The following is a 111,292-nucleotide window of genomic DNA, read 5'->3' on the forward strand; positions in this document are numbered from 1 at the left end:
CACCGCCACCAGCACCGATTTCGGATTCACCTTCGACCGGCGCAGAAACGCGGTCGGCAGCGATCGCCGGAGTGGCGGCCATGGTAGCGGCAGCAGCGGCTGCGGCGAGAAAACGGAACTTCATTCTTAAATCTCCTTGCGAGAACTAAACCTGTCTCGATAAGCTGGGTGCTTTAAGCGAACTCTTGGCCCAGTGCAACATTAAATCGGACCGGCAGGATCCGCTTAGAGGCAATCCCTGCCGACCAGGCGAAACGACCGCCCCGATTTTTCGGAGCCTTCGAATCAGGGACTTACCGGATCGTCGTCTTCAGAAAGGAACACGATGGAAGCGGCCACCACGGCAATACCGATCAGGTAAATGAGGGGCGAGTTCCCACCAAGTTCGCTCTCGCCCGAAACAGGGGCGCTTTGACGCGTGTGGCTTGCGGTTTCCTGCGCGGCAATTGGGCCGGCGATCAGAGAAGCGGCAGCGCCGGCCAACAGTAGTTTACGAACCATGCAACGAACCCTTGTCATTACGAGTGTTTCGTAAGGCGCTTGGAACGCCCTTCCGAATAAATTGTGAACCGAAGCGTCATCCAACGTGATCTTCGCATCCTGGCCGGGCGCCTAGACGATGAGTGGTTGCCACAACATTAATTGCCCGCAGGTCGCCTCATATCGCAGCGAATCTATCGCGGCTAGAGCGCAAAGCGCAACTATTGCGCCTTATAAACCTGTCGGCCGCCGATCCAGGTTTGCAGGACGCGCGTCTGGCGCAGCTCCTCCGGCGTCGCCAGCAGCGGGTCGCGATCCACCAGCACGAAATCCGCGCGTTCGCCGACGACCAGCTGCCCGAAACGTCCTTCGGCAAAGCCGGCGAAGGCTGCGTCCTTGGTGAAGGCCGCGAGGGCGTCTTCGCGGCTCACCGCTTCTTCAGGGCGCCATCCGCCGAACGGCTGGCCATCGGGACCGGTGCGGGTGAAGGCAGCGGCGAGACCGGCGAAGGGGTCGGGCGATTCGACCGGTGCGTCCGATCCGAAGACCAGGGGTGCACCGGTGGCGGCGATGCTGCGCCAGGCATAGGCGCCGTCGAGGCGGTCCGGACCCAGCCGCGCTTCGGCCATCGTCCGGTCGCTCGTCTGGTGGACCGGCTGCATCGAAGCGATGATGCCGTGTTCGCCGAACAGCGGAATATCCGCCGGATCGACGATCTGTGCGTGTTCGATGCGCCAGCGCCGATCGCCCGGAAAGCTGTCGGCGATTTCATGCACCGCGCTCAGCGCGTCGGCATTGGCGGCGGTACCGATGGCGTGCACCGCGACCTGGAATTCGCCGTTGGAAGCGCGGACCAGGATGTTGCGCAATTGTGCCTGGCTCATCAACGGCAGGCCGGTGTTGCCGGGATCGTCGGCATAGGGCTGCTTGAGCCAGGCGCCTCGCGAACCCAGCGCGCCATCGAGATAGAGCTTCACGCCATTGAGCTTCAACTTGTCGTCGTAAAGCCATGGAGTCGGGCGCGAGCCGGCGATCAGTTCCATCGTGTCGGCGCTGATGGCGTAGGACATGATGCGCAAGCTCAGCCGTCCGCTGTCTCCGGCGCGGCGGAAGGTCTGCCAATCCTCGATCGTGGTGCCCATGTCCGCAGCTGCGGTGACGCCCATCGAATGGAGGACTTCCTGCGCGCGCAGGAGCGCGAGGTCGCGTTCGACCGGACGCGGGGCGGGGACGACGCGCTGGACCAGCTCTTCCGCCGCATCGACGAAAACACCCGAAGGCATGCGCGAACCGGGCACGCGCTCGACCCGGCCACCGGCGGGATCGCGCGTCGCCTCGGTGATCTGTGCGGCTTCGAGCGCGCGGGTATTGCCCCAGGCGGCATGGCCGTCGACCCGCTGCAGCCAGACGGGACGGTCGGAGACCGCCGTGTCGAGCTCGGCGGCGGTGGGGAAGCGGCCGAGGCCCCATTTCTCCTGGTTCCAGCCACGCCCGAGAATCCACGGGCGAGCGGGGTTGTCGGCGGCGAACTCGCGGATTTTCGCCAGCGCTTCGTCGAGCGAATTGGTGTCCGACAGATCGAGCGTGAGGCGCGAAAGGCCCAGACCCATGACATGGAGATGCGCGTCGATCATGCCCGGCAGCATCACCCGGCCTTCGCCGTCGAGCTGGTAGTCGATGTCGCGTGGGCGTTCATCCTCGCGATCGTAGACCGCCTTTACCCGCCCGCCATCGTCGATCAGCAGCGCGGTGAAGCGATCTATCTTGCCGTCCTCGTCGATCCGCACGCCATCGACGTTCTCGATCAGCTGGTCGGCCGCGGCGGGGGTGGCGAGAAGGGCGGCGGCACAGGCGAGTAAGGTTCTGCGGATCATGCGTGGGGCACCGAAATCTTGCTTAGCGGGCGAATTGCGAAGCGCCGGAATTACGGCAAAGCGGCAAAGCCGCAAGACCTTTCCACGATTGCGCGGCGGTGATGCCCGCACTAGGGCGGCGCGGATGAGCCGATCCGACGACACCTCCGCCACCCAGCAACTGACGCTGGCAGACGTACGCGCCGCCGCGGCGCGAATCGCGGGGCAGGTTGTCGAAACGCCGATGCTCCATTCGCGCACGCTGTCGCAGATCGCCGGCGCCGATATCTGGCTCAAGTTCGAGAATTTGCAGTTCACCGCCGCTTACAAGGAACGCGGCGCGCTCAACGCCCTGCTGCTCCTCGACGAGGGCCGCCGTTCGCGTGGGGTAATTGCGGCCTCGGCGGGAAACCACAGCCAGGGCCTGTCCTATCACGGCACAAGGCTTGGTGTTCCCGTCACCATCGTCATGCCCAAGACCACGCCGACGGTGAAGGTGATGCAGACCGAGAGCGTCGGCGGGCAGGTCGAGCTGTTCGGCGAGACCTTCGACGAGGCCTACGCCCATGCGCGCCAGCTGGAGAAGGAGCGGGGGCTGACCTTCGTCCACCCCTTCGACCATCCGGATGTCGCGGCCGGGCAGGGGACGGTGGCGCTTGAGATGCTCGAGGCGCAGCCCGATCTCGATTGCCTGGTGGTGCCGATCGGTGGCGGCGGACTGATGAGCGGAATGGCGACGGTCGCCAGGGCGCTCAACCCGGCGATCGAGATGGTCGGCGTTCAGGCGCAGCTCTACCCGTCGATGTTCGCACGACTGCGCGGCGAGGAAGCGGTCTGCGGCGGCGATACTCTGGCCGAGGGAATCGCGGTCAAGGCGCCCGGGGAATTCACCTCGCAGATCATCGCGGCGCTGGTCGAGGACATCCTACTGGTCAGCGAACCCGCGCTCGAACACGCGGTCGCGCTGCTGTTGCAGATCGAGAAGACCGTGGTCGAAGGTGCGGGCGCAGCCGGTCTTGCTGCGGTGCTTGCCAACCCCGAGCGATTCAAGGGCAAAAAGGTCGGGTTGGTGCTGTGCGGCGGCAATATCGATACGCGGCTGCTCGCCAATGTGCTGCTGCGCGATCTGGCGCGCGCCGGTCGGATTGCCCGGCTCAAGATCCAGCTGCAGGACCGGCCCGGTGCGCTTTATGCGGTAATGGGCGTGTTCGACGCGCACAATGTCAACATTCTCGAGATCCACCACCAGCGGATATTCACCTCGCTTCCCGCGAAGGGATTGTTCACCGAGATCGAATGCGAGGCGCGCGATGCCGCGCAGCTCGAGGGCCTGATCGAGGCCTTGCGCGCCAAGGGCTATTCGGTGGGCAAGGTCGAGCTCGACTGACATATCGACCGCTCGGCGACAATCGGCCACGGCCTGTCCCAAACCGGAACCCCGCGGCGCATTTTGGGGCCAAAATCGCTCTTTCGTGGTTAAGAAGCTTTTAACGGCGCGGCGAAAGATGCATAAATTGGTGCAAGCAGACTAACCCGCCCGATCCAGCGAGAGGAAAGAGCAGACAGTGACCGCCCCGATCCGCTTCCCCCGCTTCTTCGTGACTTCCCCTGCGCCATGCCCCTATCTGCCGGGCCGCAGCGAGCGCAAGGTCTTCACCGAACTGCGCAGCGAGAACGCGGATGAGCTCAACGAGGCGCTTGGACGGATCGGTTTCCGCCGTAGCCAGACCGTGGCCTATCGTCCCAGCTGCCTCGATTGCCAGGCCTGCGTCTCGGTCCGGGTCGTCGCCGAAGAGTTCGCTCCCTCGAGCTCGCAGAAACGGTTGATGAAGCGCAATCGCGACATCGTCACCACCGAATGCCGCCCCTGGGCGACTCCCGAGCAATACGAACTCCTCCAGAAATACCTCGCGGTTCGCCATCCTGGTGGCGGCATGACGCAGATGGAAGAGTCCGATTTTGCGGACATGGTGGAACATACGCCCGTTTCCAGCTATGTCATCGAATACAGAGAGCCGGGTGTAGGGTCGCAACCGGGTCGCCTGATCGGCGCATGCCTCACCGACGAGCAGGGTGACGGCCTGTCGATGATCTACAGTTTCTACGACCCGGAGCATGAGGACCGTTCTGGGCTTGGCACTTTCATCATCCTTGACCATATGCGGCGCGCAGCTGCGCGGGGCCTGCCCTATGTCTACCTGGGCTATTGGGTCGAAGGCGCCGAGCGCATGCAGTACAAGGTCCGGTTCCGGCCGCTTGAGCGGCTGACCCGTGCCGGATGGGAGCGCATTTCCGATGAGGAGCACGGACGGCTTATCGCCGCGGCCACCGCGCCCCGATCGGGCAATTCCGACGCCGATCCCGCGCGAAAGCCTGCCGACGGGCGCCCGCAGAAGGACGCTCTCCCTGCCGCATTCGACCTGGTCGGCTGACGGCCCTTCATTGGCTGCGCGCTTGCTTGCCGCTGCCTGCGCGATAGCGCTGGTGGCGCCAGCTTCCGCGCAGGCGCAAAGCGGACAACCCACGCTCGAGGAGCTGATTCCCGACAGCGCCGTCGAAAATCCCGACGCCTGGGCCGATCTGGGCGCCGAGGGCGAGGACTTGCCAGACGAGGCGGTGGTCGATCCCGATACGCCGATGGCCGACCCGCCGGGAATGGACCTTGCCTGGCCCGAGGACATCGAACTGCCGCCGATTGAGGAGCTTGAAGCGCAAGAGGAGGTCGAGTTCGTCGATCTCGAAATCGCCGGGCCGCAGGTCGCATTCGCTGGCGCCGAGATCATCGAGATTTCGGACGATCTGGTGCTCGGCTTCCCGCAGCGCGAGCCGCCTTTCGGCGGGCGCGTCGATTTCATCGACGGGTTCGAGGCATTGTCCACGATCCGGGATCTCGATACCGACGACGACAATATCGCGCAGCTTTCGGCGCGCGCTCGCGAAGACGAGGAACTGCTCGACAATCTGCTGCGTGTTTACGGCTATTACGACGGGCGGATCATCCGCTCGATCGGTGCGCGCGACGCCGGCGAGGACAATGCGAGCGAACGCCCGATCGTGCGTTTCGACATAATTCCGGGCGAACGCTATCGCTTCGGCGCGATCGATCTTGGTTCGCTTTCGTCCGCGCCCGATGCCGAAGCGCTGCGCGCGGCCTTCGAAATCCAGAGCGGCGATTTCCTCCAGAGCGACAAGGTCATCGAGGAACAGCTCGATCTCGATATCGCGTTGGGCGAGACCGGCTATCCCTTCGCCCAGATCGACGCGCCCGAATTTCTGATCGATCACGCGCGCGAAGAGGGCGATCTTACCCTGCCGGTCGCGCCAAACGGCAAATACGTCTTCGGCAATGTCGTCAGCAGCGATCCCGATTTTCTATCCAGCCGCCATCTAGGCACCATCGCGCGGTTCGATCCGGGCGATGGCTACAAGCGCAGCCTGGAACTCGACCTGCGTCGCGCGGTCACCGCGACCGGGCTGGTTTCCTCTGTCACGATCACTCCGCGCGAAGTGACTCCGCCGAGCAATGGCCAGCCCGGCGTTGTCGATATGGATGTCGCGCTCGAGCAGGCCGATCTGCGCACTATCGCGGGCGCGATCGGTTACGGTTCGGAAGAAGGCTTCCGCGTCCAGGCGAGCTGGGAGCATCGCAATTTCTTCCCGCCCGAGGGGATGCTGCGGGTTCGCGGTATCGCGGGCACGCAGGAGCAACTGGCCGGCGTCACCGTGCGCAAGAACAATTTCGGCGGGCGCGACCGGATTCTCAATATCGACGTCTATGCCAGCACGATCGATAGCCCGGCGTTCGAAGCGCGCACCGCCGCGCTGGTCGCGAGTTACGAGCGGATCTCGACGTTGCTGTTCCAGAAGCCGCTGAGCTGGTCGATCGGCGGCGAGCTCGTCGCGACGCAGGAACGTCCCCCGGCCACCAATGGTGCAAGCCAGCCGCGCGAGACCTATTTCATCGCCGCCATCCCCGCCTACGCGCAGATCGACACCACCGACGATCTGCTCGATCCGACCGAAGGCTTCCGTCTCTCGGGGCGCCTGTCGCCCGAGGTTTCGCGCAATCAAGGGGTGCAGAGCTTCTATCTGCGCGGCCGCGCCGATGCGAGCTACTACCGCGAATTGCGCGAAGGCTTCGTGATCGCCGGGCGCGGGGCCTACGGCTCCATCGTCGGCACCGATTTGCGCAATATCGCGCCCTCGCGCCGGCTCTATGCCGGTGGCGGCGGTTCGGTGCGTGGCTACGGCTTCCGCGAGATCGGCCCGCGTGACGATCTGGGCGAGCCCAGCGGCGGGCGCAGCGTGGTCGAGGTCGGGATCGAGGCGCGTATCCGCACGGGCTTCATGGACGGCGTGGTCGCGGTGGTTCCCTTTATCGATGCCGGTTCGGTCAGCACCTCGTCCACCCCCGACTTCTCCGAGATCAAGATCGGCGCGGGCATCGGGGTGCGCTATTACACCGGCTTCGGCCCGATCCGCGTCGATGTCGGTGTGCCGCTCAATCCCGAAGAGGGCGATGCGCCGGTTGCGGTCTATGTCTCGCTCGGACAGGCTTTTTGATGGCCGACGAAACGGAAATGATCGAGGATCCGGAAGCCGAACCGGAAGCGGCGCAGGAGCCTGCCGCGCGTAGGTCTTGGACGCGGCGCAAGCGGCTGAGCAGATGGGTGCTCGGCATTGTTGGTGCGCTGGTACTGGCAATCGTCGGTGCCGTGCTGCTGCTCAACACCCCGATCGGCGAGCGTTTCCTGGCCGATCGCATTGCGCAGCAGACGCTGCCCAACGGGCTCAACATCCGCATCGGGCGGATCGAGGGCAATCTCTACGGCGCGGCGGTGCTGCACGATGTGGTGCTGTCCGATCCGCAGGGCCCCTTCATGACCATCCCGCGCGCCGAAGTGGACTGGAACCCGGGTGGCTGGCTCAGGAACACGCTCGACATCGACAGCTTCGCCGCGCGCCGCGCCACGCTGATGCGCATCCCGGAATTCCTCCCCAGCGAGGAGGAAGGCCCGATCCTGCCCGGCTTCGACATCGCCATCGACCGCTTCGAGATCGACCGGCTGACGCTGGCGCAGGGGATCGTAGGCGACCGCGCGGAGACGCTCGACCTGCTTGCCGAAGTGCAGGTTCGCGACCGGCGATTGAAGATGACGGCGAGCGGTGGGATCGGAATCGACCGTTTCGGCATGCTGGTGGATGCGGCGCCCGATAATGATGTGTTCGATCTCGGGCTCGACTACCGTGCTCCCGAAGGTGGTACGGTCGCGCGGCTGCTGGGAACCGATGCCGCCTACCGCGCCCGGATTGCGGGCGATGGCAGCTGGGATCGCTGGGACGGCGCGCTGGTGGTAAGCCGCGAGGAGGAGCGTTTCGGCGCATTCAAGCTGACCAATCGTGGCGGTCGCTTCGGTCTCGTAGGACAGGCCCGGCCAGAAGGACTGCTCGAAGGCCTGCCCGCGCGGCTGGCAGGCGGCACCGTCTCGCTCAAGGCCGCTGCTACCATCGACAACCGCCGGGTCGAGGGCAGCTACGCCTTCCGCAGCGATGCGCTGGCGGGGAGTGCGCGCGGCGTGGTCGATCTGGCGGAGAACCGTATCTCGGATTTCTCGCTCGACGCGCGGCTGCTCGAGCCGACCGTGTTCAGCGAAGACCTGCGCTTGGATGATACGCGGGTGATCGCGACTGTCGATGGCGCATTCAACGACCTTGCCATCGAACACACTCTCGAGGTCGGGCGACTGACGGCAGGTGAGACCCGCATCGGAGGGCTGACCCAGAGTGGCCTTGCGACCTATGACGGCACCCGATGGACCGTGCCGCTCGATGCTGCGGTCGAACGGATCGCGACCGGCAACGAACTGCTCGACCCGCGGCTGGTGCGCGGCCGCGCAGGCGGCCTGCTGGTGCTGCAGGGCGAGCGCTTGCTGTCCGACAACCTCGAACTCTCCTTCCCAACAGCCGATGCGCGGTTCGCGCTGCAGGGCGATCTGGGCGCGGGGACCTACAATCTGATGGGCGACCTGCGCGCGCGGCAGCTGGCCTTCGACGATATCGGTGGCGTCAATGGCGGCGCGCGTTTCACTGCGGCGATCGGGCCGGGGACCTGGAATATCGCGGCCAATATCGATGCGCGGATCGCGCCCGTCGCCAATGCCACGCTGGCCAATCTCGCGGGCGATCCGATCCGGTTGCGCGGTGGGGTGCGCATTGGCGGCAATGCTCCGCTTGTGTTCCAGGACATGCGGATCGATGCGGCCAAGCTCACCGCGCGGCTCGATGGGCGGGTGACCGAGGGCGGCACCACGCTCGCGGGCACCGGGCGCCATGTCGATTACGGCCCCTTCAACATCGAGGCGCGATTGACCGACGATGGTCCCGAGGCGGTGCTGGTGTTCGCCGATCCGCTCCCCGCCGCAGGACTGACCGATGTCCGCGTGGCGATCTCGCCGGCGGGCGACGGTTTCCGGATCGAAACGCAGGGTGGCTCGACGCTGGGTCCGTTCGACGGTGTGCTCGGGCTCGTCGCCCCCGCCGGCGCGCCGGTGCGGATCGAGATCGAACGGCTGACCGTCTCGGACTCGCGGGTGACGGGAAACCTCACCCTGCTCGATGGGGGGATTGCCGGCGATCTGGCGCTCAGCGGAGGCGGGCTCGACGGCACCATCGCGCTGGCGCCACGCGGCGGCGGGCAGGGTTTCGACATCGACGTCCGCGCGCGCAACGCCAGCTTTGGCGGGGCGACCCCGATCCGCATCGCCCGCGCCGATATCCAGGCGCAGGGGCTCATCGCCGAGGGCAGCTCGACCTTCTCGGGCAGCGCACGCGGCGCCGGACTGACCTATGGCACGCTGTTCCTGGGCCGTTTCGCTGCGCAGGGCGAGGTGACCGACGGCACCGGCCGGATCGACGCTTCGGTGGCCGGACGCCGCGGCGGCAGCCTGCTGCTCGATCTCCAGGCGGGCATCACGCCCGAACGCGTAACGCTGGCCGCACGCGGCGAATTCGCCGGCAAGCCGATCGTCATGCCCGGCCGCGCGGTATTGACCCGGCTCGACGATGGCGGCTGGGAGCTGCAACAGACCCGGCTCCATTACGGCGATGGCGCGGTTGTCGCCGCGGGCCGATTCGGCGGGGGCGAGCTCAGCTTCTACCTCAAGCTGGCGGGCATGCCGCTGTCGCTGGCCGATATCGTTGTCAGCGACCTTGGGTTGGGCGGGACGATCTCGGGCGCAATCGAGTATTCGCTCGGGCCGGACGGATTGCCGCGTGCCAGCGCACGGGTGAAGGTCGACGATTTGACCCGCTCGGGGCTGGTGCTGTCGAGTCGACCGGTCGATCTCTCGCTGGTGGCGGCGCTGACCGCCGACCAGTTGCAGGCCCGAGCGGTGCTGCGCAACGAGGATATCCGCCGTGGCCGCGTGCAGGCGCTGATCACGCAGCTGCCGCAAACCGGAATGGTGCTCGAGCGGATCCGCGCCGGGCGCTTGTTCGCGCAATTGCGCTACGAAGGCGCTGCCGAGAGCCTGTGGCGGCTCGCCGCGATCGATGCCTTCGACCTGACAGGGCCGGTCGCGATTGCCGCCGACGCCAGCGGCACGCTGGCCGACCCGCAGGTGCGTGGTTCGGTGAGCAGCGACAATCTGCGGGTGCGCAGTTCGCTCTCGGGGACCGATATCCGCAACGTCAGCGCGCGCGGTCGCTTCACCGGGTCGCGCTTGCGCCTGACCAGCTTCTCGGGTCGGGTCGGCGAGGACGGCACGGTCAAGGGCAGCGGCATCGTGGATCTTGCCGGGCTGGGCGAGCGGGTCGAGGGACGGTTCCTCGAGGTGCGCGGGCCGACGCTGGACCTGCGGGCATCCGCCACCAACGCGCGCCTGCTCAATGCCAACGGGCTCGACGCTGCCATCACCGGGCCCTTGCGGATCGTTTCGGACGGGCTGGGCGGCACCATCGCCGGGCGCGTGACAATCGACAGGGCGAGCTGGGGCCTCGGCAGCGCCGCCGAGGACTTGGCCCTGCCGCGGATCAGCACCCGCGAAATCAACCTTCCGTCCGACACCGGGCCGCGCGTCGCCGCAGGCCGTCCGTGGCGTTACCTCATCAACGCGCGCGGACCGAGCCGGATCGATGTCGACGGAATGGGTCTCGACAGCGAATGGGGCGCGGACATCATCCTGCGCGGGACCACCGACGATCCCCGGATCGGCGGCGAGGCGCGGGTGGTGCGCGGCAGCTACAGCTTCGCGGGCACACGGTTCGAATTGGAACGTGGGGTGATCGAATTCGACGTCAACGGTCCGATCGATCCGCGGGTCGATATCCGCGCGGTGTCGCAAGCCAATGGTATCGATGTCGAGGTGCGGGTGGCGGGCAACGCCATGCAGCCCGAGATCACCTTCTCATCTAATCCCGCACTTCCCGAGGAGGAAATCCTCGCCCGGCTGTTGTTCGGCGGCTCGATAACCACGCTGTCGGCGACCGATGCGCTGCAGCTCGGTGCGGCGCTGGCGAGCCTGCGCGGGGGTGGCGGGCTCGACCCGATCAACCAGCTGCGCAGCGCCATCGGGCTCGACCGGTTGCGCATCGTGGGCGCCGATCCGGCGCTCAACCGCGGCACCGCGGTGGCGCTGGGCAAGAATTTCGGGCGGCGGTTCTACGTCGAGATCATCACCGACGGTCAGGGCTATTCGGCGACCGAGGTGGAATTCCGCGTGACCAGCTGGCTCTCGCTGCTGGCCTCGATCTCGACGATCGGGCGCGAAAGCATCCTCGCCGAAATCAGCCGCGACTACTGAGCAGCGGGCGCCGCGCCAGCATCGGGCGTGGTCAGCACCGCGTCGATCGGCACCACCACGCCATTGCCCGACTCGACCTCCGCGCCGGCAAAGCGCGCGACCGCGCCATTGCTGTGCGTCGCGACGATGGTCTCGCCGTCGAGCCTGAAAGTGATCGCGCCGCCGCCAACCGTGGTCATGGCGGCGCTGCCGCCGCCGGTCTCGAGCGCCGCGATGATCGCCGTTGGGGTGACATGGCCGGGCAGCACGTGTTCGCGCAGCAGGCCGACCAGCACCGGGCGTTCCTCCAGCGTCAGCAGTTGCTCGGCATACGCGCCCAGCGCCTCGAAGGCGGCCTCGGTCGGGGCGAGCACGGTGTAGCTGCCAGCGCCGTCAAACACTTCGTTGAGCTGCGCGACCGACAGCGCCTCTGAGGTGGTGCGCAGATCGCGCTGACCGGCGATCGCCTGGTTGAGCGTCTCGCCATCGGTGGTCAGCAGCGCGGGTTCGGCCTCTTGCCCGGAGTTGCAGGCAACGGTCGCCAGCGCCAGCGGCAGCAGCGCCGCGCCCAGCCAGTTTCGGATCGTGCCGGTCATTGGGCGGTCCTGGTTCACGTAAGGAGATCGAACGCTGCGGTGACCAGCCGGGTTTCGGGATCCAGGCGGTACACATAGCCATCGACATAGCGGTAGGCCGCCTCGGCGGAATCGGCGTAGCGGTCGCGGAAGGGGTACGGGACGTTGTAGACATCGTAGCCTGCTGGCATCGGTTCGCCGATCGTGACTTCCTCGTCGGTGAGCAGCGCGGCGACCGACTGGATCGCGGCGCTCTGCGGATCGACGCGGTAGAGCGTGTTGTCGGCGTAGCGATAGCTGCCCGGCTGGCCGAGATTGTAGAAATCGACCAGATAGGCGGGGACATTCGCGCTGCCGTAGGAACCGGGCCAGATATTGCCGCTGGCCAGCGCGCCGCCGAGCAACGGGATGTAGCCCGCGATCCCATCACCATCGGCGAGCTGCATCAGATAGCCATCGCGATAGAGATAGCGACCGGCGTCGAAGCCGGTCAGCCCGAACAGCAGCGGCGAAAGGGCACGTCCGGGCAGGCTGTCGCGCTGTCCGGCATTGGACTGGGCCCGCCCCGGAGCTTCGCAACCGCCGGTCTTGGCGAGACCGGGCGGGCAGCGGACGAGCATCCGCACGCTACGGTCGAGCGGGCCAGCGACCATGCGTTCGAGCACGCGTTCGGTGCCTTCGCGTGAGAACAGGTCGCGCAGCCCCGTCTCGCTGGGCGCGCCGCTGCGGGCGGGAGGGCCGGGGCGGTCGGCGGCGGGTTGCGAGGGATTGCGCGCCTCGCGACTGTCCTGGTTCTTGAGAATATCGGCCACCACCTGCGCATCGCGTCCGGCGTCGCGCAGGCCGCGCAGATCGGCGGCACGGGGCGGGGCCTCGTCGGTCCGCTCCGCCTTGTCGCGTTGGTCGCCCCGCTGGTCGCGGCCATCGCCGGAGCGCTCAGATCCGGGCGGTCCGCCGCGCTGTTCGGCATTCTGCGGCGCGCCCTGCTCCGCTCCGGGCTGGCCGGTATTCTGGGCAAATGCGCCCGACGCGGCCAGCGCAAGCGCGGCCACGCCCAGCCTTAATCTAAACATAGGTTAACTCCTGATTGTCTTTCCAACGTGGCGCAAGCCAGCGGGTTCCATGCAATCGGTCGCGCAATCCGCCACGGAAACCCGCATGAAACCGCGGTTCATTCGCCCGCAAGGTAGAGCCGGGCCTCCGCCGCCCGGCGGCGGACCAGCCCGACCATCACCCGCCCACCGGCGTGTTTCCAGCGCGCGAATTCGCTTGCCGCCCCGGCGAAATCGCCCGCCAGATGGCGGCGCAGCAGCGTAGAGCGAACCAGCGCGCCGGTGTTGTAATGGAAGCTGGCGAGCGCATCGAACTGGCGCTGGCTGGTCGGCGCGTCACCGATGGCGCGCGCGACATCGGCGGCATAGCGCCCCAAATCGCACGCAAGCCGTTCGTCGCATTGCGCCCGCGTCCACACCGTGCCCGGGCCGATTCCCGCTCCAGTGGCTCCCCAGCCGATGGTCCAGGGATCGCCTCCGGTTCCCGGGTCGGGATAGGCTTCGACCATCCCGTCGCTACGCTGCCGCCCGCAACCCTCGAAGCGCTTGATCAGCGCGACGCCGTCTGGCCCGATGGAATGCGGCTGAGTGTGAGCATCCTCACCCGCAACGCCGAGCGCCGCGTCGATGGCGCGGTCGAGCGCCGCCACCTCCGCCCGCCGGAACCCGCGCCCGAGCATCTGCCGTACCGCATCGAAAACCGTCCTGCGCTGCATGCTGCCACCTCATCCCAAGCCGAATCGAGGCACGACAAGTAGGCAGGACCGGGGGCTGTAGGAAAATGCTTTATGCAAGCCGGCGCTTCGGGGGGTGACACTTCCCTGGTTTCAAGCGCTCTGACCCTTGCCGCGTTTAGTTGCCGCGCCAGGGACTTGCGGGCGGTTTGCGGAACCGCGGTGTGGACTTCGCCTTTGCGAAAGCCACAGGGTGCTGTGACCTTTTCTCGCCATCCGTCTTGCCGTTCCATTCGGTTCGCCGATCCATACGCCGGATGCTGGCAGATCGACCCCGTGTAGGAAATTGCTTTGTGCGCGATCCGTTCGCCTCGAGCGAAGTCGAGAGGCGGGTGCGGGGTGTCTCGACTGCGCTCGACGCGAACGGGATCGATCGCGCCCCCAGAGCATCGCCATTGCGAAAAGCCGCAGGCGACGCGGCAATCCACGGTGCCGCTTCGGCCCGCCTCGCTCGCAATGTTGCACGCTGGCCTGACAAGACCTCTTGACTGACAAGAATTCTTTACAGTAAAGAGCTCTTGTCAGGCAGGAGGCGTGTCGTTGGAAAACCGTTTGAAGGGCTATCGCGAGGAGCAGGGCTGGAGCCAGGGCGAGCTTGCCCGCCGGCTTGGCGTCTCGCGCCAGACCATCAACGCGGTCGAAACCGACAAATACGATCCCTCGCTGCCGCTGGCGCTGCGCATGGCCAGGCTGTTCGGCGTGGCGGTGCCAGACCTGTTCATCGATCACTGGGAGCCCGAAGAATGATTGCTCAACCCCAAACCTCCGAACCGACCCCGAAGAAGAAATCCCTGGCTCGCCGGCTGGCGCTGCCGATCGCGGGCGGGGCAATCAGCGGGTTTCTCGCCTCGCTGCTGTTTCTCAACCTCACCGACATTTCCAGCGCGGACGGGCTGGGCGCCTCGCGCGATATCGGCGGGCTGGTCGGGGTGCTCTACATCCTCACCGGGCTGGCGGTCGGGCTGGGCTCGGCCAGTCCCAAGGCTGGCGCCAAATTCCTCAATGTCGAGGATGCCGACGAATTGCGCGAGGGGCGGCGGATGCTGACGCTGAGTTCGATTGCCATGGTGGCGCTGGGCGGAGCGCTCGTCCTCCTGGCGCTGTCGGGGCCGGTCGGGCCGCTGGAGCCGCTGCTGAGTGCGGGAGGGGCGATCATCCTGATCGCCTGCGCCTCCGCTCTGAGCGTGGTCTCTCAGCGCCTGACCGACGAGATGCAGCGCGCGTTGTCGCGCGATGCGACGGGGAGCGCCTTCGCGCTGCTGCTGGTGGTTGGTGGGGGCTGGGCGCTGCTGGCGCACACCGGCTTCGTCGCCGCACCCGCGCCGCTCGACTGGCTGACGATGTTTGCGGTGTTCCTGCTGATCGGCTGCTTCTGGCAGGGCGCGCGCCGCGGGCTGATGATGCGCGGGCCGAACTGAGGGGGCCGAACTGAGGGGGCCGACGAAACTGGGCCCACAAAGACCGGCTCATAAAACCGAAAGGGCGTCCGGATTGCTCCGGACGCCCCCCTCGGTGATACGAGCGCTGTATCAGGCGCTGTAATACATGTCGAACTCTACCGCGCAGGGGGTGGTCTCCATGCGGATGACCTCTTCCCACTTCAGCTCGGCATAGGCGTCGATCTGGTCCTTGGTGAAGACATCGCCCTTGAGCAGGAATTCGTGATCCGCCTCGAGCGCCTCGAGCGCTTCGCGCAAGGACCCGCAGACGGTCGGCACATCGGCCAGCTCGGCGGGCGGCAAATCGTAGAGGTTCTTGTCCATCGCCTCGCCCGGGTGGAGCTTGTTCTGGATCCCGTCGAGACCCGCCATCAGCAGCGCGGCATAGGCGAGATAGGGGTTGGCCATCGCGTCAGGGAAGCGGAACTCGACCCGCTTGGCCTTCTCGCCCGCACCATAGGGGATGCGGCAGGAGGCCGAGCGGTTGCGTGCCGAATAGGCGAGCAGCACCGGTGCCTCGAAGCCCGGGACCAGCCGCTTGTAGCTGTTGGTGGTGGGGTTGGTGAAGGCGTTCAATGCCTTGGCGTGCTTGATGACGCCGGCGATGAAGAACAGGCAGTTCTCCGACAGGCCGGCGTATTCATTGCCCGCGAAGGTCGGCTTGCCGTCGGACCAGATCGACATATGGGTGTGCATGCCCGAACCGTTGTCGTCCTTGATCGGCTTGGGCATGAAGGTCGCGGTCTTGCCATAGGCATGCGCGACCTGGTGGACGACATACTTGTAGATCTGCATGTTGTCGGCGGTTTCGACCAGCGTCGAATAGGTCAGGCCGAGCTCGTGCTGCGCGGCGGCGACTTCGTGGTGGTGCTTGTCGCAAGGCAGCCCCATCTCGAGCATGGTGGCGACCATCTCGCCGCGGATATCGGTGGCGGAATCGACTGGGGCAACCGGGAAATAGCCGCCCTTGGCGCGCGGGCGGTGGCCCATGTTGCCGCTCTCGTATTCGCGGCCCGAATTGGTCGGCAGCTCGATATCGTCGAGCGTGAAGCCCGAACCGGCGTAGCCATCCTCGAAGCGGACATCGTCGAACATGAAGAACTCGGCCTCGGGTCCGACATAGATCGTGTCGCCGATCCCCGAATTGCCCAGATAGGCTTCGGCGCGCTTGGCGGTGGTGCGCGGATCGCGCGAATACCAGTCGCCGGTCGAGGGTTCGACAATGTCGCAGAACACGATCATCGTCGCCTCGGCGGCGAAGGGATCGAGATAGACCCGCTCGAGATCGGGTTTCAGGATCATGTCGCTCTCGTTGATCACCTTCCAGCCGGCGATCGAGGAACCGTCGAACATCAGCCCGTCCTCGAGCATGTCCTCGTCGAGCGCGCGCGCGACCATGGTGAGATGGTGCCACTTGCCCTTGGGATCGGTGAAGCGCAGGTCGAGCCAGTCGATGTCTTCGTCGGTCAGCCGTTTGAGGATCTCGCTTGCACTTGCCATTGTCGTGTTCTCCGTCTGGATGAAATTGTGTGTTGGGCGCGGGGGCCCGGATTATTGAGGCTCAGATCGCGTCGTCGTCGCGCTCGCCGGTGCGGATGCGCAGCGCAGACTCGATTGGTGAGACGAAAATCTTGCCATCGCCGATGCGTCCGGTCTGCGCGGCGTTGGCGATCGCTTCGACGGTGCGCTCGGCGATGGCGTCGCTGACGACGACCTCGAGCTTCACCTTGGGGAGGAAATCGACCACATATTCGGCACCGCGATAGAGCTCGGTATGGCCCTTCTGGCGGCCGAAGCCCTTCGCCTCGGTCACGGTGATGCCCGAAACGCCGACTTCGTGCAGCGCCTCCTTCACCTCGTCCAGCTTGAACGGCTTGATGATCGCCTCGATTTTTTTCACGTGATACTCGTCCCCGTCTGTGGCCTAGCTACGAATATGCCGTGGCACATGTTCCAAGAATCGTGCCAAGTACGGAGGCGAGCGTAGAGCATCGAAGCGGGCGCGCAAGGCCGGTTTCGGGCAAGTTTCGAAAAGTCCTTAGGTGCAAATTGCAACGGCATTGCCGTGGCCGAGGGCGCTGCCCAAATGTTGTGCGACCGCTGCCCGGAATTTAGGCAGCGGGGAGCCGCAGCCCGGTCGTCTCAGGCAGGCCGCACATCAGGTTGAGCGACTGGATAGCTGCCCCGCTGGCACCCTTGCCGAGATTGTCGAGCCGGGCGACCAGCCGCGCGTGCCAGCCGCCGGTATTGCCGAATACGAAAAGCTCCATGCCGTCCGATGGCGGCGCGTTCTCTTCCAGGAGCAATTCGCTCGGCACGCTGCTGCCGCGAACCGATATGACCGGCGAATCCGCGTAGAAATCGTCTAGCGCGGCACGCAGCGCATCGGCGCTCGGCTCGCCCGCCATTGCCCCGAGATGGAGCGGAACCTCGACGATCATGCCGCGATAGGCCGGGACAACCGAGGGAGCGAAGATCACGCCGTGTTTCAGCCCCGCATGCGCTTTCATCTCGGCTCTGTGCTTGTGCGCCATGTCGTAGCCATAGGCGCGGAAGGCCGGCGCTCCTTCCATCTGGAAGCGTTCGATCAGGCTCTTGCCGCCCCCCGAATACCCGCTGACGGCGTTGACCGTATAGGGCCAGTCGGCAGGGAGCAGCCCTTCGCGCACCAGCGGCGCTACCAGCGCCAGAAAGCCGGTGGGATAGCAGCCCGGATTGCTGACCCTGCGGGCCTCGGCGACGCGCTCACGCCCGACCAGTTCGGGAAAGCCGTAGCACCAGCCTTTGGTGGTGCGATGTGCCGAGGAAGCGTCGATGATGCGCGTTCCTGCTGTGGGATCGAGCAGTTCCATCGCCTGACGCGCGGCCTCGTCGGGGAGGCAGAGGATCGCGATGTCGGCCTCGTTGAGTGCTTCGCGGCGCGCGGCCTCGTCCTTGCGGCGGCTCTCGTCCAGTTCGATCAGCGCGAAACCGTCGCGCTCCGCCAGCCGCTCGAGGATCTCGAGCCCGGTGGTGCCCGCGGCGCCGTCGACGAAGACGCTAAGCGGCATTGTCGCTTTCGGGGCCGCTGTCTGGGGTCAGGCTTGCGACGGGGACATAGCCGCTCGGCCCTTCGGGTCCGCGGCAAACCCAGCACCAGGCGCCCGAGCAGTCGAGCGCCTCGATTGCCGTGCCCGCGGGAAGCGTGACCAATACCTCGGAATCCTCGCGCGGCGCCAGCATCAGCGGTGTGTCCTTGGGCCCGATTATACGGATCTGCGGGATCACGTAGTGGACCGCGAGGAAGCGGTGCGCGAGCGCGATATGCGCCAGATCGGCGCGCAGCGGCAGCGTGCCCGCCTCGGGGCGTTCGACAGCACCGGTCAGCCCGACGATCCCGTCGGGCAGTTCATAGGGCGCGGGCTGGCTCACAGTGCGGTCGGGATCCTCGTAGAGGGCATGGCGGGCCGCTTAGCCGCACGGACGCCCTGCGGCAAGCATGACGCCTTTGTTACGCAACCGGCCTAGCCGGACCCGCCGGCCGCTAGGCGTTCCCATAGCGGTTGCGCAGCATGTGCCAGGCGGCACGCAGGCCATAGGCCTCGCCGCCCTTGGGCCGACCCGGCTTGGCAGTCGGGCGCCAGGCGAAGGTATCGAAATGCGCCCAGTCCAGACCTTCACCGACGAATTTGTCGAGGAACAGCCCGGCCACGCTGGCGCCGGCAAAACCGTTGCTATGGGCGTTGTTGGTGTCGGCGATGTCGGAGGCGAGCCATTCGGCATAGCCCTCGGGCAGCGGTAGCCGCCATGGCTCGTCGTCATGCGCACGGCCCGCGGCAACCAGCGCGTCGGCGGTGGCGTCGCGGCGCGTCATCAGCGCAGGAAATTCCGGCCCCAGCGCCACCCGCGCAGCGCCGGTCAGCGTGGCGAAATCGATGATCAGATCGGGCTTCTCCTCGCTGACGCGGGTTAGCGCATCGCCCAGCACAAGCCGGCCTTCGGCATCGGTATTGCCGATTTCGACGGTCAGGCCTTTTCGCGAAGCGAGCACATCGCCGGGGCGGAAGGAATTGCTCGAAATGGCGTTCTCGACCGCGGGGACGAGGCAGTGCAGCCGCACCTTGAGCCCGCCGCCCATGATCAGTTCCGCGAGCGCCAGCGCGTGCGCCGCACCGCCCATGTCCTTCTTCATCAGCTTCATGCCGTTGGCCGATTTCACATCGAGCCCGCCAGAATCGAAGCACACGCCCTTGCCGACGATGGCGAGCACCGGATCGCTCTTCTTGCCCCAGGTGAGGTGCAGCAGCCGGGGCGCATGCTTGCGCGCCGCCGCGCGGCCCACCGTGTGGATCATCGGGTATTCCTGCTCGAGCGTATCGCCGCGCACCACGGTCAATTCTCCCTTGTGCGTCTTGGCGAGCCATTCGGCATGTTCCTCCAGCGCGGCGGGGCCCATGTCCTCGGCCGGCGTGTTGACCAGATCGCGCACCACGCCCACCGCGCGCGCCTCGGCGATTGCGGCGTCGATCTTGCCTGCCTCCTTGGTCAGCAGCAAGCGCGGGCCGGTGGGCTTGTCCGGCTGTTTGTAGCGTTCGAATGTGTATTGCGCGGTCTGCCAGCCGTGCAGCGCCGGGCCGGGCTCGCCCCCGGCAAGGCGATAGGTGCCAGCGGGCAGATCCTCGGCGAGCTTGGCCATGCACCAGCTCGAGAGTTCGGCGGGGTTGGCGACGCCGCCCACCGCGAACCAGCGGTCGCCATCGGGGACGATCGCGGTCTGATAACCGCCGCCTTCGAATTTCTGCGCCGCGAGCGCGCTGCGCTGCCCGGCGGAGAGCTGCTTCGCCCAGGCCTCGAACCCGTCGCGCGCGACGAGATGGATGGAAATCGCGTCCTGTCCGCGATCCGGCTGGATCAAATCACTGGTATCGGCCATTGTGTGGCTACCCTGTTTTGGTTGTGCATATGGCAAAGGAATGCCGATGAACCCGCGCCTGTTCCTGATTGCAGCCCTGCTGTCGAGTGCGGCGTGCTCGGATACGGGCGAGATGGAGGAGCGGCTGGGCACCTCGGCAGAGGCCAGCGCCAGCGCTACGACGCCCCTCCCGCCGGGCACCGAGGCGGGCGAGGGCCGCGCCATCGCCGAGACCACTGACGACTACGAGTTCGAATATTCCTGGCCGGGCGAGGCCAATTCCATCCCCGCGCTGGCGACGCTGTTGCAGGGACGTGCGGACGGGGCGCGTGCCGATCTGGTCGAGACGACGCGCGAGGATCGCGCGGCTGCCGCGGAAGGGGATTATCCTTACCGGCCCCACAGTTTCTTGGGCGATTGGCAGCTGGTGGCGGACATACCCGGCTGGCTGAGCCTGTCGGGCACGATTTCGACCTATGCGGGCGGTGCCCATCCCAACACCGGCTTCGACAGCCTGTTGTGGGATAAAAGCGCCGGGGTGGCGCGCGAGCCGCTCGACCTGTTCCGCAGCCCGCAGAACCTTCAGAACGCGATCGCGCGGCGCTTTTGCACCATGCTCGACGCCGAACGCGGCGAGCGGCGGGGCGAACCCGTCGATCGCGATGCCGACGACTATTTCAGCGCTTGCCCCGGAGTCGAGGAACTCACCGTGCTGCTGGGATCGTCCGATGGCGAGACCTTCGACCGAGTAAGCATCTGGGTAATGCCCTATGTAGCCGGTCCCTATGCCGAGGGCTCGTATGAATTCGACCTGCCGGTGGACACCGCGCTGCTCGATGCGGTGAAGCCAGGTTACGAGAAGGCCTTCTCGCTGGGACCGCAGGGCTAAGCGCCAGAACCCTGACACCGCATCAAGGCCTCGCAATTCGGCGCTTGCGTCGCTACATCGCGGCCATGACCGAATATCAGACCATCGACGGCACCGAGACCGTCCTTCGCGACGGCACCATCAAGCTCCATGGCGAGGAAGGCTTCGCCGGGATGCGCCGCGCGGGCCAGCTCGCCGCGTCCATTCTCGACGAGATCGCGCCGATGGTGCAGCCCGGCGTTTCCACCGCAGCGATCGACGACAAAGTGCGCGAGCTCACGCTCGCTGGCGGCGCGGTGCCCGCGACAATGGGCTATCGCGGCTATGCGCACAGTTGTTGCATCTCGATCAACCACGTCATCTGCCACGGTATCCCGAGCGACAAGGTCCTCAAAGAGGGCGACATCGTCAATATCGACGTCACCCCGCTGCTCGACGGCTGGCACGGCGACACCAGCCGGATGTTCTTTGCGGGCGAGCCGCCGCTCAAGGCAAAGCGGCTGGTCGAGGTCACCTATGAATGCCTGATGCTGGGTATCGCGGCGGCGCAGCCCGGCGCGCGGGTCGGCGATATCGGCGCGGCGATCGAGGCTCATGCGAGCCAGTACCGCTATGGCGTGGTGCGCGAATTCTGCGGCCATGGCCTCGGACGTCTGTTCCACGACGCGCCCGAGGTGATCCACGCCGCCAAGGCGGGCACCGGGCCGGTGCTCAAGCCGGGGATGTTCTTCACCATCGAACCGATGATCAACCTCGGCCGCCCGCACGCCAAGCTGCTCAACGACGGCTGGACCGCGGTGACCCGCGACAAGACCCTCTCGGCGCAGTTCGAGCATTCGCTGGGCATCACCGAGACCGGCAACGAGATCTTCACCCAGAGCGCCAAGGGCCTGCACCAACCGCCTTACGCGTGAGGCGCGGGATCACAAACCGACGCTCGGTTGTGCCCGGTCGGCCCGCTACTGAGACAGCGTCTCGATAGCACTGCGCAGCTTGTCGCCCACGGCGGCAGCCTTCTCTCCCAGTTCGTTGTTCGGGATGGCCAGCATGGAGGCGACCGGATTGACCGCAGCGACCTCCACGCCGTCCGCGATCTCCTGCACGATGACATTGCAGGGGAGCATCGTCCCGACCTTGTCCTCGAGCTGCAGCGCCTCGTGCGCCAGTGTCGGATTGCACGCGCCGAGGATCACGTAGCGGCGAAACTCCACTCCCAGCTTCTTGCGCAAGGTCTCCTGCAGATCGATCTGGCTGATGATGCCGAACCCCTCCTGCTGGAGCGCCTCGGTCGTTCGGGTTATCGCGTCTTCGAACGTGACGCCGGTCAGTTTGGTCGAGAAGTAATACGTCATTCGGGGCATCTCACGACCACAACGACCGGGAAGGTGTTTGTGTCCGCCGCGCTCGGAATGTCGGAAACCCGTGTCGCCCGCCGAATGGCAGCTTTCGACGCAACCATACCGAGGCGCGATGTCCGGTATTGGGTGGATTGCGGACATTAACCGGGATAGGCTCTCGCCCGCATACGGGGGGATAAATGAGCAAGTTTCACTTAGAAATCACAGTCGAACACCCAGTACTATTCCTTTCCGACCCGACAGCGGAGAAGACCATTCCCTCGGACGTAGCAGCAGCCGCAGTGACTGCGACTGACGACTGCATTTGCTTTCTGGTGCAGTCTTACTTTGATGGGGAGGCGCAGGTCACCATCAGCGATCAGCCCTGCGAGAATGGAGTAGCCTGTTTCAGTGGCACCATAAGCACTCCCGGCAAAGCTGTGGCTCTCAGCGACAGCAATAGGTTCGCTTATCTAAACGTGCCGGTAGAGGGCATAGAGACGCGGGTCGATGTGTGGGCGTCAGATGCCGCGCAACCGCAATGGACATGGGTTAGGCTACCGATATCCGCCTACTAAGCACCTACCCAATGTCCACACATAGGTCGTCAACGGACGGTCCGGTTTCGTCGCCTGCGACGAAGGGTTCGATGCGGGGAAACTTTCGCGGGTGAGGCGAGTAGAGAAGGCAGAACCTGATTCACTTTTGGAGTTTGCCATGAAAATTCTTGTCGCCGGAGCAACCGGTAAAACCGGGTTGCGGCTCGTCGCCGAACTCGCCTCGCGCGGGCACGATCCGGTCGCGCTCGTCCGCGAAGGCTCGGACACCAGCGGCTTGCCCGAAGGCACGCAGCAGCGGCGCGGCGACCTCACGGATTTGCAGGACGATGTGTGTGACGGCTGCGACGCGGTCGTATTCGCGGCGGGTTCGGGCGGGGATACTGGCGCCGAAATGACCGACAAGGTCGACCGCGATGGAGCCATGCGGCTCATCGACATCGCCGCGAAGTCAGCTGTGAAGCGCTTCGTGATGCTGAGCAGCATCGGTACGGAGAATCCGCCGAAAGACGGCGAGATGGCGCATTATCTCCAGGCCAAGCACGACGCGGACGAACACCTCAAGGCGGCGGGGCTGGACTATGCGATCGTCCGACCGGTCAGCCTGACCGAGGCGGATGGCAATCGCGACATCCGCTTCGGCGAAGACGTCGACCCGCAAGGCAAGGCCGCGCGAGGCGATGTCGCCTTCGTGCTCGCCAATGCGGTCGACAGCGCAGACTGGCTGGGTAAGACCGCCGCGATGGAGAGCGTTTGAAGGACATCCGCGCTGCCGGCCCTATTTACAGATTGCCCCTCCACTAGATTTCCCCGCATTCCTCCTTGCCTTAGCCCGCGCGGGCGGCTTTCAGGGGCCGCATGCTGTCCGTCACCCCCGATGTCGCGCTCCTGATCCTTGGCATCCTGCTTTTGACGACTGTTTTCGCCGGATCGCTGTCGAGCCGGTTCGGTCTGCCAGCGCTGATCGGCTTTCTCGCGCTCGGGATGCTGGCCGGGGTGGACGGGCCCGGCGGCATCGGGTTCGACAATTATGCGCTGACGCAGGGGATCGGCGTTGCCTGCCTGATCTTCATCCTGTTTTCCGGCGGGCTCGACACCGACTGGCGCGATGTGAAGCGGGTTTTGCCGCCCGCCCTTGTCTTGGCGACGCTGGGAGTGCTTCTCAGCGCCAGCATCACCGCAGCGGCGGCGGTGTATCTGCTCGGGCTCGATCCGCTGCAGGGCTTCCTGCTTGGCGCGGTGGTCGCCTCGACAGACGCCGCCGCGGTCTTCGCCATATTGCGCTCGAGCGGGCTCGACCTGCATGGCGATGTGCCCGCGCTGATCGAGGTGGAATCGGGTTCCAACGACCCGATGGCGATCTTCCTGGTCGGCGCAGCGCTGCTGTTCATTACCACCCCGGGCACGTCGCCGCTGGCGCTGGTGCCCGATTTCGCGGTGCAGATGGCGATGGGGGCGATCATCGGGTTGGGTGTGGGCTACCTGCTTCCCGAGGTGCTCAAACGCTCCAATTTCTATCATGGTGGGCTGGCCTTTGTGATCTCGATCGCAGGGGCGCTGATCGCCTATGGGCTGGCCGAACTGCTGCAGGGCAACGGCTTTCTGGCAGCCTATCTGGCCGGGCTGGTCGCGGGCAATCGCGTCTACAAGGCCAAGCTGATCGTCTCGACCTTCCAGGACGGGATGGCCTGGCTGGCGCAGGTGGTGATGTTCCTCACGCTCGGGCTGCTGGTGGCGCCGACCAATCTGATCGACGTCGCGGTGCCGGGGCTGGCGATTGCTTTCATCCTGATGTTCGTCGCCCGCCCGCTGAGCGTGTTCGTCTGCCTCGCCCCGTTCCGCCGCTTCGGCTGGCGCGCCAAGCTGTTCGTGTCGTGGGCGGGGCTGCGCGGCGCGGTGCCGATCGTGCTCGCGACCTTCCCGATGGTGGCGGGGATCCCCGGCGCCTTCACCATATTCAACGTGGTGTTCTTCGTCGTGCTGGTGTCGAGCGTGATCCAGGGGCCGAGCATCAACTGGATGGCCGCGCGGCTGGGTATCGGCGGGCGGGCCGCTCGCAAGGATGCAGAGAACACCGAACCGGCGGAGCAAGTGCGCGGGGAATCCCCCTAACCCTCGCGCGCCGCGCGGATCGCGGCACCGGCGGCGAAAGGGGCGAGTGCGCAGAGGCCCAGGCTGATCGCGGCGGTCAGCGCCAGTCCTGAACCATCGGGGCGTGCGAGCGAGCCCGCGCCGAAGATCAGGATCGGCACCGCCAGCGGGATCACCATCAGCCCTGAAAGCGCCGCGCCGCCGCGCAGCGAGGCGGTCAGCGCGGCGATGGCGAGACCGATTGCGGCCAGACCCGGTGTTCCCGCGAGCAGGCCGAGCAGCAAGATGCGCAGCGTCTCGGCGGGCAGGTTGAGCAGCGTTGCGGCAGGAAGCGCGGCGAGCAGCAGTAGCGGCGCGAAGGCCAGCCAATGCGCGAGCAGGCGGCTGGCCATCGCCAGTTCCTCCGATACTCCGCGCAAATAGAGCTGGTCGAACACGCCGGCTTCCAGATCGGCGCTCACCAGCCGCTCGAGCGGGAGGATCGCCGCGAGCAGCGCCGCGACCCAGATCACCCCTCCGCCGGTGCGCGCCAGCAATTCGGGTTCAGGCCCGACCGCGAAGGGATAGAGCATCGCCACCGCGAGGAAGAACAACAGCGGCAGCAGCGAACCGCCGCGCCGTCCGCCGGGCAGCAGCACCGCCAGATCGCGCCGCAGCAGCGCACCGATCATGCCGCGAACTCCGCCAGGGTGAGTGTCGCGGCGGGCGTAGCGAAGCGCTGGTGCGAGGCGATGACAGCGATCCCGCCACTGGCGAGGTGGTGCGCCACAAGTTGCTCGGCCAGCGCCACGCCCCTGGTGTCGAGCCCGTTGAGCGGTTCGTCGAGCAGCCAGATCGGCACCGCCTGTCCAAGCAGCCGGGCAAGCGCGGCGCGCTTGGTCTGGCCGGTGGAAAGAAAGCGCACCGGCACGTCGAACAGATCGTAGAGCCCGAGCGCCTCGGCGTGCTCGGTGAGCGCCATCGGTTTCGTTCCGTCGAGCGCGGCCCAGAAGCCAAGTGCCGCCTGGAGGCTGGCCTGAGGGTCGAGCGCGGGGCGTTCGTCTAGCAGGCCGATCCCGCCGCTGCGGGTCACTTCGCCGGCAAAGGGGCGCAACAATCCGGCGAGGATGCGGATCAGGCTCGACTTGCCGATACCGTTGGCGCCCGCGACATGCAGCGCTTCACCGGGTGCGAGCGCGCAGGAGACGCCGCGGAACAGCAGCCGGTCGCCGCGGCGGCAGGCGATATCCTTCGCGGCGAGACGGGCTTGCATGACTAAGGCCGATAGGCAAAAGCGCGCGAACCGACAAGCGAAGGAGATGGCTCATGCCGGTTCGACAATTGAACGAGGACGAACGCGCGAGCTGGCTGGACGCGCTCGACGAATGGTCGCTGGCGCGCGAGGGCAAGGCCATCGAGCGCAGTTTCGAGTTCAGGGATTTCAGCGAGGCCTTCGCCTTCATGGCCCGCGTCGCCATGATTGCCGAAAAGCGCGATCATCATCCCGAATGGTCCAACGTCTACAACAAGGTCGAGATCACGCTGACCACCCATGACGCCGATGGGCTCAGCCTGCGCGACGTCAACATGGCAAAGGACATCGACGCGCTGGTCTAGGCCAACGCGGCTAGCGGCCCAGCGCGCGCGAGTTGCTGCGCGACATCTTGCGCAACCGGCCGGGCATCCAGCGCACCGCGAAGGCGAGCTTGCGCGCGGTCTTGCCGACCAGCGTGTGGACCTTGTCGCCATGCACCGCTTCCCAGGCGGCCAGAGCGACATCTTCGACCGGGGTGATTTCCAGCCCCGCTGCGTTTACCCGGTCGCGGATCGCCTCGTTGGCGCCGTGGTTGGGGGTCTTGTCGAGCAGCGGAGTCTCGATAAAGCCGGGGCACAGCGAGCGGACCTTGATCCCGTCCTCGTGCCATTCGCCATCGAGGCTCTCGGTCAGCCCGCGTACGCCGAATCTGGTCGCGCTGTAGACGCTGGCGCCGGGCGAGCCGAAGATGCCCGCCGCGCTGGCGGTGTTGAGCAGGCAGGAACCCGGGGCGGTCTTTTTCAGATGAGGATAGGCGGCCTGCGCGCCGAACAGCACGCCCTTGAGATTGATGTCGAGGCAGCGCTCGATTTCCTCGGTGCTGTTCTCGATCAGCGATCCGCCGATGGGAATGCCGGCGTTGTTGACCACCACATCGATCCGCCCGCCCGAAGCCATCGAGAAGGCGTTGAGAGCGACATCCCATTCCGCGCGGTCGCGGACGTCGAGCTTGTGGATATAATGGTGCCCGCCCGGCAGGCCGTCGGCGGTGACGTCCATGCCGTGCTCGTCGATATCGCCGAGACCGACGAACCAGCCCTGCTTGCCGAAATGCTGCGCGATCGCGCGCCCGATGCCCGAGCCGCCCCCGGTGACGAAAATCGCCTTTCTCGCGCTCAACCCAATTCTCCCCAATAACAAGCCGCGCGAAGATGGTCTCCGCGCGGCCCGCTTGTTCACTCGATCCAGGTGAGCGTCAACCGCCGAGCGCTGCGGCCAGTCCCTGGACGTATTCCTCGCCTTCGACGATCTGCGCCGTCGAATCCGCGACCGTGTCGCCGATCGGCTCGGCGCGCCCACCGAGGCAGGTGGCGAGGAAATTCTCGGTCACCGCATTGAAGGCGATGTTGTTGGTCGGCTTGGCAAAACCATGGCCCTCGTCGGGGAACAGCACATAGGTGACGGGGATGTCCTTGTCCTGCATCGCGGCGACGATCTGGTCGCTCTCCGCCTGCTTGACGCGCGGATCGTTGGCGCCCTGGCCGATCAGCAGCGGCTTGACGATCCGGTCGGCGGAATGGAGCGGACTGCGCTCCTTGAGCATCGCGAGACCTTCGGGGGTGTTGGGATTGCCCATCCGTTCGTGGAACTGCGCGATCAGCGGTTCCCAATAGGGCGGGATCGTCTCGAGCAGGGTTTCGAGATTGGACGGGCCGACGATATCGACCCCGCAGGCGAATTTCTCGGGCGTGAAGGTGAGCCCGGCGAGCGTCGCGTAGCCGCCGTAGGATCCGCCCATGATCGCCACCTTGTCGGGCGCGGTGATGCCCTCGGCCACCGCCCAGTCGACCGCGTCGATCAGATCGTCATGCATCTTGCGGCCCCATTCGAGATCGCCCGCGGAGATGAATTCCTTGCCGAAGCCGGTCGAGCCGCGGAAATTGACGCTGAGCACCGCATAGCCGCGGTTGGCCAGCCATTGATGGTAGGAATTGTAGCCGTAGCCATCCCGCGCCCAGGGGCCGCCGTGGACCATCAGCACCATCGGCACCGAGGCTTCGGGCGTGCCGTCGCCATCGACATCGCTGCCCGGCGGCAGGGTGAGGTAGGAGGGCAGCGTGAGCCCGTCGCGCGAGGTCAATTCCAGCGGATGCATCGTCTGCAGCGGCGCACCTTCCAGCTCGGGCCGGGCGCTGTAGAATTCGGTCAGCGACTGCGCGCCCCGGTCGTAGATATAGGCCTTGGTCGGCGCCGTCAGCGGGTCGTTCCAGACGATCCATTTGGTGTCGTCCTCGGTGCGCGACTGGACGCCGTAATTGCCCTCCAGCCGCTCGTCGAGCCAGTCGAGCGAAGCCTTGATCTCGGGGTCGATCGCGGTCCACTCAGTGGTCAGATAGGTGAAGCTGTAGGCTTCGATCTCGCCGGTCCGCGGGTCGGCCATCGCGCCGCCGATATCGGCCTTGTCGTTTTCGGCGATCACGGTCTTTTCGCCGGTCGCGACATCCTGCGCGATCAGCGCGGCGGTGTTGCGACCGCGGCTGTCGATCCAGTACATGGTCGTGCCGTCGGTGGTGAAACCGGCAGGCTGGGTGGTCAGCGAATCCTCGAGCCCCGTGCTGTCGCTGGGGGCGGCGGCGATTTCACCCTCGGCGATGGGGAAGAAGTCCATCCCGCCTGCGGCATTAGGGCGCAGCGCCATGCGCAGGTCGAGATTGTCGTCGGCCAGGAAGCCGGCATAGCCGTCGTTCTGCTGGACCAGCGTCAGTTCGCCGCTGTTGAGATCGAGCAGGTGGACATCGTGGAAGCGCGGGTCGCGGTTGTTGACCCCGATCAGCACCTTGTCCTTGATCCGGTTCGAAGTGCCGACGACCTGCACGCGGGTGTTCTCGAACGGTGTCATCGTCCGCTCTGCGCCCGAGGCGATATCGACGCCGTAAAGCAGGAAGTTCTCGTCGCCCCCCTTGTCCTGCACATAGAGCACGCTGCGGCTGTCGGGCGCCCAGAAATACTGCGGGATGGGCCGGTCGGTGGACGAGGTGATCGCGCGCGCCGCTGCAGGATCGCTTGCCGGAGCGATCCAGACGTTCATGACCCCGTCCTTGGGCGCGCGCCAGCTGAGCCATTTGCCATCCGGGCTGATCTGGCCCGCGGTACGGGTCGGGTTGCCGAACAAGTCCTCGCGCGGGATCAGGGGCGCGGTCTGGCCGGTTGTATTGGCCTGGGGACGGTGATTGTCTGCTGCGGCCGCCGACGGCAGTGCAAGCGAAGTCGCTGCGAGCAGCGCGGTTGTGAACTTGATCATGATCCTATCCCCTGTGGTGACTTGAGCCGAATCGACCATAGACCCGGCGGGCCGGAAAATGATCTCAATTCGACGAACGCATTACAATGCGGGACTGTTGCAATGCGAAGGCATTACAGAGCGGGATTGTCGTAAACATGCCAGGTGAAGATAGCCATGGCTCCGCGGTGGGGACGCCAGGCCTCCGCGAGTTTGCGAACCGCCTTCTCGCTGGGGCGCTCCTCCAGCCCGAGCAAACCGCCGACGCCCGCCTGCACGGCCAGATCGCCCGCCGGCCAGATATCGGGGCGCCCTTCGGCGAACAGCAGGTATATTTCCGCCGACCAGCGCCCGATACCCTTGATCCGGGTGAGTTCGGCGATCGCCTCCTCGTCGTCCGCCGGGAGATTGTCCAGATCGAGCTCGTTCGCCGCAACCAGTTCGCACAGGCTGCGCGCATAGCCCTGTTTCTGGCGCGACAGGCCGCAGGCGCGCAGCGTGTCGAAATCGCGCGCCAGCAGGGTTTGGGGCGTGAATCCCTCGCCCAGCTCGGCCTCGAGCTTGCGCCACACCGCGGCGGCGGAGGCGACTGAAACCTGCTGGCCGACGATGGTGCGAAGCAGGGTAAGGTAGCCGGTCGGGCGGATGCGCGGTTCGGGATGGCCGCAGCGTTCGAGCGCGCCCGCCACGGCCGGTTCGCGCTGCGCCAGTTCGCCGAGCGCGTGGTGCAACTGTTCCGCAGTGAGACCCATACATCCTCCCGCGGCCCGCGCCTTGCCAAACCGCGCCGCCAGCCCTAGCAGCGCGACCGAACCGAAGCCACAGGCCCCCGCGACGTGCGCAACCGGGCCACCACATGCCACAGCACCAGGAGCGCCGAGATCCATGCCCAAGCTGATCGTCACCACCCGCGAAGGCGAAACCTCCGAGATCGAGGTCGAGGACGGCCTCACCGTGATGGAAGCGATCCGCGACAATGGTTTCGACGAATTGCTGGCGCTGTGCGGGGGCTGCTGCTCCTGCGCCACTTGCCACGTCCATGTCGACCCGGCCTTCGCCGATCAATTGCCCGCGATGAGCGAGGACGAGGACGATCTGCTCGAATCCACCGAACATCGCAACGCGACCTCCCGTCTGGGTTGCCAGATCCCCTTCACGCCTGCGCTCGACGGGCTGAAAGTAACTATCGCGCCTGAAGATTGAACTTGGTTGCGGGGCGGGCGGCGCGAGCCTAGCTCGGCGATGATGACTGCCCTTTCAACCCGCGCCAGCCCGCTCGATCTTATCGGCAACACTCCTCTGGTCCGGCTCGCCGGGCCGAGCGAGGCGGCGGGTTGCGACATCTACGGCAAATGCGAATTTGCCAACCCCGGCGCCAGCGTCAAGGATCGCGCGGCGCTGTTCATCGTCCGCGACGCCGAGGCGCGCGGCGAGCTCAAGCCCGGCGGTTGCGTAGTCGAGGGAACCGCCGGCAACACCGGCATCGGCATGGCGCTGGTGTGCAACGCGCTGGGTTATCGCACCATCATCGTCATGCCCGACAACCAGTCGCGCGAGAAGATGGACACGCTGCGGGCGCTGGGGGCCGAACTGGTCACCGTGCCGCCGACCAAATATTCCGACTGCAACCACTTCGTTCACACCAGCCGCCGGCTGGCCGAAGAGACCGAGAACGCGGTCTGGGCCAACCAGTTCGACAACACCGCCAACCGCAAGGCGCATATCGAAGGCACCGCCAGGGAAATCTGGGAGCAGATGGAGGGCCGGATCGACGGCTTCACCTGCGCCGCGGGGACCGGCGGGACGATCGCCGGCGTCGGCATGGGGCTCAAGGAATTCGACGAGGACGTCGTCATCGCGCTGACCGATCCGCATGGCGCGGCGCTGTACAACTACTACGCGCATGGCGAGCTCAAGGGCGAGGGCTCCTCGGTCGCCGAGGGGATCGGGCAAGGGCGGATCACCGGCAACCTCGAAGGCGCGCCGATAGACACGCAATTCCGCATCTCCGACGAGGAAGGCCTCGAATGGGTCGCGCGGCTGCTGCGCGAGGAAGGGCTGTGCCTCGGCCTGTCGAGCGGGATCAACGTCGCCGGGGCGGTCGCGCTGGGCAAGCAATTGCGGGCGCAAGGGCGCACGGATCCGCGCGTGGTGACCATCCTGTGCGACACCGGTTTCCGCTATCTCTCCTCGCTCTACGACCCCGAATGGCTCGAGGCGAAGGGTCTGCCGGTCTTCTCCTGGCTTGCTGCCGGTGGAACGGCGCAGGATTGACCCGGTGGCCTTGCCCGTCCTACCTAGGGGCATGGCCCGTTTCTTCGACAGCAAGGCGAGGGTGCCTTCGGGCGATTTGCCCCCTAGTCCGCTCGGGGGAACCCGCCAGCAAGCGATGAACCGGCTTCAGGTCGGCATCGGCGGCGTGGTCGGCGTGCTGATGCTGGTCGGCCTGGCGAGTGTCATCCAGAACCAGGCCGACGAGGTCGAGCGCAATGCTGTCCCCGAGGCCGCCTCGACCAATATCCCCCAGCCCAAGCCCAAGAGCGCCGATCCGCTGGTGGAGGCGGGCGTGGTCCCCGATCTTCCCGCCACGCCGACGCCCGCTCCGGCCGGGTCTGCGGCGACGGCACCGGTCATGCCCGAACAGGGCACCTCGCGGCCCACCGGCAGTCAATAGGATGCGACTGTTTGTGGCGAGCGCGCTGCTGGCCTGCAGCGCTTGCGGCGCCGCAACCGACCAGGGCAGCGGCGAGGCCGAAACGCTCAAGGCTCCGCTTGGCCTGTCGAGCACGCTGCCGATCTACTGGCAGGAAAGCGCCGATTTCGCGACCATACTGAAGGAAGAGAGCGAGCCCGGCTGGGTGCGGCAGTCTCTCGAAACCCGCTTCGAACTGGTCCCGCTCGATGTGCTGAGCGCGGAGGCGCTGGCACCACTCGACCATCTGCTGCTGGCCCAGCCGCGCGCGCTGTCGGGGGCTGAGAACGTCGCGCTGGACAATTGGCTGCGCGCCGGGGGGCAGTTGCTGTTGTTCGCCGATCCGATGCTGACCAGCCATTCGCAGTTTTCGATCGGCGATCCGCGACGCCCGCAGGATGTCGCGCTGCTCTCGCCGATTCTGGCGCGTTGGGGGCTGGAACTGACTTTCGACACCGCGCAGCCGCAGGGCGAACGCCGCGAAGAAGCCTTCGGCATGGCGGTACCCGTCGATCTCGCGGGGGCTTTCGTGCCGATCGCCAGCGAGGCAGCGGGCGAATGCGCCATTGTGCCTAGCCGGATCATGGCGCGCTGCCGGATTGGCGAAGGGCAGGTGACGCTGCTCGCCGATGCCGCGCTGCTCGACGAGGAAGATGATCCCGACCTCCCGCGCCGTCGCGCCGTGCTCGACGAGCTGGTGGACGAGTCGCTCTCCCTCTGAGGCCAGTTTCGGACAATTCGGGGATTGGCGGGGATGCGGCGGGCGCCGAGCCACCTGCTGTCGCGCGAGTCGAACGAAAACAGACACTTTTCGCAATGTGTTGTTAAGGATTGATCCGCGCATGACGGCATCAAAGTTACCATAAAACAGACGATTACGGCTTCATCCCCAAAAATCCCGTAATTTTCCCTTCCATCCCGCTCGCTCCCGCTGTAAACCGCAAACCCATCGGACAGACCATGCCGTGCTGCGTATCGCGCCTGCGATGCGAGCCGCCCGCCATTGCGCGCAGGGCGGGGCGGGGAAGGTCTGTTCGGGGAGGAGACGGTCGCACACGCAGGCTAGCTGGGGACGGAACAGGTGCTTTTCGGGGGTTACAGCGGACAGGCGTTTACGCCGGCTGGCGACAAGGGTCGCTACGTCCTGCCGCCGCTGTTCCGCAAGGCCGTCAAGGAAAGCAGTGACGCCCGCGTCCTCTGCCTCGCCAAGCACGATCGCTGGAACTGCCTTGTCGGCTTCGGCCTTTCGCGCAAGCTCGAGCTCGAACAGCAGCTCGACCGCGAGGAGGAGATGGCGCTCAAACTCAACCGCGAATTCGACCGCGAAGTGCGTTCGAGCCAGCTCAACGGCTTCGTCGAATTGCCATTCGACGACAGCGGCCGCTTCGTCATGCCCGAATATCTCCGCGATCTCGCCAATGTCGGCGAAGGCCTGTTCTTCCAGGGCGGTGGGCGCTTTTTCACGCTGTGGAACCCCGAGGAATTGCTGCGGATGGACGACGCCTGGGCTGCGGCCAAGGCGGCGTGCAAGGCACTGGTCGACGAAGCCCAGGCCAAGGGACGAGCCAAGTGAGCGCCGCCCCGCACATTCCCGTCCTGCTCGATGAAGTGATCGCGGCGCTGAACCCGGGCGAGGGCGATGTCATCGTCGACGCCACCTTCGGCGCCGGCGGCTATTCGCGCGCTATCCTCGATCGCGGCGCGCAGGTGCATGCCTTCGACCGCGATCCCGATGCGATCGCTATGGGCGCGGCGATGGAAGCCGAATTCGCCGGCCGGCTGACGCTCCACCCGCGGCGCTTTTCCGAGATGGTCGATACGCTGGCGGCGGCGGGCGTGGCCCGCGTCGATGGCGTGGTGATGGATATCGGCGTCTCCTCGATGCAGCTCGACCAGGCCGGGCGCGGCTTCGCCTTTTCCACCGACGGCCCGCTCGACATGCGGATGAGCCAGGCGGGCGAAAGCGCCGCCGAATTCGTCAACAATGCGGAAGAAGCCGCAATCGCCGACGTGCTCTATCACTATGGCGAAGAGCGTCAGTCGCGCCGCGTGGCCCGCGCGATCGTCGCCGCGCGCCCGCTCGAGACCACTGGCGAACTCGCGCGCGTTGTCCGCAAGGCGCTCGGCCATCGTCCCGGCGCGCCCAAGGATCCCGCCACCCGTAGCTTCCAGGCGATCCGCATCCATATCAACGGCGAGCTCGACGAACTGGCAGAGGGCCTGTCGGCTGCCGAACAGCTGCTGTGCGAAGGCGGCCGGCTGGCGGTGGTGTGCTTCCACAGCCTCGAAGATCGCATCGTCAAGCGCTTCCTGCGCGATGCCTCGCAGGCCGAAGCCGGTTCGCGCCACCTGCCGCAGCTCGATGCGCCGGAGCCGGTATTCACTCGCGTCAGCAAGGCGATCCGCCCCGCCGAGGCCGAAATCGCGCGCAACCCGCGTTCGCGCTCCTCGGTGCTGCGCTGTGCGGTGCGCACCGCGACCCCCGCGAGGGAAGCAGCCTGATGGCCAGTCGTCCAACCCAGGTGCGCCCCGGAAGCCGCATCCGCCAGATCGGCTGGGCGCTGGTGCTCGGCCTGTGCGTCGCCATCTTCCTGGCGCTGACCTTCAAGGTCAACGCGGTGAAGAGCGAGGTGCGGCTGACCGAACGCCAGATCATCACAATGGAGCGCGAGGCGCTGATGCTGGAAACCGAGTTCCAGACCCGCTCGAGCCAGCGCCAGCTTGCCTCCTGGAACGCGGTCGAATTCGGCTATGTCGCGCCGAGCGCCCGCCATTTCCTCGAGAGCGAGCGCCAGCTCGCCGCGCTGGGGCTGCCGCGCGGGCTCAACGCGCCCGATCCGATCCGCGTCGCACGCAGCGAGCCGGTGGTCGAAGACGAGGGCCTGTTCGCCGATTGGGTCTCGCCCGTCGCCGCCGCCGAAATCGATAACGGACCCGTCGAGAGCGAAACGGACCTTGCGGCGGACCTGTCCGACAAGGGCGCCAGCCTGGCGAAGCGGCTCGCCCGCTCATCTACCGTATCCTCCGGCCTGTCGGATGCCGGCCAATGAACGCGATGACCGGTTTCGCGCCGATCGGTACCGCCGTTCCATCTGCTCGTATCCAGCTGGTCTCCATCCGTCAGCACTCGCTCGCGGTAGCCAAGCTGCGGGTATTGTGGATCGTGCTAGCCTTCGCCTTCGTCGCTTTGCTGGCGGTGATGCGGATCGGCTTTCTGGGCATGTCGGACCGCGCGGTGGCGGCGACCTCGCTCGAGGATGCTTTGCTCCCCGATCGCGGCGAGATCGTCGACCGCAACGGCGTGCCTCTGGCGCGCGCTTTCCCCGCCTACGCGCTGTGGTTCAACCCCGATGCGCTGGGCGAAGACGGCTCGCCGCTGGTCCGCCCGGCGGACGAAGTGGCGCAGGATCTCAAGGCGATTTTCCCCGAAATGGATACCGCGCGGGTGGCGCGCGCGCTCACCTCCGGCAAGCCGGGCTATCTGCGCCGCCGTGTGCTGCCCGAAGAGGCCAACCGCGTGCAGGAACTGGGCGAACTCGCGCTCGAGATGCCGCAGGAGACCGATCGCCACTATCCGCAGGGCTCGATGGCGGCGCATATCCTCGGCTATGTCGCCGCCGACGGCCATGGCCGGGTGGGCATGGAGCAGGTGCTCGACGAACGGCTGCTCGATCCGTCGCGCCGCGGCACGCCGATGGCGCTCAGCATCGACATGCGCGTCCAGGGTGCGCTCGAGGACGAATTGCGCCGCGGGATGAAGCTGGTCGACGCCAAGGGCGGAGCCGGCATTGTGCTGGACGTCGACACTGGCGAAGTGATGGCCTTGGCCAGCCTGCCCGAATTCGATCCCAACAAGATCGATGCCATCGGTCAGGATCGCATGTTCAACCGCGTTACCAACCAGGTCTATGAGCTGGGTTCGACCTTCAAGCCGCTGACCGTGGCTGCAGCCATCGATGCCGGCGTCGTGCGAGATTTTGCGGCCCGGTGGGACGCCTCTCCGGTCAAGATGGGTCGTTACACGATCAAGGACAGTCATTTCCTTGGTTCGACGCTCAATGTGCCCGAGACGCTGATTCATTCGTCGAACACGGTCACCGCGCGCATCGCCGACGAGCTTGGTCCGGAGCGGATGCGCCAGGCCATGATCGACCTCGGGATGAACGCGCGGCCCCCTATCGAGCTGCCTGCCAAGGGCTTCCCGATCTGGCCGGGCGACAATTGGCCGCGCCTGCGCAATATGAATGTCGGTTTCGGTCACGGGATCGCGGTGACCCCGCTGCATCTCGCATCGGCCTATGCGGCGATGGTCAATGGTGGGATCATGCGTCCGACCACGCTGCACAGGCTTACGCCGGGCGATGTGCCGCGGGGCCGCCGGGTTTTCAAGGCCAGCACCAGCGCGCGCATGCGCCAGTTGATGCGGATGATCGCAATTTTCGGCACCGGACGCAACGCCGATGCACCCGGTTTTCGCGTTGGCGGCAAGACGGGCTCGGCCGAAAAGCCTGGCGCTGGCGGGTATCGGCGCACCTCGCTGATCTCCACATTCGCCGCGGCCTTCCCGATGGACAAGCCGCGCTTCGTGGTCGTCACCATGCTCGACGAACCGCGCGGCACGGTGGCGAGCAGCTTCCAGCGCACCGCGGCCTGGAATGCTGCGCCGATCGTTGGCCGGCTGGTGCCCCGCATCGGCCCGATGCTCGGCGTGCTGCCCGACGAGACCCGCGATGTCGATATTTCCGATCTCAGATCGTTGATTCCGGCAGCGAAATGAAGCTGGCAAAACTCTGCGAAGCGGCTGGGCTCGATTGCAGTCATGACGCCATGGCCGCAGGCGATGCGAGTGTGACCGGTTTCGCCATCGATCACCGCAAGGTCGCACCGGGGACTGTTTTTGGCGCGTTCGAGGGCGCGCGGGTCAATGGCGAGGACTTCATTGCCGACGCGGTCAGGGCGGGCGCGGTGGCGGTGGTCGCGCGGCCCGAGGCCACGGTGTCCGGCGCGCAGCATATCGCAAGCCCCGAGCCGCGGCGCGTGTTCGCGCAACTGGCGGCGCGCTTCTTCACCCCGGTCCCACCGCATATCGTCGCGGTGACCGGGACCAACGGCAAGACCTCCACCGTCGAGATGACTCGCCAGATCTGGCGGATGGCCGGCGAGCGTGCCGCCAGCATCGGCACGCTCGGCGTAACCACGCCGGACGAAAGCGTCTCGACCGGGCTCACCACCCCCGACATCGTCACTTTCCTCAGCAACATGAGCGGGCTGGCGCGCGAAGGCGTCACCCATGTCGCCTATGAGGCGTCGAGCCACGGGCTCTCGCAATTCCGCAACGAGGGCGTTGCGGTCGAGGCGGTGGCGTTCACGAACTTCAGCCGCGACCATCTCGATTACCACGCCGACATGGACGACTATTTCGCCGCCAAGATGCGGTTGTTCGACGAAGTCGCGAGCGACGATGCGCGCGCGGTGATCTGGGTTGGCGACGGCGAGAGCGAATGGACCGCGCGCGCAATAGAACATGCGCAGCGGCGCGGGCTCTTGCTCTTCACCATCGGCGAGGCGGGCGAGAATATCCTCCTTGTCGACCGCAGCGCCAGCCAGTTGGGTCAGTCGCTCACCATCGAACATGGCGGCAGCACCCGCACAATCACCCTGCCGCTGATCGGTGCCTATCAGGTTGCCAATGCGCTCACTGCCGCCGGACTGGCGCTGGCGAGCGGGATCGACGCCTCGCAGGTCTGGGACGCGCTCGCGCGGCTCCAGCCGGTGCGCGGTCGGCTCGAACGCGCGGTCATCACGCCGGTCGGCGCGCCGGTCTATGTCGATTATGCGCACACCCCCGACGCCATCGAGGCGGCGATCGTGGCGCTGCGCCCGCATGTGAAGGGGCGGTTGATCACGGTGTTCGGCGCTGGCGGCGATCGCGACCACGGCAAGCGCAGCCCGATGGGCGAGGTGGCTTCGCGGGCCTCGGATGTGGTGATCGTCACCGACGACAATCCCCGCGGCGAGGAAGCCGGGGAAATCCGCCGCGCGGTCATGGCGGGAACCGGCGCCAACGCGCACGAGGTCGCCGGACGCCGCGCCGCCATCGCCGAAGCACTGGCGATGGCGGGGCGCGACGACATCGTCCTGATCGCGGGCAAGGGACACGAACGCGGCCAGATCGTCGGATCGGGCGAGAACGAACGAGTGCTGCCCTTCGACGATGTCGAAGTGGCCCGCGAATGCGCGGCGGCGGCGAATGACGGCAACTGGGGTAACGATACATGAGTGCAGCGCTGATCCGCCATCCGGCTATGAAGGCCTGGCCGATTTTTCCCTCCGACCAGCTGCCGCTGGCGCTGTGGGATGCCGCTTCGATCGCCGCGGCGACCGGCGGTATGGCGAGCGGCGAATTCCAGGTTTCGGGGGTCGAGACCGATTCGCGCGATGTCCGCAACGGCGATCTGTTCGTTGCGCTGCAGGGCGAGGCCATGGATGGCCACCGCTTTCTCGACGCCGCCTTCGCCAATGGTGCCAGCGCCGCGCTGGTCGACCGGCCGGTCGAATATCCGCATATCCTGGTCGCCGACACGACCGCCGCGCTTCATGCACTGGCCGCCGTCGCGCGCCAGCGGGTTGACGCCAAAATCATCGGTGTGACCGGTTCGGTGGGCAAGACCGGGGTCAAGGAAGCCATCTTCGCCGCGCTCGAACGCTCCAGCCGCGGGCAGGCGCATCGTTCGATCCGCAGCTACAACAACCATGTCGGCGTGCCGCTCAGCCTCGCGCGGATGCCGGCGCGCAGCCGCTTCGGCGTGTTCGAGATGGGGATGAACCACGCCGGCGAAATCGCGGTCCTGACCCGGCATGTCCGTCCGCACGTCGCGGTCGTCACCACGATTGCGCCCGCGCATATCGAGAACCTCGGCAGCGAGGAAGCGATCGCGGATGCCAAGGCGGAGATTTTTGCCGGGCTCGAGGAGGGCGGCGTCGCGGTCATCCCGGCGGACAGCCCGCATTTCGAGCGCCTGCGCGATCACGCTGAAAAGGCCGGAGCCCGGGTCGTGTCCTTCGGTCGCGCGCGTCATGCAACCATGCGGTTGCTCGATGCGATCCCCAGCGCCAATGGCGGTTCGCTGGTGACCTGCGAATATCCCGAGGGCCGGATGTGCTTCACCGTCGCCGAGCCGGGCGAGCACTGGATTTCCAACGCGCTCGCGGTGATGGCCGCGGTGCTGGCATGCGGGGCCGACATGGCCGCCGCCGGGCTGGCGCTGGCCGAGATGGGCGGGCTCAAGGGTCGCGGCGCGCGTCACCAGGTCGCGGCGCCCGGCGGCAAGGCGCTGCTGATCGACGAAAGCTACAACGCCAACCCCGCCAGCATGCGCGCCACGCTGGCGCAATTGGGCGCAACTCCGGCAGGTCGCCGGATCGCGGTGCTCGGCGCGATGAAGGAACTGGGCGATTTCGGTCCCGCCTTCCACGCCCAGCTCGCCGATCCGCTCATCGCCGCCAGGGTCGACCATGCCATTCTGGTGGGCGAGGAAATGATCCCGCTCGCGCGCGAATTGGGGAAAGGTGCCGGACTTCCGCTTGGCTTTACAGGCAGTTTCACCCATTGCGACAGCGCTGCAGACGCGATCGCGGCGCTGGAGGACTTCGCAATCGTCTCCGGCGATGCGATCCTCGTCAAAGGGTCCAACTCGATCGGGCTCGGCAAATTGGTAGAACACCTCACACGCCGGGAAGGCTGAATGCTCTATCTTCTGGCCCAATGGTTTGAATTCGAAGGAATTTTCAACCTCGTACGCTACCAGACGGCGCGTGCGGGCGCGACGCTGCTGACCGCGCTGTTCATCGGCCTGGTGATCGGGCCGCGCTTCATCGCCATGTTGCGCGTGCGCCAGGGCAAGGGCCAGCCGATCCGCGAGGACGGACCTCAGACCCATCTCGCCAAGCGCGGCACGCCGACCATGGGTGGGCTGATGATCCTCACCTCGCTGTTCCTCTCGCTGCTGCTGTGGATGGATCTGTCCAATCCCTTCATCTGGGCCTGCATCGCGGTCACCGCCGGTTTCGGGCTGATCGGTTTCCTCGACGATTACGACAAGGTCACCAAATCGAGCCACAAGGGCGTCTCGAGCAAAGTGCGCCTGTTGCTGGAGTTCCTGGTCGCGGGCATCGCCAGCTGGATCGTAGTCGGGCAGATCAACACCTTCCTCTACATCCCCTTCTTCAACAATCTCGGGGTCGAGCTGGGCTATTTCTACTATGTCTTCGCCGCTTTCGTGATCGTCGGCGCGGGCAATGCGGTTAACCTCACCGACGGGCTCGACGGGCTGGCGACCATGCCGGTGATCATCGCCGCGGGCACTTTCGCGCTGATCGCCTATCTCGTGGGCCGGGTCGATTATTCCGAATATCTCGGCATTCCCCACGTCGCGGGCGCGGGCGAGCTGGCGATTTTCTGCGCCGCGATCATCGGCGCGGGGCTGGCCTTCCTGTGGTTCAACGCGCCGCCCGCGGCGGTATTCATGGGCGACACCGGCAGCCTCGCTCTTGGCGGCGCGCTCGGCGCGATTGCGGTAGCGACGCATCACGAGGTGGTGCTGGCGGTGGTCGGTGGGCTGTTCGTGTTCGAGGCGCTTAGCGTCATCATTCAGGTGTTCTGGTTCAAGCGCACCGGCAAACGCGTGTTCCGGATGGCGCCGATCCATCACCATTTCGAGCAATTGGGCTGGAGCGAGAGCAAGGTCGTGATCCGTTTCTGGATCGTCGCCATCGTGCTCGCCATCCTGGGGCTGGCCACGCTGAAGCTGCGATGATCGTCAGCCCCGCCTGGTCCGGCAGGAAATATGCCGTCCTCGGCCTCGCCCGCTCGGGCAAGGCCACGGTGGAGGCGCTGCTGGCCGGCGGAGCCGAAGTGCTCGCCTGGGACACGCGGCCCGAAGCGCGCGAAGCCTTCGCAGGGCGCGCGGTGCTGGCCGATCCGCTCGACGCGGACCTGACCGGTTACGACGGGGTGGTGGTCAGCCCCGGAGTCCCGCTCAACACCCATCCGATAGTGGGCCATGCCGCGAAATTCAGCGTGCCTGTGATCGGCGATATCGAACTGTTCGCGCAGGCGAGGGTGCATCTGCCGCCGCACAAGGTGGTCGGGATCACGGGCACCAACGGTAAGTCGACCACCACCGCGCTGGTCCATCATATTCTCAAGACCGCCGGCGTGCTGACCACCATGGGCGGCAATATCGGCCTGCCGATCCTCGAGCAGGAGCCGCTGCCCGAGGGCGGGGTCTATGTGCTGGAATTGTCGAGCTACCAGATCGACCTGACCTTCAGCCTCGACTGCGAGGTGGCGGTGCTGCTGAACGTGACGCCGGACCATCTGGATCGTTATGAAAGCTTCGAGGCTTATCGAGCATCCAAAGTCCGCCTCCTTCGGATGCAAACGTATGAGCATGTCGGCGTAATTGCAGCCGACGATCCAGCGTTACGCGATATTATGTTCGATATGGCGGATGGACCCGGCGAACTGTGTACACCGCTCGAGGATGTGGCCACGCCCTTCCTCAATCAGGAGGAGTGCCCTGCTCTCCAAGGTCCGCACAATGCGCAGAATGCCTGGGCTGCTGATAACGTGGCGTTGGAACTAGGCGTAGATTTTGACCTGAGAAGTAAGGCATCGGCAACCTTCCCAGGCCTCCCGCACCGCATGGAGCGGGTCGCGGAAGTCGGGGGTGTCGCCTATGTCAACGACAGCAAGGGTACCAACACCGCGGCTACCGCGCCTGCGCTTGCGGCCTTTGACAACGTCCACTGGATCGTCGGCGGACTCGCCAAGGAGCCCGGCCTCGGCGAATGCGAGGCGCAGCTCGGCCAGGTGAAGGCCGCCTACACCATCGGCAGCGCGGGGCCGCAATTCGCCGCGTTGCTCGAACCCCACGTGCCGGTGACCCGCAGCGAGAAGCTCGAACGGGCGGTCCGCGACGCCGCAGCCGCCGCCGAGGCGGGCGATGTCGTCCTGCTCAGCCCGGCCTGCGCCAGCTTCGACCAGTTCGCCGATTTCGAGGCGCGCGGCGAAGCCTTCCGCGCCGCGGTGCGGGAGCTTGCCGCATGAACCAGCAACGTCCCTTCGTACCCGGAGCGGGGCGGCGCGCCTCCCGGCTAGCGCAGCAGAAGCTCTCGCGCTGGTCGGAACTCAAGATCTGGTGGCGAGAGGTCGACCGAGTGCTGCTCGGCCTCATTCTCGCGCTGATGGCCTTCGGCGCGGTCGCGGTTGCCGCCGCTTCTCCCGCAACCGCGGACCGGCTTTCCACCACCGCCGCCACGCTCGATCCGCTCTATTTCTTCTACCGGCACCTGATCTGGCAGATGCTCGGGATCGCAGTCCTGCTGGGCGTCTCGATGTTCGACCGCGGCAATGCGCGGCGCTTCGGGCTGGTGCTCGCCGCCTTCATGTTCGGCGCGCTGTTCCTGGTGCCGCTGATCGGCGCCGAGGTGAACGGGGCGCGGCGCTGGCTCGAATTCGGGATGCGTTTCCAGCCCAGCGAATTCCTCAAGCCGGGCTTCGTTATCGCCACCGCATGGGTGCTGTCGTGGCGCATGCGCGACCCCAATCTGCCGGTGGTGGCGCTGACCTTCATCGGGCTGGGCGTCATTGCGCTGTTGATGATGATGCAGCCCAATCTGGGCGACACCATGCTTTTCGTCGGCGTCTGGTTCGTGATGGTGCTGCTCGCCGGGGTCCCGGTGCAGCGGATGGGCGCGCTGGCCGGCTTCGGGATCGTGGCGCTCACCGCGACCTATTTTCTCTATGACAACGCGCGCCACCGGATCGATTCCTTCTTCGGCGGCGGCACCGCCTACGACCAGGTCGATCTCGCCGAACGCACCCTGCTCGCCGGTGGCTGGACCGGCAGCGGCTATGGCCTGGGCATCCGCAAGATGAACCTGCCCGAGGCGCACACCGATTACATCTTCTCGGTGATCGGGGAAGAATTCGGGCTTATCGTTTGCGGGCTGGTGGCGATCGCCTATCTCGCCATCGTGGCACGTGTCCTGATGAAACTGGTCGACGAAGACGATCTGTTCGCCCTGCTGGCGGGCTCGGGCCTCGTCACGCTGCTCGGCGGGCAGGCCTTCATCAACATGCTGGTCAATTTGCAGCTCTTCCCGTCCAAGGGGATGACACTGCCGCTGGTGAGCTATGGCGGTTCTTCCACCATCGCCATCTGCCTCACCGTCGGGCTGCTTCTCGCCATCACCCGGCGCAACCCCTACCTCAAGCGCGAAACGCGCGGGCTGGCCGACGTGCTCGGCCTGGCCGACCGGCGCGAACCCAGACCCGTCGACAGCATCCGACGCGAGATCCATCCATGACCGGCTCCAACCGCCACTACGTCCTCGCCGCGGGCGGGACCGGGGGGCATCTGCTCCCCGCCTTCGCGCTCGCCACCGAACTCGAGCGGCGCGGCCACCACGTCGCGCTGATCACCGATGCGCGCGGCGAGCAGATCCCCGGGCGGCCCGATTTCCTCACCACCCATGTCCTGCCCGCGGGGCGTTTCGGCAAGAACCCGCTCAAATGGTTCGCCGGCGCGCGCGCGGTGCTGCAGGGCCGCAAGATGGCGCTGCGTCTCTACGACAGCTTCGCTCCCAGCGCGGTGGTCGGTTTCGGCGGCTATCCCTCGCTGCCCGCGCTGCTCGCTTCGTCCTCGGCGGGGATACCCAGCGTGCTGCATGAGCAGAACGCCGTGCTCGGGCGGGTCAATCGCCTGCTCGCCGGACGGGTCCAGGCAATCGCCACCGCCTATCCCGACATCGAGCGGTTGAAGCCCAAGCACAGCGCCAAGGTCGCGCTGGTCGGCAATCCGGTGCGCGCGCAGGTGCTGGCCTTGCGCGACGAGGAATTCCCCCCGCTGGGCGAGGAAGGGCTGCTGCGCGTGCTGGTCACAGGCGGAAGCCAGGGCGCGCGGATATTGTCCGAGGTCGTCCCCGACGGGCTGGCCATGCTGCCGCCTGCGCTGCGCCAGCGGCTGCAGGTCACCCAGCAGTGCCGCGCCGAGGATCTCGACACCGTGCGCGAGCGCTACCGCACCCACGACATTCCCGCCGAACTGGGTACCTATTTCGAGGATATGGCCAGCCGGCTGGGCGATGCGCATCTGTTCATCGGCCGCGCCGGCGCCTCGACCATCGCCGAACTCACCGCGGTGGGACGCCCGGCGATCCTGGTCCCGCTTCCCATAGCGACCGACGACCATCAGGCCGCCAACACCCGCGAGATGACCAAGGCCGGCGGCGCGCGGATGATCCGCCAGGAACGCTTCGGCGCGAAGGAGCTGGCCAAGCAGATCATGGCGCTGGCCGACAATCCCGAAGGTCTCGCCAAGGCCGCGCATGCCGCGTGGAATTGCGGTCGGCCCGATGCGGTCAAGAATCTCGCCGATCTGGTCGAGGGCTTCGGCGGGGCCGACATGATGGATGTGATCCGCGTCGGCGCCAACAACGCGCGCGGGGCCTCGCAGGGCGTTCCCGCCGGGCAGGGCGCGACGCGGGAGCACGGCGAATGAAGGGCGTCCACACCGAGATCGGCACCATCCATTTCATCGGTATCGGCGGTATCGGCATGTCGGGCATCGCCGAGGTGATGAACAATCTCGGCTACCGCGTGCAGGGTTCCGATCTCAAGGAAGGTCCGACCATCGAGCGGCTTCGCGAGCGCGGGATGACGGTCGCGATCGGCCATGCGCCTCAGAACGTCGAGGGGGTCGCGGTCGTGGTCACCTCGACCGCGGTCAAGCGGACCAATCCGGAAGTCGAATACGCGCTGGAAAATCGCATCCCGGTGGTCCGCCGCGCCGAAATGCTGGCCGAACTGATGCGATTGAAATCCACCATCGCGGTGGCGGGTACCCACGGCAAGACGACCACCACCAGCATGATTGCCGCGCTGCTCGATAGCGGCGGGGTCGATCCCACCGTGATCAACGGCGGCATCATCGAGCAATACGGCTCCAACGCGCGGCTGGGCGACAGCGACTGGATGGTGGTCGAGGCCGACGAGAGCGATGGCAGCTTCCTGCGGCTCGACGGGACCATCGCGGTGGTCACCAATATCGATCCCGAACATCTCGATCACTACGGCGATTTCGACGGGGTCAAGGACGCCTTCGTCGAATTCATCCACAACGTCCCCTTCTACGGCGCCGCGATCCTGTGCATCGACCACCCCGAGGTGCAGGCGGTGATCGGCAAGGTCCGCGACCGCCGGGTGACCACCTACGGCTTTTCGCTGCAGGCGGATATCTGCGGCGTCAACGTGCGCCCCGATACCGGCGGCAACATCTTCGACGTGATCGTCCGCCAGCGCGGCCCAAATGATCAGCGGGAGGATCGCCGCATCGAGGGCGTCCGCCTGCCGATGCCAGGCCGCCACAATGTCCAGAACGCGCTCGCCGCGATCGCGGTGGCAATCGAGATGGGCTGTTCCGACGAAGTGATCTGCAGCGGCTTTGCCAATTTCGGCGGCGTGCGGCGGCGCTTCACCAAGGTGGGAGAGGTCGACGGCGCCACGATCATCGACGATTACGCGCATCACCCGGTCGAAATCCGCGCGGTGCTCGGGGCCGCGCGCGAAGCCGCGACGGGCCGCGTCATCGCGGTCATGCAGCCGCATCGCTACACCCGGCTGAGCGATCTGATGGATGATTTCCAGACCTGCTTCAACGAGGCGGACGAGGTGCTGGTCACCCCGGTCTACGAAGCGGGCGAGGAGCCGATCGAGGGCGTTTCCGCCGAAGCGCTGGTGGCGGGGCTCAAATCGCGCGGCCATCGCTCGGCCGCGACGGTCGCCGACGAGGACGAACTGGCGCAGCTGCTGGCGGGCCATGTCGGCGAAGGCGATATCGTCGTCTGCCTCGGCGCGGGCGATATCACCCGCTGGGCCGCCGGGCTCGCCGCCGCGATCGCCGCCAAGAGCCGCGAAACATGAGCGTCCAGCCCGGCGATGTCTGGAATTACGACACCGGTTCCGCGCCGGGCGGAGAGACCGAGGGCGGTGTCGCTGCGCCGGTCTCGATGGACGGGCTGCGTGGAAAACTGACGCAGGACGCACCGCTGGCCAAGCTGGTCTGGTTCAAGGCCGGGGGCAGCGCCGACTGGCTGTTCGAGCCCGAGGATGCCGACGAGCTTCGCACCTTCCTCGAGCGGCTCGAGGGCAGCCTGCCGGTGATGGCGCTGGGGCTGGGCTCCAATCTCATCGTCCGCGATGGCGGTGTCCCCGGCGTGGTGGTCAAACTGGGCAAGCCCTTCGCGAAGGTCGAAGTGCAGGACGATCACGTGCTCGCCTGCGGCGCGGGCGCGCATGGTATCCTCGTTGCCAGCACCGCGCGCGATGCCGGCGTGGCCGGGCTGGAGTTCCTGCGCGGGATCCCCGGCACGGTCGGCGGTTTCGTGCGGATGAACGGCGGCGCCTATGGGCGCGAGGTCGGCGATGTGCTGATAGATTGCGATGTCGTGATGCCCGATGGCCAGTGCCACAACCTGCCCGCGGCCGACCTGCAATATTCCTACCGACATTCGGTCCTGCCCGCGGGCGCGGTGGTGGTCGGTGCCCGCTTCCAGGGCGAAGCGGGCGATCCCGAAACCATCGGCGCCGAGATGGACCGGATCGCGCAGGCGCGCGAGGAGTCGCAACCCGTCCGCACCAAGACCGGCGGCTCGACCTTCAAGAACCCGCCCGGACATAAAGCCTGGCAATTGGTCGACGCGGCGGGGTGCCGTGGCCTCACCATGGGCGGCGCGCAGGTGAGCGAGAAGCACACCAATTTCCTCATCAACACCGGCGATGCGACCAGCGCCGACATCGAAGGGCTGGGCGAGGAAGTGAAGCGCCGCGTCTACGAACATTGCGGAGTGGAACTCGAGTGGGAAATCCAGCGGGTGGGCCGGCCATGATTCTCGACCGCAAACTCCACGTCGCCGTGCTGATGGGCGGCTGGGCCAATGAGCGCGAGGTCTCGCTGATGTCGGGCGAGGGCGTCGCCAAGGCGCTCGAGGAACGCGGCCACCGCGTCACCCGCATCGACATGGATCGCGATGTGGCGGCGCGCATCCGCGAGGCCGCGCCCGATGTGGTGTTCAACGCCCTCCACGGCGTCCCCGGCGAGGATGGCACGGTGCAGGGCATGCTCGATCTGATGGGCGTTGCCTACACCCATTCGGGCCTCGCCACATCGGTGGTCGCGATCGACAAGCAGCTGACCAAGCAGGTGCTCGGCAGCCAGGGCATTCCCTTCCCCGGCGGCCGGATCGTCACCACCGAGGAAATCTATCGGCAGGACCCCTTGCCGCGCCCCTATGTGCTCAAACCCGTCAACGAAGGCTCCTCGGTTGGCGTGGCGATCGTCACCGACGAGGCGAATTACGGCAATCCGATCGATCCTTCTGCCGCGGGCCCCTGGCAGCAGTTCGACCGCCTGCTCGCCGAACCCTTCATCCGGGGCCGCGAGATGACCACTGCGGTCATCGACACGCCCGAGGGTCCGCGCGCGCTGATGGTGACCGAACTGGTGCCCAAATCGGGGTTTTACGATTTCGCCGCCAAATACACCGAGGGCATGACCGAGCACGTCTGCCCCGCGCAAATCCCCGAGCCGATCGCCGAACTGTGTCGCGAATACGCGCTCAAGGCGCATGTCCTGCTGGGCTGCGAAGGCACCAGCCGCACCGATTTCCGCTGGGACGACGAATTGGGCGAGGACGGATTGTTCGTGCTCGAAACCAACACCCAGCCGGGCATGACCCCGCTCAGCCTGGTGCCCGAACAGGCGCGGCATGCGGGGATCGAATATGGCGAGCTGGTCGAGATGATCATCGCCGCGGCCCTGCGCAAAGATGCGGGCAAACATGCGGACAAGCAAGCGCGTGAACAGGCGCAAAAGGCGGCCCGCGATGGCTAAGGTCACCCGCTCGGCAACCGGTGTGCGGCGTTCGGCCGCCACCCGCAATCGCCAGCAGAAGACCCGCGCGGCGAGGAAACGCACCGTCACGCTGTTCGACCGCGTGATGGCGCTGTTGCCTTTCACCGACGAGCAGTTGCACAAGATATTCCTGTTCCTGATCATATCTGCGGCGCTGGCGGCGGCGTGGCTGGTCGCGAGCCTCGCCGGCGTCCCGCAAATGGCGCAGGCGCGGATGGCGGTCGCGGCTTCGGATGCCGGCTTCGAGGTGCGCAAGGTCAAGGTGACCGGGGTCGAGCGGATGAACGAGCTCAAGGTCTACGAACGCGCGCTGGCCGAGCGCGACCGGCCGATGCCGCTGGTCGATCTGCAGGCGGTGCGCGCGCGGCTGCTCGACCTGTCCTGGGTGCAGGATGCGCGCGTTTCGCGGCAGCTGCCCGACACGCTGATCGTCGACATCGTCGAGCGCCAGGAACACGCGGTGCTGAAGAAGCCGGGCCGGCTGATGCTGGTCGATGCGCAGGGGCACGAGCTCGAGCCGATCTCCGAGGCCAATGCCAAGGACAAGCTGCTGATCGGCGGCCCGGGCGCGCAAACGCAGGTCGCCGCGCTCGACGATCTGCTCAACGCCGCGCCGGCATTGAAATCGAAAGTGGCCGAGGCCGAATGGGTCGGCAACCGCCGCTGGAACCTGACCTTCAAGACCGGCCAGGTGCTGGCGCTGCCCGAGGAGAAGGCGCCCGCCGCGCTGGTGCGCTTCGCTACGCTAGACGGGCGCCATCGCCTGCTCGGCGGGCGCGCCACCGCGATCGATATGCGCGTAGCCGACCAGGCCTATTTTCGCTGCAGCGACGGGCCGTGCAATCTCGGCCAGCTGGTCAAGACCGACAACTGATGGCCGGCCCGCGCATCATCCGCGCCTTTGCCGCGGTCAATATCGGTTCTTTCCGCGTTTCGGCCATGATCATGGGCGAGGACGAGAACGGCGCGATGGTGGTGCTGGGTTCCAGCCACCGCAAGAGCGAAGGCGTCAAGCGCGGCTATGTCACCGAAATGCGCGCCGCCAGCCATTCGATCCGCCAGGCGGTCGAGAAGGCCGAGCAGAACGCGGGTACCAATGTCTCCAGCGTCTGGATCGGCTGCGCCGGGGCGGGGCTCTACAGCCGCATCGCCAGCGTCGAGATCGCGATCGGCGGGCGGCGGATCGAGGACGACGATATCGAGCACCTGCTCTATGCCGCGCGCGATCACATCCAGCCCGACGGGCGGATGGTGCTCCACGCGCAACCCGCGCATTACACGCTCGACGGCGCGCATGGTATCGCCAACCCGCAGGGGTTGCACGCCGAGGCGCTGGGGGTCGATATCCACGTCACGCTCGCCGAAGGCGCGCCGGTCAAGAATCTGATCGAAGCGGTGCAGATGGCGCATCTCGAGGTCGAGGCGGTGGTGGCGAGCCCGCTGGCCAGCGCCTATGCCTGCCTCAGCCCCGAGGAACGCGATCTGGGCGTGGCGCTGATCGAGATCGGCGCCGAAGTGACCAATGTTTCGGTCCATGCTGCGGGGATGCTGCTGGGATTGAGCTCGATCCCGATCGGCTCGAACGACATCACCGATGCGCTGGCTTCCAGCTTCGGGATCCGCCGCAGTCAGGCCGAGCGGCTCAAATGCGTCTCGGGCTCGGCGATGAGCAGCCCGACCGACCATCGCGAGATGATCCCGGTCAACGCTCCCGGCGAAGGCCCCGAGGGGCGGCTGGCGCGCGGTGCCGACGAGCACAACCGCATCCCGCGCGCCGAACTGGTGGCGGTGGTGACCGAGCGGCTCTCCAACCTCACCGGCGAGATTCACAAGGCGCTCAAGACGATGGGCTTCACCGGCGCGCGTAGCGGGCAGGTGGTGCTGACCGGCGGCGGCGCCGAACTGCATGGCATCGCCGAGTTCATGCAGGCGGCGCTTGGCCGCCCGGTCCGGATCGGCAAACCGCCCCGCTTGCAGGGCCTGCCCGAGGCGCATGCCACCCCCGGTTTCGCGACGCTGGCCGGGCTATGCCTCTATGCCGCGGACGACCCGGTCGACATCCGTTCGGTCGGCCCGAGCTACCAGCCAACCAAGCGTTATCGCGGCATGGGTCTGGTCAATCGCGTGTTCCAGGCGGTCCGCGAGTATTTCTGAGCCTGCCGTAGCGGCGATCGACACCGCGCGACCCTTGTGGAAAAGCCCATTAATACTTTGCATGGTCGAATCAAACTGTGCCAAACTGTAACGAACCATTCTCAAATATCTGATTTCCCCGGAGCCAACCCTGATGAGCATCAATATCGGACCCGCATCTTCCGACGATCTGCGCCCGCGGATCACCGTAGTCGGTGTCGGCGGGGCGGGCGGCAACGCGATCGCCAACATGATGCAGGCCCAGATCGAGGGCGTCGACTTCATCGTCGCCAACACCGATGCCCAAGCGCTCAGCACCGCTACCGCTGAGAAGCGTATCCAGCTCGGGCCGGACATCACCGGCGGGCTCGGCGCCGGCGCGCGACCCGAAGTGGGCAAGGCCGCCGCCGAGGAAACCGTCGAAGAGATCGAACACGCGCTCGAGGGCGTGAACATGTGCTTCATCGCTGCGGGCATGGGCGGCGGCACCGGAACCGGCGCCGCGCCGGTCATCGCCGAAGCTGCGCGCAAGAAGGGCGTGCTCACCATCGGCGTGGTCACCAAGCCGTTCCTGTTCGAGGGCACGCGCCGGATGCGCGCCGCCGAGGCGGGGATCGAGGAGCTGCAGAAGCACGTCGACACGCTGATCGTCATTCCCAACCAGAACCTGTTCCTGGTCGCCAAGGCAGACACCACCTTCAAGCAGGCCTTCGAGCTCGCCGACGAAGTGCTGCAGCAGGGCGTCCGCTCGATCACCGATCTCATGGTCATGCCCGGCCTCATCAACCTCGACTTCGCCGACGTGCGTTCGGTGATGAGCGAGATGGGCAAGGCGATGATGGGCACCGGCGAGGGCGAGGGCGAGAACCGCGCGCTCGAAGCCGCGGAACGCGCCATTGCCAACCCGCTGCTCGACGGCGTCTCGATGGCCGGCGCCAAGGGCGTCATCATCTCGATCATCGGCGGCGAGGACATGAAGCTGCTCGAGGTCGACGAGGCGGCGAACCACATTCGCGAACTGGTCGACGAGGATGCCAACATCATCTGGGGTTCGGCGTTCAATCCCGATCTCGACGGCAAGATTCGCGTCTCGGTGGTGGCCACCGGGATCGACCAGCACGCCCAGACCTCGGCGCCCGCGCGCTCCGAAACCCGGCCCTTCTCGATGGGCGAATCGCGCCCGCCGCAGCGCCCCGCGCTCGACCTCCCGCGCCGCGCCGAGGAAAGCGAACCCTTCGAACTCAGCGAAGGTCTCTCGGCTGAGCCCGAGAGCTTCGACGACAGCGCTGCAAACACCTCGAACGAGCCGGACTATGGCGATGACGAGCCGATGGAATTGACCGAAGCCGAATATGCCGGCGCGGATGATTCCAGTGACGATTACAACGCAGGCGCAAAGAGCGCCGGAGGCGGTATGAGCTTCGGAGTGTCCTATCCCGATGCGGATGAGGACGATGTCGAGGATGTCGACGACATCGTCGATCCGCTGGCCGGCCTGCGCAACGACAGCGACGATGAATTCGACGACTTCGACGATGTCGAACCCGACACTTCTATCCCTAAGTCGTCGGTCGAAAACAGTGCGCAAACGTCTTCCCCGCAGGGCAGCCGGGACGACCGCCGCCCCGCTGGCGAGCGTTCGGATGCCTTCGCGACGGGCGCATCACAGGACGAGCTCGAACTCGACGCGGACCAGATGGAACCGATCGACAGCCCGCTGGCCTCCAAGCCGACGCGGCGGCGCATGCCGGGCTCGGGCGATGCTGCACCGGCCCCCACACCGGCCGCACGCAACGGCGCTCCTGCCGCCGCCGGCGCCGCCTCGGGCAGCACGCTGTTCGAACGCATGGCCAACCTCTCGCGCGGCTCCAGCCCGCGCGCGCAGGAAGAGGACGACGAGGACGATGATGGTGGTTCGGCGCTCAACATCCCGCGCTTCCTCGGTCGCCAGAACAACCAGTAAGGCGCGCTGACCGCTGGGGGGCAGCACACGGTCTCGATCCCAAACCGGTCGGCGACCCAACAGGGCATCATCGCGCCGCGCCAGACGCGGCAACGACGGAGCGCAATTCTTGCAATCGCTTGCCCGACTTTACCTGAACCTGTCCCTGAGCGGGCTGGCACTCGCCAGCCTGCCGTACGCCGCTGCGGCGCAGAACGAGATTGTCCAGCCGCTGCCCCCGCCCGAGGCCGAGGACCTGAACGAGGCGCTGCGGCGCCTTTCGCGCAGCCCGTCCGATCTCGATGCCCTGCTCGAAGCCGGAGAAGCCTCGATCGTGCTGGGCGACAGCGATGCGGCGATGGGGTTTTTCGTGCGCGCGCAGGATATCTCGCCCGGAAACGCGCGTATGAGAGCCGGTCTGGGCCGCGTCTTTCTCGCCGAGGGCCGGGCCATCGAGGCGCTGCGCTTCTTCGCCGAGGCCGAGACCGCGGGCTATCCGTTGGTCGAGATGGCAGCGGATCGCGGGCTCGCCTTCGATCTGGTCGGAGACAACCTCAGGGCGCAGGAGCTCTATCGCCTAGCGCTAGCCCGCAACGACGATCCCGCGACCGGCCGCCGCCTGGCGCTGAGCTTGGCAATCTCGGGAGAGAGGGCGGAGTTCGAGCGGGTCTTGCTGCCGCAGCTGAAAGACGAGGACCGCGCCGGGTTCCGGACACGCGCCTTCGGCCTCGCGATTCTGGGCGACGAGCGCGAGGCGATCTCCATCGCCGAGGCGCTGATGCCGACCGATCTGGCGCTGCGGATGACCCCCTATCTGCGCTATATGGCGCGGCTGACCAAGGCGCAGCAGGCTGCAGCGGCCAATCTCGGCACCTTCCCGCGCGCCAGCGACATCGGGCGCGATATGCCCGCGATCGCGGGCTATTCGGAACAGGGCGCCGCGATCAGTCGGCGTGCGGATGCGTCGTTGACACCGAGCGGACCGGTGATGGGATCGAACCGTCCGCCGCAGCCCGCCGCCGGTCCCGTGGCCACGCCTCCTCAACCGTCCAGGGCGGAACGGCGCCAGGCCGAACGCAGCGAGCGCCAGGCGCTTGCGGGGCTCGATCCGATGGAGCGCGCTCGAGCCAGATCACCCCGCTCGACGCCCACACACACACCCACACCCACACCCACAGCCACGCCTCCACCGGCTTCCGAGCCCGTATCCGTGCCGGAGACGGTCCCCGCACCGGTCACCGCACCAGAGCCCGTTCCGACCCCGGCACCGGTTCCGACTCCGACGCAAGCGCCGACCCAGTTGGCAGTCGCTTTGCCGACCGAAGCGTCGCAACCGAACCAATCGGATGCTCCGGTCCAGGGTCCGGTGGCCGAGCCTGTCGGGCGTATCGAACCCTTCGATCTGGCGCAGACAGCGACCGCGGCATCGGCGCCGATACCCCAACCGGTGGCAGCGCCCGATCGGGGGCCGCTGCCGACCGGGAGTCTCGAAGACGTCTTCGCCGAGTTCGAGGCAATCCCGGCAGCGCCTCCCCGAGCCACGCTGGGCGCGGTGGATGTCACCGCGATCAAGCCGCCCCGCGAGCGGGCCGCTCCGCCGCCTGCGCCCGAACGCGCGGCGCCGCCCCCGCCAGTGCATCCGGCGCGCCATTGGGTGCAGGTCGCCACGGGTCGCGATCGCGATGCTCTCAAATTCGACTGGCGGCGCATTTCGCGCAACGCGAAATCCCTGCTCGACGGCAAGGGGCCCTTCGTCACGCCCTGGGTCGAGGCCAATCGCCTGCTGGCGGGGCCCTATCCCACTGCCGGCGATGCGCGCGAAATAGTCACCCAGCTCAAGGCGATGGGGATCGACGCCTTCACCTTTGCCAGCCCCCGCGGTCAGGAGATCGAGACGCTCGACTGACGGGACAAGCACCCTTCTGCACAGCGTTTGCACAGGCGAGGCCGGTTCTCCCCAGCACCGACGTCCCGCCCGATTGCCAAGCATCGTGGGCTTCCGGCATTTACCATCCATGATCTGGATGGGACGCAATCGGTGAGAGCGGTGGAAACCTACGATGGTGACGAGGATTGCGCACCGATCGAGATGCTTACCGCACTGTTCGAGGCACGCGGCTGGCCCTGCGAATCGACTCCCGACGAGTTGAGCGGCGAGATTCAGGGCAGTTGGGCGACGTATCAGGTCAAGGGAATCTGGCGCGCGGAAGACAATGTGCTGCAAGTGCTGTGCCTGCCCGATGTCCGCGTCGCGAAGGAACATCGCACGGCGGCGAACGAACTTGCCACGCTGGTCAACGAACAGCTCTGGCTGGGCCATTTCGACATCTGGTCCAATGGCGGCGTGCTGCTCTATCGCAACGGGACGCTGCTGGCCGACAACGGCATGCTCAGCCTCGCGCAGGCGCAGGCGTTGATCGAGATCGCGGTGGACGAATGCGATCGCTTTTACCCTGCGTTCCAGTTCGTGCTGTGGGGCGGCAAGAGCCCGCGCGACGCGCTGGAGGCGGCCATGGTGGATGCCGCGGGCGAAGCCTGACTGCGCCGGGGTGGTCGACGAAAAAGGGTTAATGCGCTTCGGCTCGAACCCTTTCGGTTTTCCTTGAAAAACCCCGCCACAACGCCGATATTGTCGACATGGAGCGGGGCGCATCGTGCGCAAATGTCCGCACAGAGGAGTTGATTTGGATGGCCGATTGGAACGACACTGAACAGCGACGGACGGGCTTCAGCTCGGTCCCGCGCGCTGGCGACGCCGTTGCCCGGCGCGAAACCTTCGACGCGGGTCTGCGCTCGCATATGCTGTCGATCTACAATTATATGGCATCGGGCGTGCTGCTGACCGGCATTGTCGCGATGCTGACCGCACGTTCGGGCTTTGCCTATACCCTGGCGCAGGGCGGACTGCTGTTCTGGGTGGTCGCTCTGGCACCGCTCGGCTTCGTCTTCGCGATGAGCTTCGGTGCGAACAAGTTCTCGCGTGGCACGCTCCAGGCGATGTTCTGGGGTTTCGCGATCACGATGGGTCTCTCGCTTAGCTCGCTCCTGCTGGTCTATACCGGCGAGAGCATCGCGGCGACCTTCTTCGCCACTGCGGGCGCCTTCGCGGGTCTCAGCCTGTTCGGCTACACCACCAAGAAGGATTTGTCGGGCTTCGGCACCTTCCTGATTATGGGTGTGGTCGGTCTGATCATCGCGTCGGTGATCAACATCTTTCTGCAGTCGAGCATGCTCGAGCTGGCCGTCAGCTTCCTCGGCGTTCTGATCTTCGCCGGTCTGACCGCCTATGATACGCAGCGCCTCAAGCGCGAGTACGAGCATCTGCGCGGGACCGAGTTTGCCGGCAAGGCCATCATCCTGGGTGCGCTGAGCCTGTATCTCGACTTCATCAATATGTTCCTGTTCCTGCTGCGCTTCATGGGCGTCAACCGCGAGTAAACGTACTCGCTCCGTCGCAGGACGGACTCAGCCTATCGTGCCCGGGATGCAATTTGCGTCCCGGGCATTTTCATATCTGGCCGGGGCGGTTAAGACCCGTCGCTTAAGCCTGCATCAATCCGAGCGAATGTAGCCACCGAGAGATCAAGCATGCCAGAAATGCATCAGGGAGGGTCGCAGCTCATGCGCCGCGCACGAATAGTTCACATCCGACTGGCCGCCGTTGCCGCCGCGCTGGCCACTCTCGCTGCCTGCGCCACGCCGCCCCCTCCGCCGCCCCCTCCGCCCCCGCCGCCTCCGCCGCCGGTCGAAGTGATCCCGCCGCGGCCACTGCCGCCGGGCAGCGCCACTTCGGTGATGACAATCCCGATGGTCGGCGTCGATGGCGTCCGCCAGACGGTCAACACCGGCCTGTCGACGGCGCAGATCGTCTGGAACCTGCGTTCGGCGCTCAACGTCGCGGCGCTCAATTGCATGACCAGCGAGCACGGCGGTCTGCTCGCGAATTACTCTACTTTCCTGGATCGCTACGCCAGCAAGCTGTCGGCCACCAACCGGGCACTCACCAGCGAATTCCGGGCCGAGTATGGACCCGGCTATCGCGATGTGCAGGATTCCTACATGACGCGGGTCTACAATTACTTCGCGCTGCCGCCGGCGCAGGACCGCTTCTGCGACACCGCGCTGGTGGTCAGTGCCGAGGCGCTGGCGCCAGAGATAACCGATCTCGATCTCTTCGCCGCGCAAGCGCTGCCGCGGATCGAACGCGAGTTCGAGACCTTCTTCCGCGCCTATGAGCAATATCGCACCGATCTCGCTGCATGGGACGCGCGCTATGGCCCGCCCGCGCCCGAGGTGCGGACGACCTTCTACGGCAATCCCGCTATCACCACGAACGGCGCGACATCGGTAAGCTCGATGCCGGCGAGCCAGTCGCCGGGCGGGAGCACCCCGGAGCAGGGGCAGGGGCAGGGCGTGATCTTCGTGCCCGGCGCCGCCGTCCAGCAGCCGACCGCGATCGAGACCACCGCGGTTCCCGCATCCGATGCCGTGCCGCCGCCCGCACCGCTGCCGACGCAGGGGCCGATCATCCTCCCCGAGGAAACCCTGCAGTCGCCAGGATCGGATTACGGTCCGCAGCAGGACGGCGCAACCGCGGCCAGCGAGTAGTTCTCCCGCGTTTAAGGCTTTGCAGCGGCGCGCGCATTCGCTAAGGCGCGCGCTCGCTCTCGTCCAGACGCCCCCCGTCCAGACGTTGGAGCGATCGACCTGGAACGGGGCCGTAGCTCAGTTGGGAGAGCGCGTCGTTCGCAATGACGAGGTCAGCGGTTCGATTCCGCTCGGCTCCACCAGGTCCTTGATTTCATCCGGAAACACAGTCGTTTTCGTCCCGCACAAGCTGCGGCGCCCGCATTGTCTTCGGTTTGCCGGCGTTCGCTCGCCCTTGCGGACCTTCGGGGTCCGTTCTAGCGCTGCCACAGAGGCAAAACGACGATGCATTTTCTCGACCAGGCCAAGATCTATCTCAAATCGGGCGGCGGCGGCCCCGGCGGGGTCAGCTTTCGCCGTGAAAAATACGTCGAATACGGCGGACCCGACGGCGGCAATGGCGGCAAGGGCGGCGATATCATCTTCGAGGCGGTCCAGGGCCTCAACACGCTGATCGACTTTCGCTATTCGCAGCACTTCAAAGCCGCGCGCGGCACCCATGGCATGGGCAAAGATCGCACCGGCGCGGGCGCCGACGACCTGGTGATCCCGGTCCCGGTGGGCACGCAGATCCTGTCCGAGGACAAGGAAGAGGTCCTCGCCGACTTCACCGAAGTGGGCCAGCGGATCGTCTTCCTCGAAGGCGGGATCGGCGGTCGCGGCAACGCCAGCTACAAGACCTCGACCAACCGCGCCCCGCGCCAGCACCAGCCGGGCATCCCCGGGCAGGAAATGTGGGTCTGGCTGCGGCTCAAACTGCTTGCCGATGTCGGCATGCTGGGTCTGCCCAATGCGGGTAAATCCACCTTCATCAACCAGGTGTCCAACGCCAAGGCCAAGGTCGGCCATTACGCCTTCACCACGCTGGTGCCCAAGCTGGGCGTCGTGCGCCACCGCGCGCGCGAATTCGTGGTTGCCGATATTCCGGGGCTGATCGAGGGTGCGGCCGAGGGCGCGGGCATCGGCGATCGCTTCCTCGGCCATATCGAACGCTGCCGGGTGCTGATCCATCTGGTCGACATCTCGGGCGACGATCCGGCCGAGGCGATGCGGACGGTGCAGGCCGAGCTCGAGGCCTATGGTGCCGGGCTTGCCGACAAGCCGCAGCTGATCGCGCTCAACAAGGTCGATCTCGCCGATGACGAGCTGGCCGAGGGCTTCGCCGCCGAATTGCGCGAAGCGGGCGCAGAACGGGTGTTCAGCATTTCCGGCGCGACCGGAGCGGGGATCGAAGCGCTGCTCGATGAAGTGTTGACCTATCTGCCCGATCGCACCTCGACCGAGACCAAGGCCGCAGAGGTCGAGGATACCGAGGCTGCCGACCATATCATCTGGTCGCCGATCTGACGGCTTTGCGATAAGTTCGCCGCCGATGGAGATCACCGCCCTATCGGACTTGCGCCGCGCGCGGCGGCTGGTCGTCAAGATCGGCTCTGCATTGCTGATCGAGGACGGCCAACCCCGCGCCGAATGGCTGGGATCGCTGGTCTGCGAACTGGCGGCGTTGCGAGAGCACACCGAAATCATCGTCGTCAGCTCGGGCGCGATCGCGCTGGGGGCGGCGCGGCTCGGACTGGCGAAGGGCGGGCGCGGGAGCCTTGCCGATGCGCAGGCCGCCGCTTCGGTCGGACAGGTCGAACTGGCGCGGCTGTGGTCCGAGGCGCTCGACCGCCACGGCATCATCGCCGCGCAATTGCTGGTGACTTTGGGCGATCTGGAAGATCGTCGCCGCTATCTGAATGCTTCGGCCACGCTCGCCCGGCTGATCGAGGAAGGCGCGGTCCCGGTCATCAACGAGAACGACAGCGTCGCGACCGAGGAAATCCGCTTCGGCGACAACGACCGGCTGGCAGCGCGGGTGGCGCAGGCCGCGCGCGCGGATGCGGTGGTGCTGCTTTCCGATGTCGACGGGCTTTACGACCGTCATCCGCGCGAGGTGGGCGCGGTGCTGATCGAGCGGGTCGATGGGGTAACGCCCGAGATCGTGGCGATGGCTTCGGAGGTTTCGGGCTCCGGTCTTGGGCGCGGCGGGATGGTGGCCAAGATCGAGGCGGCGCGGATCGCGGAGCGCGCCGGGATCGCGCTGGCCATCGTCAACGGCACCCTTGATGCACCGCTGGAGAAGGCGTTTGAGGCGGGGCGCGGCACGCTGTTCCTCCCCCAGCGCGACGAAGGTGCGCGCAAGGCCTGGCTAGGCGGGCGGTTGGCGATCGCGGGGGTGCTCAGCGTCGACCAAGGCTGCGTTGCGGCATTGGGCGAGGGCGCGAGCCTGCTGGCGGCGGGATTGGCGGATGTCGAGGGCGAGTTTGCGCGCGGCGATCTGGTCGCGATCCATGGGCCCAAGGGCGAAAGGCTCGGCCAGGGGCTGGTCGAGTACGCCAGCCACGAATGCCGCGCGATTATGGGCCTGCGCGAGGCCGAGCAGGCGGAACGGCTCGGCTATGCGCCGCGCGCCGCAGTGGTTCACCGCGACCACATGGTGCGGACATGACTCTCGCGATTACCGGAGCGACAGGTTTCGTAGGGCAGGCGCTGCTCGATGCGGCGGCGCGGGCGGGTACGCCGGTTCGCGCGCTGACCCGGCGGCCGCAGGAACCGCGCGAAGGCGTCGAATGGGTCGCAGGCGGGCTGTCGGACCGGGCTGCGCTCGCCGAACTGGTCAAGGGCGCGGCGGCGGTGATCCATGTCGCGGGCCTTACCAACACCCCCGACCCGCGAGAGTTCGAGAAGGCCAATGTCGCGGGCACGGTTGCGCTGCTTGAGGCCGCGCGTGAGGCCGGGACAGGGCGGTTCGTCTTCGTTTCCTCGCTCTCGGCGCGCGAACCCGCGCTGTCGACCTATGGCGCCTCCAAGGCGCGAGCCGAGGAGTACGTCCAAGCCAGCGGGTTCGACTGGACGATCGTCCGCCCGCCCGCGGTTTATGGCCCCCGTGACAGCGACATGTTCGAGCTGTTCCGCGCCGCGAAGTTCGGTGTGGTGCCGATGCCGCCGCGGGGTCGTACCTCGTTGATTCATGTCGATGATTTGGCCGAATGCCTGTTGGCTTTGGTTCCGGGGGGCGCAGGTGTCACTGGCGCCTGCCTCGAGCCCGATGACGGGCGCGATGGCGGCTATGAGCATGGCGAGCTGGCGCAGGCGATTGGTCGCGCGGTCGGGCGGCGCCGCGTGTTCGCACCGCATTTGCCCGCCGGGGCGCTGGGATTGGCCGCCCGCGCAGACCGTTTGCTGCGCGGTGACAAGGCCAGGCTGACGCCCGACCGCGTCGGTTATATGTGCCATCCCGACTGGATCGCGCGTTCCGATTGCGCCGTACCGAGTGCTATTTGGCAGCCGCGGATCGGCGGCGAGGAGGGCCTGGCGGCGACGGCGAAGTGGTATCGCGCTGCGGGTTGGCTTTAGCTGCTATTGCGTCAGCTGGGCGCTGCATGGCGACCCGTAGGCCTCGCGGTAAGGCCGGTCCCAGCAGCGCTCGAACCCCACCAGGACATTGAGATTGGGCGGCCAATTCATCCTGACGAGGGTCCCGTCCGGCCGCATGAAACTGTTGTCTTCCGGCTCGGGGACGGTTTGCAGCTGTTCTATGGAACGCTGCAATTGGTCGCGATCACGCGTCAGAAACGCGATCGTGCCCGAGACATAGTGGTTCCATCCGAAATCCGTGTCGGCTTCTGGCGGCTTATAGGTCAGTTTGAACAGTGCGATGGCGGCTTCGGTTTGCCCGGCAACCGCGCGCATCTGACCTTCGTGCCAATAGAGGATCGAGTTGTGATCGCGCTTTTGGTGTCGCCATTCGCGGATCAGCTCGGCCGTAGCCAGCTCGCAACCGACTTCTTTCGCGAGCACCCGCCATCCGCCATCAAGGTCCTGATCGAAGGCGTTTCGATCGAGGGCTAGCATTGCTTCCAGATCGTAGGAACATTCCGACGCAGGCGGAGCGGGTTCGGCAGGCTGTGCAGCCGCCAGCAAAAGGGAAATGAACATTGCGCCAGGCTAGTGTCGCACCGCGCTAACTCAAGCGAAACCGATCAGAGGAAGGGTTCTTCGCCCGGCTTGTGGATGCCGCATTCGGTCTTGTCCCAGCCGGCCCAGCGTCCCGCACGCGGATCGTCTCCTTCGGCGACCGGGCGGGTGCAGGGCGAGCAGCCGATCGAGGGATAGCCGCGCTCGACCAGTGGGTGGCGCGGCAGCTCGTGCTCAGCGAACCAGTCGGCGATCCGCTCGGCATCCCAGTCGATCAGCGGATTGATCTTGAGCCGCCCCTGGGCGTCGGAAGTGTCGATCTCGAACCGCGGCAATTGGGCGCGGGTCGAGGACTGGAACGCCTTGCGCCCGGTGAAGGTGGCATCGTAGCCCGCGAGCGCCTTGGCCAGCGGCCGGACCTTGCGAATTTCGCAGCAGCCATCGGGATCGAACGACCAGCGCAGGCCGTTTTCGTCCTTGGTCTCGAGCTCGCTCAGTTCGGGATAGAGATTGACCAGATTGGTCAGCCCCAGCCGCTCGACCAGCGCATCGCGATAGGCGAGCGTTTCGGGGAAATGCTTGCCGGTTTCGAGGAACAGCACGGGGATCCCCGGGTCGATCTGCGAGAGCAGATGCAGCAGCACCGCGCTTTCGGCGCCGAAGCTGGAGACCGTCGCCAGATCGCCGACCAGCCCGTCCTCAATCACCGCGCGCAGCATCTCCTGCGTGTCGCTGCCGCGGAACATGCGGTTGAGGCGGATCGCGTCGTGCTCCGAGAAGCGCGGCCGCGTGTCGAGCCGGTCGATGGAACGCAGCTCGTTCATGCGTGGCGCTTGGTCCAGATCGGGGTGCGATCGTCGGCAGCGGATTGGTAGACATCGGGCCAGCGCGCCAGCGCCGCCTCGACATCGCCCGCATCGAGCGGAGCGTCGGGATCGAAGGAATCGAAACCGCAGCGGCGCATATAGGCGAGCTGGTCCACCAGTACGTCGCCCACGGCGCGCAATTCGCCCTCGTAGCCTGCCTCGCGCAGGATCCGGGCCGAGGAATAGCCGCGCCCGTCGCCAAAGGCGGGGAAGTTGACCTCGACCAGCTTTACGCGGTTCAGATGCGGGATCAGCTCGCGGGCCTCGTCGCCGGGTTCGATCCGCACCGCAAGCGCATCGGCCTGTTCGACGAAGGCATCGACGGTCACCGCCGCGTGGTCGGCGATCTCGTCGCTGCGGTAGCGGAGCAGGCCGCTGTTGTGGCCCTGACCGTCGTTAGGGGTTGCCGGATCAGCCATAGAGCGCCTCCTTGAACGGGGTCATGCCGATGCGGCGATAGGTGTCGAGGAAGCGCTCGCCCTCGGTGCGTTCGCGCAGATAGACATCAGCGGCCGTCTCGACCGCATCGACGATGCCGTCCTCGTCGAAACCGGGGCCGGTGATCTTGGCGAGCGCGGTGTCTTCCGCCTCGCTCCCGCCGAGCGAGAGCTGGTAGTTCTCGACGCCTTTGCGATCGACCCCGAGGATGCCGATATGGCCCGCGTGGTGATGGCCGCAGGCGTTGATGCAACCCGAGATTTTGAGCTTCAGTTCGCCAAGTGCCTCGCCCTTGCCGCTGGCCTCGAAGCGTTCGGAAATCTTCTGCGCCACCGGGATCGAGCGCGCGTTGGCGAGGCTGCAATAGTCGAGCCCAGGGCAGGCGATGATGTCGCCGATCTGGTCGAGATTGGGGGTCGAGAGCCCCGCTCCGTCGAGCGCCCGCCAGACCGCGGGCAAATCGGACTGGTGGACATGCGGCAGGACGATGTTCTGCGTGTGCATCACCCGCAGTTCGTCGAAGCCGTAGCGTTCGGCGAGATCGGCCATCAGCCGCATCTGCTCGGCGGTGGCGTCGCCAGGAATGCCGCCGACCGGCTTGAGACTGATCACCGCAGAGACGTAGCCTGGTGCCTTGTGCGGATTGGTGTTGCGCTGCACCCAGCGCTGGAAGGCGGGTTCTGACGAGGTCTCGTCCGGCTCATTGGAAGCCGAAGCCTCGTCGGCTGCGCGGAATTCGGGATCGGCGAAGAATGTGCGGATCCGCTCCAGTTCGGCGAAAGGCGGTTCCACGCCCTGGTCGAGCATATGCGCGTATTCCGCCTCGACCTGGCGGGTGTATTCCTCCGCGCCCAGTTCGTGGACGAGGATCTTGATCCGCGCCTTGTACTTGTTGTCGCGGCGGCCGTGGCGGTTGTAGACCCTGAGGCAGGCCTCGGCATAGGTGATCAACCGGTCGAGCGGCACGAATTCGTTGATGCATGGCGCGATCATCGGGGTACGGCCCATGCCGCCGCCCACGTAGAAGGACGCGCCCAGTTCGCCGTCCCGCTCGACGATGCGGATGCCGATATCGTGCAATTTCATCGCCGCGCGATCGGTCTTGGACGCGATCACCGCGATCTTGAACTTGCGCGGAAGATAGGCGAATTCCGGGTGGAAGCTCGACCATTGCCGCAACAGTTCGGCATAGGGGCGCGGGTCGACCAGTTCGTCCGCCGCAGCGCCAGCGAAATGGTCCGAGCTGATGTTGCGGATGCAATTGCCGCTGGTCTGGATGGCGTGCATCTCGACGCTGGCGAGATCGGCGAGGATATCGCCCGCATCCTCCAGCTTGATCCAATTGTACTGGATGTTCTGCCTGGTGGTGAAATGGCCGTAACCGCGGTCGTATTTCTCCGCGATATCGGCGAGCGCGCGCATCTGGTCGCCGCTGAGCGTGCCATAGGGCACCGCGACGCGCAGCATATAGGCGTGGAGCTGGAGATAGAGCCCGTTCATCAGCCGCAGCGGCTTGAACTGGTCTTCGGTCAGCTTGCCTTCGAGGCGGCGGCGGCACTGGTCGCGGAATTCCTCGACCCGGGCGTCGACCATCGCCTGGTCGTATGTGTCGTAGCGGTACATCAGATCACCCAATTGCCGATATCGGGATCGGCGGGTTTGAGAGAGAGGTCGAGCCGCACGGTCGGGCCGAGCGCGCGCACCCGGTCCTTGATATGCGCGGGGCGGGGGCTGCCATCCTCGAGTTCGGCATCGATAACGTAAGGCACATTGACCCGGCGGGCAGCTTCTTCGCGGCGGGCGATCTCGTCTTCTTTGCCGGTGACGTCGACGGCATCCTCGACATGGAGCGACCAGTCGCTGCCGGTCCACCAGGTGACCGCTCCGGTTTTGAGATCGTTGCCGGTCATAATTCTCATTGCGCGGTTTCCTGTGCAAGCATGGCCAGTGTCGCATCCTCGCGCGCGGTCACTTCGCCGATGACGATCAGCGCCGGGCTGACGACGTGCTCGCGCTCGACCAGATCGGGCAGCGCAGCGAGCGGGCCGCGCAGCACGCGCATGGCGGAGCGGGTGGCGTTTTCGATCACGGCGATCGGCATGTCGGGCGCGAGGCCGTCGGCCATCAGCTTCTCGGCGATCTGCGGCGCTGTCTTGACGCCCATATAGATCACCAGCGTCCGGCCCTTGCCAGCGAGCCCGACCCAATCCTGTTCGGCGAGCCCTTTGCACTGGCCGGCGACGAAGCTGACCGCGCTCGAGGCGTCGCGATGGGTGAGCGCGATCTGCGCGGCCGCAGCTGCGCCATTGGCGGCGCTGATCCCGGGGACAATCTCGACCGCGACACCGGCAGCGCGCGCGGCTTCGGCTTCCTCGCCGCCACGCCCGAACACCAGCGGATCGCCGCCCTTGAGGCGTACGACCATTCGGCCGGCACGCGCTTCGCGCACCAGCAGCGCGTTAATGTCATCCTGCGCCATGCTGTGGTGGGAGCGGCGCTTGGCGACCGAGATAAGTGTCGCATCGCGGCGGGCGAAATCGAGAATGTCGCGGGAGACCAGACCATCGTGGACGATCACATCGGCGCACGCGATCAGCCGCGCGGCGCGCAGCGTCAGCAGGTCGGGATCGCCGGGCCCGGCGCCCACGAGATGGATGATGCCTGTTCCTCGCATGCATGGAAAATGCCTTCGGGTTGGCGTCGGCGCCAATCAGAATGCATGTGCCGCTGCACAGTTCTGCTTTTGAAATGTGGGCTAGCTGCCCGCGAAGCTAGCCTTTGCTGCTCTCGCCATCTCCGTTGTCCGTCGCCTGGTGGTGCGCCAGCGCCTGGATCAGGCGCTCTACCTGCGCGCTGTCGCGCAGATTGATGTCGCGCTGCGGGAAGGGGATCTCGATGCCGTGTTCCTTGAACAGCCACCACAGCCGCTTGAGCACGGCGGAGCGGACATTGCCGACGCCCTCCTCGGGATCCTGGATCCAGGTGTGGATCAGGAAATTGACCGAGCTGTCGCCATATTCGGCCATCCACACGGTGGGTGGCGGGGTCTTGAGCACGCGGTCGCAATCCTTGGCCGCTTCAAGCATCAATTCCTCGGCCAGCTTCATGTCGGCGCCGTAGCTGACCCCAACCGGGATCTGCATGCGCACGTTCTTGGAGGAATAGGACCAGTTCTCGACCTGATTGATCATCAGGTTTTCGTTGGGAATCAGATATTCGCGCTGGTCGCGGGTGGTGACCGAGACCGCGCGGACGCCGATCTTGCGAATCTGGCCGAAGGTCTCCTTACCCGTCGTGTCGGCCACGGCGATGACATCACCCGGCTTGATCGACTTGTCCATCAGCAGAATGATGCCGGCGATCAGGTTGCCGAAGGTCTTCTGCAGGCCGAAACCGATGGCGAGGCCAAAAGCGCCCGAGAACACCGCGAGCGCAGTGAGGTCGATCCCGAGCAGGTCGATGGCGAGAAAGAAGGCCGCACCCCAGATGACGATCGAGAAGACTTTCTGCCCGAGCAGCTGCTGCGCTTCGTCGAAGCCGGTGAAACGGCGCAGGATCGAACGCAGCGCTCTGGTGGCCAACCATGCGAGGGTGAGGACCAGGAGCAGCGTCAGCACGACCAGCAGTACGTCCAGCACGGACAGCTGGAAATTGCCGAGCCTGATTGCCAGCGCATCCAGTGAATCGACGAAGCTGCCGGCGACCTCGCTTTGCGCCGAAACCGCCTGGCTGAATTCCTCGGAAACGCGGACGCTCTCTTCGAGCGGCGCCGGCTCGGCGAGACTCCATGCCTGTTCCACCGGGGCCTGATCGGGCGCCGGGGTCGGCTCGGCGGTATCGGCAGGCGTCGGCGGTGTCGTGACGGTCATTGGCTGTCCATGGCGGCAAAGGCACGGTCGAGATCGGCGATGAGGTCTTGGCTGTCCTCGAGCCCGATCGACAGGCGGATGGCGTATCGGTCGGCATCGTGCCAGCCAGGTCGTGGCCAGTCCATCCGCGCGCGCACGGGTTCCACATCGAATGGAAGGGCGAGGCTTTCGAACCCGCCCCAGCTGTAGCCGATGCCGAACAGTTCGAGCGCATCGATCAGCTGGCAACGCGCGGTATCATCGCGGTCCGAAAGCACGAAGCTGAACAGCCCGCAGCCGCCGGTGAAATCGCGGCGCCATAGTTCGTGCCCGGCATCGCCCGGAAGCATGGGGCACAGCACATGCGCGACCTCGGGCCGCGCCGCCAGCCACTCCGCCAGCTCCAGCGCGGTGCTGGTTGTGCGCTCCAGCCGCAGCTGCATGGTGCGCAGGCCGCGCAGCGCCAGCGCCGCATCGTCGGGCGATACCACATGGCCGAGATCCTGCGCGGTCCGGCGCAGCGCGCGATACCAGCGCTCGCCCGCGCTCGCGGCACCCATCATCAGGTCCGAATGCCCGCCGACATGCTTGGTCAGCGCCTGTACGCTGATGTCGCAGCCGCGCTCCAGCGCTGGGAAGCCCAGCGCGGTAGCCCAGGTGTTGTCGATCAGGCTTGCCGCACCGCGCGTGCGCGCTTCGGCGGCGAGCGCGGGGATGTCGCAGACCTCCATGGTCAGGCTGCCCGGGTTCTCCAGCCACACTGCGCGCGTCCGGTCGCAGAAGGCCTCGCGATAGGCTACGAGATCGAGCGGATCGAAGAAGCGCGCCTCCACCCCGAGACGCTTGAGCAGACCTTTCGCCATCGAGCGGCTGGGGTCATAGGCGTTATCGGTCACCAGCAGGACATCGCCGGGCTTGATCACCGCCAGCAGCGCACCGGCGATCGCCGCGACGCCGCTGGGGTAGAGCACCGTGCCATGCGCGCCGGGTTCGAGTCCCGTCAGCGCCTCGGCCAGCGCCCATTGCGTCGGCGAGCCGCGGCGACCGTAGAAGAAATTGCCATCGGCATTGCTTTTCACGCCTGCGCGTAGATCGGCGCAATCCCCGTAGAGATGCGTGCTGGCACGATAGACCGGCGGGTTGACGACATGCGGATCGGGGCTGCGCCCGCCGGTGACCAGCCTGGTCGCTGGCGACAGCTCGTTGCAATTGCTCTTGGTCATGCTGCGCGCGGCGCTCCGGTTTCCTTGGGCGTGGCGGGATCGGCGCCCCATTCGGACCAGCTGCCATCGTAGAGCGCGGCATCCTCCACTCCGGCGAGATGCAGCGCGAAAAGCAGCACCGAAGCGGTCATCCCGCTGCCGCAGCTGGCGGTGATCGGGCGGTCGAGTTCCATTCCCGCCTCGCGGAAAGCGCTGCGCAATTCGTCCGGGGACTTGTAGGTGCCGTCGGGCGCGAACAGGTCGCGGAAGAACAGGTTGCGCGCGCCGGGAATGTGGCCGCCCTCGAGGCCGTGGACCGTATCGGCGCTGGTGCCGAGAAAACGTGCGGCATCGCGCGCGTCGACCACCTGTTCGGCGCGGGTCTCGATATTCGTGAGCATATCAGACTTGGTGCGAATTCGCGCAGCGGGTTGGAAGGCGGTGAAATCCGAATGCGATGGTTCGACCGCCCCGCTTTCGCTCGCGCGACCCTCGGCCTGCCACTTCGCCCAGCCGCCATCGAGCACTGCGACATCGGTCAGTCCGAACAGGCGGAAGATGAACCAGGCGCGCGCTGCGCTGGCGATCGCGCTGTCGTCGTAGAGGACGATCCGGCTCGTCGGGGTGATCCCCAGAGCGGACGCGCGGGAAGAAAATTGTGCGCGGGTCGGCAAGGTGTTGGCCACCGGCGCCTCGGGGTCGTGCAGGCTCGGCAGGTCGAGAAAGCGCCCCCCGGGAATATGCGCGGCAATGAAATCACCGCGTGGATCGCGCTCGACATCGGGGAGGTGCCTGGTCGCGTCGAGGATGACGAGATCGGGCTCGTCCAGATGCGCGGCCAGCCATTGCGTCGAAACGAGTGTGTCCATGCCCTTCGACTAGCGGGCCGAGTGTTGCTAGTCGAGCGCGCTAGTCGAGCGCCCTTTGCGCCAGCGGTTCGTATCCGCGCGGGCCCTCGTCGAGCCGGAACGGCTGGAGCCGGCTGCTGCCCCCCGTTCCCTGCTGGCCGATCGCCAGCGTTTGCGCCCGGGGCTCGATACCCTCGGCGGTGGCGCGCAACCGCAGCAGCGGTACGAGCAGCGGGGTGTTGCCCTGACGAATTATCCCGGCCTGGCTGAGCTGCAGTTGCAGGCGCCCTTCGAAACGCGCCGACTGGCCGGGGGCGAGCCGGGGCATGGTGTGCCGCGGTTCGAGCGCGGTCGTGGCCATGGCGACCTGCTCCTCGACCGGGCGATCGCCGCTCGCCGATCCGAGATCGGCCTCAATCACCACATTGGTCAGCGCCTCGGTGCCGCGGTTGAGTACGGTGAGGCGATAGGTGAGCGTCGCCGCCATCACGCTGCGGCTGAGGCGGATCGCCTCGGGGCGCAGGGTCAGCGCGGCGCGCGGCGCAACGGCAGGTCCGCCATCCTTGCGCACCACCGGCGGTTCGATCTGCAGCGGCGCGGCGCGCGACCGGCGCAGCGCCCAGGCTGCGGCAATCGCCAGCAGCGCGAGCGCGGCCAGTCCTGCAAGCCACCACCATGCGGGCGTACCTTCTCCCTCCACCGTGGTAATTTCCGGGGCTGCTTCGGGCGAAGCGACGACGGGCGCGGGCTGGGTTTGGGAGGAAGGCGTGGTTTCCACTACTGCCCCGGCTTCCGCGCTGGTTGCTTCGGTCTCGGGCGAAACCGTGGCGGTGGGGCCCGGGGTTGTCAGGCTCGGCGGCGCTGCCGGTGCTGCGCGATTGGCTGGAAGCGTGACGGGCGGCGTGGCTTGTGGGCGTGGGGCAGGGGGCGGTGCCGCGACCGGATTGCGTGCGGGGCTCGGCGTCGGGGTTGCAACCACAGTCGGCGCTGGCGTGGGTATGGGCCGCGGCCGCACTGGCACCCCGCTCTCGACATCGACCGGGCCCTGCACGGTCGGGGTCGGGGTGGGCGAAGGGTTGGGCGGGAGCTGGAAATCCTGCACCGATTGTGCCGCTGCGGATATGGGCACAGTCACGGACCCGGCAGCGAGGGCCAGGGCGAGCAGCGGAAGTTGGGATGTGAAGCGGGTCATTGCCAAGCTTGCATAGGGAGGAACCGAGCATGTCGGGAAGCCGCGCTGAATAGGCTGTGAAGCCTCGCCTTCCAAGCGATCGCTTGCGCATAGCTGTCGGAAGCGGCAGGAGCGCGGCATGGGCACCACACCAAATCCCAAATTTCTCGGGCAGGACAGCGCGCTTCCCGTCTCGCCGGAAGCGGCCGAGCTCGACTATGTCCCCAATCCGCGCAGCGGCGAACTCTATCTCGTACGCTTTGCGGCGCCCGAATTTACCTCGCTATGTCCGGTCACCGGCCAGCCCGATTTCGCCCATATCGTGATCGACTACGCCCCCGGCGGAACGATCGTCGAATCCAAGAGCCTCAAGCTCTTTCTCGGCAGCTTCCGCAACCATAGCGGATTTCACGAGGATGTAACCGTGGGGATCGGCAAGCGATTGTTCGACGAGATGAAGCCGAAGTGGCTGCGGATCGGCGGCTACTGGTATCCGCGCGGCGGCATACCGATCGATGTCTTCTGGCAGAGCGGCGCTCCGCCCGAAGCACTCTGGCTGCCCGACCAGGGCGTCGCATCCTACCGAGGGAGAGGTTGATGAAGAACTTTCTGCACAGATTGCCCGAATACGCGCTGTGGCTGTCGCTGGCGGTGCTGGCCTGGTTCGTGTTCGCGGTGTTCGCGCCCAAGCTCGGCGTGATCGGATGGCAGACCGGGTTCCTTTTTATGACCGTGCAGGCGGGGCCGATCCTGATCGCGATCGCCGCATTTGTGGCGGTCGTCGCGCTGGCGCTGGCGTTCTTCCGCACGCCGCGCGGGGTGTGGTGGAAAGCCGCGCTCGCGCTGGCAATACCGGTGGTGCTGTTCTCGGGGTTGATGTCGGTGCGCGCGCAGGGCGACGCCGCCCCGCCGATCCACGATGTCGCGACCGACGTCTATAACCCGCCGCAATTTTCGGCGCAGACGCTGGCCATGCGTGAGGAATGGGGTGCCAATCCGCTCAACGATTATTCCACCCCGCTCGGCCAGCTCGAGATGTGGCAGGACCGGGTCGACCCGAACCTCGCGATCAAGACGCATGCCGATGTCATCGCCGAGAATTATGGCGATCTGCAGCCGATCGCGACGCGGCAGGTGAGCCAGGCCGAGGCGCTCGATGCCGTCGTGGCCGCGATGGCCGACATCGGCCTGCAGGACATCCGCCGCGATCCCGCCGCCGGAACGGTCGAAGGCGTCGCCGAAACCTTCGCCTACGGCTTTCGCGACGATGTGATCGTGCGGATTCGCGACGGACGGATCGACATGCGCTCGGCGAGCCGGGTCGGCCTTTCGGATCTCGGCTACAACGCTGAGCGTCTTCGCAAGCTTTCGAAAGCGATCAGAAAGCGGCTGGGGAACTGATTCCCGGCCCGAGCCGGGCTCAACCGCATTTGTAGCTCGCTGGTTGGCTCTGGTCCGATCGAGGCAATGAAAAACCCCGCAAATCCTGCGATTTGCGGGGTTTTCGAATGGTGGGCGTAGAGAGAGTTGAACTCCCGGCCCCTGCGATGTCAACACAGTGCTCTACCACTGAGCTATACGCCCACGATATCGAATATATCGCAGCCCTGTAAGGGTGCTGCGACAGGCGGGCCGTTTAGCGAGAGGTCCTTGCACACGCAAGAGGTCATTCGCGTGAATTCGAAGCTTTGTCCGCAGAGGTCCGGCTAGAGGATCGCCGAGATCCGGTCTTCGAGCACGCGCTCGACTTCGAGCACCAGATCCTTGAGGTGGAAGGGCTTGGACAGCACCTTGGCCAGCGGCTGTTCGCGGCTGGCCTTGAGCGTCACCGCGGCGAAGCCGGTGATGAACATCACCTTGGTATCCGGGCTGATCTCGTTGCAGCGCTGCGCCAGCTCGATCCCGTCCATTTCTGGCATGACGATGTCGGACAGCAGCAGGTCGTAATGCTTGGACTGGAGCAGCGGCAGCGCCGCAGTCCCGCGATCGACCGCATCGACCGCAAAGCCCGCCTGTTCCAGCGCGCGCACCAGATAGGACCGCATGGCATCGTCGTCTTCGGCGAGAAGGATTTGGGCGCGATGAAAATCTGTCATGTCGCTTGCCATAGGCCATCCTCCTTAAAAAAGCCTTGGAGGATTTGAACCTGTCCACCGGTGGGGCAGGTTGGCCGCTGTGAATGGTTTTGACTTGCGCGCGCGATCCGTCCAGCAATCGGGAATGGCGCCTTCCAGGATCATCGCTTGGCCGTTATCCGGCACGCACGAAGGCGGATATACTCCCGGTACGCAGGATCCCGCCTTTACCCTGCATGTTCCCGAGCGTCTGACGCTGCCGATCGTGATCGCTGCCCCGCATGGCGGGCGCAACTATCCGCCGGGGATTGGCGTGACGATGCGCGAACCGGAGTGGTCGATGCTGCGGCTGGAAGACCGGCTGGTCGACCGGTTGGCGCGCGAGGTGGCCGGGGCCAGCGGGGCGGCGCTGCTGGTGGCGCATGCGCCGCGAGCGCTGCTCGACCTCAACCGCGCCCCCGACGATATCGACTGGTCGATGGTGCAGGGCGCCTCCCGCGCCAACCATGCGGCGAGCGCCGCCAATCGCCGCTCGCGCAGCGGGCTGGGGCTGGTTCCGCGGCGTCTTCCGGGGTTGGGCGAGATCTGGCGCGACGCGCTAACGCCCGCGGCGCTGACCGAGCGGATCGACAGCATCCATCGCCCCTATCACGTGGCCTTGCGCGGCGTGCTCGAGCAGGTCCGCGATCAATGGGGCGCAGTGCTTCTGCTCGACCTGCATTCCATGCCGCCGCTCAAACCGCGTAGCGGGCAGGACCGCCCAGCCGAATTCGTGATCGGCGATCGCTTCGGTTCGTCCTGCAACGACTTGCTGTCCGCCACCGCGCTGCGGCATCTATCGGCGGCGGAGCGGCGGGTCGCCCACAACCGGCCCTATGCCGGGGGCTATGTCCTTGAACGTCACGGCTCGCCGCGCCGCGGGATCCATGCGTTGCAACTGGAGGTGTGCCGCACCGCCTATCTCGACGTCGAATTGCGCGACGCCGGTCCGCGGTTTCCAGGGATGGTGCGGCTGCTGTCCGGCCTGGTGCGCGCGCTGGCGACCGAGACCGCCGCGCTCGGAGCGGATGGCAGGATGCGTCAGGCGGCCGAGTAGGGGCGCGTCCAAGAAAAAACCACCTCGCGCAAGATGCACGAGGTGGCCAAGGTTCAGGGAGGAGGTGCATGTTAATGCACCCAGCCGGGCAAGCCATGAGGGGAACGCCGCCCGGCCTGTCCGAGATGGCTGTGCCACCCGTCTGTTTCAAGTGGTTGGCAGGAGGGCGGGGGATCCCGATCGGCGCACGCCCGCCCCATCCTGTCGCATTGGCTCCCGCACCGGCAGATGGGCGCGAGGTCGGTTTGCCTAGTTGACGCTCTGCGGGGCAGGCGTCGCCACGGCGACCGGAGCAGTGCCCTGCTGGACTTGGCGCGAGAAGATCGTGCGCATCAGGTCCAGCGAGAAGATATGCGCGTGGATCAGCAGCATCAGGCCGTTCTGGTTCCAGGTGCGCAGCTGGTCGCCGCGAACCTCTAGCAGCTTCTCCTGATTGACCATCTGGAAGCCGCGATAGATGTAGGGCTTGTCCGGATTGTCCTGCTGCTGGATCGAGATTTCGCCGTCCATCAGCAGATCGTGCTTCTTGAGCTCGTCGATGAAGGCCTTGGTGCGCTGGCCCGACTGTTCAAACTGCTCGCAGAATTCAAGGATGCGCTTGGTGTTGTCCGAGGCCTGACCTTCCTCGTTGAAGAGCGCTTCGCCTTCCTCGAACTCGCCGATGGCTTCGCTGGTCGGGTCGAAGCAGAGCGAGAGCTCGTCCTTGTCCTGCTGCAGCTTGGCCAGCATGAAGGGATAGCGGCGGATATAGGCCGGCAGATAGACCGGCTCGTTGATCTTGCCCTTGTCGTCGACGAAGGTGTTGACGCCCTCGTTCATGCCCATCAGCGCGAGCGGAAGCGGGTTCTCGCCTGAGGAAAAGACGATCGGATAATTGCGCTGCGCCTGGACGAATTCGTCCACCGTCAGCGGGATCGCGTGCGCCTTCTTCATGAAGTCGGCGCTGTCGAGCGAACGCGTGCGCCATTTCTGGTGGTCACGGCTGTTGAGCGGCATGAGGTCGTTGTAGAACAGGGGCAGGCTGGGCTGCGGCGCGCTGGCCATGGAGCGTCTCCGGATCGAGCTGGAATGTCGTTTGCATATCCGGGACGGACCCGGAACGCGCGTGGAAAGCGCGCTTTAGGCGTTGCCGTTCGCGGGTGCAACCCGGACCAGCTTGCCCGGATTGAGGATGCCATCGGGGTCGAGCGCCTGCTTCACCGCGCGCATCATCGCCAGCGCCACAGGATCGCCGAGCCGCTCCAGCTCGTCCACCTTGACCTGCCCAATCCCGTGCTCGGCGCTGATCGAGCCACCCCATCGGGTAACGAGGTCGTGGACGAAACCGCTGATCGGTTTGCCCTGGTCGCGCTCCCATTCGCCGCGCACCGCACCGGTCGGGGCGAGGACATGGAAATGGACATTGCCGTCACCGAGATGGCCGAAGGCGACGGCGCTTGTGCCGGGGAAGCGCGCTTCGACCTGCGGGATGGCCTCCGCGACGAACTCGGCCATGCTCGCCACGGGTACCGAGATATCGTGCTGCATCGCCGGGCCGATCGCGCGCTCGGCCGGCGCAATCGAATCGCGCAGCAGCCAGAACGCCTCGGCCTGCGATTCGCTGGCGGCGATGGTGGCATCCTCGATCGACCCGAGATCGAGCGCCCTAGCCAGCAGGTTTTCCGCCAGCGGTTGGAGCCGTTCCTCTTCGCCTGCATCGGCGACCAGTTCGATCAGCGCGTGCCAGGCATGGTCGCCCTGAAGCGGCGCGCGAGCGGCGGGCAGATGGTCGAGCACCGCGGCGAGGGAATGCGCGGGGATCACCTCGAAACCCTCGAGCTGGTCCCCCGCTTCGGCCTGGGCATGGAGCAGCAACTGCCGCGCCTGAGCGATAGAGCCGAGCCCGGCCCAGATCACCAGCCGACCGCCGGTCTCGGGCAGCAGCCGCAGATTGGCGGCGGTGACGATGCCGAGCGTCCCCTCCGACCCGATCAGCATCTGCTTGAGATCGAAGCCGCGATTATCCTTCTTGAGCGGGGTCAGCGAATCGTAGACGCTGCCGTCGGCCAGCACCGCTTCGAGCCCCAGTACCTGTGCGCGCATCGTGCCATGGCGCAGCACCTGCGTCCCGCCGGCATTGGTCGATACCAGCCCCCCGATCGTGGCCGAGCCCTTGCCGCCCAGCGTAAGCGGAAAGCGCAGCCGCGCGGCTTCGGCAGCCTCGTGCAGGTCTTGCAGGATGACGCCTGCGTCGCAGACGATCTCCCTGCCCTCGGTGTCGAGCGCGCGGATCGCATCCATTCGCCGCAGGCTGAGGAGCAGGGCACCGCCGCTTTGGTCGGGCGTCGCGCCGCCCGACATACCGCTGTTGCCGCCCTGCGCAACGATTGGCACGCCATGCTGCGCACACAGCTTGACCAGCGCGCTCGCTTCCTGGGTGTTGCGCGGAGAGGCAAGGCCGAGCGCGGCACCCGTGTAGCGGCCCCGCCAGTCGGTCAGCCATGGCTCGACCAGCTCGGGATCGCAGGTGAATCCGCGGGTGCCTAGCAATTCGGCAACGGCGGCAAGAAAGGGGCGATTCGCGTCGGTTTCGTCAGACATGCCATCTTCATGCCACATGCGCGGCTTCGCTCGCCACCTCTTGTCAAAGGAGAGCGAGGGATTAAGCCGCTATTCAAGCAGGGGTGGCCACCAGCGGGTTTCATCGACCGCGCGCCGCAACCGGCGTGGCCAGGGAGCATCGTCCGATTACGCAATGAATTCGCTTGCCGCCATCCTCGCGTCCTTCGGGCTGCTGTTTCCCGTTGCGAGCGCTCCGTTTCATCCAGACGTGCTGGAGGATGCCAATGCGCGATTGACCGAGCAGGCGGCTCTCGAAGAAACCTCCGAGGGGCCGGCGGTGCGCCTGCCCGACGCCTATCTGCCCTTTCTCCTGCCGCAACAGACCCCGGTCTTCGAACAGGTCCGGATCCAGCAGCGGGTGATCATCCGGATCGCTCCGCGACCCGGTCCCGTGCGCCAGAACCTGACCGCCAGCCTGCCGCCGCGCAGTTCGCAGCCGCGCTATCTGGAACGCCCGATCGGCGACTGCCTGCCGGTGCAGAGCATCGCCGGGGTCCACGCCGAGGGCAGCAACCGCCTGCTGCTGTTCCTGCGCGACCGGCGGCTGATTTCCGCCACGCTGGAAAAATCCTGCTCGGCGCGCGACTTCTATTCGGGCTTCTACATGGAGAACAGCCGGGACGGGCAACTCTGCGTCGACCGCGACCAGTTGCATGCCCGCAGCGGCGCGAAATGCGAAGTGGCACGGCTGAGCCAATTGGTCCGGGTGGTCGAATAGCTACTCTTGGTCGCGGGCCTGCTCCGTGAATTCTTGACTTTCACGAGCTTTCCGGCGATGGGCGCGGCGCTCCTGCTGCATTCGTGGCCGCAGCGCCCAATACTCCTTTTCATTATCGGACCACGCGAAACCGCATGACCTTTGCCGAACTCGGCCTCTCCCCGACCCTGCTTAAAGCGGTGGAATCCGCGGGCTATACCGTGCCCACCGACATCCAGGCGCAGGCGATTCCGCCGATCCTGATGATGAAGGACATCGTCGGTATCGCCCAGACCGGCACCGGCAAGACCGCCAGCTTCGTCCTGCCGATGATCGACATCATGGCCAGCGGCCGCCGCCGCGCGCTGATGCCGCGCTCGCTGATTCTCGCCCCGACGCGCGAACTCGCCGCGCAGGTGGCGGAGAATTTCGAGAAATACGGCAAGAATCACGATCTCAAGCTCGCGCTGCTGATCGGCGGCGTGCAGATGGGCGACCAGATCAAGGCGCTCAACGAAGGCGTCGATGTGTTGATCGCGACCCCGGGCCGGCTGATGGACCTGTTCGAGCGCGGCAAGATCCTGCTCAACGGCTGCGAATTGCTGGTGATCGACGAGGCCGACCGGATGCTCGACATGGGGTTCATCCCCGACATCGAGTTCATCTGCTCGAAACTGCCCGAGCAGCGCCAGACCATGCTGTTCTCGGCGACGATGCCGCCGCCGATCGAGAAGCTCTCGAAGAAATTCATGAACAATCCCAAGCGGATCGAGGTCAGCCGCGCGGCGTCCACCAACAAGGACATCACCGCGTTCAAGATCCAGGTGTCGGCGCGCAAGAAGCGCGAGACGCTCGAATGGCTGCTGCGCAACGACCATGTCGAAACCGCGATCGTGTTCTCGAATCGCAAGACGACCGTGCGCGAGCTCAACAAGCATTTGCAGCGCGAAGGCTTCTCCAGCGGCGAGATCCATGGCGATATCGACCAAGCGACGCGAATCCAGGAACTCGACCGGTTCAAGTCGGGCGATATCAACATTCTCGTCGCCAGCGACGTTGCTGCGCGTGGGCTCGACATCAAGGGTGTCAGCCACATCTTCAATTACGATACGCCTTGGCATCCGGACGACTATGTCCACCGCATCGGCCGCACTGGCAGGGCGGGCGCCAAGGGACGTGCCTTTACCTTCGTCACCGACGATGATGCCGAGGCGATCGACAATGTCGAGAAGCTGACCGGTCACAAGATCGCGGTGTTCGGCAAGGACGACGTCCGCGTCGATCTCAAGGACAGCGCGCCGAAACAGAATCGGGACAAGCCGGCGGCAAAGAGGGCTGCCGACCAGGAAGCCGCCGACGACAAGCCGGTTGGCGAAAAGCCCCGGCGAGCGCGCAAGCCGCGCGCCGACGCGGATAGTGGCCGCGACGAGGCTCCACAGGAAGCTCCGGCCAAACAGGAAGCCGCTCGAGAGCCGGCCCGGGTCGAAGCTCGTGAGGAGCGTCCCTCGAAACCGCGCCGCGAACGCGCACCCAGGGCGGAAAAATCCGAATCCAAGCAGGCTTCCAAGCCGCAGCGTCAGGACGATTCTGCCGGCGATGGCGAATGGAACGGTCCTCGGCCCGATTTCCTGGGCGTGGGATTTCGCTGAGCGCCTGACGCGCTGAGCGCTGGCTCGCTTACTCGGCCAGCTTGACGAAGCTGTCGAGCACCCGCTTGGTCCCCGCCTTCTCGAAGGCGATCTCGAGCTTGTTGCCGTCCTGCCCGGCGACATTTCCGTATCCGAATTTGTCGTGGAACACGCGCGCGCCGATGGCGATATCGCTGCGCGGCTTGGCGGCAAAGCTGGCGGCGCTGCGCTTGCTCTCCGCCAGTCTGACCGGCTTGCTATCGTAGCCGGTCGCCAGCGCCCGCTGCCAGCCGGGCCCGCGCGTCGCCGATTTGTCGGGGCGGGCGGTCGAGACATGCGCAAAGGGATCTTCCTGCTCGCTCCAGTTGGCGCGCCACAGCGAAGCACCACCCGCGAGGGTGGTCTCCTGCTCGACATACTCGCTGGGCAGCTCATCGATGAACCGGCTGGGGATCGAGCTGGTCCACTGGCCATAGATCCGCCGGTTGGCTGCGTGGAGGATCGTGCAGCGCCGCTTGGCGCGGGTGATCGCGACGTAGGCCAGCCGCCGTTCCTCCTCGAGGCTGGCGAGTCCACCTTCGTCGAGCGAGCGCTGGCTGGGGAACACCCCTTCCTCCCAGCCCGGCAGGAAGACATGGTCGAACTCGAGCCCCTTGGCCGCGTGCATGGTCATGATGGTGACCTTCTCGCCCTGGTCGCGCGCATCGTTCTCCATCACCAGGCTGACATGCTCGAGGAAATCGGTGAGCGTGTCGTAATCCTCCATCGCCCGCGCGAGTTCTGAGAGGTTCTCGAGCCGGCCTGCGCTTTCAGGCCCGCGATCCTTCTGCAGCATGTCCTCGTAGCCGCTTTCCGTCACGACCCGCCGCAGCAGATTGGCAGGCGTCTCCTTCTCCGCGCCCTCCCGCCACAGCAGGAATTGCTGGAGCAGCGCCTTGAGCGTGGCGCGCGCGCGCGCCGGGAGTTCGTCGCTGTCGCACAGATCGATCGAGGCGGCGGCGAGCGGCATACCCGTGCGTTTCGCGTGGCGCCGCATGGCATCGAGCGTCTTGGCGCCGAGGCCGCGCTTGGGCTGGTTGTAGATGCGCTCGAAGGCGAGGTCGTCGGCGGGCTGCTCGATCACCCGGAGATAGGCGAGCGCATCGCGGATTTCGGCACGCTCGTAGAATCGGAAACCGCCGATGATGCGATAACCCAGCCCGATCTGGATGAAACGGTCCTCGATTTCGCGGGTCTGGTATTGCGCGCGGACCAGGATCGCAACCTCGTCCAGCGAGGCGCCCTCGCGTTCGAGCCGTTCGATGTCCTCGCCCAGGCGCCGCGCTTCCTCGGGCCCGTCCCAGACGCCGATGGCCTTGATCTTGTCGCCCTCGGGCAGGTTGGTCCAGAGCGTCTTGCCAAGCCGCTGGCTGTTGGCATCGATCAGCCCCGATGCGGCCGCAAGGATCTGCGGAGTGGAGCGATAGTTCTGCTCGAGCTTGATCACCGCCGCGCCGGGAAAATCCTTTTCGAACTTGAGGATATTCGCCACCTCGGCCCCGCGCCAGGAATAGATCGACTGGTCGTCGTCGCCGACGACGCAGATATTGCGCCGCTCCTGCGCCAGCAGCCGCAGCCACAGATACTGGACCTGGTTGGTGTCCTGATATTCGTCGACCAGGATGTATTTGAAGCGCTGCTGATATTGCTCGAGCACATCGCGATGCCGCCGCAGGATGTTGAGCATGTGCAGTAGCAGATCGCCGAAATCGCAGGCGTTGAGCGCCTTCAACCGCTCCTGGTAGAGCGCATAGAACTCCTGCCCGCGCCCATTGGCATAGGCCTCGTTCTCGACCGCATCGAGAACGGCGGGGTTGAGCCCGCGGTTCTTCCAGCGATCGAGCAGGCTCGCGAGCTGGCGCGCGGGCCAGCGCTTCTCGTCGAGCTCGGCCTCGCGGATCAGCTGCTTGAGCAGCCGCAGCTGATCGTCGGTGTCGATGATGGTGTAATTGCTCTTCAGCCCGACCAGTTCCGCATGGCGGCGCAGCATCTTCGCGCCGATCGAGTGGAAGGTGCCAAGCCACGGCATGCCTTCAACCGCATCACCGATATGGCGGCCGACCCGCTCGCGCATCTCGCGTGCGGCCTTGTTGGTGAAGGTGACGCAGAGAATCTCGCTTGGCCAGGCGCGCCGTGTGGCAATCAGATGCGCGAGCCGCGCGGTGAGCGCGGCGGTCTTGCCCGTGCCGGCGCCCGCCAGCATCAGAACCGGGCCCTCGGTGGTCAGCACCGCGTCCTTCTGCGGACCGTTGAGGTTTTTCGCATAGGCGGGCAGCGCGCCCGGGTCGGCGGGCGGCGGAGGGGTTTCGGACGAAGTCATGATGCAGGCGAACAGTTAGGGAACGACGACTGGGGAAGCAAGGGCAGGGAACCCTCGCGGCTGTGCTGCGTAGAGAAAGGGACAGCAAGTGTAATCGGAGACAATTCCCATGCGTAATTTCATTCTCGCCGGCGCTGCAGCGCTGGCCTTCTCTGCCGCTCCCGCGATTTCCCAAGACATGGCCCAGAATATGGATGCAGGAGCATACAACATGACCCCGGCCCAGCAACAGATGTACATGAACTGGGAAGACGAACAGCGTATTGCCTACACGCGCTGGCCGGTCAATGTTCAGGAATACTACTGGACTCTGAACGAAGAGCAGACCAGCGGTTGGTGGCTACTCACCGACGAGCAGCGTGTGCAGATTGTCGGGATGGCGCCGCAACAGCGTGCCGCCGCTTGGACCGCCGTCATGAACCAGATGACCGGCGCGACCACCACGCCGGCCACAGCGAGCGCCCGGACCACTACGGCCCCGCGGGCGGCGACCGCTACGGGCGGAAATATCCAGTACCGGAGTATCGAACGGGTTCAGGCCACGCCCGGTGACCAGGGCCCCCCCACGGGCGAACTGCCTATCTGTTCGGCGAACGAGCAGGACAATTGCATCAACGCCTGGGAAGCCGGCAAGCGCGGTGCAGGTGTGGCGCGCCCGCTCGATTACTGGCCGGGCCAGCCCGCCAGCGAAATGTAAGCACGGCTGACAAACAAGAAAAAGGGCGGGACCGCGCAGGCGGTGCCGCCCTTTCCTTTTGTTCCGCGCAAGCGCATTCTCGCGGGCAAAAGCATCGAGGAGGAATCACCATGCTGACCGGGGGATGCCATTGCGGTGCGATCCGCTACGAGATTTCCGGCATGCCGCTCAACCACGCGCTATGCCATTGTGTGGACTGCCGTCGGGCCGCGGGTGCGCCGATGGTCGGCTGGGCGATGATGGCGCAGGAGCAATTGGCGGTCTCGGGCGAACCATCGACCTATGCCTCGTCCGAACACGCCCGCCGCCATTTCTGCATCCAGTGCGGCACGGGCCTGTTCTACACCAATGACGAGATGCTTCCGGGTCTGGTCGATGTGCAATCCGCCACGCTGGACGAACCGGACGAGCTTCCCGCGCAGGCGCATATCCAGACTGCAGAACGCCTTTCATGGATGAAGGAGGCGCATCGCCTGCCCGAATTCGAGCGTTATCCGCCGCAGGAATGACCTAGCTGGCGAGCCGCAGGAAGGTCAGCTTGGCCTTGCCGACGCGGCGTTCGGCCTCGATCTCGAGCTGCTTGATTGCGACGATTTCGTCGGCGCCGGTCTCGAGCACGATCCAGCTCGATGCGTCGAACCAGCCGTAGCGCATCATCCGGTCGAGCGCGACCTGGCCCGCGCCCGTGCCATAGGGCGGATCGAGCAGGATGAGATCGTGTGCCGATCGGGCAGCGCCCAATGCCATGACCGAGCCGGCCTGTACGCTGGTGCGGCTGCGCGCGTCGAATGCCGCGATATTGGCGCGGATGGCCTTGAGCGCTTCGGGTTCCTGCTCGACGAACAGGCAATGCGCCGCGCCGCGCGACAGCGCTTCCATCCCCAGCGCTCCTGAACCAGCGAAGAGATCGGCGACCGATAGACCCTCGAAGCTCCCCAGTCGGCTGGTGAGCATGTTGAACAGCGTCTCGCGCGTGCGGTCTGCGGTCGGGCGGGTGGTCTCGCCCTTTGGCGTCACTAGCTTGCGTCCCCGCCAGGCGCCGGCGACGATCCTCATTCCTGCGGTTTCGCTTTCTTGGGCTTGGGCAGCGTGCCGATGAAGCGTTCGACATCGGCGTGGCGGATCTGGACCGCCTGCCCGCGCGGCAGATCGGCGAGGTCGAAGGGGCCGTAGCCAGTGCGCAGCAGCCGGCTGACCTCAAGCCCGAGATGTTCAAGTACGTTGCGCACTTCGCGGTTCTTGCCTTCGGTCAGCGTGAGCACGATCCAGCGGTTGCGACCCGAACCGCGTTCGAGGTCGGCTTCGATACTGCCGTAGCGCATGCCGTCGATCTCCACTCCGTGCGAGAGATCGTCGAGCTGGGCCTGGGTGATGTCGCCGAAGGCGCGCGCGCGATAGGTGCGGGGGATGCCCGAGGACGGCAGTTCCATCGCCCGCTTGAGCTCACCGTCATTGGTCAGCAGCAGCAGGCCTTCGGTGGTAAAATCGAGCCTGCCCACCGGCATCAGTCTCGGTGTGCCCTTAGGCAGCGCGTTGCGAAGCGCGTCGTAGATCGTCGGACGTCCGGCGGGGTCGCGCTCCGCGGTAATCAGGCCCGAGGGCTTGTGGAAAGCGTAGAGCCTGGCTTCCTCGGCGCGGCCGACCGGCTTGCCGTCGACGGTCACGCCGCGCAAATTGAGCAGCTTGACCGCGGGGGTGTCGAGCACCTTACCCTCGATCGCGATGCGACCATCGGCAATCATGCGCTCGATCTCACGGCGGCTGGCGACGCCGGCGCGTGCGAGCAGCTTGGCGATCCTGTCGCCGGCTTCGGGCAGTCTTTCGGCCATCTGCGCGCCGCTACGCGGTCAGTTGGCAGTGCGCAAGGCTTCCGCCACCGTCTCGTGATAGCGTGCGATCCCCCCTTCGAGCGATCCGAGCGTCAATTCGGGCAACGCGCCGGTTGCCAGCCCCTGCTGTCCGAGCTCCGCGGCGCGGAAATCCTCGCTTGCGAAGACCCCGCCGTCGAGCAGCGCCCAGCTGCGCTCCCAATGGTCGCGCGCCTTGTCGGTTGCGGGCTCCTCGGGGATGAGCATGAAGTCCTCGACCAGCGTGAGGTCATGCGCCTGCGGCATCATTGCCATGACGTTGAGATAATCGGGGCTGGGGATGATCAGCGCGCCGGGCACAAGTTGATAGGCAAAGGTCACCACCCGCCTTAGCGCACTCATGTCGGCAAGATCGACGGTTTCCATATCCTCGAGTCGTCCGACCGCCGAGCGGTGGTGCGGGCCGATCAGGTCGCCCGAGGTCACGCCGTCCTTGAAGAAGGGTCCAATAGTCGAGGCGTGGAGCCGGGTGACGTGATAGCTTTCGAGGAAGGCATCCATGATCAGCTTCCAGTTCGCCTTGACCGTGTGGGTCTTGCGCCGGAACAGCACATGGTCTGCGGTGCCGAAAGCATCCATGTCCTTGCCGATGCGGCGGACATCGCTGAAATCCGCGCCATCGACCGGAGCAAACCAGATCAGTCCGCCGCTTTCGCAACTGGGCAGTTCGACTAGCCCGTGCGCGTCCTTGTCGAGGCCGGGGAAGGTATCGGGGCGGGGCAGGGCGAGCAGGCGACCGTCCACCGAATAGGTCCAGGCATGATAGGGGCAAACGAGCTTCCTGGTGCAGCGCACCTCGTCGCCCTCGACCAGCCTCGTACCGCGATGGCGGCAGACATTGAGGAAGACATGGACCTCCCCTTGCGCATCGCGGGTGATCAGCAGCGGTAGTCCGGTGGCATCATGCGGAAGCGCCATGCCAGGGTCGGGCAGCAGCGCGCTGGGGCACAGGATCTGCGGCATCCGGTCGTAGAGCGCGGCCTTCTCGCGCGCGAAATGGGCCGGATCGGTGTAGACGCTCGCCGGGACCCGCGTTACCGGCTGCTCGCTCGTCCTACCGCCATCGGCGACTTCGCGGGCCAGCGCGAGCTGCCCTTCGGTGGGCCGGTGCGCAGGATGCTTTGTGTCGATAGCTCTCATGGCGCCTGTTCCTCATTCTCTCCGCAGGCTAGTGTCGCAAAGAATAGTGCTTTTAGGAAGGACGTTACGGAATGGCCGAATCGATCGGGGCGGGCGACTCGCAGCGCCGCAGCACGTGGGAATCGATCAAGCCGTACCTGGAGAAAGAATCGCTCGCGGCATTCTTCCTCGGCGTCTCTTCCGGCTTCCCCTTCGCGCTTTTGGCGGCGACGCTGACCACACGGCTTTCGCAGGACGGGATCGACAAGGCCACTGTCACCGCCTTCACGCTCGCGTTTCTGGTCTACAACCTCAAATTCTTCTGGGCCTGGGTGGTCGACGGGGTGCGGATTCCGTTGCTCGGCAAGCTCGGGCAGCGCGTTTCATGGATGATCCTGACAGGGCTGCTCGTGATGGCAGCAACGGTCAATCTGGCGCTCGCCGATCCGACCGCCGACATCGTCTGGACCGCGACGTCCGCCGTTCTCCTCGGCCTTGCCGGGGCAACGTTCGACATCGTGATCGACGCCTATCGGATCGAGACGCTGAAGCCCTACCAGCTCGGAACGGGTTCGGGGATGAGCCAGTACGGTTGGCGGATCGGCGCGGCGTCTGCCGGCGCGCTGGCGCTGGTCGTTGCCGCCCGCTGGGGCTGGGAAGCCGGCTACATCGTGTGCGCAGTCTTCGCTCTGCCGGCGATGATAACCGCGCTGCTTCTGGGTGAACCTGTCAGGCGTCAGATCGTTGCGGCAAAGCGCAGCATGGGTGAGATGTGGCAATCGATCAACGGGCCGTTCCTCGAGTTCTTTCGCAGGAGCGGGGCCTGGCTGGTGCTGCTGTTCATCCTCGTCCACAAGATTGGCGACACTCTGGCGAATCTGACCTTCCGCCTGCTTTTCGACGATCTCGGTTACACCAACGACGAAATCGCGATCTACGATATCGGGGTCGGCTTCTGGGCCCTGATCATCGGCGTATTCATCGGCGGGATCATCTATGCGCGGCTCGGGCTCAAGCGCTCGGTGCTGATCGCGCTTGTTTTGATGGCGGTGTCCAACCTGAGCTTCGCCGCGCTGGCTGCGGTGGGCAAGAGCAACTTGGGCATGGCCGCCGCGATCGGGTTCGAAAACTTCGCGAGCGGCTATGGCGGGGTGGTGGTCGTCGCCTATTTTTCCGCACTTTGCGACCTGCGCTTCACCGCCACGCAATATGCGCTGATCAGCGCCGGTGCGAGCGTGGTCGGGCGGTTCCTGACCGGCACGACCGCGGGAACCTTGATCGAGACCCTTGGCTATGTGAACTTCTACCTGCTGACCACCTTGGCGGCTCTGCCCGGGATCGTCCTGTTCTGGTGGATGATGCGCTCCGGGCTTGTCGACGCGGCGATGGGCACAGCCGGCGAGGTTGGCCCCGGCGATGCGAGGGACGACCCGCCCATTTGATCGCTCGCGCCTGTGCCCACTCCTTGAATTATCTGCCTTCTAGTCGGGCAGCGTTCCGTTGAGCCGCAGCACCTCGCCTGCGAGATAGAGCGAACCCGAAACCAGCACCGGCAAGCCGTCATCGTGCAGCGCCGCGAGCGCGGCGGGGACGTCCGCTGCCGAGCGAGCGTCGGGTCCGAACGCGCTGGCCGGATGGCAATCGTGGTCGGGTACCGGCACCACGGTCAGGCTGGCGATCGAACCCGCCAGCGGCTCGGTCAGCGCGCGCGGGTCCTTCGCGTCGAGCATGCCGACGATCAGATGCAGCCGCTGACCTGCGAAATGCCGACCCAGCGCCTCACCCGCGCTGGGGTTGTGCCCTCCGTCGAGCCAGATCGGCCGACCCCCGACTGAAGAACCGCGCAAGGTGCCGGGCGCTAGGCGCTGCAAGCGCGCGGGCCAGTTGGCGGCACGGATCCCCTCGGCCATCGCACCGCGCGAGACGGTGACGAAATCCTGATGGCGCAGCATCGCGACAGCGAGCGCGGCGTTTTCCGCCTGATGCGCGCCGGGGAGCGTCGGCAGCGGGAGGACGAGTTCGCCATCGCGGTCGGCATAGTGCAGGCCGATGCCGGTGGTGCTGGAATGCCAGTCGCGTCCGCGGACCGCCAGCGGTGAGTTCGCGTTCAGCGCCGCGCGTTCGATCTCGGGCTGCGCTTCAGGTGGATAGGACAATGTCACCAGCGGCGCCCCGGGCTTCACGATCCCCGCCTTCTCGAAAGCGATCCGGGCGAGGGGGATTTGCGGCACGCCGTCCTCAGGGGCGAGCAGGAAGCGTTCGTGATCGATACCCAGCGCCGCGATTGCGCAGGCGGCGGGCCGCTCCAAGACGTTGGTCGCATCGAACCGCCCGCCGAGGCCCACCTCGATCACGCAAACATCAGCCGGCACCCGCGCGAATTCGGTAAAGGCGGCGGCGATGGTGACTTCGAAGAAGCTCGGCGCCAGATCGTGGCCAGCGTCGAGCACCTCTTCGAGCAGCGCAGCGAGCCGCTCGTCGGAGATCAGCTTGCCGGCCACCCGGATACGCTCGTTATAGCGCACCAGATGCGGGCTGGTGGTCATGTGGACCCGCTGGCCGTCCGCCTCGAGCATGGCGCGCAGGAAGGCGCAAGTGCTGCCCTTGCCATTGGTCCCGGCGACATGGAGTACCGGTGGCAGGAGCTTGTGCGGATCGCCCAGCCGGGCGAGCAACTTGCGGATCGTCTCCAGCCCAAGCCGCCCATCGGGCACGCTGAGCGCGGCCAGCCGATCGAGCTGCGCCTGCACCGCAGCGTCGGAGGAGGTGGCGAAGTCCTTCACGACCTCATCTCGTGGCGAACCCGCTTACGCCGCAACCTTGGGTTGCAGATAATCGAGCACCGTCGCCAACATGTCTTTGAGATCGTGGCGGTGGACCACCATGTCGACCATGCCGTGCTTGTGCAGATATTCCGCGCGCTGGAAGCCCTCGGGGAGCTGTTCGCGGATCGTGTCCTGGATCACGCGCTGGCCGGCGAAGCCGATCAACGCACCCGGCTCGGCGATCTGGATGTCCCCCAGCATGGCGTAGCTCGCGGTGACGCCGCCGGTGGTCGGGTCGGTCAGGACGACGATATAGGGCAGGCCCGCTTCTTTGAGCCGGCGGGTCATCACGGTGGCCTTGGGCATCTGCATCAGGCTGAGAATGCCTTCTTGCATCCGCGCGCCACCCGCCGCGGTGACGACGATGTAGGGGCAGCGCCGCGTCAGCGCCCGCTCGGCGCCCTGGCAGAAGGCGGTGCCCACTGCCATGCCCATGCTGCCCCCCATGAAACCGAAATCCTGTACGCCGACGACCGCCGGGCGGTCCTCGATCGCGCCCGAGCCCACGGTGAAGGCGTCGCGGTGCGGATTCTTGGCGCGCGCCTGTTTGAGGCGGTCGGTGTATTTCTTGGTGTCGCGGAACTTGAGCGGATCCTCGCGGACTTCGGGCTGGGGCAGGACATCGTAGCCCTCGTCGAGCAATTGGCGCAGCCGCTCGTCGGCGCCGATGCGGCCATGGTGCTCGCAGCGCGGGCAGACGTAACGATTGTCCTCGTATTCCTGCGCGAAGACCATCTGCTGGCATCCCGGGCATTTGACCCAGAGATCCTTGTCGGTCTCGCGCTTGGGGAGGAAGGCGAGCGAATTGCGGACGCGGTTGAACCAGTTCATGCGGAGGGCCTTAGCTCGAAAATTTCGTCATTGCGAGCCGAAGGCGAAGCAATCCAGCTTCGGCGTGACGGTAGGGCTGGCGCCGGAGCGGGATCGCCGCCTCGCGACCGGCTCCTCGCAATGACGAACGAGGATCAGCGTGCTGTGTGCACGGCTTCTGCCAAGCTGGCGGTTAGCGCGCGCAGATGCTCCGGCGCGTCCCGCCCGTGCTCGGCGACCAGTTCGACCAGCGCGGATCCGACGACCACGCCATCCGCTACGCGCGCGATTTCAGCCGCCTGTTCGGGCGTTCTGACACCGAATCCCACCGCGACGGGAATGTCGGTCGATCGCTTGATGCGCGCGACGTTTTCCTCGATCGATCCGATCGCCGCCTGCTGCATGCCGGTGATCCCGGCGACCGCGACGTAATAAAGGAAGCCCTCGCTCCCCTCGATCACGGCGGGCAGTCGCGCGGCATCGGTGGTTGGGGTGGCGAGGCGGATGGGTGCGATCCCGGCGGCGCGCAGCTGCGGGCCGAGCGCGTCGTCCTCCTCGGGCGGGATATCGACGCAGATCACGCCGTCCACGCCTGCCTTCTTCGCCGCATCGGCAAACCATTCAGGGCCTCGCCGGATCATCGGGTTGGCATAGCCCATCAGGACGAGCGGAACGTCCGGATGGCGCTCGCGAAAGTCCGTGGCGATGGCGAACACATCGGCGGTGGTCGTGCCTGCCTTGAGCGAGCGGATGTTGGCGTTCTGGATCGCGGGGCCATCGGCCATCGGATCGGTGAAGGGCATGCCGAGCTCGATCACATCCGCGCCGCCCGCGACCAGAGCGTCAAGATTGGCCGCGGTGTCGCCATCGCCTGCGGTGACGAAACAGACGAGCGCTGGGTGGGGGGCCGAGAAGGCGCTGGAGAGGCGATCAGACATTTCGTTTACGCTCAAGATGTTCGACGCCGCCCAGAGCGATACTGAAAACCAAAGCACTGATTACGGCGGTGTCGCGGATAAAGATGGAATCGCTCCTAGCTGAAAAGAACCCAGCCCAAAGTCCGACACCGATGCTGACAGCAATGGCCAAAGCGAATAGCCCACCCAAGAGTCTCACATTTCAACTCCCAGCTTCTCAGCCACGGTGAAGATGTCCTTGTCCCCACGGCCACAAAGGTTGGCCAGGATGATCGTGTCGCGGCCCATCTCCTTGGCGCGCTTCTGCACCGCGGCGATCGCGTGGGCTGGCTCGAGCGCAGGGATGATACCCTCGGTGCGGCACAAAAGTTGGAAGGCTTCCAGTGCCTCATCGTCGGTAACGGCGGTGTATTCGATGCGTCCGCTATCCTTGAGCCAGGCGTGTTCGGGACCGATGCCGGGATAGTCGAGCCCGGCGCTGATCGAGTGGCCCTCGGTGATCTGGCCGTCCTCGTCCTGCAGCAGGTAGGTCTTGTTGCCGTGGAGCACGCCGGGGAAGCCGCCGAGCAGGCTCGCAGCGTGTTCCTCACCGTCGAGGCCGTGCCCCGCCGCCTCGACGCCGAGCATCTTCACATCCGCATCGTCGAGGAAGGGGTGAAACAGGCCGAGCGCGTTGGAGCCGCCGCCGATGCAGGCCACCAGCAGGTCGGGCAGGCGGCCGATGCGGTCCTGCATCTGGACGCGCGCTTCCTTGCCGATCACACTCTGGAAATCGCGGACCATCTCCGGGTAGGGGTGCGGGCCCGCAGCGGTGCCGATGATGTAGAAGGTGTCGTGGACGTTGGCGACCCAGTCGCGCAGCCCTTCGTTCATCGCGTCCTTGAGCGTACCGCGCCCGCTGGTGACCGGCACGATCTCAGCTCCGAGCAGCTTCATGCGGAACACATTGGGCTGCTGGCGGCGGATATCCTCTGCGCCCATATAAATCACGCAAGGCAGGCCGAAGCGCGCGCAGACGGTGGCGGTGGCGACGCCGTGCTGGCCCGCGCCGGTCTCGGCGATGATGCGGGTCTTGCCCATGCGGATCGCGAGCAGGATCTGGCCGATGCAATTGTTGATCTTGTGCGCGCCGGTGTGGTTGAGCTCGTCGCGTTTGAACCACACCTGCGCGCCGCCGAGCGCCTCTGTGAGCCGCTCGGCGAAATAGAGCGGGCTGGGGCGCCCGACATAATGTTCGAGCAGATTGTCGAACTGCGCCTTGAACGCCGGATCGGCCTGAGCGGCGCGGTATTCGCGCTCGAGATCGAGCACCAGCGGCATCAGCGTCTCGGCGACGTAGCGCCCGCCGTAATCGCCGAAATGGCCGCGTTCGTCTGGCTGGGTGCGAAAGGAATTGGGCTTATTGTCCATCGGGCTCCCTTGCCGGTCACGTCGGGCTAAGTCGAGACAGCTTGCGTTTCCGCACGCGCATCTCGGCTTCACGCGGACGAAAATGCTGTCAGGCGGCCTTCACTGCCGCGCAGAAGGCGCGGATCAGATCGACGCTCTTCTCGCCGGGCGCGGTTTCCAGCCCGCTCGAGGCATCGACCAGCGGCGCATTGGTCAGCGCGATCGCCTCGGCGACGTTGTCGGCGGTCAACCCGCCCGCCAGCCCCCAGGGCATGAACGGCTCCCACCCCTGCAGCAGGTCCCACTGGAACGAGACGCCGTTGCCGCCCGGAAGCTCCTTGGCAGGCGCGTCGAACAGCAGCAAATCGCTCGAATCCGCGAACTGCCGCGCGCGTTCGAGCGTCGCGGCTTCGCGCAGTCCTACCGCGCGCCAGGTCTCGGTCTTGATCGTCTTGCGGACCAGCGCCATCCATTCGGGCGTTTCGGAGCCGTGGAACTGGATAACGTCGGGGCGCAGCGCCTCGTAGCAGCGCGCGAGATATTGCGGCTGCATCGCCACGGTGACCAGCACCAGCTTGACCCCCTCGGGCACCCGCCGCCGCAGCTTGGCGGCGTCTTCGAGCGCCACATGGCGTGGGCTCTTCTCGTAATGGACCAGCCCGACATGGGTCGCGCCGGCATCGATGGCGGCGTCCATCGTCTCGGGCGTGGAAAGCCCGCAAATCTTGATCTGCGTTGTCATGGGATTCCTACAGTGTCGCTTCGATGTCTCGTGCAGCCTGCCGCGGATCGGGCGCCCGGCTGATCGGTCGCCCGACGACCAGCACGCTTGCCCCGTCGTCCCGCGCCTGGCGCGGAGTGACGACGCGCTTCTGGTCGCCCGCCGCGCTGCCAGCCGGGCGCAGGCCGGGGACGATGAGAAAACCGTCTTTCCACTGGCCATGCACCGCCGCGACTTCGCGGCCCGAACAGACGATCCCGTCGAGCCCGGCCTCGCGCGTCAGATCGGCAAGCCGCATGACATGATCGTGCGGCGAACCTGCCACCCCGGTGCGATCGAGGTCGCGCTCGTCGAGGCTGGTAAGCATGGTCACTGCCACCACCTTGCAATGTTCGCCCGCTGCGGCCTTGGCATCTTCCATCATCGCGCGCCCGCCGCTGGCGTGCACGGTGACGATCGCCGGTTCGAGCACGGACACGGCCTGCATCGCCCGCGCGGCGGTGTTGGGAATGTCGTGCAGCTTGAGGTCGAGGAAGATCGGCAGGCCGAGATGCGCGATATCGAGCACGCCGTGATGGCCATGCGCATAGAAGAATTCCATCCCCAGCTTGACCCCGCCGATATGCGGCTTCGCGCGCTCGGCGAGCGCGTGCGCTTCCTCCAGCCGGGGTTCGTCGAGGGCAAGATAGACCGGATTGCTCATGCGTTGGGCGTGGAAGGTGTTGGGGTGGAAGGCGCTGGGGTTGAAGACCCGGGCGAGGACGGCGAGGTCGGCGCCGGGGTTAGCGGATCGGCGGGTTCCTGTGTCGGCCGCGTCGGTGCCGGACTCGCGGCGGGCGCAACCGCATCGGGCTGCGTCGGAGCGCGCGAGCGGCTGCCGACCCGCGCCGCCGATTCCAGCGCCGCGATGCGCCGTTCAAGCCGCCATTTCGTGCCACGATGGATCAGCCACATCGGCACCAGCCCAAGCAGGAAGGCGGCGATCGCCAGCGCCGGGATCTTGGTTTCGAGGACGGTGTTGGTCCAGATCGTCACCTCGACCGGCCGCCAGTTAAAGGCCGTGAAGACGAGCAGCATGACGAGAATCAGCACCCAGACGAGCGAGCGGATGATCTGCATGGCCTCCAATTCCTTCCCTGTTCGAACGGTCCGATGCTAGGCCCCGGCGGCGGTTGCGTAAAGACGCAAGCTCAGCCTTCCGGCTCCTGATCGAACACCCGCGCGAACAGCGTGTCGACATGCTTGAAATGATAGCCGAGGTCGAATTTCTCTTCGAGTTCGCCCTCCGGCAGCGCATCGGTCACATCGGTATCCTGCTTGAGCAGCTCGAGCAATTGCAGCCGCCCGTCCGAATCCCACACTTTCATCGCGTTGCGCTGGACGATGGCATACGCGTTCTCGCGGCTGACCCCGGCCTGGGTCAGGGCCAGCAGCACGCGCTGCGAATGGACCAGCCCGCCCATGCGATCCATATTGGCCTGCATGCGCTCGGGGTAGATCAGGAGCTTTTCGATCACGCCGGTCAGCCGCGTGAGCGCGAAGTCGAGCGTGACGGTCGCGTCGGGCCCAATGAAACGCTCGACCGAGGAGTGCGAGATGTCGCGCTCGTGCCACAGCGCGACATTCTCCAGCGCGGGCAGGGCATAGGCGCGGATCATCCGCGCCTGGCCGGTGAGGTTTTCGGTGAGGATCGGGTTGCGCTTGTGCGGCATTGCGCTCGAGCCCTTCTGCCCGGGCGAGAAATACTCTTCGGCCTCGAGCACTTCGGTGCGCTGGAGATGGCGGATCTCGACCGCCATCCGCTCGATCGATCCGGCCACCACCGCCAGCGTCGCGAAATACATGGCGTGCCGGTCACGCGGGATGACCTGGGTCGAGATCGTCTCGGGCACCAGCCCGAGCTTTTCGGCGACATAGGCCTCCACTGCCGGATCGACATTGGCGAAAGTGCCCACCGCCCCCGAGATCGCGCAGGTGGCGATCTCGGCGCGGGCATCCCACAAGCGGGCGCGGCAGCGTTCGAACTCGGCATAGGCCTGCGCCAACTTGAGCCCGAACGTCACCGGCTCGGCATGGATGCCGTGGCTGCGCCCGATGGTGGGGGTGTATTTGTGCTCCATCGCCCGTGTGCGCAGCGCGGCGAGCAGGCCGTCCATATCTTCCAGCAGGATATCGGTGGCGCGAGCGAGCTGCACCGCCAGCGTGGTGTCGAGCACGTCAGAACTGGTCATGCCTTGGTGCATGAACCGCGCCCAGTCTTGCCCCGAATGCGCGGCGACCTGTTCGGAGACCCAGGTGAGGAAGGCGATGACATCGTGCTTCGTGACTGCCTCGATCGCATCGATGGCTTCGACATCGATTTGCGGATCGGTGGTCCACCAGTCCCACAGAGCCTTGCCGGCCTCCTCGGGGACCACCCCCAATTCGCCGAGCTTCTGGGTCGCATGCGCCTCGATTTCGAACCAGATGCGATACTTCGCCTCTGGTTCCCAAATGGCGGTCATCGCGGGACGGGCATAGCGGGGGACCATAACAGGCTCCGAAAAGAAGGGAAACGCGGGGTGCCGGCTAGGGCTGCGCCGGTCGCTTGGCAAGGGGGCGCCGATGCTTCGAAAGGCGCCAGCGAGCGCTGATCCGTTGGCTGGCATCGATGAACGGTTGCGTCACGGGCGGTCCGCTTTAGGCTATGGGCCCCAATCTACATGAAACCTCCGGGGTGTCGGAATGCGTAACCTTTTCAGTTCTGTGGCTATTGCTGCGCTCTATGTCGTGCCGGCGCAGGCGGGGGAAAAGGTTCTCAAGGCGCCCGCGCCGGGCTGGGTCGAAGCGGTCGATTTCGATTCCGCGTTGGCGCAGGGTGAGGAGATTGTTCTCCTCGATCGCCAGGTCCGCTTCGAGGGCGGGGTCGTGACCCGCTATGCCGACGTCGCCTACGACGTCACCAATCAACAGGCGGTTTCGGATTACAGTACACTCCAATTCGGCTGGATGCCCGACAAGGGTGATCTGACCATCCACAGGTTGGAGATCATTCGCGACGAGCGGGCAATCGACCTGATGGCGCAGGGGGTCGAACCCGAAGTCATACGGCGCGAGCGGCAGTTGGAGCATCGCATGGTCGATGGCCTGTTGACCGCCGTGGTGCGGGTGCCGGGACTGCTGGTCGGCGACGTGTTGCGCTTTGCCACTTCCACCACATTGCGCGATCAGGCGCTGGACGGACATGTCCAGGCGACCGAAGGCGCGACCGCGGAGCCCGTCCGCTTGGGGTTCGGGCGCCTACGCCTCTCCTGGCCCCAAGAGGACAATTTGAGCTGGCAGGCACTTGGGCAGATCGAGATCGAGGCGCCCCAGGCCCACGAAGGGTACACGGTAATCGACCTCGCCCTGCCGATCGCAAAGCCAGACGAGATGCCGGAGGACGCACCCGACCGGTTCAGACTGCCGCCCGCGGTCCAGGTGAGCAGCTTCAAATCGTGGAGCGACGTCGTCGCGACCATGGCTCCCCATTATGCGACCCGGGATACGATCGAACCCGACGGTGCACTGGCCGCGGAGATTGCCCGAATCGAGGCGGCAACCGATGTGCCCGTCGAGCGCGCCGCGCTTGCGCTGAGGAGCGTGCAGGACGAGGTCACCTATCTTCTCGACGGAATGAACGGAGGCAATTATCTACCGCAAGCACCAGAGCTGACCTGGAGGGTGAAATACGGGGACTGCAAGGCCAAGAGCCTGCTATTGCTCACAATGTTGCGAGAGATGGGCATCGAAGCGGATGCCATGCTGGTCCATTCCGAGAGGGGAGATGCGGTTTCTGTCTTCCAGCCGCAGCCGGGTGCCTTCGATCATATGGTGGTGCGCGCTCTGATCGATGGGACCGATTACTGGCTGGACGGCACCAGCGCGGGAATCCGACTGGATTCGATGTACGAAATTCCCGATTTTGCTTACGCCCTGCCCTTGGCTGCCGATGCCGACGGGCTGATCGAGATCGAGCAGCGCTGGCCTGCCGTCCCCGATCGCACGTTGCGGGTGACCTATGATCTCAGCCGCGGCGTCGATATTCCCGCGCTGATCGATATCGAGGTGAATACCCGCGGAATATTGGCCGCACGCATGCGCGCGCCCGCTGCGGAAAAAGTTCCTGAACGTGTTATCGGCAACGCGATGGAGTACCTCGAAGGCCTCGTCGATGCCTTCATCCATGATGCCCAGTACAGCTATGACGAGGAAACCGGCACCGGCATCCTCAAGGCGAGCGGCATGGCATTCGATCCCATGGAGTTCGATCGCGACACCGCCTCGCTCGTCATGGAGTCTGCGACTACCAATTGGGACTTCTCGCCGGATCGCGCGCGCGCGGCCTGGCGCGATATTCCCTATCAAGTCGGCGGTCCCTATACGACTGCCGCCGAGGTGACTTATCTGTTGCCCCAAGGCGATGCGAACGTCTCCATTGCCGGAGTTCGCACACTCGACCAGACCACTGCCGGAACGCGCTTCCGTCGCTCGATCCAAGTCGGCGACAAGCGGGTCCATGTAAGCGATTACGCCAGCTATATCCCTTCCGAAATTCTGCCGGGCGACATTCCAGCTGAAAAAACTGCCATGCGGCGTCTTGCCAGCGGCGATCCCGTCATCCGGATCGCCGAGGCGAGCCGGATGTGGGAGCTCGGCGACGAGGACATCGCGGAGCGCATGGAGCCGCATATCGTGGCCCTCACCGAGATGTCGGAGGAATACAGCGACATTGCCGGGCTGATGTTTCTGCGTGGATTGCTCAAGGTCATGAAGCGGGATTACGAGGGGGCGCTTGCCGACATCGACCTCGCAATCGCCGAGGAGGCAACCGTGGAGCGGCTGACCATCCGGATCGAAGTCCTTCACGAGCTGGGCCGGATGCAAGAAGCGCGCGAGACGGCCCAGGAGGCGTTCGATCTGACCGGCGATTTGACAACCGCAAGCTTGCTGGCACAGGCTCTGGTCGCCACAGGCGAAGCAGAACAGGCGCTGGCTCTGCTCGATAGCCTCGGTCTCGCAGGGGACGAAGCCCATGAGGTGGCGATGCTGTGGGGCGAATATGCAGGCGACGCCGGGCGGGTGAATGAAGCCCGGACGAGACTGGAGGAGGCGCTGGCTGACCGCCCAGGCGACGACGAGCTGCTGAATTCACAGTGCTGGTTTGCGGCGGTTTGGGATTATGGCGGCGATGCAGCCCTGGATATTTGCGATCGTGCCGTGCGGGAGACCGACTACGCTGCGGCCGCACTCGACAGCAGGGCGTTGCTCTATCACCGTCTCGGAATGCAGGACAAGGCTCTGGCTGACCTCGACGCTGCATTGCGCAAAGTGCCTGGCCAGGCGGCTAGTCTCTATCTGCGCGGTGTCATCCGGCTCCAGCAGGGTGACGAAGTGGGGCGGCTGGACATTCTCCATGCCGCGCGGATTCAGCCTTCGGTGGATCGTCAGTATTCGCGCTACGGTATCAGTCCGAAAAGCTGATTTGGCGCGGGTCTAATGAGGCGGACTAGATCAGGCCCTTCGCGCGCAGCGAGACATGCGTGTTGGCCCCCACGATGACATGATCGTGGACGGTGATGTCGAGATGGCGTCCGGCCTCGGCGATGCGGTTGGTGATGTCGATGTCGGCGCGGCTGGGCTCGGGATTACCGCTGGGGTGGTTGTGGACCAGGATCAGCGCGGTGGCGCCGATATCGAAGGCCTTGCGGATCACTTCGCGTGGGTGGATCGCCGCTTGATCGACCGAGCCTTCGCTGGCGAGATGGTCGAGCACGAGGCGGTTCTGTGAATTAAGGAACAGCACCCGGACGCGCTCGTGGCTGAGATGCGCCATGTCGAGCGCGAGGTAATCGAGCAGCGCCTGCCAACTGCCCAGCACGGGCGCGTTCTGGACTCGCCCCCGGGCCATCCGCCGCGCGGCCAGCGAAACGCTCCACAAGGCAGCGGCTCCGGCGTTGCCGACTCCCTTGACCTGTTTGAGCGCCGCTGGCTCCGCGCTCAGAACTGCGGAGAGCGAGCCGAAATGCGCGATCAGAGCCTTCGCGGTGGGTTTGGTGTCGCCCTGGCGCACTGCGGCGAAGAGCAGGAACTCGAGCAATTCGTAATCGGCGAGCGCATCGGGGCCGCCGGCAAGCAGCCGCTCGCGCAGCCGCGCGCGATGGCCGCTGCCGGGATGGGCCGTTTTTGTATCCGCCTCCTGCGGCAACCTTTTGCTCCGCTCGACGTTGATTGACGCTGCATTGCCTTTCACCGGCCATGCGCGCAAGGGCTGGCGAATGGATGGGGTCGATACCCAAGTGACCGCAGAGGGGGAGCAGCCTCGCGAAAACCGGTCGCGTTGGTGCAAGAAACGCTGGATGGGGCCGCTCGGCATCGTGTTGGCGATGCTGCTGGCGGTGCTCGGCGCGTGGCTGATGCGCGAGCGGATCGCGGGCGACATCATCGAGGACCAGCTCGCCCTTTACGAGATCCCCGCCAGCTACGACATCGCCCAGATCGGCACGCAGAGCCAGATCCTGACCAATGTCGTGCTGGGCGATCCGGCCCGGCCCGACTTCACCGCCGAGCGCGTGGAATTGCGCCTACGCCATCGCTTCGGCACCCCGACCATCGAGCGCGTGATTCTCGTCAAGCCGCGCCTGTTCGGCGTGCTGCGGGGCGGCGCACTCAGCTTCGGAACGCTCGATCCGCTGATTTTTGCCGAGACCGATGGGGAGCCGGGGCTGCCCGAGCTGAATGTCGCGGTGCGCGACGGGCGCGGGCTGCTCGAAACCGCCTATGGTCCGATCGGCGTCAAGCTGGAAGGCGAGGGCAGGATCGACGATGGGTTTGCGGGCATATTCGCCGCTACCGCGCCTGCGCTCGATCTCCCCGACTGCGCGCTGCGTGGAGCGAGCATCTATGGCAGGCTGACGACCAGCGCAGGCGAACCCAGTTTTGCCGGTCCGGTGCGGCTGGGCTCGGTCGATTGTAGCGGGGTCACGCTGGCGCAACTTGCGGCGCGCGTCCGGGCAAAGGCCAGTCCCGATCTGAAGGATTTCAGTGGTCGCGCATCGGTCCGGTCGAACCGGATCGCTGCCGAAGCAATCACGGCGAACGGCCTCGACGGGACCATACGCGCGAGCTGGCGCGACAGCATATTCGCCGCGAACCACAGTTTGGCGCTGCGCGGCATCAGCACGCCGCAATTGTCCGGTGCACTGCTGACGCTGGATGGAACGGCGCGCGCGGATTCGGGCTTCGAAAACGCGACATGGCGCGGCGATGTCGAGGCCAATGGCCTGCGGCCTGGTCGTCAGACCGAAGCAGCACTCACCGGATTGGCCGAGACCGGGGCAGACACGCTGGTCGAGCCGATCGCCCGCCGGATCGCCGCGGCTTTGCGCAGCGAGGCACGCGGCAGCGCCTTCACTGCGGACATGGCGGTGAACAAGCGTGGCAAGGGCCTGGCGCTCTTCATGTCGCAAGCCCAACTGCGTGGCGGCAGTGGCAGGCGGCTGATCTCGCTTTCGCAAGTCGAAGCCAGCCGGACAGGAGAGGGTCCCGCACGATTCTCGGGCAATTTTGCCATGAGCGGTTCGGGTCTGCCCGGCGTGATCGGCCGAATGGAAAGCGACGCCGGGGGCGATCTGGTGTTCCGCATGGCGATGGCGCGTTACGAGGCGGGTGGGTCGGCCATCGCCATCCCACGGCTCGCGCTGGCGCAGGGCGCCGAGGGGGCTTTCGTTTTTTCGGGCGAGGCGGTGGTGAGCGGCGCATTGCCCGGCGGATCGGCGCGCGAGCTGCAATTGCCGCTTTCGGGGCGCTGGGCGTCCGGTGGGACGCTCGCGCTGTGGCGCGAATGCACCGATATCCGCTTCGCGCAGTTGCAGTTCGCCGATCTCAGACTGGATCGCCATTCGCTGACCCTGTGCCCGCCGCCGGGGCGCGCGATCGTCGAGAACGGACCGCAAGGCCTGCGAATCGCCGCGGGTGCGCCGCGCCTTGCCTTGGCAGGCATGCTCGGAGGCACCCCGATCCGGCTGGCGACCGGCGCTGTCGGCTTCGCCTATCCCGGCGTGATGACCGCGCGCCAGATCGATGTCTTGCTTGGCCCGGCTGAGACCGCCGCTCATTTTGCGATCGACGATCTCGACGCCGAATTTGGCACAGCGATCACCGGCAGTTTTGCCGATGCCGACGTCACGCTCGACGCGGTCCCGCTCGATATTCGCAAGGCCAGCGGCGAGTGGCGCTATGCCGAGGGCCGGCTGGATTTGACCGGGGGCAGCCTGAATCTGCTCGACCGCGAAGAGCCCGACCGGTTCGAGCCGCTCGAAGCGCGCGATGCGCGTTTGTCGCTGGCCGACAACATCATCACCGCCTTCGCCGAATTGCGCCATCCTGCCAGCGACCGTGTGGTTACCGCCGCCGATATCCGCCACGATCTTTCGACTGGCCGGGGCGAGGCCGATCTGGTCGTGGCGGGACTGGAATTCGATGGAGAGCTCCAGCCCGACGATCTGTCGCGCTTGGCGCTGGGCGTGATCGCCAATGCCGATGGCCTCATCGCCGGGACCGGGCGGGTCGCTTGGGGCGAGGCCGGCGTCACCAGTTCGGGAACATTGACCACCGAGGATTTCGATTTTGCCGCCGCCTTCGGCCCGGTGCGCGGGGCCAGCGGCACGATCGCGTTCACCGACTTGCTAAGCCTGACGACCGCTCCCAGCCAGCGGTTGAGCATCGGTTCGGTCAATCCCGGCGTCGAAGTCACGGGCGGCACGCTGGAATTCCAGCTGCGCGACTGGACCATGCTGTCGGTCGAAGGAGGAAGCTGGCCGTTCATGGGGGGCGAGCTGATCCTGCGCGAGGTCGATCTCGATTTCGGCATCAAGGAAGAGCGTCGCTATGTTTTTGAGATGGTCGGCCTCGATGCGGGTGTCTTCGTGGAGCGGATGGATATCGGCAATCTCGCCGCGACCGGAATTTTCGACGGGACGATCCCGATCGTCTTCGATGCCTCCGGCAACGGCCGGATCGACGACGGGGTGCTGATCTCCCGCCTCCCAGGCGGCAATATCTCCTATGTCGGCGAGCTGACTTATGAGGACCTTTCGCCGATGGCCAATTTCGCCTTCGATGCGCTGCGCAGCCTCGACTATTCGCAGATGCGGCTGCTGATGGAAGGTCCGCTGACTGGCGAGATCGTCACCAGGGTGCGGTTCGACGGGATCAGCCAGGGCGAGGGCACCAGCAGCAATTTCGTCACCAGACGGCTGGCGAGCCTGCCGCTGCAGTTCCGGATCAACATCCGCGCGCAATTCTACCAGCTGATCAATTCGATGAAATCGCTCTACGACCCCGCGGCGGTCCGCGATCCGCGCGGCCTTGGCCTGGTGTCGGACGACGGGACGAGACTGCTGCGACGCGAGATAACCGGCGAAGAGGTCGGACCCGAAATCGACCCGGACGATCCCTTTGCAATCGATCCAGCCGACGCGATCGATCCAGCCGACCCAATTATTCAGGAGCAGGAAAGCGAGTGACCGCTATGACAGGGCAGCAATTGACGGGCCGCGCGCGGCTTGCGACACCCGGCACCATGCAGGGGATCGGGAACGAGCGTGGCCGGAAGGCGGGCAGGAACAGGGTGGCGCTGCTGATCCTGGCTTCGCTCGCGCTGGCAGGGTGCATCACGGTGAACGCGCCCGAGGAAGCGATCGTGATCGAGCTCAACGTGAACATCCGCCAGGAAGTGATCTACCGGCTGGCTGCGGATGCGGGCAATACGATCGAGGAAAACGCGGATATCTTCTGATGCCGCCCAAGGGGTAACATGATGAACAGATTGACCAAAACGGCTCTCGGGCTTGCTGCAGCGGCGCTGGCCGTTGGCGGAATTGCGGCGCCGGCCTTCGCGCAGCGCGACCCGGCCTACGACAACGCCCGCTCAGCCGGAGAGGTTGGCGAGAAGATGGACGGCTATCTCGGCATCGTCGTAGCGGAGACCGAGGCCCTGCGCCGGATCGTCAACAGCATCAACATCAAGCGGCGGGCGGTCTATTCGGACAAGGCGCAGGCAGCCAATGCCACGCTCGAGGAATACGCCTTCGCCGCCGGATGCCAGGCGATCCTCAAGACCGCGCCGGGGGAAAAATACCAGGCTCCCGATGGCAGCTGGCAGACCCGCGGCACCGGCGCGCCGCTGCGCGATCCCCGCTGCCCCTAAGCAACACAGCAGCAACATAGCGCAAATTTCTGGGCGACTGCCGCGGCTAGTGAGGACCCCGCGTGTTGACTCGTTTCCGACCCCCGCCTAAGGGGTCGACGCCCTCGGCGGGCGGCTCTGGCCCGTGCTGTGCATTCCCATGAAACGGAGGCTGGCATGAGCGACGAGAAGCCCGCAGGAGAACCCATCGGCGAAGATGCGCGGATCGACGCGCTCGAGGCGCGGCTCAAGGCCGCACGCGAGCGGGAAGAACAGCGCAACAAGCCGCGGACATCGGGTGCCGATGCGAATTACCGCAGCGGCAACCGCGTTCTAGCCGATTTGCTCGGCGGGATTCTTGGTGGCCTGGTGCTCGGCTGGTTGTTCGACTGGCTTGCGGGTACCCTGCCATGGGGTCTGTTGACCGGACTGTTCCTCGGGATAGTCGTGGCCTTCAGAAACGTCATCCGTTCCGCAAACCGGAGTTCGGACGAGTGAACCCGTAACGGGAACACACCGAATTCGGGACCACAGGGTTAGGGATTTTTCTTCAAGTGGCAGAAGAAGCCAAGGTCGATCCGATGCGCCAGTTCACGATCGAGCCGCTTGGCGGCACGGCGGGCTGGGAAGTCGCAGGCTACAACATCGCCTTCACCAACAGCGCGCTGTGGATGCTCATAACCACGGTCGTGCTTTTCGCGTTCGTGGCTCTGGGCATGAAGCGCGAGCTCGTGCCCGGGCGCTGGCAGATGATGGTCGAAAGCCTGACCGGATTCATCGACGACATGCTTGAAGCGAACATCGGCAAGGGCGGGCGCAAATATGTGCCTTACGTCTTCAGCCTCTTCATGTTCATCCTCTTCGCCAACCTGCTTGGCCTTATGCCGCTTGGCGTAGTGGGCGTGCACCCCTTCACTTTTACCAGCCATTTTACCGTCACCGGAATCCTGGCGGTCATCTCCTTTTCGATTGTTCTGGGCGTCGGCTTCTGGAAGCATGGCCTCAAGTTCTTCGGCCTGTTCGTGCCGCATGGCACGCCGCTGCCGATGGTCCCGTTCATTGCTCCGATCGAGTTCATCTCCTTCATGGTGCGGCCCTTCAGCCTCGCGCTGCGGCTGTTCGTCGCGATGATGGCGGGACACCTTCTGCTCGAAGTGCTGTCCAGCTTCGTGATCGGCGGCGGCAACGCTGGCTTCGGTTTCGGCCTGCTGGTCGGTGTTCCCAGTTTCATCCTGATGGTCGGCATCTGCGCGCTCGAACTGCTCGTCGCCGGCATCCAGGCTTATGTCTTCGCGCTGTTGACTGCCCTGTACATCAACGACGCCGAGAACCTTCACTAAGCCCTCAATTATCACTCGAAGAATTCAACGAAAGGAACATCTCATGGATATGGAAGCAGCCAAAATGCTCGGAGCCGGCCTCGCCGCTATCGGCGCGGGTCTCGCTTCGCTCGGTGTGGGCAATGTGTTTGCCAAGTACCTCGAAGGCGCGCTGCGCAATCCGGGTGCCGCCGACGGCCAGCAGGGTCGCCTGTTCATCGGCTTCGCCGCAGCCGAGCTTCTCGGCCTGCTGGCCTTCGTCGTCGCGATGATCCTGATCTTCGTCGCCTAAGACACGAACAATCGGGCGCGGGCCGGGGAAGCTCTCCGGCCCGCCTCCGCTGCAAGAGCCCGCCTCATGCCCCAGATTGCCCAACTTGCCGAAACCTTCTCCAGCCAGCTGTTCTGGTTGCTGGTGTTCTTCGGCTTTACCTTCTTCGTCGTCGGCCGTGGCATGGTGCCGCGAGTGATGGAAACCGTGTCCCTGCGCGACAAGCAGATCTCCGACGATCTGGCTGCCGCACAGAGCGCGCGCGACCGCGCCGATGCGGAGGAAGCGGCCTGGCGCGAGCGGGAAAATGCCAACCGCGCTGCGGCTCACGAGCTCATCGCCAAGGCCAAGGCCGATGCGGCGACCCAATCCGGACTGAAGCTCGCCGAGGCGCAGGAGCGGCTCGACGTCAGGCTGGCCGAAGCCGAGCAGCGCATCGACTCCGCACGGACCCAAGCCATGACCGAGGTCGAGGCGGTTGCCGCAGATGCGGCGCAGGACATCGTCCGGAGGATTGCCGGGGTCGAGGTCAGCCGGCCAGTTGCGACCCAGGCCGTGAAGGAATCGCTCGCTCATGGCTAATGCCCCGGAAGTTTTCACCACCAAACCCGGCGAGGCCTATACCGAGGTCGATGCCGGAGCCGCCAAGCACGTCGAACCCATGCTGCTGGGCCTCGCGCCCTATCAGTGGGTGTCGATCGCCATGCTGGTGCTGCTGCTGATCGCCTTCTTCGGCGCCAAGGTCCACAAGACCATCGGCGGCGGGCTCGACAGCCGGATCGCGGCGATCCGCGACCAGCTCGATGAAGCCAAGAAGCTGCGTGCCGAGGCCGAGGCGCTGCGCGACGAATACGCCGCCAAGATCGCCGATGCGCAGAAAGACGCCGAAGCGATGCTGGCCAATGCGCGCACCGAGGCCGATGCGGTCATGCAGCGCGCCGAGGAAGACAGCGCGGATATGGTCGTGCGCCGCCAGCGGATGGCCGAAGACAAGATCGCCGCCGCCGAGCGCGAGGCAATCGAGGACGTGCGCAACCGTGCCGCGCGGGCAGCCACCGCCGCGAGCCGCACGCTGATTGCGGAAAAGCACGATGCCGCGAAGGATCGCGAGCTGGCCAACGAGATTATCTCGGGGCTCTAAGCCTTACGGCTCGAGCACGATCTTGCCGACGATCTCTCCGCTCGCCATCGCCTGAAAGGCTTCCCGCCAGGCGGCGAGCGGCAGGACCCGGTCGATATGCGGCGTGATCGCGCCCTCGCTGGCCAATCTATCGATAACTGCTGCGATCCGTACCCCGCGCTCGGGGAAGCGGCGGGCATATTCTCCGGCGCGAACTCCCACCACCGAGAACCCCTTGATTAGCGGGATATTGACCGCGATCTCAGGAATCCGACCGGCGACAAAGCCGACCACCAGAAGCTTGCCGCCGAAAGCGACGCAGCGGGTGCTTTCGTCGAAGACATCGCCGCCGACCGGATCGAAGACGAGGTCGCAGAGCCGCCCGTCGGTCAGCCCGGATACTTCCTCGCGGAACCTGCCGGTGTTGAGAATGGTGGCTTCGGGCATGCTTATCGCAGTCAGCGCCTCGCGTTTGTCTGGGCGATGGGTGGCAGCGATGACCTTTGCGCCGAGCGCCCGGGCCAGGTCGCAGGCCGCCAGCCCGACCCCGCCACTGGCACCATGGACCAGCACCGTTTGGCCTTGCTCTAGCTGTCCCAGCTCGACCAGCGCGACATAGGCGGTGTGATAGGCTGCGCCCATCGCCGCGGCCTGGGCGCAGGACAGGCCCTTCGGGATCAGGCGCAGCGAACCGGCGGGCAGGGAGACGAACTCCGCCATCGCGCCGGTCTTGGCGCCACCCATGACAAGATCGCCGGGTGCGAAGCCGCTCGCGTCATCGGCCTCGACCACCTCGCCCGCCATCTCCAGCCCCGAGACGAAGGGCAGCGGCGGTTTGAACTGGTAGTCGCCGCGGGTCATCAGCAGGTCGGGATAGTTGAGTGAAGCTGCGCGGACCTTCACCAGAACCTCGCCCTCGGCCCGGTCGGGCTGAGGGATGTCGGCCAGCGCCATGCCCGAAAGGTCGGGGCTGAGCGCAGTCACCTGAAGCGCCTTCAAGACACCACTCCCACCGGCCCGCCCGGGCTAGAAATTGTCCTTGCCCTCGCGCAGCGCGGCGAAGGTTTCCGCAGGCGTTTCACCGCCCCATTTTTCGCGCAGCGCCGGTTCGTCGGCGCGCAGGAAGGGGTTGGTCGCAAGCTCTCGCGATAGCCGGGTCGGCACGGTCGGCTCGCCTCGCTTGCGCTTCTCGTCGATTTCGCTCGCATAGGCCTGCAAGGCATCATTGCCGGGATCGGCGTGGAGCGCGAACGTTGCATTGGCCTGCGTGTATTCATGCGCACAATAGAGCACCGTGTCAGCGGGCAGCGCCTTGATCCGCTGGAGGCTGTCCCAGAATTGCTGAGGCTCGCCTTCGAACATCCGCCCGCAGCCCAGCGCGAAGACGCTGTCGCCGACAAAGGCAATGCCGTCGGCGAGCAGATGGTAGGCTATGTGGCCATTGGTGTGGCCCGAGACGTCGATGACCCGCGCCTCGTGTTTGCCCAGCGTCACCGTGTCTCCATCGCTCACCTGCCGGTCGATCGGCGACAGCCGTTCGACCTCCTGCGGTGCCACCACCGTCGCGTCGCTCGCCTCGACGATGACCGAATTTCCGCCCGCATGATCGGGATGCCAGTGGGTGTTCCAGATCTGCGTGATCCGCCACCCCTTGGTCTCGGCCTGGCGAAGGTATTCCGCGCCGTCGGGGGTGTCGATCGCCGCGGTCTCGCCGCTGTCGGGATCGTGGAGCAGGAAACCGTAATTGTCGGTCAGGCAGGGAAACTGATGAATCTGGAGCATGGGCCCGAGTCTACGCACCCATGCCCAAAAGGAAAGGCCCGCCTTCCCGGATGGGGAGGGCGGGCCTTGCCGTTTTGTATTTGCGGGTTCCCTCAGCCGGAGCGGCTCAGGGTGCTCGCGAACTTACGAGTCGTCGGACTTCTTCAGCGCGGCGCCGAGAATGTCGCCGAGCGAGGCGCCCGAGTCGGACGAACCGAACTGCGCCACGGCTTCCTTCTCGTCGGCGATCTGACGCGCCTTGATCGAGAAGGTCGGCTTTTTCGTACGGTCGAAGCCGGTGACCAGCGCATCGATCTTCTGACCGGCCTGGAAACGATCGGGACGCTGCTCGTCGCGGTCGCGGCCAAGGTCCGAACGCTTGATGAAGCCGGTCGCGCCGTCTTCGCCGACCTGCACTTCGAGCCCGCCGTCGCGCACTTCGAGAACACTGACGGTGACCGTCTCGTTCTTGCGCAGCGAGCCGGTGGCAGCGCCTTCGCTGGGAGCACCCTTTTCGAGCTGCTTCATGCCCAGGCTGATGCGCTCCTTGTCGACATCGACATCGAGCACGATCGCCTCGACTTCTTCACCCTTGCGGTGCAGCGCCAGCGCGTCCTCGCCCGAGATCCCCCAGGCGATGTCGGACATGTGGACCATGCCATCGACGTCGCCGGGCAGGCCGATGAACAGGCCAAATTCGGTGGCGTTCTTGACTTCGCCCTCGACCTTGCTGCCGACCGGATACTTCTCGGCGAAATCGTCCCACGGGTTGCCCTGGGCCTGCTTGAGGCCGAGCGAGATGCGCCGCTTTTCGCTGTCGACCTCAAGCACCACGACATCGACTTCCTGCGAAGTGCTGACGATCTTGCCGGGGTGGACGTTCTTCTTGGTCCAGCTCATTTCCGAAACGTGGACCAAGCCTTCGATGCCGGCTTCGATCTCGACGAAGGCGCCGTATTCGGTAATGTTGGTCACCGTGCCGGTGAGCTTCATGCCGATCGGGTACTTGGCGCCGACGCCATCCCAGGGATCGCTTTCCAGCTGCTTCATGCCGAGGCTGATGCGCTGGGTTTCCTCGTTGATGCGGACGATCTGCACGGTCACGGTCTGGCCGATCTCGATCATCTCGCTGGGGTGGTTAACGCGCTTGTAGCTCATGTCGGTGACATGGAGCAGGCCGTCGATGCCGCCGAGATCGACGAAGGCACCGTAATCGGTGATGTTCTTGACGACGCCGTCGATGACCTGGCCCTCGGCGAGATCATTGATCAGTTCGCTGCGCTGTTCGGCGCGGGTTTCCTCGAGCACGGCGCGACGCGAGACGACGATATTGCCGCGGCGACGGTCCATCTTGAGGATCTGGAAGGGCTGCGGCATTTCCATCAGTGGAGTGATGTCGCGAACCGGGCGGATATCGACCTGGCTGCCGGGAAGGAAGGCCACGGCGCCGTCGAGATCGACGGTGAAACCACCCTTGACGCGGCCGAAGATGCGGCCCTCGACGCGCTTGCCCTCGCCGAACTCGCTTTCCAGCTTGTCCCAGGCGGCTTCGCGGCGGGCGCGGTCGCGGCTGAGCATCGCTTCGCCGTCGGCGTTCTCGACGCGGTCGACATAGACTTCGACTTCCGAGCCGACGGTCAGGCCGTGCTCTTCGCTGCCGCGCATGAATTCCTTGAGTTCGACGCGGCCTTCGCTCTTGAGGCCGACATCGATGGTCGCCATGCCGTTGTCGATGGCGGTGACGGTACCCTTGACGACGCGGCCTTCGAAGCCGCCGTCATCGGCAGAGCCGAGTTGCTCGTCGAGCATTTTCGCGAAATCGTCGCGGGTGGGATTGGGCGCAGTTGCCATGCGTGTGGTAGTCCTGTTCACTCGAATTTCCGGCCGCCGGTTCTACCGGGGTCTTTTCTCCACCACGACTTAATTGCCTTGGTGGGCCAAGAGGCCGTTGTTTGCGCGGGGCCGGGTGCCGTCGCGCAAGTTCTCGGGAGCGGGGTGGGAAGGCGGCGGAAAAGCGAGGTGCGGGGCGCATGGCACCCTTACGCAATTACGGTCCTGTCGCTTGACCTGCCGCGGACCTTTTCTGCCCGTCGAACGGGGGCGCGCTTAGCGGAACGGGGTGCTGGAGGCAAGCGAAATGCGGTCAGCGGCAGGGGGTGTTGACACAGTTGACACGGGCACGGTGACACGACTTGCCGCTGCTTGTTGGATTGCCGCAGAGGCAATCCAACTCCGGCCCATTTCAGCGGTCCGCGCCGCCCGCTGCCAAGGTGACAGATTCGATCGCCGCGGCGATGGCCTCGTCGCGGTCGAGCGCGCTGGTGTCGATCACCATCGCGTCGTCCGCGGGGCGCAGCGGCGCGACCGCGCGGTTGCGGTCGCGCTCGTCGCGGCGGCGCAGATCGTCTTGGATCTCGAGCAGCGCGACCTTGACCCCGCGTTCGCGCATTTCGAGGAAGCGGCGGTGCGCGCGCGCCTCGACGCTGGCGGTGATGAACAGCTTGGCCTCGGCTTCGGGGGCGATCACCGTGCCGATGTCGCGCCCGTCGAGCACCGCGCCGCCCACCTGCGTGGCGAAGGCCCGCTGGCGCTCGAACAGCGCCTCGCGCACCGGGGGGTGTACCGAGACCCTGCTGGCGAGCCCGCCGGTCTCCTCGTCGCGCAGCACCGGATCGTCGAGCAGGCTGTCCTCGAAGCGGCAGGCGGCCAGCGCGTCGTGGGCATTGTCGGGATCGCCGCCCGCGAGCAGCACCTGCCGCCCGACCGCGCGGTAGAGCAGTCCGGTGTCCAGATGCGGCACCCCGAAATGCGCCGAAAGTGCCTTTGCGATGGTGCCCTTGCCGCTGGCAGTGGGGCCGTCGACGGCGATAATCATGTCTTACTCCTGCGGTCGCGCAGCGCTTTTGCCAAGCCCCACAGCGCGATCGCTGCCCAGAATCCTTCGAGCACCAGGCTGGGCCAATTGGTGTGCACCACCAGCGACACGGTCAGCAGCGCGGCGCCCGCCAGATTGGTCCCGTGGAGCAGGAAGGGGTTGGGATCGGATTTCCAGGTCAGATAGGCATAGGCCGCGATGATGCAGGCCATACCGAGGAAGCCGACGAAGGTGGCGACGTCGGGGTGGATCATCGCGGCGATCGAGGGGGCGATCATCGGGTGGCCTCCGCCAGCAGGTCGAGAAAGGTGGGAAAGCTGGTCGCGATCGGTGCGGCATCGTCGATCGCGATGCCGCCGATGCTGGCAAGCCCCGCCACCGCCATACTCATCGCGATGCGGTGATCGAGCCTTGTCGCGACAGGCCCGCCGCCCGCCAGGGGCGCGCCCGCCGAACCTTCGATGACGAGCCCGTCCGCACGTTCCTCGACCTGAGCGCCCACCGCGGTGAGCGCGGCGGCCATGGTCGCGAGCCGGTCGCTTTCCTTGACGCGCAATTCGTCGAGTCCGGAGGTCACGGTACGTCCCTCGGCCAGCGCGGCGGCGACGAACAGGACGGGGAATTCATCGATCATGCTTGGCGCGATGGCGGAATCGACTTCCACGCCCTTGAGCGCCGAATGGCGCACGCGCAGATCGGCCACCGGTTCGCCGCCGATCTCGCGCCGGTCCAGCTCTTCGATCGATCCGCCCATCGCGCGCAGCAGGCGGAAGATCCCGTCGCGGGTCGGGTTGAGCCCGACATTCTCGATCACCAGATCGCTGCCGGGCACCAGCAGCGCGGCGACCGCGAAGAAGGCGGCGGAAGAGGGGTCGCCCGGAACGGTGAGCGCGCAGGGGGTCATGTCGCAGGGGCCGTGGATCGCGATGGTTCGCGCGCCGTCGCCATCCTCGCCGATGGTAACCTCGACCCCGAAGGCGCTGAGCATCCGCTCGGTGTGGTCGCGTGTGGGGACGGGTTCGATTACGGTTGTGATCCCCGGCGTGTTGAGCGCGGCGAGCAGCACCGCGCTTTTCACCTGCGCGCTGGCGACGGGGAGGCGGTAGGTTATCGGCACCGCCGGATGCGCGCCCTCCATAAGGATGGGGAGCCGGTTGCCGACGCGCGAGGTGAAGCCGGCGCCCATTTGCGACAGCGGCGCGATCACCCGCGCCATCGGTCGCGCCGAGAGGCTCGCATCGCCGGTGAAGCTGGCGGCAAAGCCGTGGCTGGCGAGCAACCCCATCAGCAGCCGGGTCGAGGTGCCGCTGTTGCCCATCTCGAGCGGGGCATCGGGTTCGAGCAATCCGCCGACGCCGACCCCGTGGACTCGCCAGCGGCCCGTTTCGTCCTTCTCGATCCGCGCGCCCATCTGTTCCATCGCGCGCGCGGTGGCATGGACATCCTCGCCCTCGAGCAGCCCTTCGATAACCGTCTCGCCGAGCGCCAGGCTGGCGAACATCAGCGCTCGGTGGCTGATCGACTTGTCGCCGGGAACGCGGATGCGGCCGGTGAGCGGGCCCTGTGGGAAAAAGCGATGGGGGGGGGAGAAGCGATGGGCGGACACGCGCGGCTTTCGCTGGGTCTGGAGGGGCGCTAACGCTAGTCGGGCTTGCGAAGCGCTGAGGAGGGCGGTCGAGCGCCGGTCTTTGACAGTGGCATCGCCATCTGGCAAGGCGCGCGCGCAGTCGATCGCGCGCTTGCTCTACGCTTGATTCTGGGCCAGCGCGATCCCATCCTGTAAGTAGCAAATCATTCAGTCCCGCCGCCATCGGTGGGGCCCAGCCAAGGATTACACATGGTCAAACCGGAATGGGGCACCAAGCGGACCTGCCCGAAATGCGGCACCCGCTTCTACGATCTGGGCAAGGACGAACCCGCGACCTGCATCGAATGCGGCGAGGAATGGAATCCCGAGCCGGTTCTCAAGTCCAAGCAGCCGATCCCCTTCGAGGAAGAGAAGAAGGAGAAGGAAGGCGAAGCCGACAGCGATCTGGCCGATGACGATCTGGAAGACATCGACGAGGACAATGATTCGCCCGACAATGAAGTCGACCTCGGCGGCGACGACGATCTCGGCGTGTCCAAGGGCAAGGGCGACGAGGACGCCGAAGAGAGTTGATTTAGCGGTTGCAAATGGGAGGCGCCCTGCATAAAGGGCGCTTCCCGCAAGGACAGTGCATCCGCAAGGGTGCAACGTCCTCGAAATGTATGGGGCCTTAGCTCAGCTGGGAGAGCGCAACACTGGCAGTGTTGAGGTCAGCGGTTCGATCCCGCTAGGCTCCACCATTTCCCATCCCACCGGGTTCCGGCCAGACGGTTCGAACCCCGGCGAGATGGCGAAGACAGAAAAAGTCGGCTCTCCCTTACGAGGTCCGCACGCTGGCCGACGAGGTTTCGTCCGCCGGCGTTTTTCGCTTATGGTCGGGGCATCGCGCCCGGCCGCGCTCGAAGAGGAGTTGGTGCAGCATGTTCGACAATCTGTCAGATCGGCTCGGCTCCGTCTTCGACCGGCTCAAGGGCCGTGGCGCGCTGTCCGAACAGGATGTCCGCGACGCGATGCGCGAGGTGCGGATCGCGCTGCTCGAGGCCGACGTCGCGCTGCCCGTGGTCCGCCGCTTCATCGATGCGATCACCGAAAAGGCGATCGGCCAGGACGTGCTGCGCTCGGTCACCCCGGGGCAGCAGGTCGTCAAGATCGTCAATGACGAGCTGGTCGAGATGCTCGGCGGCGACGAACCCGCGACGCTCAACCTAGACGCCAAGCCGCCGGTGGTGATCATGATGGTCGGCCTGCAGGGGTCGGGCAAGACCACTTCCACCGCCAAGATTGCCAAGCTGCTCAAGGAGAAGCACGGCAAGAAGGCGCTGATGGCCTCGCTCGACGTCAACCGTCCGGCGGCGCAAGAGCAGCTCGCGGTGCTCGGCCAGCAGGTCTCGGTTGCGACGCTGCCGATCATCGAGGGCCAGCAGCCGGTCGATATCGCGCGCCGCGCGATGGAGAGCGCGAAGCTGCAATCCGCCGATGTGCTGCTGCTCGATACCGCGGGCCGGCTGCATGTCGACGAAGCGCTGATGGCCGAGATGAAGGCGGTTGCCGGAGTCTCGACCCCCACCGAAGTGCTGCTGGTGGTCGACAGCCTGACCGGGCAGGACGCGGTCAATGTCGCCAAGAACTTCACCGACGAGGTGCCGCTGACCGGCGTGGTGCTGACGCGGATGGATGGCGATGCGCGCGGCGGCGCGGCGCTGTCGATGCGCTATGTCACCGGCAAACCGATCAAGTTCGCGGGTACCGGCGAGAAGCTCGACGCGATCGAGGCCTTCGATGCCAAGCGCGTCGCGGGCCGGATCCTGGGCATGGGCGATGTCGTCAGCCTGGTCGAGAAGGCCGCCGCGGCGGTCAACCAGGAAGACGCCGAGGCGCTCGCGCGCAAGATGGCCAAGGGCCAGTTCGATCTCGACGATTTGCGGATGCAGTTGCGCCAGATGCAGAACATGGGCGGGCTGGGCATGCTCGCCGGGATGATGCCGGGCATGAAAAAGGCCAAGGCGGCGATGGCGTCCAGCGGAATGGACGACAAGGTTCTGGTCCATATGGATGCGATCATCGGCTCGATGACGCGCAAGGAACGCGCGAACCCCGCATTGCTCAACGCCAAGCGCAAAAAGCGCGTCGCGGCGGGCAGTGGACGGCAGGTGCAGGAGATCAACAAGGTGCTCAAGATGCACCAGGAGATGTCCCGCGCCATGAAGCAGATCAAGAAGATGGGTGGATTGAAGGGCCTCGGCGCGCTGTTCGGCGGCGGGGGCGGAATGGGCGGTGCTGGCGGCATCCCCGGCATGGATGGCCCCGGCCCGGGCGGACTGCCCGGAATGGGCGGCAAGAAGGGCCCCGGCGTCGATCCCAACACGCTCCCGCCTGACCTGCGGAAACTTTTGGACAACAAGTAATTTCGATTTTTTAGACTTTGAAAGGTAAGATACAATGGCAATTGCACTT

Annotated in this window: 107 protein-coding genes and 3 tRNA genes (2 of these 110 cut by a window edge); 60 read left to right on the forward strand and 50 right to left on the reverse strand. The window is 65.9% G+C overall.

Translation table 11 applies throughout. The annotated features are described in order from the left end of the window. The 3 genes from ACWIKC_RS03275 to ACWIKC_RS03285 all read right to left on the reverse strand — a co-directional run. Positions 1–124, reverse strand: the 5' portion of a protein-coding gene (locus ACWIKC_RS03275) for a hypothetical protein (protein WP_454598699.1). 98 nt of this gene lie to the left of the window's left edge; the window shows 124 of its 222 coding nt (coding positions 1–124); it begins with the start codon at positions 122–124; its stop codon lies off the left edge, out of view. Positions 125–285: 161 nt separating this feature from the next. Next, entirely contained in the window at positions 286–501 is a 216-nt protein-coding gene (locus ACWIKC_RS03280; RefSeq protein ID WP_454598700.1) for a hypothetical protein, read from the reverse strand. 200 nt (positions 502–701) lie between these two features. Beyond that, positions 702–2,354 (reverse strand): amidohydrolase, encoded by a 1,653-nt coding sequence (locus tag ACWIKC_RS03285; protein ID WP_454598701.1) that lies wholly within the window; start codon positions 2,352–2,354, stop codon positions 702–704. Positions 2,355–2,478: 124 nt separating this feature from the next. Between ACWIKC_RS03285 and ACWIKC_RS03290 the strand changes: the two genes are divergently transcribed. The 4 genes from ACWIKC_RS03290 (at position 2,479) to ACWIKC_RS03305 (ending at position 11,134) form a co-directional block, all read left to right on the forward strand. Continuing rightward, positions 2,479–3,720 (forward strand): threonine ammonia-lyase, encoded by a 1,242-nt coding sequence (locus tag ACWIKC_RS03290; protein WP_454598702.1) that lies wholly within the window; start codon positions 2,479–2,481, stop codon positions 3,718–3,720. Between the two features lie 178 nt (positions 3,721–3,898). After that, entirely contained in the window at positions 3,899–4,765 is an 867-nt protein-coding gene (locus ACWIKC_RS03295) for an arginyltransferase (protein ID WP_454598703.1), read from the forward strand. Between the two features lie 52 nt (positions 4,766–4,817). Then, positions 4,818–6,896 (forward strand): autotransporter assembly complex protein TamA, encoded by a 2,079-nt coding sequence (locus ACWIKC_RS03300; protein WP_454598704.1) that lies wholly within the window; start codon positions 4,818–4,820, stop codon positions 6,894–6,896. Then, a complete protein-coding gene (locus ACWIKC_RS03305) occupies positions 6,896–11,134 on the forward strand; it encodes a translocation/assembly module TamB domain-containing protein (RefSeq protein ID WP_454598705.1) in 4,239 nt (1,412 codons plus the stop codon). Before ACWIKC_RS03300 ends, ACWIKC_RS03305 begins: the two co-directional genes overlap by 1 nt. Here ACWIKC_RS03305 and ACWIKC_RS03310 read toward each other — a convergent pair. The 3 genes from ACWIKC_RS03310 to ACWIKC_RS03320 form a co-directional block, all read right to left on the reverse strand. Then, the gene (locus ACWIKC_RS03310; protein ID WP_454598706.1) at positions 11,128–11,709 is read right to left on the reverse strand and encodes a fasciclin domain-containing protein; all 582 of its coding nucleotides are present in this window, start codon (positions 11,707–11,709) and stop codon (positions 11,128–11,130) included. The two genes, ACWIKC_RS03305 and ACWIKC_RS03310, sit on opposite strands and share 7 nt — an antisense overlap. 14 nt (positions 11,710–11,723) lie before the next feature. Then, complete coding sequence (locus ACWIKC_RS03315) at positions 11,724–12,761, reverse strand: hypothetical protein (protein ID WP_454598707.1); 1,038 nt, start codon at positions 12,759–12,761, stop codon at positions 11,724–11,726. 98 nt (positions 12,762–12,859) lie between these two features. Next, entirely contained in the window at positions 12,860–13,456 is a 597-nt protein-coding gene (locus ACWIKC_RS03320) for a lysozyme (protein WP_454598708.1), read from the reverse strand. Positions 13,457–14,014: 558 nt separating this feature from the next. Here ACWIKC_RS03320 and ACWIKC_RS03325 point away from each other — a divergent pair. Together ACWIKC_RS03325 and ACWIKC_RS03330 are read left to right on the forward strand one after the other, a co-directional pair. Then, positions 14,015–14,221, forward strand: a complete 207-nt coding sequence (locus ACWIKC_RS03325; protein ID WP_454598709.1) for a helix-turn-helix transcriptional regulator — start codon at positions 14,015–14,017, stop codon at positions 14,219–14,221. After that, the gene (locus ACWIKC_RS03330; protein WP_454598710.1) at positions 14,218–14,892 is read left to right on the forward strand and encodes a hypothetical protein; all 675 of its coding nucleotides are present in this window, start codon (positions 14,218–14,220) and stop codon (positions 14,890–14,892) included. The genes ACWIKC_RS03325 and ACWIKC_RS03330 overlap by 4 nt, the downstream gene beginning before the upstream one ends. A gap of 111 nt (positions 14,893–15,003) precedes the next feature. Here ACWIKC_RS03330 and glnA read toward each other — a convergent pair whose 3' ends face one another. The 5 genes from glnA to ACWIKC_RS03355 form a co-directional block, all read right to left on the reverse strand. Continuing rightward, a complete protein-coding gene (glnA, locus tag ACWIKC_RS03335) occupies positions 15,004–16,413 on the reverse strand; it encodes a type I glutamate--ammonia ligase (RefSeq protein ID WP_454598711.1) in 1,410 nt (469 codons plus the stop codon). Between the two features lie 61 nt (positions 16,414–16,474). Beyond that, on the reverse strand, positions 16,475–16,813 hold the full coding sequence (locus ACWIKC_RS03340) for a P-II family nitrogen regulator (RefSeq protein WP_454598712.1): 339 nt from the start codon (positions 16,811–16,813) through the stop codon (positions 16,475–16,477). Positions 16,814–17,024: 211 nt separating this feature from the next. Next, positions 17,025–17,963 carry an N-acetyl-gamma-glutamyl-phosphate reductase gene (gene argC / locus ACWIKC_RS03345; protein ID WP_454598713.1) on the reverse strand — a complete coding sequence of 313 codons (939 nt, stop codon included), beginning with the start codon at positions 17,961–17,963 and terminating at the stop codon, positions 17,025–17,027. Then, the gene (locus ACWIKC_RS03350) at positions 17,953–18,324 is read right to left on the reverse strand and encodes a hypothetical protein (protein WP_454598714.1); all 372 of its coding nucleotides are present in this window, start codon (positions 18,322–18,324) and stop codon (positions 17,953–17,955) included. Before ACWIKC_RS03350 ends, argC begins: the two co-directional genes overlap by 11 nt. A 112-nt stretch (positions 18,325–18,436) precedes the next feature. Further along, positions 18,437–19,825: a leucyl aminopeptidase family protein gene (locus tag ACWIKC_RS03355; RefSeq protein WP_454598715.1), complete on the reverse strand. Its 1,389-nt coding sequence runs from the start codon at positions 19,823–19,825 to the stop codon at positions 18,437–18,439. Between the two features lie 46 nt (positions 19,826–19,871). On the opposite strand from ACWIKC_RS03355, the gene ACWIKC_RS03360 reads away from it, so the two are divergent. Both ACWIKC_RS03360 and map read left to right on the forward strand, forming a co-directional pair. Further along, the gene (locus tag ACWIKC_RS03360; RefSeq protein WP_454598716.1) at positions 19,872–20,693 is read left to right on the forward strand and encodes a DUF4163 domain-containing protein; all 822 of its coding nucleotides are present in this window, start codon (positions 19,872–19,874) and stop codon (positions 20,691–20,693) included. Positions 20,694–20,758: 65 nt separating this feature from the next. Further along, positions 20,759–21,586 (forward strand): type I methionyl aminopeptidase, encoded by an 828-nt coding sequence (map, locus tag ACWIKC_RS03365; protein WP_454598717.1) that lies wholly within the window; start codon positions 20,759–20,761, stop codon positions 21,584–21,586. A 45-nt stretch (positions 21,587–21,631) separates the two neighbouring features. Here map and ACWIKC_RS03370 read toward each other — a convergent pair whose 3' ends face one another. Next, complete coding sequence (locus ACWIKC_RS03370; RefSeq protein WP_454598718.1) at positions 21,632–22,024, reverse strand: DUF302 domain-containing protein; 393 nt, start codon at positions 22,022–22,024, stop codon at positions 21,632–21,634. A gap of 702 nt (positions 22,025–22,726) precedes the next feature. Here ACWIKC_RS03370 and ACWIKC_RS03375 point away from each other — a divergent pair. Both ACWIKC_RS03375 and ACWIKC_RS03380 read left to right on the forward strand, forming a co-directional pair. Beyond that, a complete protein-coding gene (locus ACWIKC_RS03375) occupies positions 22,727–23,323 on the forward strand; it encodes an SDR family oxidoreductase (RefSeq protein ID WP_454598719.1) in 597 nt (198 codons plus the stop codon). A 101-nt stretch (positions 23,324–23,424) separates the two neighbouring features. After that, a complete protein-coding gene (locus ACWIKC_RS03380) occupies positions 23,425–24,678 on the forward strand; it encodes a potassium/proton antiporter (protein ID WP_454598720.1) in 1,254 nt (417 codons plus the stop codon). On the opposite strand, the gene ACWIKC_RS03385 is transcribed toward ACWIKC_RS03380, so the two are convergent. Beyond that, entirely contained in the window at positions 24,675–25,328 is a 654-nt protein-coding gene (locus ACWIKC_RS03385) for a heme exporter protein CcmB (RefSeq protein WP_454598721.1), read from the reverse strand. The genes ACWIKC_RS03380 and ACWIKC_RS03385 overlap by 4 nt on opposite strands. Then, positions 25,325–25,909, reverse strand: coding sequence for a heme ABC exporter ATP-binding protein CcmA (gene ccmA, locus ACWIKC_RS03390; protein WP_454598722.1), 585 nt, complete (start codon positions 25,907–25,909; stop codon positions 25,325–25,327). The genes ACWIKC_RS03385 and ccmA overlap by 4 nt, the downstream gene beginning before the upstream one ends. A gap of 53 nt (positions 25,910–25,962) precedes the next feature. Between ccmA and ACWIKC_RS03395 the strand changes: the two genes are divergently transcribed. Continuing rightward, the gene (locus ACWIKC_RS03395) at positions 25,963–26,253 is read left to right on the forward strand and encodes a 4a-hydroxytetrahydrobiopterin dehydratase (RefSeq protein WP_454598723.1); all 291 of its coding nucleotides are present in this window, start codon (positions 25,963–25,965) and stop codon (positions 26,251–26,253) included. 10 nt (positions 26,254–26,263) lie between these two features. On the opposite strand, the gene ACWIKC_RS03400 is transcribed toward ACWIKC_RS03395, so the two are convergent. The 3 genes from ACWIKC_RS03400 to ACWIKC_RS03410 all read right to left on the reverse strand — a co-directional run bounded on the left by ACWIKC_RS03400 (position 26,264) and on the right by ACWIKC_RS03410 (position 29,923). Beyond that, on the reverse strand, positions 26,264–27,070 hold the full coding sequence (locus ACWIKC_RS03400; RefSeq protein ID WP_454598724.1) for an SDR family oxidoreductase: 807 nt from the start codon (positions 27,068–27,070) through the stop codon (positions 26,264–26,266). A 76-nt stretch (positions 27,071–27,146) separates the two neighbouring features. Next, positions 27,147–29,192 carry an alpha/beta fold hydrolase gene (locus tag ACWIKC_RS03405; RefSeq protein ID WP_454598725.1) on the reverse strand — a complete coding sequence of 682 codons (2,046 nt, stop codon included), beginning with the start codon at positions 29,190–29,192 and terminating at the stop codon, positions 27,147–27,149. Positions 29,193–29,305: 113 nt separating this feature from the next. Continuing rightward, positions 29,306–29,923: a DNA-3-methyladenine glycosylase family protein gene (locus tag ACWIKC_RS03410; protein WP_454598726.1), complete on the reverse strand. Its 618-nt coding sequence runs from the start codon at positions 29,921–29,923 to the stop codon at positions 29,306–29,308. A 133-nt stretch (positions 29,924–30,056) separates the two neighbouring features. Between ACWIKC_RS03410 and ACWIKC_RS03415 the strand changes: the two genes are divergently transcribed. The 28 genes from ACWIKC_RS03415 (at position 30,057) to ACWIKC_RS03550 (ending at position 59,961) form a co-directional block, all read left to right on the forward strand. Next, positions 30,057–30,374 (forward strand): 2Fe-2S iron-sulfur cluster-binding protein, encoded by a 318-nt coding sequence (locus tag ACWIKC_RS03415; protein ID WP_454598727.1) that lies wholly within the window; start codon positions 30,057–30,059, stop codon positions 30,372–30,374. Positions 30,375–30,413: 39 nt separating this feature from the next. Then, positions 30,414–31,445, forward strand: a complete 1,032-nt coding sequence (locus ACWIKC_RS03420) for a cysteine synthase A (RefSeq protein WP_454598728.1) — start codon at positions 30,414–30,416, stop codon at positions 31,443–31,445. 31 nt (positions 31,446–31,476) lie between these two features. Further along, complete coding sequence (locus ACWIKC_RS03425; protein WP_454598729.1) at positions 31,477–31,845, forward strand: hypothetical protein; 369 nt, start codon at positions 31,477–31,479, stop codon at positions 31,843–31,845. Positions 31,846–31,858: 13 nt separating this feature from the next. Continuing rightward, on the forward strand, positions 31,859–32,584 hold the full coding sequence (locus tag ACWIKC_RS03430; protein WP_454598730.1) for a Gldg family protein: 726 nt from the start codon (positions 31,859–31,861) through the stop codon (positions 32,582–32,584). 360 nt (positions 32,585–32,944) lie between these two features. Further along, the gene (locus tag ACWIKC_RS03435) at positions 32,945–33,436 is read left to right on the forward strand and encodes a division/cell wall cluster transcriptional repressor MraZ (RefSeq protein ID WP_454598731.1); all 492 of its coding nucleotides are present in this window, start codon (positions 32,945–32,947) and stop codon (positions 33,434–33,436) included. Further along, positions 33,433–34,365, forward strand: coding sequence for a 16S rRNA (cytosine(1402)-N(4))-methyltransferase RsmH (rsmH, locus tag ACWIKC_RS03440; RefSeq protein WP_454598732.1), 933 nt, complete (start codon positions 33,433–33,435; stop codon positions 34,363–34,365). Before ACWIKC_RS03435 ends, rsmH begins: the two co-directional genes overlap by 4 nt. Further along, positions 34,365–34,913 carry a hypothetical protein gene (locus tag ACWIKC_RS03445; RefSeq protein WP_454598733.1) on the forward strand — a complete coding sequence of 183 codons (549 nt, stop codon included), beginning with the start codon at positions 34,365–34,367 and terminating at the stop codon, positions 34,911–34,913. Before rsmH ends, ACWIKC_RS03445 begins: the two co-directional genes overlap by 1 nt. Then, positions 34,910–36,640, forward strand: a complete 1,731-nt coding sequence (locus ACWIKC_RS03450; RefSeq protein ID WP_454598734.1) for a peptidoglycan D,D-transpeptidase FtsI family protein — start codon at positions 34,910–34,912, stop codon at positions 36,638–36,640. The genes ACWIKC_RS03445 and ACWIKC_RS03450 overlap by 4 nt, the downstream gene beginning before the upstream one ends. Then, on the forward strand, positions 36,637–38,142 hold the full coding sequence (locus ACWIKC_RS03455; RefSeq protein WP_454598735.1) for a UDP-N-acetylmuramoyl-L-alanyl-D-glutamate--2,6-diaminopimelate ligase: 1,506 nt from the start codon (positions 36,637–36,639) through the stop codon (positions 38,140–38,142). Before ACWIKC_RS03450 ends, ACWIKC_RS03455 begins: the two co-directional genes overlap by 4 nt. Beyond that, positions 38,139–39,608: a UDP-N-acetylmuramoyl-tripeptide--D-alanyl-D-alanine ligase gene (locus ACWIKC_RS03460; RefSeq protein WP_454598736.1), complete on the forward strand. Its 1,470-nt coding sequence runs from the start codon at positions 38,139–38,141 to the stop codon at positions 39,606–39,608. The genes ACWIKC_RS03455 and ACWIKC_RS03460 overlap by 4 nt, the downstream gene beginning before the upstream one ends. Next, on the forward strand, positions 39,609–40,679 hold the full coding sequence (gene mraY, locus ACWIKC_RS03465; protein ID WP_454598737.1) for a phospho-N-acetylmuramoyl-pentapeptide-transferase: 1,071 nt from the start codon (positions 39,609–39,611) through the stop codon (positions 40,677–40,679). Next, on the forward strand, positions 40,676–41,974 hold the full coding sequence (gene murD, locus ACWIKC_RS03470) for a UDP-N-acetylmuramoyl-L-alanine--D-glutamate ligase (protein WP_454598738.1): 1,299 nt from the start codon (positions 40,676–40,678) through the stop codon (positions 41,972–41,974). The genes mraY and murD overlap by 4 nt, the downstream gene beginning before the upstream one ends. Continuing rightward, positions 41,971–43,236, forward strand: a complete 1,266-nt coding sequence (locus ACWIKC_RS03475) for an FtsW/RodA/SpoVE family cell cycle protein (RefSeq protein WP_454598739.1) — start codon at positions 41,971–41,973, stop codon at positions 43,234–43,236. Before murD ends, ACWIKC_RS03475 begins: the two co-directional genes overlap by 4 nt. Beyond that, complete coding sequence (gene murG / locus ACWIKC_RS03480; protein ID WP_454598740.1) at positions 43,233–44,429, forward strand: undecaprenyldiphospho-muramoylpentapeptide beta-N-acetylglucosaminyltransferase; 1,197 nt, start codon at positions 43,233–43,235, stop codon at positions 44,427–44,429. Before ACWIKC_RS03475 ends, murG begins: the two co-directional genes overlap by 4 nt. Beyond that, the gene (gene murC, locus ACWIKC_RS03485; protein WP_454598741.1) at positions 44,426–45,850 is read left to right on the forward strand and encodes a UDP-N-acetylmuramate--L-alanine ligase; all 1,425 of its coding nucleotides are present in this window, start codon (positions 44,426–44,428) and stop codon (positions 45,848–45,850) included. The genes murG and murC overlap by 4 nt, the downstream gene beginning before the upstream one ends. Positions 45,851–45,936: 86 nt before the next feature. Further along, complete coding sequence (gene murB / locus ACWIKC_RS03490; protein ID WP_454599432.1) at positions 45,937–46,815, forward strand: UDP-N-acetylmuramate dehydrogenase; 879 nt, start codon at positions 45,937–45,939, stop codon at positions 46,813–46,815. After that, a complete protein-coding gene (locus tag ACWIKC_RS03495) occupies positions 46,812–47,819 on the forward strand; it encodes a D-alanine--D-alanine ligase (protein ID WP_454598742.1) in 1,008 nt (335 codons plus the stop codon). The genes murB and ACWIKC_RS03495 overlap by 4 nt, the downstream gene beginning before the upstream one ends. Then, positions 47,812–48,714, forward strand: a complete 903-nt coding sequence (locus ACWIKC_RS03500; RefSeq protein ID WP_454598743.1) for a cell division protein FtsQ/DivIB — start codon at positions 47,812–47,814, stop codon at positions 48,712–48,714. Before ACWIKC_RS03495 ends, ACWIKC_RS03500 begins: the two co-directional genes overlap by 8 nt. Continuing rightward, entirely contained in the window at positions 48,714–49,994 is a 1,281-nt protein-coding gene (gene ftsA, locus ACWIKC_RS03505; RefSeq protein WP_454598744.1) for a cell division protein FtsA, read from the forward strand. The genes ACWIKC_RS03500 and ftsA overlap by 1 nt, the downstream gene beginning before the upstream one ends. 133 nt (positions 49,995–50,127) lie before the next feature. Beyond that, the gene (gene ftsZ, locus ACWIKC_RS03510) at positions 50,128–51,936 is read left to right on the forward strand and encodes a cell division protein FtsZ (RefSeq protein ID WP_454598745.1); all 1,809 of its coding nucleotides are present in this window, start codon (positions 50,128–50,130) and stop codon (positions 51,934–51,936) included. 109 nt (positions 51,937–52,045) lie between these two features. After that, a complete protein-coding gene (locus ACWIKC_RS03515; RefSeq protein ID WP_454598746.1) occupies positions 52,046–53,821 on the forward strand; it encodes a tetratricopeptide repeat protein in 1,776 nt (591 codons plus the stop codon). A 183-nt stretch (positions 53,822–54,004) separates the two neighbouring features. Continuing rightward, on the forward strand, positions 54,005–54,454 hold the full coding sequence (locus ACWIKC_RS03520) for a YbjN domain-containing protein (RefSeq protein WP_454599433.1): 450 nt from the start codon (positions 54,005–54,007) through the stop codon (positions 54,452–54,454). Positions 54,455–54,603: 149 nt separating this feature from the next. Continuing rightward, positions 54,604–55,353: a Bax inhibitor-1/YccA family protein gene (locus tag ACWIKC_RS03525; protein WP_454598747.1), complete on the forward strand. Its 750-nt coding sequence runs from the start codon at positions 54,604–54,606 to the stop codon at positions 55,351–55,353. Positions 55,354–55,536: 183 nt separating this feature from the next. Beyond that, the gene (locus ACWIKC_RS03530) at positions 55,537–56,523 is read left to right on the forward strand and encodes a hypothetical protein (RefSeq protein ID WP_454598748.1); all 987 of its coding nucleotides are present in this window, start codon (positions 55,537–55,539) and stop codon (positions 56,521–56,523) included. A 106-nt stretch (positions 56,524–56,629) separates the two neighbouring features. Beyond that, positions 56,630–56,705, forward strand: a tRNA-Ala gene (locus ACWIKC_RS03535). A gap of 142 nt (positions 56,706–56,847) precedes the next feature. Continuing rightward, the gene (obgE, locus tag ACWIKC_RS03540) at positions 56,848–57,909 is read left to right on the forward strand and encodes a GTPase ObgE (protein WP_454598749.1); all 1,062 of its coding nucleotides are present in this window, start codon (positions 56,848–56,850) and stop codon (positions 57,907–57,909) included. A gap of 25 nt (positions 57,910–57,934) precedes the next feature. Beyond that, entirely contained in the window at positions 57,935–59,053 is a 1,119-nt protein-coding gene (proB, locus tag ACWIKC_RS03545; RefSeq protein WP_454598750.1) for a glutamate 5-kinase, read from the forward strand. After that, positions 59,050–59,961 (forward strand): NAD-dependent epimerase/dehydratase family protein, encoded by a 912-nt coding sequence (locus ACWIKC_RS03550; protein WP_454598751.1) that lies wholly within the window; start codon positions 59,050–59,052, stop codon positions 59,959–59,961. The genes proB and ACWIKC_RS03550 overlap by 4 nt, the downstream gene beginning before the upstream one ends. 3 nt (positions 59,962–59,964) lie before the next feature. Here ACWIKC_RS03550 and ACWIKC_RS03555 read toward each other — a convergent pair whose 3' ends face one another. From ACWIKC_RS03555 to ACWIKC_RS03600, 10 genes are all read right to left on the reverse strand, one after another. Continuing rightward, positions 59,965–60,543 carry a hypothetical protein gene (locus ACWIKC_RS03555; RefSeq protein WP_454598752.1) on the reverse strand — a complete coding sequence of 193 codons (579 nt, stop codon included), beginning with the start codon at positions 60,541–60,543 and terminating at the stop codon, positions 59,965–59,967. A 44-nt stretch (positions 60,544–60,587) separates the two neighbouring features. Beyond that, positions 60,588–61,346 (reverse strand): phosphoadenylyl-sulfate reductase, encoded by a 759-nt coding sequence (locus tag ACWIKC_RS03560; protein WP_454598753.1) that lies wholly within the window; start codon positions 61,344–61,346, stop codon positions 60,588–60,590. After that, entirely contained in the window at positions 61,343–61,807 is a 465-nt protein-coding gene (locus ACWIKC_RS03565) for a DUF934 domain-containing protein (RefSeq protein ID WP_454598754.1), read from the reverse strand. Before ACWIKC_RS03565 ends, ACWIKC_RS03560 begins: the two co-directional genes overlap by 4 nt. Beyond that, complete coding sequence (locus ACWIKC_RS03570) at positions 61,800–63,449, reverse strand: nitrite/sulfite reductase (protein ID WP_454598755.1); 1,650 nt, start codon at positions 63,447–63,449, stop codon at positions 61,800–61,802. Before ACWIKC_RS03570 ends, ACWIKC_RS03565 begins: the two co-directional genes overlap by 8 nt. Then, on the reverse strand, positions 63,449–63,745 hold the full coding sequence (locus ACWIKC_RS03575) for a DUF2849 domain-containing protein (protein ID WP_454598756.1): 297 nt from the start codon (positions 63,743–63,745) through the stop codon (positions 63,449–63,451). The genes ACWIKC_RS03570 and ACWIKC_RS03575 overlap by 1 nt, the downstream gene beginning before the upstream one ends. Continuing rightward, positions 63,742–64,500, reverse strand: coding sequence for a uroporphyrinogen-III C-methyltransferase (cobA, locus tag ACWIKC_RS03580; RefSeq protein WP_454598757.1), 759 nt, complete (start codon positions 64,498–64,500; stop codon positions 63,742–63,744). The genes ACWIKC_RS03575 and cobA overlap by 4 nt, the downstream gene beginning before the upstream one ends. 97 nt (positions 64,501–64,597) lie before the next feature. Next, positions 64,598–65,695, reverse strand: coding sequence for a mechanosensitive ion channel family protein (locus ACWIKC_RS03585; RefSeq protein ID WP_454598758.1), 1,098 nt, complete (start codon positions 65,693–65,695; stop codon positions 64,598–64,600). Beyond that, a complete protein-coding gene (metC, locus tag ACWIKC_RS03590; RefSeq protein WP_454598759.1) occupies positions 65,692–66,897 on the reverse strand; it encodes a cystathionine beta-lyase in 1,206 nt (401 codons plus the stop codon). Before metC ends, ACWIKC_RS03585 begins: the two co-directional genes overlap by 4 nt. Next, complete coding sequence (locus tag ACWIKC_RS03595) at positions 66,894–67,745, reverse strand: sulfurtransferase (RefSeq protein WP_454598760.1); 852 nt, start codon at positions 67,743–67,745, stop codon at positions 66,894–66,896. Before ACWIKC_RS03595 ends, metC begins: the two co-directional genes overlap by 4 nt. Before the next feature lie 40 nt (positions 67,746–67,785). Next, complete coding sequence (locus ACWIKC_RS03600; protein ID WP_454598761.1) at positions 67,786–68,859, reverse strand: hypothetical protein; 1,074 nt, start codon at positions 68,857–68,859, stop codon at positions 67,786–67,788. A gap of 175 nt (positions 68,860–69,034) precedes the next feature. Here ACWIKC_RS03600 and queF point away from each other — a divergent pair, with 175 nt between their 5' ends. Further along, positions 69,035–69,493: a preQ(1) synthase gene (gene queF / locus ACWIKC_RS03605; RefSeq protein ID WP_454598762.1), complete on the forward strand. Its 459-nt coding sequence runs from the start codon at positions 69,035–69,037 to the stop codon at positions 69,491–69,493. Beyond that, positions 69,493–70,296, forward strand: a complete 804-nt coding sequence (locus tag ACWIKC_RS03610; protein ID WP_454598763.1) for a DUF1499 domain-containing protein — start codon at positions 69,493–69,495, stop codon at positions 70,294–70,296. The genes queF and ACWIKC_RS03610 overlap by 1 nt, the downstream gene beginning before the upstream one ends. Before the next feature lie 108 nt (positions 70,297–70,404). Here the strand turns inward: ACWIKC_RS03610 and ACWIKC_RS03615 are convergent. Beyond that, positions 70,405–70,479, reverse strand: a tRNA-Val gene (locus tag ACWIKC_RS03615). A 122-nt stretch (positions 70,480–70,601) separates the two neighbouring features. Then, positions 70,602–70,991 (reverse strand): cell cycle two-component system response regulator CpdR, encoded by a 390-nt coding sequence (gene cpdR / locus ACWIKC_RS03620; RefSeq protein WP_454598764.1) that lies wholly within the window; start codon positions 70,989–70,991, stop codon positions 70,602–70,604. 124 nt (positions 70,992–71,115) lie between these two features. Between cpdR and ACWIKC_RS03625 the strand changes: the two genes are divergently transcribed. Then, entirely contained in the window at positions 71,116–72,066 is a 951-nt protein-coding gene (locus ACWIKC_RS03625) for an N-formylglutamate amidohydrolase (protein ID WP_454598765.1), read from the forward strand. Between the two features lie 249 nt (positions 72,067–72,315). Here ACWIKC_RS03625 and ACWIKC_RS03630 read toward each other — a convergent pair whose 3' ends face one another. Both ACWIKC_RS03630 and ACWIKC_RS03635 read right to left on the reverse strand, forming a co-directional pair. Then, entirely contained in the window at positions 72,316–73,110 is a 795-nt protein-coding gene (locus ACWIKC_RS03630) for a SapC family protein (protein WP_454598766.1), read from the reverse strand. A gap of 75 nt (positions 73,111–73,185) precedes the next feature. Next, complete coding sequence (locus tag ACWIKC_RS03635) at positions 73,186–74,646, reverse strand: FAD-binding oxidoreductase (protein ID WP_454598767.1); 1,461 nt, start codon at positions 74,644–74,646, stop codon at positions 73,186–73,188. 154 nt (positions 74,647–74,800) lie between these two features. On the opposite strand from ACWIKC_RS03635, the gene ACWIKC_RS03640 reads away from it, so the two are divergent. Next, the gene (locus tag ACWIKC_RS03640; RefSeq protein WP_454598768.1) at positions 74,801–75,385 is read left to right on the forward strand and encodes a hypothetical protein; all 585 of its coding nucleotides are present in this window, start codon (positions 74,801–74,803) and stop codon (positions 75,383–75,385) included. 134 nt (positions 75,386–75,519) lie between these two features. Then, positions 75,520–77,013 carry a DEAD/DEAH box helicase gene (locus tag ACWIKC_RS03645; protein ID WP_454598769.1) on the forward strand — a complete coding sequence of 498 codons (1,494 nt, stop codon included), beginning with the start codon at positions 75,520–75,522 and terminating at the stop codon, positions 77,011–77,013. A 28-nt stretch (positions 77,014–77,041) separates the two neighbouring features. Here ACWIKC_RS03645 and ACWIKC_RS03650 read toward each other — a convergent pair whose 3' ends face one another. Next, entirely contained in the window at positions 77,042–79,351 is a 2,310-nt protein-coding gene (locus ACWIKC_RS03650) for an ATP-dependent helicase (protein WP_454598770.1), read from the reverse strand. A gap of 109 nt (positions 79,352–79,460) precedes the next feature. On the opposite strand from ACWIKC_RS03650, the gene ACWIKC_RS03655 reads away from it, so the two are divergent. Together ACWIKC_RS03655 and ACWIKC_RS03660 are read left to right on the forward strand one after the other, a co-directional pair. Continuing rightward, positions 79,461–80,048, forward strand: a complete 588-nt coding sequence (locus ACWIKC_RS03655; protein ID WP_454598771.1) for a hypothetical protein — start codon at positions 79,461–79,463, stop codon at positions 80,046–80,048. 110 nt (positions 80,049–80,158) lie between these two features. Next, entirely contained in the window at positions 80,159–80,557 is a 399-nt protein-coding gene (locus ACWIKC_RS03660; RefSeq protein WP_454598772.1) for a GFA family protein, read from the forward strand. A 1-nt stretch (position 80,558) separates the two neighbouring features. On the opposite strand, the gene rsmD is transcribed toward ACWIKC_RS03660, so the two are convergent. From rsmD to ACWIKC_RS03675, 3 genes are read right to left on the reverse strand one after another with little or no spacing between them, the layout of a single operon-like run. After that, positions 80,559–81,104: a 16S rRNA (guanine(966)-N(2))-methyltransferase RsmD gene (gene rsmD, locus ACWIKC_RS03665; RefSeq protein WP_454598773.1), complete on the reverse strand. Its 546-nt coding sequence runs from the start codon at positions 81,102–81,104 to the stop codon at positions 80,559–80,561. Continuing rightward, positions 81,101–81,877 (reverse strand): pseudouridine synthase, encoded by a 777-nt coding sequence (locus ACWIKC_RS03670; RefSeq protein ID WP_454598774.1) that lies wholly within the window; start codon positions 81,875–81,877, stop codon positions 81,101–81,103. The genes rsmD and ACWIKC_RS03670 overlap by 4 nt, the downstream gene beginning before the upstream one ends. Before the next feature lie 18 nt (positions 81,878–81,895). Continuing rightward, on the reverse strand, positions 81,896–83,056 hold the full coding sequence (locus ACWIKC_RS03675; RefSeq protein ID WP_454598775.1) for an aromatic ring-hydroxylating oxygenase subunit alpha: 1,161 nt from the start codon (positions 83,054–83,056) through the stop codon (positions 81,896–81,898). Positions 83,057–83,127: 71 nt separating this feature from the next. Between ACWIKC_RS03675 and ACWIKC_RS03680 the strand changes: the two genes are divergently transcribed. Then, on the forward strand, positions 83,128–84,477 hold the full coding sequence (locus ACWIKC_RS03680; protein ID WP_454598776.1) for an AmpG family muropeptide MFS transporter: 1,350 nt from the start codon (positions 83,128–83,130) through the stop codon (positions 84,475–84,477). Positions 84,478–84,516: 39 nt separating this feature from the next. On the opposite strand, the gene ACWIKC_RS03685 is transcribed toward ACWIKC_RS03680, so the two are convergent. The 8 genes from ACWIKC_RS03685 to purB all read right to left on the reverse strand — a co-directional run bounded on the left by ACWIKC_RS03685 (position 84,517) and on the right by purB (position 92,228). Beyond that, positions 84,517–85,818 carry a bifunctional folylpolyglutamate synthase/dihydrofolate synthase gene (locus ACWIKC_RS03685; RefSeq protein ID WP_454598777.1) on the reverse strand — a complete coding sequence of 434 codons (1,302 nt, stop codon included), beginning with the start codon at positions 85,816–85,818 and terminating at the stop codon, positions 84,517–84,519. A gap of 24 nt (positions 85,819–85,842) precedes the next feature. Next, positions 85,843–86,691 (reverse strand): acetyl-CoA carboxylase, carboxyltransferase subunit beta, encoded by an 849-nt coding sequence (accD, locus tag ACWIKC_RS03690; RefSeq protein ID WP_454598778.1) that lies wholly within the window; start codon positions 86,689–86,691, stop codon positions 85,843–85,845. Positions 86,692–86,825: 134 nt separating this feature from the next. Then, positions 86,826–87,608 (reverse strand): tryptophan synthase subunit alpha, encoded by a 783-nt coding sequence (trpA, locus tag ACWIKC_RS03695; protein WP_454598779.1) that lies wholly within the window; start codon positions 87,606–87,608, stop codon positions 86,826–86,828. A 174-nt stretch (positions 87,609–87,782) separates the two neighbouring features. Continuing rightward, the gene (gene trpB, locus ACWIKC_RS03700) at positions 87,783–88,997 is read right to left on the reverse strand and encodes a tryptophan synthase subunit beta (RefSeq protein WP_454598780.1); all 1,215 of its coding nucleotides are present in this window, start codon (positions 88,995–88,997) and stop codon (positions 87,783–87,785) included. Between the two features lie 88 nt (positions 88,998–89,085). Further along, positions 89,086–89,718: a phosphoribosylanthranilate isomerase gene (locus tag ACWIKC_RS03705; protein WP_454598781.1), complete on the reverse strand. Its 633-nt coding sequence runs from the start codon at positions 89,716–89,718 to the stop codon at positions 89,086–89,088. A 7-nt stretch (positions 89,719–89,725) separates the two neighbouring features. Further along, positions 89,726–90,400 carry an orotidine-5'-phosphate decarboxylase gene (gene pyrF / locus ACWIKC_RS03710; RefSeq protein WP_454598782.1) on the reverse strand — a complete coding sequence of 225 codons (675 nt, stop codon included), beginning with the start codon at positions 90,398–90,400 and terminating at the stop codon, positions 89,726–89,728. Next, a complete protein-coding gene (locus ACWIKC_RS03715; RefSeq protein ID WP_454598783.1) occupies positions 90,397–90,816 on the reverse strand; it encodes a DUF1049 domain-containing protein in 420 nt (139 codons plus the stop codon). The genes pyrF and ACWIKC_RS03715 overlap by 4 nt, the downstream gene beginning before the upstream one ends. Positions 90,817–90,887: 71 nt before the next feature. Next, positions 90,888–92,228 (reverse strand): adenylosuccinate lyase, encoded by a 1,341-nt coding sequence (gene purB / locus ACWIKC_RS03720; protein ID WP_454598784.1) that lies wholly within the window; start codon positions 92,226–92,228, stop codon positions 90,888–90,890. Between the two features lie 193 nt (positions 92,229–92,421). Between purB and ACWIKC_RS03725 the strand changes: the two genes are divergently transcribed. Continuing rightward, the gene (locus ACWIKC_RS03725) at positions 92,422–95,199 is read left to right on the forward strand and encodes a DUF3857 domain-containing protein (RefSeq protein WP_454598785.1); all 2,778 of its coding nucleotides are present in this window, start codon (positions 92,422–92,424) and stop codon (positions 95,197–95,199) included. A gap of 25 nt (positions 95,200–95,224) precedes the next feature. On the opposite strand, the gene radC is transcribed toward ACWIKC_RS03725, so the two are convergent. Then, positions 95,225–95,923 carry a RadC family protein gene (gene radC / locus ACWIKC_RS03730; protein WP_454598786.1) on the reverse strand — a complete coding sequence of 233 codons (699 nt, stop codon included), beginning with the start codon at positions 95,921–95,923 and terminating at the stop codon, positions 95,225–95,227. A gap of 70 nt (positions 95,924–95,993) precedes the next feature. Here radC and ACWIKC_RS03735 point away from each other — a divergent pair, with 70 nt between their 5' ends. The 8 genes from ACWIKC_RS03735 to ACWIKC_RS03770 all read left to right on the forward strand — a co-directional run bounded on the left by ACWIKC_RS03735 (position 95,994) and on the right by ACWIKC_RS03770 (position 102,635). After that, complete coding sequence (locus tag ACWIKC_RS03735; protein ID WP_454598787.1) at positions 95,994–99,242, forward strand: intermembrane phospholipid transport protein YdbH family protein; 3,249 nt, start codon at positions 95,994–95,996, stop codon at positions 99,240–99,242. Positions 99,243–99,247: 5 nt separating this feature from the next. After that, positions 99,248–99,514: a YnbE family lipoprotein gene (locus ACWIKC_RS03740; protein WP_454599434.1), complete on the forward strand. Its 267-nt coding sequence runs from the start codon at positions 99,248–99,250 to the stop codon at positions 99,512–99,514. A gap of 21 nt (positions 99,515–99,535) precedes the next feature. Then, positions 99,536–99,925: a YdbL family protein gene (locus ACWIKC_RS03745; protein WP_454598788.1), complete on the forward strand. Its 390-nt coding sequence runs from the start codon at positions 99,536–99,538 to the stop codon at positions 99,923–99,925. A gap of 156 nt (positions 99,926–100,081) precedes the next feature. Continuing rightward, on the forward strand, positions 100,082–100,402 hold the full coding sequence (locus ACWIKC_RS03750) for an AtpZ/AtpI family protein (protein ID WP_454598789.1): 321 nt from the start codon (positions 100,082–100,084) through the stop codon (positions 100,400–100,402). Positions 100,403–100,458: 56 nt separating this feature from the next. Beyond that, complete coding sequence (locus tag ACWIKC_RS03755) at positions 100,459–101,244, forward strand: F0F1 ATP synthase subunit A (RefSeq protein WP_454598790.1); 786 nt, start codon at positions 100,459–100,461, stop codon at positions 101,242–101,244. Between the two features lie 43 nt (positions 101,245–101,287). Beyond that, positions 101,288–101,515, forward strand: coding sequence for a F0F1 ATP synthase subunit C (locus tag ACWIKC_RS03760; protein ID WP_067612715.1), 228 nt, complete (start codon positions 101,288–101,290; stop codon positions 101,513–101,515). Positions 101,516–101,581: 66 nt separating this feature from the next. Continuing rightward, on the forward strand, positions 101,582–102,076 hold the full coding sequence (locus ACWIKC_RS03765) for a F0F1 ATP synthase subunit B family protein (RefSeq protein WP_454598791.1): 495 nt from the start codon (positions 101,582–101,584) through the stop codon (positions 102,074–102,076). After that, complete coding sequence (locus ACWIKC_RS03770) at positions 102,069–102,635, forward strand: F0F1 ATP synthase subunit B family protein (protein WP_454598792.1); 567 nt, start codon at positions 102,069–102,071, stop codon at positions 102,633–102,635. The genes ACWIKC_RS03765 and ACWIKC_RS03770 overlap by 8 nt, the downstream gene beginning before the upstream one ends. A gap of 3 nt (positions 102,636–102,638) precedes the next feature. Here ACWIKC_RS03770 and ACWIKC_RS03775 read toward each other — a convergent pair whose 3' ends face one another. The 6 genes from ACWIKC_RS03775 to aroA all read right to left on the reverse strand — a co-directional run bounded on the left by ACWIKC_RS03775 (position 102,639) and on the right by aroA (position 108,856). Beyond that, positions 102,639–103,613 carry an NADPH:quinone oxidoreductase family protein gene (locus ACWIKC_RS03775; protein WP_454598793.1) on the reverse strand — a complete coding sequence of 325 codons (975 nt, stop codon included), beginning with the start codon at positions 103,611–103,613 and terminating at the stop codon, positions 102,639–102,641. Between the two features lie 27 nt (positions 103,614–103,640). Then, positions 103,641–104,396: a hydroxyacylglutathione hydrolase gene (gene gloB, locus ACWIKC_RS03780; protein ID WP_454598794.1), complete on the reverse strand. Its 756-nt coding sequence runs from the start codon at positions 104,394–104,396 to the stop codon at positions 103,641–103,643. A 123-nt stretch (positions 104,397–104,519) separates the two neighbouring features. After that, positions 104,520–106,226 carry a 30S ribosomal protein S1 gene (gene rpsA, locus ACWIKC_RS03785; RefSeq protein ID WP_454598795.1) on the reverse strand — a complete coding sequence of 569 codons (1,707 nt, stop codon included), beginning with the start codon at positions 106,224–106,226 and terminating at the stop codon, positions 104,520–104,522. A 391-nt stretch (positions 106,227–106,617) separates the two neighbouring features. After that, the gene (cmk, locus tag ACWIKC_RS03790; RefSeq protein ID WP_454598796.1) at positions 106,618–107,250 is read right to left on the reverse strand and encodes a (d)CMP kinase; all 633 of its coding nucleotides are present in this window, start codon (positions 107,248–107,250) and stop codon (positions 106,618–106,620) included. Next, a complete protein-coding gene (locus tag ACWIKC_RS03795; RefSeq protein WP_454598797.1) occupies positions 107,247–107,528 on the reverse strand; it encodes a CBU_0592 family membrane protein in 282 nt (93 codons plus the stop codon). Before ACWIKC_RS03795 ends, cmk begins: the two co-directional genes overlap by 4 nt. After that, the gene (gene aroA, locus ACWIKC_RS03800; protein ID WP_454598798.1) at positions 107,525–108,856 is read right to left on the reverse strand and encodes a 3-phosphoshikimate 1-carboxyvinyltransferase; all 1,332 of its coding nucleotides are present in this window, start codon (positions 108,854–108,856) and stop codon (positions 107,525–107,527) included. Before aroA ends, ACWIKC_RS03795 begins: the two co-directional genes overlap by 4 nt. A gap of 231 nt (positions 108,857–109,087) precedes the next feature. Here aroA and ACWIKC_RS03805 point away from each other — a divergent pair, with 231 nt between their 5' ends. The 4 genes from ACWIKC_RS03805 to rpsP all read left to right on the forward strand — a co-directional run. Further along, positions 109,088–109,411 (forward strand): TIGR02300 family protein, encoded by a 324-nt coding sequence (locus tag ACWIKC_RS03805; protein WP_454598799.1) that lies wholly within the window; start codon positions 109,088–109,090, stop codon positions 109,409–109,411. Positions 109,412–109,502: 91 nt separating this feature from the next. Then, positions 109,503–109,578: transfer RNA gene (locus ACWIKC_RS03810), tRNA-Ala, on the forward strand. 180 nt (positions 109,579–109,758) lie between these two features. Beyond that, positions 109,759–111,243, forward strand: a complete 1,485-nt coding sequence (gene ffh / locus ACWIKC_RS03815; RefSeq protein WP_454598800.1) for a signal recognition particle protein — start codon at positions 109,759–109,761, stop codon at positions 111,241–111,243. Between the two features lie 34 nt (positions 111,244–111,277). Continuing rightward, positions 111,278–111,292 carry the 5' portion of a 30S ribosomal protein S16 gene (gene rpsP, locus ACWIKC_RS03820; RefSeq protein WP_454598801.1) on the forward strand. It continues 528 nt past the right edge of the window, so only the first 15 of its 543 coding nucleotides appear in the window; its start codon is at positions 111,278–111,280; its stop codon lies off the right edge, out of view.

The organism is Qipengyuania sp. SM2507, from assembly GCF_053714505.1.

Bases quoted from the DNA above. Each gene is read 5' to 3' on its own strand.
- ACWIKC_RS03645 (WP_454598769.1), top strand. From the start codon at position 75,520: ATGACCTTTGCCGAACTCGGCCTCTCCCCGACCCTGCTTAAAGCGGTG.
- ffh (WP_454598800.1), top strand. From the start codon at position 109,759: ATGTTCGACAATCTGTCAGATCGGCTCGGCTCCGTCTTCGACCGGCTC.
- glnA (WP_454598711.1), bottom strand. From the start codon at position 16,413: ATGGCAAGTGCAAGCGAGATCCTCAAACGGCTGACCGACGAAGACATC.
- ACWIKC_RS03410 (WP_454598726.1), bottom strand. From the start codon at position 29,923: ATGGGTCTCACTGCGGAACAGTTGCACCACGCGCTCGGCGAACTGGCG.
- ACWIKC_RS03355 (WP_454598715.1), bottom strand. From the start codon at position 19,825: ATGGCCGATACCAGTGATTTGATCCAGCCGGATCGCGGACAGGACGCG.
- ACWIKC_RS03670 (WP_454598774.1), bottom strand. From the start codon at position 81,877: ATGGCCGAAAGACTGCCCGAAGCCGGCGACAGGATCGCCAAGCTGCTC.
- cpdR (WP_454598764.1), bottom strand. From the start codon at position 70,991: ATGACAGATTTTCATCGCGCCCAAATCCTTCTCGCCGAAGACGACGAT.
- rpsA (WP_454598795.1), bottom strand. From the start codon at position 106,226: ATGGCAACTGCGCCCAATCCCACCCGCGACGATTTCGCGAAAATGCTC.
- proB (WP_454598750.1), top strand. From the start codon at position 57,935: ATGGAGATCACCGCCCTATCGGACTTGCGCCGCGCGCGGCGGCTGGTC.
- ACWIKC_RS03740 (WP_454599434.1), top strand. From the start codon at position 99,248: ATGACAGGGCAGCAATTGACGGGCCGCGCGCGGCTTGCGACACCCGGC.
- ACWIKC_RS03655 (WP_454598771.1), top strand. From the start codon at position 79,461: ATGCGTAATTTCATTCTCGCCGGCGCTGCAGCGCTGGCCTTCTCTGCC.
- trpA (WP_454598779.1), bottom strand. From the start codon at position 87,608: ATGTCTGATCGCCTCTCCAGCGCCTTCTCGGCCCCCCACCCAGCGCTC.
- ACWIKC_RS03555 (WP_454598752.1), bottom strand. From the start codon at position 60,543: ATGTTCATTTCCCTTTTGCTGGCGGCTGCACAGCCTGCCGAACCCGCT.
- ACWIKC_RS03460 (WP_454598736.1), top strand. From the start codon at position 38,139: ATGAGTGCAGCGCTGATCCGCCATCCGGCTATGAAGGCCTGGCCGATT.
- cobA (WP_454598757.1), bottom strand. From the start codon at position 64,500: ATGCGAGGAACAGGCATCATCCATCTCGTGGGCGCCGGGCCCGGCGAT.
- ACWIKC_RS03805 (WP_454598799.1), top strand. From the start codon at position 109,088: ATGGTCAAACCGGAATGGGGCACCAAGCGGACCTGCCCGAAATGCGGC.
- obgE (WP_454598749.1), top strand. From the start codon at position 56,848: ATGCATTTTCTCGACCAGGCCAAGATCTATCTCAAATCGGGCGGCGGC.
- ACWIKC_RS03550 (WP_454598751.1), top strand. From the start codon at position 59,050: ATGACTCTCGCGATTACCGGAGCGACAGGTTTCGTAGGGCAGGCGCTG.
- murD (WP_454598738.1), top strand. From the start codon at position 40,676: ATGATCGTCAGCCCCGCCTGGTCCGGCAGGAAATATGCCGTCCTCGGC.
- ACWIKC_RS03765 (WP_454598791.1), top strand. From the start codon at position 101,582: ATGCCCCAGATTGCCCAACTTGCCGAAACCTTCTCCAGCCAGCTGTTC.
- ACWIKC_RS03495 (WP_454598742.1), top strand. From the start codon at position 46,812: ATGATTCTCGACCGCAAACTCCACGTCGCCGTGCTGATGGGCGGCTGG.
- ACWIKC_RS03565 (WP_454598754.1), bottom strand. From the start codon at position 61,807: ATGGCTGATCCGGCAACCCCTAACGACGGTCAGGGCCACAACAGCGGC.
- ACWIKC_RS03445 (WP_454598733.1), top strand. From the start codon at position 34,365: ATGGCCAGTCGTCCAACCCAGGTGCGCCCCGGAAGCCGCATCCGCCAG.
- metC (WP_454598759.1), bottom strand. From the start codon at position 66,897: ATGACCAAGAGCAATTGCAACGAGCTGTCGCCAGCGACCAGGCTGGTC.
- ACWIKC_RS03795 (WP_454598797.1), bottom strand. From the start codon at position 107,528: ATGATCGCCCCCTCGATCGCCGCGATGATCCACCCCGACGTCGCCACC.
- ACWIKC_RS03630 (WP_454598766.1), bottom strand. From the start codon at position 73,110: ATGGCCAGCGCGCCGCAGCCCAGCCTGCCCCTGTTCTACAACGACCTC.
- ACWIKC_RS03725 (WP_454598785.1), top strand. From the start codon at position 92,422: ATGCGTAACCTTTTCAGTTCTGTGGCTATTGCTGCGCTCTATGTCGTG.
- purB (WP_454598784.1), bottom strand. From the start codon at position 92,228: ATGGTCCCCCGCTATGCCCGTCCCGCGATGACCGCCATTTGGGAACCA.
- ACWIKC_RS03680 (WP_454598776.1), top strand. From the start codon at position 83,128: ATGGCCGAATCGATCGGGGCGGGCGACTCGCAGCGCCGCAGCACGTGG.
- ACWIKC_RS03450 (WP_454598734.1), top strand. From the start codon at position 34,910: ATGAACGCGATGACCGGTTTCGCGCCGATCGGTACCGCCGTTCCATCT.
- accD (WP_454598778.1), bottom strand. From the start codon at position 86,691: ATGAACTGGTTCAACCGCGTCCGCAATTCGCTCGCCTTCCTCCCCAAG.
- queF (WP_454598762.1), top strand. From the start codon at position 69,035: ATGGGCACCACACCAAATCCCAAATTTCTCGGGCAGGACAGCGCGCTT.
- ACWIKC_RS03455 (WP_454598735.1), top strand. From the start codon at position 36,637: ATGAAGCTGGCAAAACTCTGCGAAGCGGCTGGGCTCGATTGCAGTCAT.
- ACWIKC_RS03395 (WP_454598723.1), top strand. From the start codon at position 25,963: ATGCCGGTTCGACAATTGAACGAGGACGAACGCGCGAGCTGGCTGGAC.
- ACWIKC_RS03745 (WP_454598788.1), top strand. From the start codon at position 99,536: ATGAACAGATTGACCAAAACGGCTCTCGGGCTTGCTGCAGCGGCGCTG.
- map (WP_454598717.1), top strand. From the start codon at position 20,759: ATGACCGAATATCAGACCATCGACGGCACCGAGACCGTCCTTCGCGAC.
- murC (WP_454598741.1), top strand. From the start codon at position 44,426: ATGAAGGGCGTCCACACCGAGATCGGCACCATCCATTTCATCGGTATC.
- murG (WP_454598740.1), top strand. From the start codon at position 43,233: ATGACCGGCTCCAACCGCCACTACGTCCTCGCCGCGGGCGGGACCGGG.
- ACWIKC_RS03405 (WP_454598725.1), bottom strand. From the start codon at position 29,192: ATGATCAAGTTCACAACCGCGCTGCTCGCAGCGACTTCGCTTGCACTG.
- ACWIKC_RS03330 (WP_454598710.1), top strand. From the start codon at position 14,218: ATGATTGCTCAACCCCAAACCTCCGAACCGACCCCGAAGAAGAAATCC.
- trpB (WP_454598780.1), bottom strand. From the start codon at position 88,997: ATGGACAATAAGCCCAATTCCTTTCGCACCCAGCCAGACGAACGCGGC.
- ACWIKC_RS03370 (WP_454598718.1), bottom strand. From the start codon at position 22,024: ATGACGTATTACTTCTCGACCAAACTGACCGGCGTCACGTTCGAAGAC.
- ACWIKC_RS03715 (WP_454598783.1), bottom strand. From the start codon at position 90,816: ATGCAGATCATCCGCTCGCTCGTCTGGGTGCTGATTCTCGTCATGCTG.
- argC (WP_454598713.1), bottom strand. From the start codon at position 17,963: ATGCCGCTTAGCGTCTTCGTCGACGGCGCCGCGGGCACCACCGGGCTC.
- ACWIKC_RS03310 (WP_454598706.1), bottom strand. From the start codon at position 11,709: ATGACCGGCACGATCCGAAACTGGCTGGGCGCGGCGCTGCTGCCGCTG.
- ACWIKC_RS03305 (WP_454598705.1), top strand. From the start codon at position 6,896: ATGGCCGACGAAACGGAAATGATCGAGGATCCGGAAGCCGAACCGGAA.
- ACWIKC_RS03290 (WP_454598702.1), top strand. From the start codon at position 2,479: ATGAGCCGATCCGACGACACCTCCGCCACCCAGCAACTGACGCTGGCA.
- ACWIKC_RS03675 (WP_454598775.1), bottom strand. From the start codon at position 83,056: ATGAGAGCTATCGACACAAAGCATCCTGCGCACCGGCCCACCGAAGGG.
- ACWIKC_RS03585 (WP_454598758.1), bottom strand. From the start codon at position 65,695: ATGACCGTCACGACACCGCCGACGCCTGCCGATACCGCCGAGCCGACC.
- ACWIKC_RS03315 (WP_454598707.1), bottom strand. From the start codon at position 12,761: ATGTTTAGATTAAGGCTGGGCGTGGCCGCGCTTGCGCTGGCCGCGTCG.
- murB (WP_454599432.1), top strand. From the start codon at position 45,937: ATGGACGGGCTGCGTGGAAAACTGACGCAGGACGCACCGCTGGCCAAG.
- ACWIKC_RS03760 (WP_067612715.1), top strand. From the start codon at position 101,288: ATGGATATGGAAGCAGCCAAAATGCTCGGAGCCGGCCTCGCCGCTATC.
- ACWIKC_RS03570 (WP_454598755.1), bottom strand. From the start codon at position 63,449: ATGTACCGCTACGACACATACGACCAGGCGATGGTCGACGCCCGGGTC.
- ACWIKC_RS03635 (WP_454598767.1), bottom strand. From the start codon at position 74,646: ATGTCTGACGAAACCGACGCGAATCGCCCCTTTCTTGCCGCCGTTGCC.
- ACWIKC_RS03385 (WP_454598721.1), bottom strand. From the start codon at position 25,328: ATGATCGGTGCGCTGCTGCGGCGCGATCTGGCGGTGCTGCTGCCCGGC.
- ACWIKC_RS03415 (WP_454598727.1), top strand. From the start codon at position 30,057: ATGCCCAAGCTGATCGTCACCACCCGCGAAGGCGAAACCTCCGAGATC.
- ACWIKC_RS03595 (WP_454598760.1), bottom strand. From the start codon at position 67,745: ATGGACACACTCGTTTCGACGCAATGGCTGGCCGCGCATCTGGACGAG.
- ACWIKC_RS03475 (WP_454598739.1), top strand. From the start codon at position 41,971: ATGAACCAGCAACGTCCCTTCGTACCCGGAGCGGGGCGGCGCGCCTCC.
- ACWIKC_RS03420 (WP_454598728.1), top strand. From the start codon at position 30,414: ATGATGACTGCCCTTTCAACCCGCGCCAGCCCGCTCGATCTTATCGGC.
- ACWIKC_RS03735 (WP_454598787.1), top strand. From the start codon at position 95,994: ATGGATGGGGTCGATACCCAAGTGACCGCAGAGGGGGAGCAGCCTCGC.
- ACWIKC_RS03750 (WP_454598789.1), top strand. From the start codon at position 100,082: ATGAGCGACGAGAAGCCCGCAGGAGAACCCATCGGCGAAGATGCGCGG.
- pyrF (WP_454598782.1), bottom strand. From the start codon at position 90,400: ATGAGCAATCCGGTCTATCTTGCCCTCGACGAACCCCGGCTGGAGGAA.
- ACWIKC_RS03560 (WP_454598753.1), bottom strand. From the start codon at position 61,346: ATGAACGAGCTGCGTTCCATCGACCGGCTCGACACGCGGCCGCGCTTC.
- ACWIKC_RS03500 (WP_454598743.1), top strand. From the start codon at position 47,812: ATGGCTAAGGTCACCCGCTCGGCAACCGGTGTGCGGCGTTCGGCCGCC.
- ACWIKC_RS03375 (WP_454598719.1), top strand. From the start codon at position 22,727: ATGAAAATTCTTGTCGCCGGAGCAACCGGTAAAACCGGGTTGCGGCTC.
- ACWIKC_RS03520 (WP_454599433.1), top strand. From the start codon at position 54,005: ATGCTTACCGCACTGTTCGAGGCACGCGGCTGGCCCTGCGAATCGACT.
- rsmD (WP_454598773.1), bottom strand. From the start codon at position 81,104: ATGAGGATCGTCGCCGGCGCCTGGCGGGGACGCAAGCTAGTGACGCCA.
- ACWIKC_RS03650 (WP_454598770.1), bottom strand. From the start codon at position 79,351: ATGACTTCGTCCGAAACCCCTCCGCCGCCCGCCGACCCGGGCGCGCTG.
- ACWIKC_RS03360 (WP_454598716.1), top strand. From the start codon at position 19,872: ATGAACCCGCGCCTGTTCCTGATTGCAGCCCTGCTGTCGAGTGCGGCG.
- ACWIKC_RS03770 (WP_454598792.1), top strand. From the start codon at position 102,069: ATGGCTAATGCCCCGGAAGTTTTCACCACCAAACCCGGCGAGGCCTAT.
- gloB (WP_454598794.1), bottom strand. From the start codon at position 104,396: ATGCTCCAGATTCATCAGTTTCCCTGCCTGACCGACAATTACGGTTTC.
- ACWIKC_RS03640 (WP_454598768.1), top strand. From the start codon at position 74,801: ATGAATTCGCTTGCCGCCATCCTCGCGTCCTTCGGGCTGCTGTTTCCC.
- ACWIKC_RS03285 (WP_454598701.1), bottom strand. From the start codon at position 2,354: ATGATCCGCAGAACCTTACTCGCCTGTGCCGCCGCCCTTCTCGCCACC.
- cmk (WP_454598796.1), bottom strand. From the start codon at position 107,250: ATGATTATCGCCGTCGACGGCCCCACTGCCAGCGGCAAGGGCACCATC.
- ccmA (WP_454598722.1), bottom strand. From the start codon at position 25,909: ATGCAAGCCCGTCTCGCCGCGAAGGATATCGCCTGCCGCCGCGGCGAC.
- ACWIKC_RS03610 (WP_454598763.1), top strand. From the start codon at position 69,493: ATGAAGAACTTTCTGCACAGATTGCCCGAATACGCGCTGTGGCTGTCG.
- ACWIKC_RS03660 (WP_454598772.1), top strand. From the start codon at position 80,159: ATGCTGACCGGGGGATGCCATTGCGGTGCGATCCGCTACGAGATTTCC.
- ACWIKC_RS03425 (WP_454598729.1), top strand. From the start codon at position 31,477: ATGGCCCGTTTCTTCGACAGCAAGGCGAGGGTGCCTTCGGGCGATTTG.
- mraY (WP_454598737.1), top strand. From the start codon at position 39,609: ATGCTCTATCTTCTGGCCCAATGGTTTGAATTCGAAGGAATTTTCAAC.
- ACWIKC_RS03530 (WP_454598748.1), top strand. From the start codon at position 55,537: ATGCGCCGCGCACGAATAGTTCACATCCGACTGGCCGCCGTTGCCGCC.
- ACWIKC_RS03320 (WP_454598708.1), bottom strand. From the start codon at position 13,456: ATGCAGCGCAGGACGGTTTTCGATGCGGTACGGCAGATGCTCGGGCGC.
- ACWIKC_RS03380 (WP_454598720.1), top strand. From the start codon at position 23,425: ATGCTGTCCGTCACCCCCGATGTCGCGCTCCTGATCCTTGGCATCCTG.
- ftsA (WP_454598744.1), top strand. From the start codon at position 48,714: ATGGCCGGCCCGCGCATCATCCGCGCCTTTGCCGCGGTCAATATCGGT.
- ACWIKC_RS03705 (WP_454598781.1), bottom strand. From the start codon at position 89,718: ATGACAACGCAGATCAAGATTTGCGGGCTTTCCACGCCCGAGACGATG.
- ftsZ (WP_454598745.1), top strand. From the start codon at position 50,128: ATGAGCATCAATATCGGACCCGCATCTTCCGACGATCTGCGCCCGCGG.
- ACWIKC_RS03575 (WP_454598756.1), bottom strand. From the start codon at position 63,745: ATGAGAATTATGACCGGCAACGATCTCAAAACCGGAGCGGTCACCTGG.
- ACWIKC_RS03525 (WP_454598747.1), top strand. From the start codon at position 54,604: ATGGCCGATTGGAACGACACTGAACAGCGACGGACGGGCTTCAGCTCG.
- ACWIKC_RS03280 (WP_454598700.1), bottom strand. From the start codon at position 501: ATGGTTCGTAAACTACTGTTGGCCGGCGCTGCCGCTTCTCTGATCGCC.
- ACWIKC_RS03625 (WP_454598765.1), top strand. From the start codon at position 71,116: ATGGCGCCTTCCAGGATCATCGCTTGGCCGTTATCCGGCACGCACGAA.